At 75.1% G+C, this 112825-nt stretch carries 113 protein-coding genes (2 of these 113 running past the window's edge); 53 read left to right on the top strand and 60 right to left on the bottom strand.

Annotated features, from left to right (window positions below):
- The 4 genes in view from KPL57_RS44200 to KPL57_RS44185 are tightly spaced (at most 8 nt apart) and all read right to left on the bottom strand, a layout consistent with a single transcriptional unit that may run on beyond the window.
- Positions 1 to 758, bottom strand: partial view of an aminotransferase class I/II-fold pyridoxal phosphate-dependent enzyme gene (locus KPL57_RS44200; RefSeq protein WP_226356337.1) — the 5' portion only. 466 nt of this gene lie to the left of the window's left edge; only the first 758 of its 1224 coding nucleotides appear in the window; its start codon is at positions 756 to 758; the stop codon falls past the left edge of the window.
- An 8-nt stretch (positions 759 to 766) separates the two neighbouring features.
- Entirely contained in the window at positions 767 to 1663 is an 897-nt protein-coding gene (locus tag KPL57_RS44195; protein WP_226356336.1) for an ABC transporter ATP-binding protein, read from the bottom strand.
- Complete coding sequence (locus tag KPL57_RS44190; RefSeq protein ID WP_226356335.1) at positions 1660 to 2763, bottom strand: iron chelate uptake ABC transporter family permease subunit; 1104 nt, start codon at positions 2761 to 2763, stop codon at positions 1660 to 1662. Before KPL57_RS44190 ends, KPL57_RS44195 begins: the two co-directional genes overlap by 4 nt.
- Positions 2760 to 3806, bottom strand: a complete 1047-nt coding sequence (locus KPL57_RS44185; RefSeq protein ID WP_226356712.1) for an iron ABC transporter permease — start codon at positions 3804 to 3806, stop codon at positions 2760 to 2762. The genes KPL57_RS44190 and KPL57_RS44185 overlap by 4 nt, the downstream gene beginning before the upstream one ends.
- Positions 3807 to 3945: 139 nt before the next feature.
- On the opposite strand from KPL57_RS44185, the gene KPL57_RS44180 reads away from it, so the two are divergent.
- The 16 genes from KPL57_RS44180 (at position 3946) to KPL57_RS44105 (ending at position 16416) form a co-directional block, all read left to right on the top strand.
- A complete protein-coding gene (locus KPL57_RS44180; protein ID WP_226356334.1) occupies positions 3946 to 4668 on the top strand; it encodes a dihydrofolate reductase family protein in 723 nt (240 codons plus the stop codon).
- Positions 4669 to 4766: 98 nt separating this feature from the next.
- Positions 4767 to 5261, top strand: coding sequence for an Asp23/Gls24 family envelope stress response protein (locus KPL57_RS44175; RefSeq protein WP_226356333.1), 495 nt, complete (start codon positions 4767 to 4769; stop codon positions 5259 to 5261).
- 2 nt (positions 5262 to 5263) lie between these two features.
- Positions 5264 to 5644, top strand: coding sequence for a hypothetical protein (locus KPL57_RS44170; RefSeq protein WP_226356332.1), 381 nt, complete (start codon positions 5264 to 5266; stop codon positions 5642 to 5644).
- 18 nt (positions 5645 to 5662) lie between these two features.
- Positions 5663 to 6010 carry a hypothetical protein gene (locus tag KPL57_RS44165; protein ID WP_226356331.1) on the top strand — a complete coding sequence of 116 codons (348 nt, stop codon included), beginning with the start codon at positions 5663 to 5665 and terminating at the stop codon, positions 6008 to 6010.
- The gene (locus KPL57_RS44160; RefSeq protein WP_168172228.1) at positions 6007 to 6183 is read left to right on the top strand and encodes a hypothetical protein; all 177 of its coding nucleotides are present in this window, start codon (positions 6007 to 6009) and stop codon (positions 6181 to 6183) included. Before KPL57_RS44165 ends, KPL57_RS44160 begins: the two co-directional genes overlap by 4 nt.
- Positions 6180 to 6608: a hypothetical protein gene (locus KPL57_RS44155; RefSeq protein WP_226356330.1), complete on the top strand. Its 429-nt coding sequence runs from the start codon at positions 6180 to 6182 to the stop codon at positions 6606 to 6608. The genes KPL57_RS44160 and KPL57_RS44155 overlap by 4 nt, the downstream gene beginning before the upstream one ends.
- A 44-nt stretch (positions 6609 to 6652) precedes the next feature.
- Positions 6653 to 7201, top strand: coding sequence for a DUF6286 domain-containing protein (locus tag KPL57_RS44150; RefSeq protein ID WP_073577087.1), 549 nt, complete (start codon positions 6653 to 6655; stop codon positions 7199 to 7201).
- On the top strand, positions 7201 to 7869 hold the full coding sequence (locus KPL57_RS44145; protein ID WP_226356329.1) for an alkaline shock response membrane anchor protein AmaP: 669 nt from the start codon (positions 7201 to 7203) through the stop codon (positions 7867 to 7869). The genes KPL57_RS44150 and KPL57_RS44145 overlap by 1 nt, the downstream gene beginning before the upstream one ends.
- A gap of 67 nt (positions 7870 to 7936) precedes the next feature.
- Positions 7937 to 8689, top strand: a complete 753-nt coding sequence (locus tag KPL57_RS44140) for a 3-hydroxybutyrate dehydrogenase (protein ID WP_226356328.1) — start codon at positions 7937 to 7939, stop codon at positions 8687 to 8689.
- A gap of 53 nt (positions 8690 to 8742) precedes the next feature.
- Positions 8743 to 10323: an alpha/beta hydrolase gene (locus tag KPL57_RS44135; RefSeq protein ID WP_226356327.1), complete on the top strand. Its 1581-nt coding sequence runs from the start codon at positions 8743 to 8745 to the stop codon at positions 10321 to 10323.
- Positions 10324 to 10733: 410 nt separating this feature from the next.
- Positions 10734 to 11417, top strand: a complete 684-nt coding sequence (locus KPL57_RS44130) for an ABC transporter permease (protein ID WP_226356326.1) — start codon at positions 10734 to 10736, stop codon at positions 11415 to 11417.
- Positions 11418 to 11430: 13 nt separating this feature from the next.
- A complete protein-coding gene (locus tag KPL57_RS44125; protein ID WP_226356325.1) occupies positions 11431 to 12483 on the top strand; it encodes an ABC transporter ATP-binding protein in 1053 nt (350 codons plus the stop codon).
- The gene (locus KPL57_RS44120) at positions 12480 to 13286 is read left to right on the top strand and encodes an ABC transporter permease (RefSeq protein ID WP_226356324.1); all 807 of its coding nucleotides are present in this window, start codon (positions 12480 to 12482) and stop codon (positions 13284 to 13286) included. The genes KPL57_RS44125 and KPL57_RS44120 overlap by 4 nt, the downstream gene beginning before the upstream one ends.
- Positions 13287 to 13340: 54 nt before the next feature.
- Positions 13341 to 14312, top strand: coding sequence for a glycine betaine ABC transporter substrate-binding protein (locus tag KPL57_RS44115; RefSeq protein WP_226356323.1), 972 nt, complete (start codon positions 13341 to 13343; stop codon positions 14310 to 14312).
- 163 nt (positions 14313 to 14475) lie between these two features.
- A complete protein-coding gene (locus KPL57_RS44110) occupies positions 14476 to 15450 on the top strand; it encodes a glycine betaine ABC transporter substrate-binding protein (protein WP_226356322.1) in 975 nt (324 codons plus the stop codon).
- 3 nt (positions 15451 to 15453) lie between these two features.
- Positions 15454 to 16416, top strand: coding sequence for an ATP-dependent DNA ligase (locus KPL57_RS44105; protein ID WP_226356321.1), 963 nt, complete (start codon positions 15454 to 15456; stop codon positions 16414 to 16416).
- Between the two features lie 57 nt (positions 16417 to 16473).
- Here the strand turns inward: KPL57_RS44105 and KPL57_RS44100 are convergent, their stop codons facing one another.
- Both KPL57_RS44100 and KPL57_RS44095 read right to left on the bottom strand, forming a co-directional pair.
- Positions 16474 to 16668, bottom strand: a complete 195-nt coding sequence (locus KPL57_RS44100; RefSeq protein WP_226356320.1) for a hypothetical protein — start codon at positions 16666 to 16668, stop codon at positions 16474 to 16476.
- 71 nt (positions 16669 to 16739) lie between these two features.
- Positions 16740 to 17531, bottom strand: coding sequence for a hypothetical protein (locus KPL57_RS44095; protein ID WP_226356319.1), 792 nt, complete (start codon positions 17529 to 17531; stop codon positions 16740 to 16742).
- A 189-nt stretch (positions 17532 to 17720) separates the two neighbouring features.
- On the opposite strand from KPL57_RS44095, the gene KPL57_RS44090 reads away from it, so the two are divergent.
- Genes KPL57_RS44090 through KPL57_RS44080 form a run of 3 tightly spaced genes read left to right on the top strand, consistent with a single transcriptional unit; the run spans position 17721 to position 20150 of the window.
- A complete protein-coding gene (locus KPL57_RS44090; protein ID WP_226356318.1) occupies positions 17721 to 18290 on the top strand; it encodes a hypothetical protein in 570 nt (189 codons plus the stop codon).
- Between the two features lie 7 nt (positions 18291 to 18297).
- Positions 18298 to 19479: a sensor histidine kinase gene (locus KPL57_RS44085; RefSeq protein ID WP_226356317.1), complete on the top strand. Its 1182-nt coding sequence runs from the start codon at positions 18298 to 18300 to the stop codon at positions 19477 to 19479.
- Complete coding sequence (locus KPL57_RS44080; RefSeq protein WP_226356316.1) at positions 19476 to 20150, top strand: response regulator transcription factor; 675 nt, start codon at positions 19476 to 19478, stop codon at positions 20148 to 20150. Before KPL57_RS44085 ends, KPL57_RS44080 begins: the two co-directional genes overlap by 4 nt.
- A gap of 6 nt (positions 20151 to 20156) precedes the next feature.
- Here KPL57_RS44080 and ligD read toward each other — a convergent pair whose 3' ends face one another.
- The gene (ligD, locus tag KPL57_RS44075; RefSeq protein WP_374203847.1) at positions 20157 to 21185 is read right to left on the bottom strand and encodes a non-homologous end-joining DNA ligase; all 1029 of its coding nucleotides are present in this window, start codon (positions 21183 to 21185) and stop codon (positions 20157 to 20159) included.
- A gap of 35 nt (positions 21186 to 21220) precedes the next feature.
- On the opposite strand from ligD, the gene KPL57_RS44070 reads away from it, so the two are divergent.
- Positions 21221 to 21502 carry a hypothetical protein gene (locus KPL57_RS44070; RefSeq protein ID WP_073577094.1) on the top strand — a complete coding sequence of 94 codons (282 nt, stop codon included), beginning with the start codon at positions 21221 to 21223 and terminating at the stop codon, positions 21500 to 21502.
- A gap of 42 nt (positions 21503 to 21544) precedes the next feature.
- Positions 21545 to 21997 (top strand): peptide-methionine (R)-S-oxide reductase MsrB, encoded by a 453-nt coding sequence (gene msrB / locus KPL57_RS44065; protein ID WP_083658895.1) that lies wholly within the window; start codon positions 21545 to 21547, stop codon positions 21995 to 21997.
- Positions 21998 to 22027: 30 nt separating this feature from the next.
- On the opposite strand, the gene hemQ is transcribed toward msrB, so the two are convergent.
- Genes hemQ through hemE form a run of 3 tightly spaced genes read right to left on the bottom strand, consistent with a single transcriptional unit; the run spans position 22028 to position 25371 of the window.
- Positions 22028 to 22723 carry a hydrogen peroxide-dependent heme synthase gene (gene hemQ, locus KPL57_RS44060; RefSeq protein WP_226356315.1) on the bottom strand — a complete coding sequence of 232 codons (696 nt, stop codon included), beginning with the start codon at positions 22721 to 22723 and terminating at the stop codon, positions 22028 to 22030.
- A 33-nt stretch (positions 22724 to 22756) separates the two neighbouring features.
- A complete protein-coding gene (hemG, locus tag KPL57_RS44055) occupies positions 22757 to 24280 on the bottom strand; it encodes a protoporphyrinogen oxidase (protein WP_226356314.1) in 1524 nt (507 codons plus the stop codon).
- A complete protein-coding gene (hemE, locus tag KPL57_RS44050) occupies positions 24277 to 25371 on the bottom strand; it encodes a uroporphyrinogen decarboxylase (protein ID WP_226356313.1) in 1095 nt (364 codons plus the stop codon). The genes hemG and hemE overlap by 4 nt, the downstream gene beginning before the upstream one ends.
- A gap of 95 nt (positions 25372 to 25466) precedes the next feature.
- Between hemE and KPL57_RS44045 the strand changes: the two genes are divergently transcribed.
- The 3 genes from KPL57_RS44045 (at position 25467) to KPL57_RS44035 (ending at position 28334) form a co-directional block, all read left to right on the top strand.
- Positions 25467 to 26087: a DUF3000 domain-containing protein gene (locus KPL57_RS44045; RefSeq protein ID WP_226356312.1), complete on the top strand. Its 621-nt coding sequence runs from the start codon at positions 25467 to 25469 to the stop codon at positions 26085 to 26087.
- A gap of 310 nt (positions 26088 to 26397) precedes the next feature.
- Positions 26398 to 27066 carry a response regulator transcription factor gene (locus KPL57_RS44040; RefSeq protein WP_010233729.1) on the top strand — a complete coding sequence of 223 codons (669 nt, stop codon included), beginning with the start codon at positions 26398 to 26400 and terminating at the stop codon, positions 27064 to 27066.
- An 86-nt stretch (positions 27067 to 27152) separates the two neighbouring features.
- Entirely contained in the window at positions 27153 to 28334 is a 1182-nt protein-coding gene (locus KPL57_RS44035; protein ID WP_226356710.1) for a ribonuclease D, read from the top strand.
- Between the two features lie 89 nt (positions 28335 to 28423).
- Here KPL57_RS44035 and KPL57_RS44030 read toward each other — a convergent pair whose 3' ends face one another.
- From KPL57_RS44030 to KPL57_RS44015, 4 genes are all read right to left on the bottom strand, one after another.
- On the bottom strand, positions 28424 to 29590 hold the full coding sequence (locus KPL57_RS44030; protein ID WP_226356311.1) for a cell wall metabolism sensor histidine kinase WalK: 1167 nt from the start codon (positions 29588 to 29590) through the stop codon (positions 28424 to 28426).
- Between the two features lie 4 nt (positions 29591 to 29594).
- Positions 29595 to 30272 carry a response regulator transcription factor gene (locus KPL57_RS44025; RefSeq protein WP_062404606.1) on the bottom strand — a complete coding sequence of 226 codons (678 nt, stop codon included), beginning with the start codon at positions 30270 to 30272 and terminating at the stop codon, positions 29595 to 29597.
- A complete protein-coding gene (gene dxs, locus KPL57_RS44020) occupies positions 30272 to 32212 on the bottom strand; it encodes a 1-deoxy-D-xylulose-5-phosphate synthase (RefSeq protein ID WP_226356310.1) in 1941 nt (646 codons plus the stop codon). The genes KPL57_RS44025 and dxs overlap by 1 nt, the downstream gene beginning before the upstream one ends.
- A gap of 354 nt (positions 32213 to 32566) precedes the next feature.
- Complete coding sequence (locus KPL57_RS44015) at positions 32567 to 32731, bottom strand: hypothetical protein (RefSeq protein ID WP_226356309.1); 165 nt, start codon at positions 32729 to 32731, stop codon at positions 32567 to 32569.
- 150 nt (positions 32732 to 32881) lie between these two features.
- Here KPL57_RS44015 and KPL57_RS44010 point away from each other — a divergent pair, with 150 nt between their 5' ends.
- Positions 32882 to 34261: a diguanylate cyclase gene (locus tag KPL57_RS44010; protein WP_226356308.1), complete on the top strand. Its 1380-nt coding sequence runs from the start codon at positions 32882 to 32884 to the stop codon at positions 34259 to 34261.
- Positions 34262 to 34423: 162 nt separating this feature from the next.
- Here the strand turns inward: KPL57_RS44010 and KPL57_RS70760 are convergent, their stop codons facing one another.
- From KPL57_RS70760 to KPL57_RS43990, 4 genes are all read right to left on the bottom strand, one after another.
- Positions 34424 to 35743, bottom strand: a complete 1320-nt coding sequence (locus KPL57_RS70760) for a GGDEF domain-containing protein (RefSeq protein ID WP_226356307.1) — start codon at positions 35741 to 35743, stop codon at positions 34424 to 34426.
- A gap of 199 nt (positions 35744 to 35942) precedes the next feature.
- Positions 35943 to 37268: an MFS transporter gene (locus tag KPL57_RS44000; protein ID WP_226356306.1), complete on the bottom strand. Its 1326-nt coding sequence runs from the start codon at positions 37266 to 37268 to the stop codon at positions 35943 to 35945.
- Between the two features lie 293 nt (positions 37269 to 37561).
- Positions 37562 to 38158, bottom strand: a complete 597-nt coding sequence (locus KPL57_RS43995) for a histidine phosphatase family protein (protein WP_226356305.1) — start codon at positions 38156 to 38158, stop codon at positions 37562 to 37564.
- Between the two features lie 4 nt (positions 38159 to 38162).
- Entirely contained in the window at positions 38163 to 38588 is a 426-nt protein-coding gene (locus KPL57_RS43990; RefSeq protein WP_062402348.1) for an HIT family protein, read from the bottom strand.
- A 79-nt stretch (positions 38589 to 38667) separates the two neighbouring features.
- On the opposite strand from KPL57_RS43990, the gene KPL57_RS43985 reads away from it, so the two are divergent.
- The 3 genes from KPL57_RS43985 (at position 38668) to treY (ending at position 43843) form a co-directional block, all read left to right on the top strand.
- Entirely contained in the window at positions 38668 to 39135 is a 468-nt protein-coding gene (locus KPL57_RS43985) for a PPOX class F420-dependent oxidoreductase (RefSeq protein WP_226356304.1), read from the top strand.
- Positions 39136 to 39304: 169 nt separating this feature from the next.
- A complete protein-coding gene (gene glgX / locus KPL57_RS43980; protein ID WP_226356303.1) occupies positions 39305 to 41473 on the top strand; it encodes a glycogen debranching protein GlgX in 2169 nt (722 codons plus the stop codon).
- A 3-nt stretch (positions 41474 to 41476) separates the two neighbouring features.
- Positions 41477 to 43843 carry a malto-oligosyltrehalose synthase gene (gene treY, locus KPL57_RS43975; protein ID WP_226356302.1) on the top strand — a complete coding sequence of 789 codons (2367 nt, stop codon included), beginning with the start codon at positions 41477 to 41479 and terminating at the stop codon, positions 43841 to 43843.
- 58 nt (positions 43844 to 43901) lie between these two features.
- Here treY and KPL57_RS43970 read toward each other — a convergent pair whose 3' ends face one another.
- Entirely contained in the window at positions 43902 to 44354 is a 453-nt protein-coding gene (locus KPL57_RS43970) for a DUF5709 domain-containing protein (RefSeq protein WP_226356301.1), read from the bottom strand.
- Positions 44355 to 44437: 83 nt separating this feature from the next.
- Here KPL57_RS43970 and treZ point away from each other — a divergent pair, with 83 nt between their 5' ends.
- From treZ to KPL57_RS43945, 5 genes are all read left to right on the top strand, one after another.
- The gene (gene treZ / locus KPL57_RS43965) at positions 44438 to 46183 is read left to right on the top strand and encodes a malto-oligosyltrehalose trehalohydrolase (protein ID WP_226356300.1); all 1746 of its coding nucleotides are present in this window, start codon (positions 44438 to 44440) and stop codon (positions 46181 to 46183) included.
- A 147-nt stretch (positions 46184 to 46330) separates the two neighbouring features.
- The gene (locus KPL57_RS43960) at positions 46331 to 47293 is read left to right on the top strand and encodes a carbohydrate ABC transporter permease (RefSeq protein WP_226356299.1); all 963 of its coding nucleotides are present in this window, start codon (positions 46331 to 46333) and stop codon (positions 47291 to 47293) included.
- Positions 47290 to 48165: a carbohydrate ABC transporter permease gene (locus KPL57_RS43955; RefSeq protein WP_226356298.1), complete on the top strand. Its 876-nt coding sequence runs from the start codon at positions 47290 to 47292 to the stop codon at positions 48163 to 48165. Before KPL57_RS43960 ends, KPL57_RS43955 begins: the two co-directional genes overlap by 4 nt.
- 49 nt (positions 48166 to 48214) lie before the next feature.
- Positions 48215 to 49546, top strand: coding sequence for an ABC transporter substrate-binding protein (locus KPL57_RS43950; RefSeq protein WP_226356297.1), 1332 nt, complete (start codon positions 48215 to 48217; stop codon positions 49544 to 49546).
- A gap of 15 nt (positions 49547 to 49561) precedes the next feature.
- A complete protein-coding gene (locus KPL57_RS43945) occupies positions 49562 to 50641 on the top strand; it encodes an ABC transporter ATP-binding protein (protein ID WP_226356296.1) in 1080 nt (359 codons plus the stop codon).
- Between the two features lie 206 nt (positions 50642 to 50847).
- On the opposite strand, the gene KPL57_RS43940 is transcribed toward KPL57_RS43945, so the two are convergent.
- The gene (locus KPL57_RS43940) at positions 50848 to 51834 is read right to left on the bottom strand and encodes a malate dehydrogenase (RefSeq protein ID WP_226356295.1); all 987 of its coding nucleotides are present in this window, start codon (positions 51832 to 51834) and stop codon (positions 50848 to 50850) included.
- Between the two features lie 99 nt (positions 51835 to 51933).
- On the opposite strand from KPL57_RS43940, the gene KPL57_RS43935 reads away from it, so the two are divergent.
- The 3 genes from KPL57_RS43935 (at position 51934) to KPL57_RS43925 (ending at position 54212) form a co-directional block, all read left to right on the top strand.
- The gene (locus KPL57_RS43935; protein ID WP_226356294.1) at positions 51934 to 53175 is read left to right on the top strand and encodes a DUF418 domain-containing protein; all 1242 of its coding nucleotides are present in this window, start codon (positions 51934 to 51936) and stop codon (positions 53173 to 53175) included.
- Positions 53176 to 53287: 112 nt separating this feature from the next.
- The gene (locus KPL57_RS43930; RefSeq protein ID WP_226356293.1) at positions 53288 to 53767 is read left to right on the top strand and encodes a hypothetical protein; all 480 of its coding nucleotides are present in this window, start codon (positions 53288 to 53290) and stop codon (positions 53765 to 53767) included.
- A gap of 220 nt (positions 53768 to 53987) precedes the next feature.
- Entirely contained in the window at positions 53988 to 54212 is a 225-nt protein-coding gene (locus KPL57_RS43925) for a hypothetical protein (RefSeq protein WP_226356292.1), read from the top strand.
- 92 nt (positions 54213 to 54304) lie between these two features.
- Here the strand turns inward: KPL57_RS43925 and KPL57_RS43920 are convergent, their stop codons facing one another.
- Genes KPL57_RS43920 through pyk form a run of 5 tightly spaced genes read right to left on the bottom strand, consistent with a single transcriptional unit; the run spans position 54305 to position 59187 of the window.
- Positions 54305 to 54784, bottom strand: a complete 480-nt coding sequence (locus KPL57_RS43920; RefSeq protein ID WP_226356291.1) for a CoA-binding protein — start codon at positions 54782 to 54784, stop codon at positions 54305 to 54307.
- Positions 54781 to 56094: an O-acetylhomoserine aminocarboxypropyltransferase/cysteine synthase family protein gene (locus KPL57_RS43915; RefSeq protein WP_226356290.1), complete on the bottom strand. Its 1314-nt coding sequence runs from the start codon at positions 56092 to 56094 to the stop codon at positions 54781 to 54783. Before KPL57_RS43915 ends, KPL57_RS43920 begins: the two co-directional genes overlap by 4 nt.
- 18 nt (positions 56095 to 56112) lie before the next feature.
- Positions 56113 to 56823: a dienelactone hydrolase family protein gene (locus KPL57_RS43910; protein ID WP_226356289.1), complete on the bottom strand. Its 711-nt coding sequence runs from the start codon at positions 56821 to 56823 to the stop codon at positions 56113 to 56115.
- The gene (locus tag KPL57_RS43905; protein WP_226356288.1) at positions 56820 to 57737 is read right to left on the bottom strand and encodes an acyl-CoA thioesterase II; all 918 of its coding nucleotides are present in this window, start codon (positions 57735 to 57737) and stop codon (positions 56820 to 56822) included. The genes KPL57_RS43910 and KPL57_RS43905 overlap by 4 nt, the downstream gene beginning before the upstream one ends.
- A 25-nt stretch (positions 57738 to 57762) precedes the next feature.
- Positions 57763 to 59187 carry a pyruvate kinase gene (pyk, locus tag KPL57_RS43900; protein WP_226356287.1) on the bottom strand — a complete coding sequence of 475 codons (1425 nt, stop codon included), beginning with the start codon at positions 59185 to 59187 and terminating at the stop codon, positions 57763 to 57765.
- 111 nt (positions 59188 to 59298) lie between these two features.
- On the opposite strand from pyk, the gene KPL57_RS43895 reads away from it, so the two are divergent.
- On the top strand, positions 59299 to 59649 hold the full coding sequence (locus KPL57_RS43895; RefSeq protein ID WP_226356286.1) for a VanZ family protein: 351 nt from the start codon (positions 59299 to 59301) through the stop codon (positions 59647 to 59649).
- Between the two features lie 34 nt (positions 59650 to 59683).
- On the opposite strand, the gene KPL57_RS43890 is transcribed toward KPL57_RS43895, so the two are convergent.
- The 6 genes from KPL57_RS43890 to KPL57_RS43865 all read right to left on the bottom strand — a co-directional run bounded on the left by KPL57_RS43890 (position 59684) and on the right by KPL57_RS43865 (position 65729).
- Positions 59684 to 60715: a M28 family peptidase gene (locus tag KPL57_RS43890; RefSeq protein ID WP_226356285.1), complete on the bottom strand. Its 1032-nt coding sequence runs from the start codon at positions 60713 to 60715 to the stop codon at positions 59684 to 59686.
- Positions 60716 to 60972: 257 nt separating this feature from the next.
- The gene (locus KPL57_RS43885; protein ID WP_226356284.1) at positions 60973 to 61611 is read right to left on the bottom strand and encodes a DUF2461 domain-containing protein; all 639 of its coding nucleotides are present in this window, start codon (positions 61609 to 61611) and stop codon (positions 60973 to 60975) included.
- Positions 61608 to 62540 carry a prolipoprotein diacylglyceryl transferase gene (lgt, locus tag KPL57_RS43880; RefSeq protein ID WP_226356283.1) on the bottom strand — a complete coding sequence of 311 codons (933 nt, stop codon included), beginning with the start codon at positions 62538 to 62540 and terminating at the stop codon, positions 61608 to 61610. The genes KPL57_RS43885 and lgt overlap by 4 nt, the downstream gene beginning before the upstream one ends.
- A gap of 3 nt (positions 62541 to 62543) precedes the next feature.
- A complete protein-coding gene (gene trpC / locus KPL57_RS43875; protein WP_308016717.1) occupies positions 62544 to 63413 on the bottom strand; it encodes an indole-3-glycerol phosphate synthase TrpC in 870 nt (289 codons plus the stop codon).
- A gap of 49 nt (positions 63414 to 63462) precedes the next feature.
- Positions 63463 to 64113, bottom strand: coding sequence for a Trp biosynthesis-associated membrane protein (locus KPL57_RS43870; RefSeq protein WP_226356282.1), 651 nt, complete (start codon positions 64111 to 64113; stop codon positions 63463 to 63465).
- Complete coding sequence (locus KPL57_RS43865) at positions 64110 to 65729, bottom strand: anthranilate synthase component I (RefSeq protein ID WP_226356281.1); 1620 nt, start codon at positions 65727 to 65729, stop codon at positions 64110 to 64112. The genes KPL57_RS43870 and KPL57_RS43865 overlap by 4 nt, the downstream gene beginning before the upstream one ends.
- Positions 65730 to 65786: 57 nt before the next feature.
- Between KPL57_RS43865 and KPL57_RS43860 the strand changes: the two genes are divergently transcribed.
- The gene (locus KPL57_RS43860; RefSeq protein ID WP_226356280.1) at positions 65787 to 66434 is read left to right on the top strand and encodes a TetR family transcriptional regulator; all 648 of its coding nucleotides are present in this window, start codon (positions 65787 to 65789) and stop codon (positions 66432 to 66434) included.
- Here KPL57_RS43860 and KPL57_RS43855 read toward each other — a convergent pair.
- Entirely contained in the window at positions 66392 to 67060 is a 669-nt protein-coding gene (locus KPL57_RS43855) for a response regulator transcription factor (RefSeq protein WP_226356279.1), read from the bottom strand. The genes KPL57_RS43860 and KPL57_RS43855 overlap by 43 nt on opposite strands.
- A 195-nt stretch (positions 67061 to 67255) precedes the next feature.
- Between KPL57_RS43855 and KPL57_RS43850 the strand changes: the two genes are divergently transcribed.
- Both KPL57_RS43850 and KPL57_RS43845 read left to right on the top strand, forming a co-directional pair.
- Positions 67256 to 68173 (top strand): oxygenase MpaB family protein, encoded by a 918-nt coding sequence (locus KPL57_RS43850; protein ID WP_226356278.1) that lies wholly within the window; start codon positions 67256 to 67258, stop codon positions 68171 to 68173.
- A gap of 90 nt (positions 68174 to 68263) precedes the next feature.
- Complete coding sequence (locus KPL57_RS43845; RefSeq protein WP_226356277.1) at positions 68264 to 68653, top strand: hypothetical protein; 390 nt, start codon at positions 68264 to 68266, stop codon at positions 68651 to 68653.
- A 36-nt stretch (positions 68654 to 68689) separates the two neighbouring features.
- On the opposite strand, the gene hisI is transcribed toward KPL57_RS43845, so the two are convergent.
- From hisI to priA, 3 genes are read right to left on the bottom strand one after another with little or no spacing between them, the layout of a single operon-like run.
- Positions 68690 to 69073, bottom strand: a complete 384-nt coding sequence (gene hisI, locus KPL57_RS43840; protein ID WP_226356276.1) for a phosphoribosyl-AMP cyclohydrolase — start codon at positions 69071 to 69073, stop codon at positions 68690 to 68692.
- Positions 69070 to 69843 carry an imidazole glycerol phosphate synthase subunit HisF gene (gene hisF, locus KPL57_RS43835; protein ID WP_226356275.1) on the bottom strand — a complete coding sequence of 258 codons (774 nt, stop codon included), beginning with the start codon at positions 69841 to 69843 and terminating at the stop codon, positions 69070 to 69072. The genes hisI and hisF overlap by 4 nt, the downstream gene beginning before the upstream one ends.
- Positions 69843 to 70592 (bottom strand): bifunctional 1-(5-phosphoribosyl)-5-((5-phosphoribosylamino)methylideneamino)imidazole-4-carboxamide isomerase/phosphoribosylanthranilate isomerase PriA, encoded by a 750-nt coding sequence (gene priA / locus KPL57_RS43830; RefSeq protein WP_226356274.1) that lies wholly within the window; start codon positions 70590 to 70592, stop codon positions 69843 to 69845. Before priA ends, hisF begins: the two co-directional genes overlap by 1 nt.
- Positions 70593 to 70629: 37 nt before the next feature.
- Between priA and KPL57_RS43825 the strand changes: the two genes are divergently transcribed.
- The 3 genes from KPL57_RS43825 to KPL57_RS43815 are packed head-to-tail and all read left to right on the top strand — an operon-like array spanning position 70630 to position 72896.
- A complete protein-coding gene (locus KPL57_RS43825; RefSeq protein WP_226356273.1) occupies positions 70630 to 71412 on the top strand; it encodes a DNA-formamidopyrimidine glycosylase family protein in 783 nt (260 codons plus the stop codon).
- Between the two features lie 37 nt (positions 71413 to 71449).
- Entirely contained in the window at positions 71450 to 72136 is a 687-nt protein-coding gene (locus KPL57_RS43820) for an SDR family oxidoreductase (RefSeq protein ID WP_226356272.1), read from the top strand.
- A gap of 55 nt (positions 72137 to 72191) precedes the next feature.
- Positions 72192 to 72896, top strand: coding sequence for a hypothetical protein (locus KPL57_RS43815; protein ID WP_226356271.1), 705 nt, complete (start codon positions 72192 to 72194; stop codon positions 72894 to 72896).
- On the opposite strand, the gene hisH is transcribed toward KPL57_RS43815, so the two are convergent.
- From hisH to KPL57_RS43800, 3 genes are all read right to left on the bottom strand, one after another.
- Entirely contained in the window at positions 72886 to 73521 is a 636-nt protein-coding gene (hisH, locus tag KPL57_RS43810) for an imidazole glycerol phosphate synthase subunit HisH (RefSeq protein ID WP_226356270.1), read from the bottom strand. The genes KPL57_RS43815 and hisH overlap by 11 nt on opposite strands.
- Before the next feature lie 115 nt (positions 73522 to 73636).
- Positions 73637 to 75964 carry an ABC transporter permease gene (locus KPL57_RS43805; RefSeq protein WP_226356269.1) on the bottom strand — a complete coding sequence of 776 codons (2328 nt, stop codon included), beginning with the start codon at positions 75962 to 75964 and terminating at the stop codon, positions 73637 to 73639.
- Entirely contained in the window at positions 75961 to 76740 is a 780-nt protein-coding gene (locus KPL57_RS43800; protein ID WP_226356268.1) for an ABC transporter ATP-binding protein, read from the bottom strand. Before KPL57_RS43800 ends, KPL57_RS43805 begins: the two co-directional genes overlap by 4 nt.
- 481 nt (positions 76741 to 77221) lie before the next feature.
- Between KPL57_RS43800 and KPL57_RS43795 the strand changes: the two genes are divergently transcribed.
- The 4 genes from KPL57_RS43795 (at position 77222) to KPL57_RS43780 (ending at position 79941) form a co-directional block, all read left to right on the top strand.
- Positions 77222 to 77416: a hypothetical protein gene (locus KPL57_RS43795; RefSeq protein WP_226356267.1), complete on the top strand. Its 195-nt coding sequence runs from the start codon at positions 77222 to 77224 to the stop codon at positions 77414 to 77416.
- On the top strand, positions 77413 to 78012 hold the full coding sequence (locus KPL57_RS43790) for a hypothetical protein (protein WP_226356266.1): 600 nt from the start codon (positions 77413 to 77415) through the stop codon (positions 78010 to 78012). The genes KPL57_RS43795 and KPL57_RS43790 overlap by 4 nt, the downstream gene beginning before the upstream one ends.
- A gap of 82 nt (positions 78013 to 78094) precedes the next feature.
- Positions 78095 to 79306: a sensor domain-containing protein gene (locus KPL57_RS43785; protein ID WP_226356265.1), complete on the top strand. Its 1212-nt coding sequence runs from the start codon at positions 78095 to 78097 to the stop codon at positions 79304 to 79306.
- A complete protein-coding gene (locus KPL57_RS43780) occupies positions 79297 to 79941 on the top strand; it encodes a response regulator transcription factor (RefSeq protein WP_226356264.1) in 645 nt (214 codons plus the stop codon). The genes KPL57_RS43785 and KPL57_RS43780 overlap by 10 nt, the downstream gene beginning before the upstream one ends.
- A gap of 144 nt (positions 79942 to 80085) precedes the next feature.
- On the opposite strand, the gene KPL57_RS43775 is transcribed toward KPL57_RS43780, so the two are convergent.
- The 7 genes from KPL57_RS43775 to KPL57_RS43745 all read right to left on the bottom strand — a co-directional run bounded on the left by KPL57_RS43775 (position 80086) and on the right by KPL57_RS43745 (position 87584).
- Positions 80086 to 80874, bottom strand: a complete 789-nt coding sequence (locus KPL57_RS43775; RefSeq protein ID WP_226356263.1) for an SDR family oxidoreductase — start codon at positions 80872 to 80874, stop codon at positions 80086 to 80088.
- A 190-nt stretch (positions 80875 to 81064) separates the two neighbouring features.
- Positions 81065 to 81871, bottom strand: coding sequence for a helix-turn-helix domain-containing protein (locus KPL57_RS43770; RefSeq protein WP_226356262.1), 807 nt, complete (start codon positions 81869 to 81871; stop codon positions 81065 to 81067).
- 53 nt (positions 81872 to 81924) lie between these two features.
- A complete protein-coding gene (locus KPL57_RS43765) occupies positions 81925 to 82977 on the bottom strand; it encodes an LLM class flavin-dependent oxidoreductase (RefSeq protein ID WP_226356261.1) in 1053 nt (350 codons plus the stop codon).
- 36 nt (positions 82978 to 83013) lie between these two features.
- Positions 83014 to 83613, bottom strand: a complete 600-nt coding sequence (gene hisB, locus KPL57_RS43760) for an imidazoleglycerol-phosphate dehydratase HisB (RefSeq protein ID WP_062404576.1) — start codon at positions 83611 to 83613, stop codon at positions 83014 to 83016.
- An 11-nt stretch (positions 83614 to 83624) separates the two neighbouring features.
- The gene (locus tag KPL57_RS43755) at positions 83625 to 84746 is read right to left on the bottom strand and encodes a histidinol-phosphate transaminase (RefSeq protein ID WP_226356260.1); all 1122 of its coding nucleotides are present in this window, start codon (positions 84744 to 84746) and stop codon (positions 83625 to 83627) included.
- Positions 84743 to 86071 (bottom strand): histidinol dehydrogenase, encoded by a 1329-nt coding sequence (gene hisD, locus KPL57_RS43750; RefSeq protein WP_226356259.1) that lies wholly within the window; start codon positions 86069 to 86071, stop codon positions 84743 to 84745. The genes KPL57_RS43755 and hisD overlap by 4 nt, the downstream gene beginning before the upstream one ends.
- Positions 86072 to 86105: 34 nt before the next feature.
- Positions 86106 to 87584 carry a hypothetical protein gene (locus KPL57_RS43745; protein WP_226356258.1) on the bottom strand — a complete coding sequence of 493 codons (1479 nt, stop codon included), beginning with the start codon at positions 87582 to 87584 and terminating at the stop codon, positions 86106 to 86108.
- Positions 87585 to 87755: 171 nt separating this feature from the next.
- Here KPL57_RS43745 and KPL57_RS43740 point away from each other — a divergent pair, with 171 nt between their 5' ends.
- A complete protein-coding gene (locus KPL57_RS43740; RefSeq protein WP_226356257.1) occupies positions 87756 to 88946 on the top strand; it encodes a DNA glycosylase AlkZ-like family protein in 1191 nt (396 codons plus the stop codon).
- 33 nt (positions 88947 to 88979) lie between these two features.
- Here the strand turns inward: KPL57_RS43740 and nadC are convergent, their stop codons facing one another.
- From nadC to nadA, 3 genes are read right to left on the bottom strand one after another with little or no spacing between them, the layout of a single operon-like run.
- Complete coding sequence (nadC, locus tag KPL57_RS43735; protein ID WP_226356256.1) at positions 88980 to 89867, bottom strand: carboxylating nicotinate-nucleotide diphosphorylase; 888 nt, start codon at positions 89865 to 89867, stop codon at positions 88980 to 88982.
- Complete coding sequence (locus KPL57_RS43730; protein WP_226356255.1) at positions 89864 to 91450, bottom strand: L-aspartate oxidase; 1587 nt, start codon at positions 91448 to 91450, stop codon at positions 89864 to 89866. The genes nadC and KPL57_RS43730 overlap by 4 nt, the downstream gene beginning before the upstream one ends.
- Positions 91451 to 91461: 11 nt before the next feature.
- The gene (gene nadA / locus KPL57_RS43725; protein WP_226356254.1) at positions 91462 to 92460 is read right to left on the bottom strand and encodes a quinolinate synthase NadA; all 999 of its coding nucleotides are present in this window, start codon (positions 92458 to 92460) and stop codon (positions 91462 to 91464) included.
- A 166-nt stretch (positions 92461 to 92626) separates the two neighbouring features.
- Between nadA and KPL57_RS43720 the strand changes: the two genes are divergently transcribed.
- Together KPL57_RS43720 and KPL57_RS43715 are read left to right on the top strand one after the other, a co-directional pair.
- Complete coding sequence (locus KPL57_RS43720) at positions 92627 to 93337, top strand: NUDIX domain-containing protein (protein ID WP_374203846.1); 711 nt, start codon at positions 92627 to 92629, stop codon at positions 93335 to 93337.
- 13 nt (positions 93338 to 93350) lie between these two features.
- A complete protein-coding gene (locus KPL57_RS43715; RefSeq protein WP_226356707.1) occupies positions 93351 to 94022 on the top strand; it encodes an LON peptidase substrate-binding domain-containing protein in 672 nt (223 codons plus the stop codon).
- Between the two features lie 2 nt (positions 94023 to 94024).
- Here the strand turns inward: KPL57_RS43715 and KPL57_RS43710 are convergent, their stop codons facing one another.
- Together KPL57_RS43710 and KPL57_RS43705 are read right to left on the bottom strand one after the other, a co-directional pair.
- Positions 94025 to 95653: an ABC-F family ATP-binding cassette domain-containing protein gene (locus KPL57_RS43710; protein ID WP_226356253.1), complete on the bottom strand. Its 1629-nt coding sequence runs from the start codon at positions 95651 to 95653 to the stop codon at positions 94025 to 94027.
- A 128-nt stretch (positions 95654 to 95781) separates the two neighbouring features.
- Entirely contained in the window at positions 95782 to 96342 is a 561-nt protein-coding gene (locus tag KPL57_RS43705) for a type II toxin-antitoxin system PemK/MazF family toxin (protein ID WP_226356252.1), read from the bottom strand.
- 81 nt (positions 96343 to 96423) lie between these two features.
- On the opposite strand from KPL57_RS43705, the gene KPL57_RS43700 reads away from it, so the two are divergent.
- Entirely contained in the window at positions 96424 to 97461 is a 1038-nt protein-coding gene (locus KPL57_RS43700; RefSeq protein WP_226356251.1) for a zinc-dependent alcohol dehydrogenase family protein, read from the top strand.
- Between the two features lie 9 nt (positions 97462 to 97470).
- Here KPL57_RS43700 and KPL57_RS43695 read toward each other — a convergent pair whose 3' ends face one another.
- The 7 genes from KPL57_RS43695 to KPL57_RS43665 all read right to left on the bottom strand — a co-directional run bounded on the left by KPL57_RS43695 (position 97471) and on the right by KPL57_RS43665 (position 105028).
- Entirely contained in the window at positions 97471 to 97692 is a 222-nt protein-coding gene (locus tag KPL57_RS43695; protein WP_226356250.1) for a hypothetical protein, read from the bottom strand.
- Positions 97689 to 98696 carry a biotin synthase BioB gene (gene bioB / locus KPL57_RS43690; protein ID WP_226356249.1) on the bottom strand — a complete coding sequence of 336 codons (1008 nt, stop codon included), beginning with the start codon at positions 98694 to 98696 and terminating at the stop codon, positions 97689 to 97691. The genes KPL57_RS43695 and bioB overlap by 4 nt, the downstream gene beginning before the upstream one ends.
- Positions 98693 to 99397 (bottom strand): dethiobiotin synthase, encoded by a 705-nt coding sequence (gene bioD, locus KPL57_RS43685; RefSeq protein ID WP_226356248.1) that lies wholly within the window; start codon positions 99395 to 99397, stop codon positions 98693 to 98695. The genes bioB and bioD overlap by 4 nt, the downstream gene beginning before the upstream one ends.
- Entirely contained in the window at positions 99394 to 100575 is a 1182-nt protein-coding gene (locus tag KPL57_RS43680) for an 8-amino-7-oxononanoate synthase (protein WP_226356247.1), read from the bottom strand. Before KPL57_RS43680 ends, bioD begins: the two co-directional genes overlap by 4 nt.
- Positions 100576 to 100650: 75 nt before the next feature.
- Positions 100651 to 101040: a co-chaperone YbbN gene (locus tag KPL57_RS43675; RefSeq protein WP_020623876.1), complete on the bottom strand. Its 390-nt coding sequence runs from the start codon at positions 101038 to 101040 to the stop codon at positions 100651 to 100653.
- A gap of 49 nt (positions 101041 to 101089) precedes the next feature.
- The gene (locus tag KPL57_RS70755) at positions 101090 to 103399 is read right to left on the bottom strand and encodes a bifunctional SulP family inorganic anion transporter/carbonic anhydrase (protein WP_226356246.1); all 2310 of its coding nucleotides are present in this window, start codon (positions 103397 to 103399) and stop codon (positions 101090 to 101092) included.
- A 279-nt stretch (positions 103400 to 103678) separates the two neighbouring features.
- Positions 103679 to 105028 carry an adenosylmethionine--8-amino-7-oxononanoate transaminase gene (locus tag KPL57_RS43665; RefSeq protein ID WP_226356245.1) on the bottom strand — a complete coding sequence of 450 codons (1350 nt, stop codon included), beginning with the start codon at positions 105026 to 105028 and terminating at the stop codon, positions 103679 to 103681.
- A 41-nt stretch (positions 105029 to 105069) separates the two neighbouring features.
- Between KPL57_RS43665 and KPL57_RS43660 the strand changes: the two genes are divergently transcribed.
- Positions 105070 to 105963, top strand: coding sequence for a PaaX family transcriptional regulator C-terminal domain-containing protein (locus KPL57_RS43660; protein WP_226356244.1), 894 nt, complete (start codon positions 105070 to 105072; stop codon positions 105961 to 105963).
- A 98-nt stretch (positions 105964 to 106061) separates the two neighbouring features.
- On the opposite strand, the gene dnaE is transcribed toward KPL57_RS43660, so the two are convergent.
- Positions 106062 to 109610 (bottom strand): DNA polymerase III subunit alpha, encoded by a 3549-nt coding sequence (dnaE, locus tag KPL57_RS43655; RefSeq protein ID WP_226356243.1) that lies wholly within the window; start codon positions 109608 to 109610, stop codon positions 106062 to 106064.
- A 345-nt stretch (positions 109611 to 109955) separates the two neighbouring features.
- Between dnaE and KPL57_RS43650 the strand changes: the two genes are divergently transcribed.
- Complete coding sequence (locus KPL57_RS43650; protein WP_226356242.1) at positions 109956 to 110582, top strand: HAD-IA family hydrolase; 627 nt, start codon at positions 109956 to 109958, stop codon at positions 110580 to 110582.
- Positions 110583 to 111279: 697 nt separating this feature from the next.
- Here KPL57_RS43650 and KPL57_RS43645 read toward each other — a convergent pair.
- Both KPL57_RS43645 and KPL57_RS43640 read right to left on the bottom strand, forming a co-directional pair.
- Entirely contained in the window at positions 111280 to 112002 is a 723-nt protein-coding gene (locus tag KPL57_RS43645; protein ID WP_226356241.1) for a hypothetical protein, read from the bottom strand.
- 3 nt (positions 112003 to 112005) lie between these two features.
- Positions 112006 to 112825, bottom strand: partial view of an RluA family pseudouridine synthase gene (locus KPL57_RS43640; RefSeq protein WP_226356240.1) — the 3' portion only. 92 nt of this gene lie beyond the right edge of the window; only the last 820 of its 912 coding nucleotides appear in the window; the start codon falls outside the window, past its right edge — the gene reads right to left on this strand; the stop codon is at positions 112006 to 112008.

Raw genomic sequence — 112825 nt, 5'->3', positions numbered from 1 at the left:
CCGATCACTCCCCCGGCGTCGACCATCGCGTCGGCGCGGATCCGCTCGACGAGCTCGCGGCGGCCCAGCACCGCGCCGCCCATGGCGTCGCCGTGGCCGTTGACGTACTTGGTCAGCGAGTGCACGACGAGGTCCGCGCCCCGCTCCAGCGGCCGTTGCAGCACCGGCGTCGCGAAGGTGGCGTCCACGCTGAGCAGGGCGCCCGCGTCGTGCGCGACGGCGGCGACGGCGTCGACGTCGGTGATCCGGGTGGTCGGGTTCGCCGGGGTCTCGACGTGCACCAGCCGGGTCTCCGGGCGGATCGCGGCGCGCACCGCGTCCGGGTCGGAGGAGTCGACCAGGGTGGCGGTGATCCCCCACCGGTCCGGCAGCAGCTCGGTGAGCAGCCGGTGGGTGGCGACGTAGGTGACGTCGGAGCTGACGACGTGGTCACCGGACCGCAGGAACGTGAAGAACACCGCGTGCAGCGCCGCGACGCCCGAGGCGAGCGCGACCGCGGCGCAGCCGCCCGGCGACACCCCGGAGGGGTCCTCCAGGGCGACGAGCTTGTCCTCCAGCCAGCCCTGGTTCGCCCCGCCGTTGCGGGTGTAGAGCCGGGTCGCGGTGCCCGACCAGTCCAGCTCCGAGGGGTCCTCGGGCAGGGCGTAGGAGTTGGCCGCGACGATCGGGCGGCGGATCGCGCCGGTCCCGGGGTCGACGTCGTTGCCCGCGTGCACCGCGCGGGTGGCGAGGAAGGGCGGTCTGTCGCCGGAGGTCACGCCGGAGATCATGCCTCGGCGATCGGCTCCGGGGCGTGCAGCGACGGGCCCGCGTCCGGCACGACCAGGGGGGTGCCGGTGACCGGGTCGGGCAGCACCCGGGCCCGCAGCCCGAACACGTCGGCCAGCAGCTCCTCGGTGACGACCTCGGACGGCGACCCCGCCGCGACGATCCGTCCGTCCTTCATCGCGACGAGCCGGTCGGCGTAGCGGGCGGCCAGGTTGAGGTCGTGCAGCACCATGACCACGGTGCGCCCGGCCTCGGACTGCAGCCGCCGCACCAGCTCCAACACGTCGACCTGGTGGGCCAGGTCGAGGAAGGTGGTCGGCTCGTCGAGCAGCAGCAGGTCGGTCTCCTGCGCCAGGGCCATCGAGATCCAGGCCCGCTGGCGCTGGCCGCCGGACAGCTCGTCGACCGGGCGCTCGGCGAGGTCGGACAGGCCCGTCCAGGCCAGCGCCTCGGCGACGGCGCGCTCGTCGTCGGAGGACCACTGCCGGTACCAGGCCTGGTGCGGGTGCCGCCCGCGGGCGACGAGGTCGCCGACGGTCAGGCCCTCGGGCGCCAGCGGCGACTGCGGCAGGATCCCCAGCACCCGCGCGACCTCCTTGGTCGGGGTGCGGTCGATCCGCTTGCCGTCGAGCAGCACCTGACCGGTCCGGGCGGGCAGCAGCCGCCCCAGCGCGCGCAGCACGGTGGACTTGCCGCAGCCGTTCGGGCCGATCACGGTGGTGACCGCGCCGGGCAGCACCTCCAGGTCGAGCCCGTCGACGATGGTGCGGTCGCCGTAGCCGAGGGTGACCTGCTCGGCCGACAACCGGACCACTCCGGGACGGACGGGGTCGCCCGCCGTCGTCGTCCGGGAGGCGGTGGCCTCCGCGACGCTGATGTCCTCGACGGTGCTCATCGACGGGCCTCCTGGCGGGTGCGGGCGAGCAGGTACAGCAGGAACGGGGCGCCGAGCACCGCGGTCACGATGCCGACCGGGAGCTCGACGGACCCCAGTGCGGTGCGGGCGATCAGGTCGGACAGCACGGTCAGCGCCGCGCCCAGCACGAGCGAGACCCCGATCGGCGGGGTCCCGACCCGGCAGAGCCGGCGCGCGATCTGCGGGGTGACCAGTGCGATGAAGGCGATCGGGCCCGCGGCCGCGGTCGCGACCGAGGCGAGCCCGACGGAGACGAGCAGCAGCGCGGTGCGGGCGCCGTTCACCCGCACGCCGAGGCCGCGGGCGGTGTCGTCGTCGAAGCGCAGGGCGCCGAGCAGGTGCACCAGGGCCAGCGCCGCGGGCACGAGAACCAGCATGGAGATCGACAGCGGGACGACCTCGTTCCAGCTGCGCGCGTTCAGGCTGCCGTTGAGCCAGACCTGCGCCTGCGCGGCCTGGTAGATCTGCGCGACGGTCAGCAGCCACTGCACCGCCGCGACGAGCACGGCCTGGATGCCGATGCCGATCAGGACCAGCCGGAAGCCCTGGATGCCCTTGCGCCAGGCCAGGACGTAGACCAGGACCGAGGCCACGAGCCCGCCGATCAGCGCGGCGAGCGGGATGCCGAGCGAGGCGAACGCGCCACCGACGCCGGCCGCGCCACCCCCGAGCACGATGACGAACACCGCCGCGGCGCTGGCGCCCCATTGGACGCCGATGATGTCCGGGCTCGCGAGGGGGTTGCGGGCGACCGACTGCAGGATCGCGCCGGAGACGGCCAGCGCGCCGCCGACCAGGGCGCCGACCAGGGTGCGCGGCAGCCGCAGCTCCAGCACGACGAGCTGCTGGCCCGCGTCGCCGCCGCCGAACAGCGTGGCCAGCACGTCGGTGATCGCGATCGGGTAGTCGCCGCGGCCCATGTTGACCGCGGCCGCGAGCAGCAGCGCGACGGCGCAGGCGAGCAGCACCACCGCGGTGCGGATGCGCAGCACGCCGGAGAAGCGGCCCGCGCGGACGGCGCGGCGGCCGGGGACGGCCACCGTGCCCGGCGTGGGGCCGGGTTCGGTCACGGTGCTCACACGGCCCCCAGCTTGCGACGGCGCACGAGGGCGATGAAGAAGGGCCCGCCGATCAGCGCGACCACGATGCCGACCTGCAGCTCCCCGGGGCGGGCCACCACCCGTCCGACGACGTCGGCGAGCAGCAGCAGCACCGCCCCCGCGAGCCCGGAGGCGGGCAGCAGCCAGCGGTGGTCGGGCCCGGTGAACACCCGCACGACGTGCGGCACGATCAGCCCGAGGAACACGATCGGCCCGCAGGCGGCGGTGGCCGCCCCCGCGAGCAGCGTGATCGCGACGACGCCGACGACCCGGGTCCGGCGGACCGAGTGCCCCAGCGAGGTGGCGACGTCGTCGCCGAGGGAGAGCGCGTTGAGGGCGGGCGCGCTGGCCAGCGCCAGCGCCGTGCCCGCGAGGATGAACCACATGACCTGGCCGCCGACCGCGGCGTCGCGCCCGGCGAGCGAGCCGACCACCCAGAACCGGTAGGCGTCGAGGCTGGTCTCGTCGAGCAGCACCACCGAGGACGTGCCCGCCTGCAGCAGGAAGCTGACCGCCGCGCCGGCCAGGGCCAGCGACACCGGGGTGGCACCGCCGGGTGCCCGGGTGCCGATCACGAACACCACGACGCTGGCGACCAGCGCGCCGGCGAAGGCGAACCAGACGTAGCCGAACAGCGTGCTGACACCGAAGACGTAGATGCCGATGACGACGAAGAACGCCGCGCCCGCGTTGACGCCCAGCAGACCGGGGTCGCCGAGCGGGTTGCGGGTGAAGCCCTGCACGAGCGCGCCGGCCAGGCCGAGCGCGATCCCGACCAGCACCCCGAGCAGGGTGCGCGGGATCCGCAGGGACCGGATGACCACATCGTTCTCGCTGCCGGTCGGGGCGACCAGCGCGGAGAACACCTCGTTCACCGGGATGACCTTGGTCCCGATCGCGATGCTGGCGAGTACCGCGAGCAGCAGTGCCGCGGTCAGGGCGGCGAGGCCGAGCAGCCGCCTGCGCCGCAGCGACCGCCGTGGGGGCGCCGGTTGTTCCACCGACGGTGGTCGGACGCGGATCGCGTTCACCTTGCTCGTGGCCCCCTGCTCGACCGGATGCCCCACCCGTCCGGTGCGGCTCCGCTCACCATAAGTGAGGCTGCCCTACGACAGAACACCCCCGTGCGTCACGTCGCCCGCACGGCGGGATGCTCGGGAGGTGCCCACCGAGCCCTCCGCGTCCGGTCCCCCGCCCGTCCGGCCGCGGGTCACCGCGGTCATGGTCAGCTCCGCCGACGGGGCCGTGACGGCGGGCGGAGCGGGGTCCGGCGGCCTGTCCACCCCGGCCGACCGGGACCTGTTCCGCGCCCTGCGACGGTCGGCCGACTGCGTCCTCGTCGGGGCGGGCACCGCGCGGGACGAGGACTACCGGGGCGTCCGGCCGCGTCATCCCGGGCCGGACGGGCGGCCGTCCGGGCCGCCCCCGCCGGTCGTCGTCGTGAGCGGGTCGGCCGGGCTGGACCCGGGTGCGCGGCTGTTCACCGACACCGTCACGGCGCCGGTCGTGCTGACCACGGCCGCCGCCCCCGCGGACCGGCGCGCCGCGCTGGGTGCCGCGGGTGCCGAGGTCGTGGTGCTCGACGACCTCTCCCCCGCCGCGCTGCTCGCCGCGCTCGCCCGCCGCGGCCACGCCTCCGTGCTGTGCGAGGGCGGGCCGACCCTGCTCGGCGCGCTGGTCGGGGCCGACGTCGTCGACGAGCTGCGCCTCACCCTGGTCCCGGTGCTGGTCGGGGGCCCGGAGGGGCGGATCGCGACCGGGCCGCGGCCCCTGCCCGTGCCGCGCGCACTGCGCCTGGCCGGCCACGAGGCGGCCGCCGACGGGACCCTGCTGCTGCACTACGTCCGCACCACCTCCGGGATCCCGGCTGGTCCGAACGAGTGAACCACCGTGAGGGAGGGCCGCGGACGGGCATCCCACGGGGGACAACACACGCACCGCGGCGGGCCCCCACCCGGGGCCAGCCCGTGAGAGGAGCACCGATGACCTCCGGCACCCCGACCACCACCCCCGCCACGACCCCGGCCGCGGCACCCGCGGGACGCCTCGCCGAGGGCACCGGCCACGGCCGCACCACCATCGCCGCGTCCGTCGTCCAGAAGATCGCCGGCATCGCCGCGCGCGAGGTCTCCGGCGTGTACTCCATGGGCTCCGGCGCGTCGCGCGCCTTCGGTGCGCTGCGCGAGCGCATCCCGGGCGGCGGCACCAGCGGCGCCTCCACCGTCGCGGGCGTGGCCGTCGAGGTCGGTGAGAAGCAGGCCGCGGTCGACCTGGACGTCGTCGTCGAGTACGGCGTCGCCATCGCCGACCTGGCCTCCGCGGTCCGCCGCAACGTCGTCGGCGCCGTCGAGCGGATGACCGGGCTGGAGGTCATCGAGGTCAACATCTCGGTGAACGACATCCACCTGGCCGGCGAGGACGACAACCGCGACGAGGTCCCGGTGGCTCCGGCCCCGACCGGCCGCGTCGTGGAGTGACGGTGCCCGAGCCGACCCCGCGGGACGCCCGGTCCCCCGCCGCCGTCGTCACCGGTCCGCCCGGTGCGGCGGAGGTCGCCGCGCAGCGGCGCCGGGAACCGGCACCGGCCGCGCTGGCCGAGCTGGTCGCCGAGGCCGTCGTCGCGCACCCGTCGGTGGTGCGGCTCGACGGCGGCGCCTTCGGGACCGTCGCGACCTGGCTGTCCGGGCGGCGGCTGGTCGGCGTGCTCGTCGGCCGTACCGACGAACCGGTCGAGATCGGGGTGGTGCTGCGTCTGGACCGGCCGATCCCGGCTACCGTCGCGGCGCTGCGGGCATCCCTCGCGCCGTTGGTCGACGGGGTCCCCGTCGACGTGACGGTCGCGGACGTGGAGGTCCCCTGAGGTGGAGGTGGGTACGGGATGGACGAGCCGGATCCCGGCGGGCACGGGGGCCTGACCCCCGCGCAGCGGTCGGCCTACCGCTCGTTCGTCCGTACCCACCACCCCGACCGCGGCGGTGACCCGGAGGTCTTCCGCGCCGGGCTGGCCCGCTTCCGCGCGCTCGCGGCCGACCCGCACGCCGGCCGGACGCCCGACGCGGACGACCGCCGCTACGACGCACCGATCGAGATCGTGCCCGACCTGCCGCTGCCGACCCGGGTCCTGGTGGCCCTGATCCGCACCATCCGACGTCGCACGCACCCCCGGGTCGACCGGCCCGGCCGGCACGCCCACCGCTCCACCCGTCCCGGAGAGGACATTCCATGAACGCCACCCAGACCGGCCTGCTCGCAGGCCTCCTGCTGGGAGTCGCCGGTGCCACCGGCGGCTTCTTCGCCTTCGTCATCACCCTGGTGCTCGGCATCATCGGCCTGGTCGTCGGCCGGCTCCTCGACGGCGAGCTGGACCTGTCCGGCCTCGGCCGGGGCCGCGACCGGTGAGCACCCTCCCCGACCCCGCCGAGCGCGGTGTCCTGGAGATCGACCCGGCGGTGCTGCGCAAGATCGTCGAGTACGCCGCGGACACCGCCTCGGCCACCCGGCACCGCGCCCGTCGGGTCGCCGGGCTCGACGTCGGCGAGTCCGGGCCGACCGCCCGGGTGACCCGGCGGCCCGGCCCGGCACGGGGCACGGTCGGGGCCGCCTTCGGCGCCGCGACCGGCGACGCCGGTGAGGTCGACGTCCGGCTGCGGCTCACCCTGGCCCACCCCGGGTCGGTGCGGGCCGCCGTCGCCGACGTCCGGGAGCGGATCGACGCCGACCTGCGTCGCACCACCGGGCACCGGCTGCGCGGCCTGTCCGTCGAGGTCGAGGCGCTTCAGCCCGACGACGGCGCGTCGCGCCCGGACACCCCGCGCGTGCAGTAGAACCGTCGGATCCTGAACGAGTCGGAAGAGGGAGGCCGGGCCCCGTGCGTGTCCTGCTCCGCGTTCTCGCGCCGCTGCTGAGCCTGGTGGTGGCCGCGATCGGCGCGCTCGTCGTCGTCGAGGTGGTGGCCGCCTGGGTCGGCCGGGTCTCCGGCGCCGGGCTGCTCGTCCCCTGGCGGGACTGGCGCACCACCGTCCAGAACACCCTGTGGACCGCCCAGCCGGTGCTCTGGATCGCCGTGGGGGTGATCGTCGTCGGGGCCGTGCTGCTGCTCGTCGGGCTGCTCGCCCGCCGCCACGACGTCGCCCTCGACGCGCCCTCGCCCGGGCTCACCGTCGCCACCGCGCCGCGGGTGCTGGCCCGGCTGGTCGGCACCCGGGTCCGGGCCGCGGACCCGGTGACCGCGGCGTCGGTGACCGCGTCGGCCCGGTCGGTCGTGGTGAACGCCCGCGGCCGCGGCGACACCGACGCGCTGCGCGAGGCCGCCCGCGGTGCCGCCTCCGGCGTCCTCGACGCGCTGCCCCTCGCGCGGCGCCCGCGCCTGACCGTGCGCGCCACCCCGGAGCAGCCGGGCTCGAAGGGAGTGCAGTGATGACCGACGCCGTGACCTCGACGGGGAGCACCTCCGGCCCGAACCCGCGCCGCGCCGCCCGGACCGCGCGACGCGCCCAGTACCGCTCCGCGGGCGGCGCCCGTGGCGGGCTCGTGCTGCTCGGCGTGGTGCTGCTCGCCGCCGGCGTGCTCACCGTGCTGCTGGTGACCGGGGTCTTCGGGCGGAACCGCCCGCAGCGCCCGCTGCTGGACCCGGAGGTCGAGCAGTTCCTGCTGGCCAACGGCACCGCCGCCCGCCTGGTCGCGATCCTGGCCGGTCTGGTGCTGGTGCTGCTCGGGCTCTGGTGGACCGCGCGGTCGCTGCGCCCGGAGACCCGGCCGGACCTGGTCCTGGACGGCGGCCCGGACACCGAGATCCGGATCGGCGCCTCCGCCGCGGCCGACGCCGTCGCCGACGGGGCCGCCACGCTGCCCGGCGTGACCCGGGCCCGCGCCCGGATGGTCGGCAGCACCTCCGCGCCCGCGGTGCGCGCCACCGTGTGGGTCGGCGAGGACGTCGCCGACGGGGAGGTCACCGAGATCTGCCGCCGCCTCGACGCCGAGATCCTGCCCGGGATCCGCGACGCGCTGGGGATGGCGGACCTGCCCGTCGCGGTGCGCCTGGAGCTGGACGCGGCCCGCCGCGACGACCGCCCGCGGGTCTCCTGACCCACCGGCCGGGTCCGTGACCCGGCTCACAGGGGCCGGGCCGGTCGGCGACCGTACGGTCGTCGACATGAGCGCAGTGCTGGACGGCAGGACGGCCCTCGTCACCGGGGCGGGCAGCGGGATCGGGGCCGCCGTGGCCCGCAGGCTCGTCGCCGACGGGGCGAAGGTGTACGCGGTGGACCTCACCGAGGACCGGGTGGCCCCGCTGGCCGCGGAGAGCGACCTGGTCACGCCGCTGGGCTGCGACCTGTCCGACCTCGACGCCGTGGAGCAGCTGCCCACCGACGTCGACATCCTGGTCAACAACGCCGGCCGCCAGCACGTCTCGCGGCTGGAGGAGTTCGACCCGGAGATGTTCTCGAACATCTTGCGCCTGATGCTGGAGTCGCCGTTCCGGCTGATCCGCCGGTCGCTGCCGCACATGTACGCCCGTGGCTGGGGGCGGGTCGTGAACATCTCCTCCGCGCACGGCCTGCGGGCCTCGCCGTTCAAGTCCGCCTACGTGTCGGCCAAGCACGGCCTCGAGGGCCTGTCGAAGGTCACCGCGCTGGAGGGCGCCGAGCACGGCGTGACCAGCAACTGCATCAACCCCGCCTACGTGCGCACGCCGCTGGTCGAGGCCCAGATCGCCGACCAGGCCCGCACGCACGGGATCTCCGAGGACGAGGTCGTCACCAAGATCATGCTCACCCCGGTGGCGGTGAAGCGGCTGATCGAGCCCGCCGAGACCGCGGAGCTGGCCGCGCTGCTGTGGGGGCCGGCGTCGGCGTCGATCACCGGCACGTCGCTGTCCCAGGACGGCGGCTGGACCGCCCGGTAGGGGGTGGGGCCGCTCACCGCGGCCACACCCCGGTACCGGCATGATCGGTGCTCGTGCGGCGGTGGAGTGTGCTCGGGGTCCTGCTGCTCGCCGTACTGCTGCTCGCCGGGTGTGCGGTCGGGCCGTCGCAGCGGCCGCCGGTGGCGGTGCGGGGCGAACAGCTGCCCGCCGCTCCCCCGACGTCGGCCACGGGCCCGCCCGCCGACCCGGACCTGCTGCCCGACTCCGACCCGGTCCGCACCACCGGGTTCACCGACTGCACCGCCGACACGGCCGCGGCGCTGACCACGGCGGGCACCCCGCTGCCCGCCGGGCGCGTGCTGTCCGTCGGCTGCGCCCGGCTCACCGTGCCCGCCGACCGGGACCGTCCCGAGCTGGGCCCGGCCCGGCTCGGCCTGACCCGGGTCACCACACCCGGCGCGCCGGACGGGCGACCGGCGCTGGTCGTGCTCGGAGACACCGGCACCGACGGGTCCGCGCGGGCCGCGGTGAGCCTCGCCGCCCGGCTGCCCGCCGCCGTCCTCGACCGCTACCAGGTGATCGGCATGGACCGCCGCGGCACCGGGGAGGACCTGCTCGACTGCGCCCCGGTCGACGCCCGCGCCGCCCTGCTCGACGCCGGACCGGACCGCCGCGACGAGGCCGCCATGACGGCACTGCTGGAGCGCGCCCGCGAGGTCGTGCAGGACTGCAACCTGCTGCTGTCGGGCACGGTGACCAGCTACCGCGCCGCGAGCGGCGCCGACGACCTGGAGTCGCTGCGGTCCGTGCTGGGCGCGGCCCGGCTGGACCTGCTCGCCGTCGGCGACGGCGCCGACGCCGCGGCCGCCTGGATCGGCGCCCACCCGGGCTCCGCCGGGCGGGTCGTGCTCGACGGGCCCGGTGACCCCACCCTCGACGAGCCGGCCCGGACCGAGACCACCACCGCGGCCGCGGAGAAGGCCTTCGACGCCTTCGCCGGGGCCTGCACCGCCTCGCCGACCTGCCCCCTGGGCCCCGACCCGCGCGGCTACGTCGACGAGCTCGTGTTCCGCCTGTCCCGCACCGCCCTGCCCGTCGGCGACGGCGACGCGGTCACCGCGGGCGCGACGCTGCGCGCGGTCCGGTCGGTCATGTCCCAGCCCGCGCGCTGGCCGGAGCTGCAGTCCGCGCTGGTCGCGGCCGGCGACGGCGACCCCGCGGGCCTGGTCCGCATCCTCGCCCCGCTCGGGGGTCCGCAGGGCCGCTTCGACGCCACCCTGGCCACCCGCTGCAACGACAGCCGGGTGCGGGTCACCCCCGGTGAGGCCGCGGACCTGGCCGGGCAGTGGGCGCAGCGCTTTCCGCTGTTCGGGGTCGCGGCGGCGCAGGAGCTCGTGGCCTGCGGGCCGTGGCCCTCGGGCGGGCCGGTCACCCCGGCGGCGCCGCGGGGCGCTCCCCCGCCCCCGGTCGTCGTGATCGGGACCGCGCAGGACCCGCGGTCGCCGCAGAGCGGTGCCGAGCGGACCGCCCAGCAGCTCGCGACGGGGCGGCTGGTGCGCTGGCAGGGCAGCGGGACCGGGGCCTATCCGCGCACCCCGTGCGTCACCGACGTCGTCGACCGGGCGCTGCTGACCGGCCGGGCACCCTCCCAGCCCGTGGTCTGCCCGCCGTAACCGCGTGCTCCGGGCGGCTCACCCTGGGTAGGGCCGGACCATGGTCGGGATGCGACGAAACCGACGCAGAAGGTCACGATTGCGTCTCCGCCGTTTTCCGGTGCGGTTGCGGGAACACCGTTGTCGCCCATCCCCACCTGCGACAACGGGCGTACGAAACGTTTCCGGAATGGCTACGCCATCGTCGCGGAACGGTACGTTCGACTTACCGGGGCCACCGTTCTGCGGCTAGGCTCCGTCCGGCGAGCGGGAGACCGCAGGTCGTGCCCACCGCACCGGTGGGCGCACGCAAACTCCCGGTCACGTCGTTCGGGTGGGTGTAACGCCGAACGGACCCGACGACGAGTGGTGCGGAAGGACCGTGCTCCTGCCCCGAGCGGCGGGCACGGACCCCGGGCGGAAGGAGCACGGTGGATTTCTTCACCTATGTCGGCACCCAGCTGAACCAGTTGGTGTTCTACGGCCAGCAGCATTTCCTGCTGGTCGCGATCTCGGTCGGAATCGCGGTCGTGATCTCGTTGGTGGCGGGCACCCTGCTGCACACCAATCGTCTGACGCCCGAGTCGTGGAGCCGACCCGTCCGGGCGGGCTCCCGTGAAGCGTTGCTGATCGTGTTCTCCGCCGCGCTGACGATCCCGTCGCTGGCGCTGTTCGGTCTGCTGCAGCCGATCCTGGGGCTCGGCATCACGCCGTCGCTGACGGCGCTGACGATCTACGCGATCTACCCGGTGCTGCGCAACGTCGTCGCCGGGCTCTCCTCGGTGGACGACGCCGTCCTCGAGTCCGCCCGCGGGATGGGGATGGGCTCGGTCCGGCGGATGTTCACCATCCAGCTGCCGCTGGCCTGGCCGGTGATCCTCTCCGGCATCCGGGTCGCCGTCCTGATCATCATCGGTATCGCGGTCGTCGCCGGCGCCATCAACGGCCCGGGCTTCGGCTCCTCGCTCTTCCTCGGCCTGCAACGGCTGGGATCGGTCAACTCGTTCAACCAGGTTCTGGCGGCCACGCTCGGCTGCCTCGTCGTGGCTGCGGTCTACGAGGTCGTCTTCTGGATCGTGCAGCGCTTCACCACCCCGAGGGGGATCCGTGTCTGATTCCGGCAAGCCGATGATCGCTCTCGAAGGCATCAGCAAGACCTATCCGAAGACCACCACCCCGGCCGTGCAGGAGCTCGACCTGCACGTGCCCGAGGGCACCATCTCGATGTTCATCGGGCCGTCCGGCTGCGGCAAGACGACCACGCTGAAGATGATGAACCGGCTCATCGAGCCCACCACCGGCCGCATCCTGCTCGACGGCGACGACGTCACCGACGTCAACGCCGACGAGCTGCGCCGCCGCATCGGCTACGTCATCCAGCAGGTCGGCCTGTTCCCGCACTTCACGATCGGCGACAACATCGCCGTCGTCCCGCGGATCCTCGGCTGGGACCGCAACCGGATCACCGCCCGGGTCGACGAGCTGCTCCACCTGGTCGGGCTCGAGCCGAAGATGTACCGCGACCGCTACCCCCGCCAGCTCTCCGGCGGCCAGCAGCAGCGCGTCGGCGTCGCCCGCGGGCTCGCCGCGGACCCGTCGGTGATGCTGATGGACGAGCCGTTCGGCGCCATCGACCCGATCACCCGCGAGCGCATCCAGGACGAGTTCCTGGAGCTGCAGCAGCAGATCGCCAAGACCATCTGCTTCGTCACCCACGACCTCACCGAGGCGGTCAAGCTCGGCGACCGGATCGCGGTGTTCGGGCCCGGCGGCACGCTGCAGCAGTACGACACGCCCGACATGATCCTGACCCACCCGGCCAACGAGTTCGTCGCCGAGTTCGTCGGCGCCGGCGCCGCGGTACGACGGCTGTCGCTGCTGGAGCTGTCCCGCCTGGAGCTGCAGTCGGTCGACCTCGACGGCACCGCCGCCCGCAACGGCTCCCCCACCTACGAGGCCGACGCCGAGGGCCGCCCGGTCCGCTGGGCGTACCTGCCGGGCACCGCCGACCTGCCGAAGCTGGTGACGGTGCCGCGCACCGGCACCGTCTACGACGCCGTCGACGTCATGCTCGACTCCCAGACCGAGCTGGTCGGTGTGGTCGACGAGCAGGAGAAGCTGCAGGGCGCGCTCTGGTGGCGCGACCTGGTCGAGGGCCTCAAGACCAAGGCCGGCTCGTGAGCGCCCCCGCCGCCGAGGAGACCGGCGCGGCCGCGCCGTCCGGGTCGCCCTCGGCCGAGCCGGTCGTCCGCAGGACGCGGCGGCTGGACCGGTCACTCATCGTCAACCCGATCATCGCCGTCGCCGGCGTGGTGCTGGTGGTCCTCTACGCCGCCTCGCAGGGCCTCGACGACGTCGAGGCCTCGGTGATCAACGCGGGGTCGCTCGGGCAGCGGCTCAGCGAGCACCTGGTGCTGACCGGGCTGTCCACCCTCGTCGTGATCATCGTGGCGATCCCGGCAGGCATCGCGATCAGCCGCCCGTCCGCGCGTCGCATCCAGCGCCCGATCCTGGCCTTCACCGGGTTCATGCAGGCACTGCCCGCGTTCGGTGTGATCGTGCTGCTCGCGTTCTCCCCGCTCGGGCTCGGCCTGCCGACGGCCGTCGTCGCGCTCGCCCTGGCCGCGCTGCTGCCGGTGCTCACCAACACCGTCGTCGGGCTCCAGCAGGTCGACAAGGCGCTGATCGAGGCCTCCCGCGGCATCGGGATGTCGGCGCGGCAGACGCTGCTGCGCGTCGAGCTGCCGCTGGCGACGCCGGTCATGGTCGCCGGTGTCCGCGTCGCGCTCGTGCTGAACGTCGGCACCGCGGCCCTGGCCACCTACGTCGGCGCCGGCGGTCTCGGCGAGCCGATCAAGGGGATGCTCGAGCTCGGCCGCCCCACCGGCACCCTCGTCGCGGCGACCATCGTCGCCGCGCTGGCCCTGATCGTGGACTGGCTCGCCGGTCTCGCCGAGTACGCCGTCCGCCGCAACGCAGGCTGACGCGGCCCCCGCTCGCCCCCGAATCCCCGCAGGACCGCATTCCCTGGAGGACACGTGAAGTTCGGACGATCCCGGCGTCTCGCCCTGACGGCGATGGCCGCCGCGGCGGCGCTCGCCCTGGCGGGCTGTGGCGGCCTGAGCGGCAGCGGCCCCTCGGCCTCCGGCGGCTCCCTGGCCCAGGCCGGCAACCTGAGCGGACAGAACTACGTCGTCGGCGGCAAGAACTTCGACGAGCAGCTGGTGCTCTGCCAGATCACCGTCGCCGCGCTCGAGTCGGCCGGCGGCAACGTCACCGACCGCTGCAACACCGGTGGCACCGACGTCACCCGCCAGGCGCTGCTGGCCGGGGACATCAACATCTACTGGGAGTACACCGGTACCGCCTGGGCGTCCTTTTTCAAGGAGACCCGCCGGATCACCGACGACAACGAGCTCTACAACCTCGTCGCCCAGCGCGACCTGGAGCAGAACAAGATCCAGTGGCTGGACAAGGCCAACTTCAACAACACCTACGCCTTCGCCATGACCGAGGCGAAGTCGCAGGAGCTCGGCATCACGACGCTGTCGCAGATGGCGGACTACATCAAGGCGGGCAAGGCGCCGGCCGGCTCGGTGTGCGTGGAGACCGAGTACAACTCGCGTGACGACGGCCTGCGCGGCCTGGAGAAGACCTACGGCTTCACCGCCCAGAACCCGCAGGTGCTCGCCACCGGCGTGATCTACCAGGCGACCGCGGACAACAAGTGCCTGTTCGGCGAGGTCTTCACCACCGACGGCCGCATCCCCGGCCTGAAGCTCAAGGTGCTCGACGACGACAAGAAGTACCACGTCACCTACAACGCGGCGCCGACCATGCGGGCCGACGTCTACAACGCCAACCCCGCCATCCGGCAGGTGCTGGCGCCGATCGCCCAGGCCCTGGACTACAACACCATCCTCGACCTGAACGGCAAGGTGTCCTCCTTCGGCCAGAACGAGCGCGACGTCGCCCGTGAGTGGCTGACCCAGAAGGGCTTCATCGGCTGAGGTGTCCCGGTACGCCCACCGCGGCCCCGCCCCCTGCTCCACCGGGTGCGGGGTCGCGGTGTGTTCCGGGTCGATCACCGTGTGCGCGTGGGCGTTGCGCCGACGGACGGATCGTGGTCGGCTGGCCGGACCACCCCCCATCCCAGCGAACCAGGACGATCCCGTGAGCCCCTTCCCCGGCCGCAGGCTGCGGACGCTGGTCCCGGCCCTGCTCGCCGTCGCGCTGCTGGCGGGCGGCTGCACCGGGCTGGCCGGAGGCGGGCCGCGGGCCTCCGCCGGGTCGCTCGCCCCGCGCGTCGACCTGTCCGGGATGACCTACGTCGTCGGGTCGAAGAACTTCGACGAGCAGCAGATCCTCTGCCAGATCTCGATCGCGGCGCTGGAGTCCGCCGGGGCGTCGGTGACCGACCGGTGCAACGTCGGGGGCTCCGACGTGACCCGGCAGGCGCTGCTGTCCGGGGACATCTCCACCTACTGGGAGTACACCGGCACGGCGTGGGCGTCGTACCTGCGCGAGACCCGCACCCTCCCCGACGACCAGGTCCTCGCCGAGCTGCGCACCCGCGACCGCGCGCAGAACGGCGTGGTGTGGCTGGACCGCGCCGGGTTCGACAACACGTACTCCTTCGTCGTCGACGGGGCGACGGCGGCGCGGCTGAACCTGAACACGATCAGCGACATGGCCGCCTACGTCCGCTCCGGACAGCCCGGCGACGTCTGCGTCGAGACCGAGTACGCCTCCCGCGCCGACGGCCTCGCCGGGCTCCAGCGCGCCTACGGCTTCGAGCTCCCCCGCGACCGCCGCGAGACCCTCGAACAGGGCCTGATCTTCCAGTCCACCGCCGACGGCGTCTGCCTGTTCGGCGAGGTCGCCGCCACCGACGGCCGCATCCCGGCACTGGGCCTGAAGGTCCTCACCGACGACCGCGGATACCACATCACCTACAGCGCGGTCCCGGTCTTCCGGGCCGACGTGTTCGACCGGGCCCCGCAGGTCGCCGACCTGTTCGCCCCGATCACCGCGGCCCTGGACCAGCAGACCATGCAGCAGCTCAACGGCCGGGTCTCCGCGGGCGGGCAGAGCCCCCGTGACGTCGCGCGGGCCTGGCTGGTCGAGCGCGGGTTCATCGGGAGCTGAGCCGTGGCGCGCCGGCAGGTCGACGAGGTCCGCGACGGCGTGGAGCTCACCAGCCTCGACGCCGAGGCCTTCGACGGCGCCGGCGTCACCAAGCGGGCCCTGCTCGACCACCTCGACGCCGTCGCCGCGCTGCTGCTGCCCGCGCTGGCCGACCGGCCCCTGTCGGTGGTGCGGGCCCGCCCCGGCCAGGCGCCGTTCATGCAGAAGAACCTCCCGCGCGGGGCGCCCGACTGGATCCCCACCGTGGACGTGTGGGCGGACTCGTCGCAGCGCACCGTGCACTACCCGCTCTGCCACGACCGCCGCACGCTGCTGTGGTTCGGCAACCAGCGCGCCGTGGAGTTCCACCCGACGCTGGTGCCGCACGGCGCGACGACCACCGGCGAGCTCGTCGTCGACCTCGACCCGCCCGACGGCGCCGGCTTCGACCGGGTCGTCGCCGCCGCGCACCCGGTCCGGGCGGCGCTGGCCGAGCTGGGCCTCGCCGCCGCGGTGAAGACCAGCGGCGCGACCGGCCTGCACCTGGTGGTCCCGCTGTCGGACCCGCTCCCGATCGACGACGCGTTCGCCGCGACCCGCGCGGTGTGCGCCCGCGCCGCGGCGCTGGCCCCCGACGTCGCGACGACCGCGTTCATCCGGGACGACCGCGGCGGCCGGGTCTTCCTCGACCCGACGCGCGCGGGCGGGGCCACCCTCGCCGCGCCCTACAGCCCGCGGGCCCGCCCCGGCCTGCCGGTGTCGTTCCCCCTCACCTGGGACGAGCTGGACCGGGTCACGCCCGCCGACTTCACGGTGGGCACGGTGGCCGGGCTGCTCGCGGGCCGTCCGACCTGGGCGGAGCTGCGGCCCGGGCCGGCCCCGCTACCGGAGGTCCTGCTCACCGAGGGCCGGGCGATCCCGGTGCCGCGGGTCGCGGCCATGCACGAGGGGAAGCGCCGCAAGCGCGCCCGCGAACGCGGTGAGTGATCACCCGTTGTGGAGGATCCGGCCCGCCTCGCGGACGCTGCGCTCCACAACCGGTGATCACTCGTCGACGTCGCCGCGGGCGCGCCGGTAGATCCAGCGGTCGGCGTCGGCGTGCGGGCCGATCAGGACGTAGCCCCTCGGGTCCCCGCCGGGGTCGGACAGCTCGATCGTCCGCGGCGGACGGCCGGTGGCGTCGGGGTCGATGCGCACCTGCTCGCCTGCGTAGGGGCCGTCGTCGAGGACCGCGTACATGGCAGACGATTGTGCCACCCCGGGCGCCCCGCCCGGCCCCGTCGGACGAGGGGGCCGGGCGGGGCGTGGGTTCAGCAGTTGCCGTAGGAGTTGGTGGTGCCCGCGCGGGTCACCACCCCGGTGGCGGTGTCGGCGACGACGACCGGGATCCCCAGTGGACCGTTGCCGTTGCGGTAGACGTCGCGCAGCTTGGTCGACGGGACGACCCCGGCGCCGTCGGCCCGCGCGACGCCCGCCCGGATCGTGCCGTACCCGGGGACCCCGACGCTCCAGAACCACTGCTCGGCGCGGGGGGTGGCCCGCCCGCTGCCGTACATGTAGCAGGACAGCTGGTCACGGCTGTTGGTGATCGACACCCGCCCGTAGGGGACGCCGGCCGGGTCGGCGAGGTTGAGCACGCCGTTGCCGTTCTCGCTCCGCACCCGGTCCCGGGCCGCGCCGGAGAACGACACGCAGACGTGGTCGGACGGCTGGGCCTCCCGCCACACGAAGCCCGGCTTGCAGGTGTCCGGGCCGTACGGTCCGGACCCGGCGCGGTTCGCGGGGCCCGCCGCCGTCTCGGCGCGGGCGGTGGTGCGCGAGGCGACGCTCACGCAGACCGGGTCGCTCGGCCCGATCTCCCGCCACACGAAGCCGCTCTTGCAGGTGTAGGGGCCGTAGGGCAGCGCGGCGGGAACCGGACCGGCCGGGGCGGGCGCCGTCGGCGGGGCGGCGAGCGCGGTGCCGGCGCCGCCGGCGAGCAGCGCGGCACCGAGCGCCGCGGCCACGCCGAGGCGACGGACGGCACCGAGTGCCGCCCGGGGCCGTCGGGTTCCGGCCGGCCGGCCGGTGGTCGTCGTGGGTGTCGTCGTCGGTGTCGTCATCGTGGGTGTCCCCTCACCCCGGGCGCTCCGCCGGCGGTGTCGCCGTGTCCCGGTGCCGTCCGATCCTGGGCACCGGCGGCGCCCGCGGAATCGGTGCGGCGCCGTATCCCGTCGCTGCCGCAGCGGTTCGACCGCACGTACCGCAGAGAGTTGATGACACCGGTCGGTGGGCCCGCGAGGCTGATCGACATGACCGACTCACTCGTGGCGATCCTCCTGCCGGGCGCCGACGGCCGCCCGGAGCTCGGCGGGACCGGGACGCTGGTGACCCCCACCGCCGTCCTCGTCCACCCACCGCTGTCCCGACGGCTGCGGGCGGGCGGGGGCCCCGCGCCCGTCCGGGTCGCGGTGTGCGGCTGGGACCCGGCCGGGACCGAGGTGCTCGACGTCGCCGGGGTGCAGGTCAGCGGGCGGTCCCCGGCCGGGGCGGACGAGCCGGTCGTCGGGCTGGTGCTGGCGACGCCGTCGGCGCGGGCCGGGACGGACGGCTTCGGGAGCGAGGCGGCGGTCGCGGCCCACCTGCTCGACCCGTACGACGCCGTGTCCCGCCCGGCCGCCGTCGACCCGGTCTCCGGCGACCGGTCCGCCGGTCGCGATGCCCCGGGCGGGCGGCCCGCCGAGGCCGGCGACGCGGAGGAGGACGGCACGGGCGTCGGCACCGAGCCGCCGACCGGCCCGGGTGACGGCGAGGGCGGGCGGCGGCCGCCGCCGGAGTCCCCGTCGATCCTGTGCACCTTTCTCGGGATCTTCTGCCGGTAGGGACGTGATGACCACCCGGCGCCGCTCGGTCGGCGAGATCGTCGTCGTCGGGCTGGCGATCGGGGCCGACCTCTACGTGTACGGCGGCGACGGCAGGCTGCGCGGCGACGGGGAGCTCCCGGCGTGGGTGGTGCCGGTCGTCGAGGTGGTCGTGCTGGCGACCCTCCTGCTCCGGTGGCGGTACCCGTACCGGGTGTTCGCCCTCCAGTGGTGCTGGGCGCTGGCCGGGCTGGTGCTGCCCGGGTTCGCGCCGTTCGCGGGGCTGCTCGTGGCGCTGCACGCCGTCGCCTGCCGGGCCTCGGCCCGGTACTCGCTCGCGGTGCTCGCGGCGGGCCTGGTCCCGCTCGCGGTGAGCAACGCCAACGCCGCCGGCGGGGTGGGGACGCGCTTCTTCGCCGCGCTCTGCCTGGCCTGGGCCGTCGTCCTCGCGGCGGTCTGGGCGGTCGGCCAGCGCACCCATCTCGCCGAGCGGCGGACACGGCTGGTGGAGGAGCTGCGCGAGCGCGACGCCGCCGACGCCGTCCGGGCCGAGCGGCTGCGCCTGGCCCGGGAGCTGCACGACATCGTGGCGCACACGGTCAGCGCGATGGTCCTGCAGACCGCGGGGGCCAGGGCCCGGCTGACCGCGGGCCCCGACGACGACCCGACCCGCGCCGAGGTGGTCGCGGCGCTGGCGGCGGTGGAGGCGAGCGGGGTGACGGCGATGACCGAGATGCACCGGATGCTGGGGCTGCTGCGTGCGCACGCCCCCGACCCGGACCCGGCCGGGGACGGCGTCGTCGCACCGCGGCTGGCCGACGTGCCGCACCTGCTGGAGACCTCCCGGGCGTCCGGGCTCGACGTCGAGCACGTCGTCGACGGCACTCCGGGCCGGGCCGACCCGAGCGTGGAGCTCACCGCCTTCCGGGTCGTGCAGGAGGGGCTCGCCAACGCGATCAAGCACGGCGGCGCCGGGGCGCTGGTCCGGGTGCACGAGCTGTGGGAGCCCGGACGGCTGCGGATCACCGTGCGCAGCACGCCGGGGATCGCCGGCCCGGACCACGGGCTGCCGGTCGGCGGGCACGGGCTGCGCGGGCTCGCCGAACGGGCCGCGCTGGTCGGCGGGCACATCGAGTCCGGCCCGGGCGGCGACGGGTTCGTGCTGCGTGCCGAGCTCCCCCTCGACCGCTCCGGGGCGGGGGCACGGTGACCGTGACCGTGGTCGTCGCCGACGACGACCCGCTCGTCCGCACCGGCGTCGGCATGCTCCTGCGCAGCGCCCCGGACCTGGCCGTGGTCGGTGAGGCCGCCGACGGCGCCGCAGCGGTCGGGCTGGTGCGGCGCGACCGCCCGGACGTCGTCGTGATGGACCTGCGGATGCCGGGCACCGACGGGACCGCCGCGACGCGGGCGATCACCGCGGACCGGGCCGACGACCCGGACCTGCTGACCCGCGTGCTGGTGCTGACCACCTTCCACGACGACGACGCCGTGTACGGCGCCCTGCGCGCGGGTGCCAGCGGCTACCTGCTCAAGCACGCGGCCCCGGCCGACCTGGTCCCGGCGGTGCGCCGGGTCGCGGCGGGCGACGCCTGGCTGGACCCGGCGGTCGCGAGCCGCGTGATCGCCGCGCTGGTGGACACCGACCCCGACCGCGACGACCCGCCCCAGCTCCTGGCCCGGCTCACCGCGCGTGAGCGCGAGGTGCTGACCCTCATGGCGCACGGACGGTCCAACGACGAGATCGCCGCCGGGCTCGTGCTGTCCGGTGCGACCGTCCGCACCCACGTCAACCGGATCCTGATGAAGACCGGGTCGGGGAACCGGACGAACGCGGTGATCCTCGCCTTCCGCAGCGGGCTGGTGGACCCGCGGCGGTGAGGGCGCTCAGTCCTGCCTGCGCGCCCGGCTCGGCTGCACCCGCAGCGGCTCCCCCGGCATCTTCGGGTACTCCGGCGGGTACGGCAGGTCCCCCAGCCCCCGTTCGGCCTCGTCCTCGGCGTACCACTCCAGCGCGGTCGCGCAGCTCCCCCGCTCCTCGCCCGCGCCGGCGTGCGGGTCGCCGTGGCGCTCCAGCAGCCCGGGCACGGTGCGCAGGGTGAACCCGGCGGGGTCGACCTCGCCGAGGTCGTCCCAGGTGACCGGCATGGAGACGGTCGCGGCGGGCAGCCCGCGCACCGACCAGGCCGAGGCGATGGTGCGGTCGCGGGCGGCCTGGTTGTAGTCGAGGAAGACCCGCTCGCCGCGCTCCTCCTTCCACCAGTCCACGGTGGCCAGCTCCGGGATGCGCCGGCAGACGCGGCGGGCGAGCGCGATCACGGCGTGCCGGACCTCGACGAAGTCCCACTCGGGCCGGATCGGGCAGGCGACGTGCACGCCCCGCCCGCCGGAGGTCTTGGCCCACCCGGTCAGCCCGGCCTCGGTGAGGACCTCGCGCAGGGTCTGCGCGACGACGACGGCGTCGCCGAAGTCGGTGCCCGGCTGCGGGTCGAGGTCGATGCGCAGCTCGTCGGGGTGGTCGGTGTCGGCGCAGCGGACCGGCCACGGGTGGAAGTCGAGGGTGTTGAGGTTGGCCGCCCAGGCGATCGTCGCGGGCTCGGTGACCGACACCGACTCGGCGGTACGGCCGCTGGGGAAGGTCACCGTGCAGGTCCGCACCCAGTCCGGCGCGCCCTTCGGGACGCGTTTGACGAAGAACGGCTCGCCGTCCACCCCGGAGTTGAACCGCTTCAGGTTGGTGGGGCGGTCGCGCAGCGCGGCGGCCATGGGCTCCCCCACCGCGACGTAGTACTCGACGACCTCCCGCTTGGTGATGCCGAGCTCGCCGAACACGACCTTGTCCGGGCTGGTCAGGCGGACGTCGCGCGGCCCGTCGGGCCCGTCCACCTGCAGCATCACGACCTCACGGCTCGCCACCCGGCGAACCTACCCCCGGCGACTATCGTGTGCCCATGAGTTCCGACCGGTCCCCCCGGTTCGACGACGACCTGCTGGGCCTCGACCCGGAGGACCCGGAGGCGCGGGCGTTCGCCGCGCACCTGGACCGCATGCAGCGGGTGCCGTCGTGCTCGGTGGAGGGCTACATCCGCGGCGTCGGGGACTTCGCGGAGTCGGCGAACCGGCTCCGGGGCCCGCAGCGCGCCGCCGCCGTCGGGGTGACGGTGCTGCTGCTGCTCGTCGCGGCCTGGGTCATCGCGAACGCGGCCGGGTTCGTCGTCGCCACCTGGGTCTGACGACCGGCGGCACACGACCGATCGACGGGTTACCGTGGATGCATGGGTCTGTTCAGTCGCAACACCACCACCTCCGACGCCGAGCTCCCGGCCGCGCCGGTGCAGAAGACCGACGACGAGTGGCGGGCCCAGCTCAGCCCCGACGAGTACCAGGTGCTCCGCAAGGCCGGGACCGAGCGCCCGTTCACCGGTGAGTACACCGACACGACCACCACCGGCGTCTACCGCTGCCGGGCCTGCGGGGCGGAGCTGTTCCGCAGCGACTCCAAGTTCGAGTCGCACTGCGGGTGGCCGTCGTTCTTCACCCCGCTCGCGGGTGAGGCCGTCATCGAGCGCACCGACTCCAGCCTCGGCATGACGCGCACCGAGGTGCTGTGCGCGACCTGCCACGGCCACCTGGGCCACGTGTTCGCCGGGGAGGGCTACGGCACCCCCACCGACCTGCGCTACTGCATCAACTCGGTGTCGCTGACCCTCGAGCCCGCCGCGGAGTAGGGGCCGCCGGGCGGCGGCCCCCACCGCCGTTCAGGGCAGGGACGCGACGAGGTCGCCGACCTCGACCCGCGGGCCGGTGTAGAACGGGATCTCCTCGCGGACGTGGCGGCGGGCCTCGGTGCCGCGCAGGTGCCGCATGAGGTCGACGATGCGGTACAGCTCGTCGGCCTCGAAGGCGAGGATCCACTCGTAGTCGCCGAGGGCGAACGCCGGGACGGTGTTGGCGCGCACGTCGGCGTAGTCCCGGGCCTCCTTGCCGTGGTCGGCGAGCATCGTGCGCCGGTCCGCGTCGGGCAGCAGGTACCACTCGTAGGACCGGACGAACGGGTAGACGCAGACGTAGCGCTTCGGGTCCTCACCGGCCATGAACGCCGGGACGTGGCTCTTGTTGAACTCCGCCGGGCGGTGCAGCGCGGTCTGGCTCCAGACCGGCACGCTCGCCCGGCCGAGCGCGGTGGTGCGGCGCAGGTCGGAGTAGGCGGCCTGCAGCGACTCGATCTCCGAGGCGTGCCACCAGATCATGTAGTCGGCGTCGTGCCGCACACCGGCGAGGTCGTAGACGCCGCGGACGGTGACGTCCTTGTTGGCGAGCGAGTCGAGGTACTCGGTCGCCTCGCGGGCGGCGGCCGAGCGGTCGTCGCCGAGGCGGCCGGGCTCGACCCGGAAGACCGACCACATGGTGTAGCGGATGGTGTCGTTGATCGCTTTGACGTCCACGCGGGCCATGTCCGGCATGGTACGCGGCCGGTGAGGGTGCCCTCAGCGACCGGTCGGTGCGGCGAGCAGGGCCGGGGCGAGCCGCTCGGCGGCGGCCCGGGCGGTCGCGACACAGGCGGGGACGCCGACCCCGTGCAGCATCGACCCGGCGACCTCCAGGCCCCCGACGGCGGCGACGGCGGACTCCAGCGTGTCGACGACCGCGCCGTGCCCCACGCCGTACTGCGGCAGACCGCCGCCCCAGCGCTGCACGAACGACGCGACCGGGACGGCGTCGACGCCGTCGAGCACCGCCAGGTCGGCACGGACACGGGCGACGAGCTCGGCGTCGTCGACCTGCAGGCTCGCCTCCTCGCCGAACCGGCCGATCGAGGCGCGGAGCCGGACCAGGCCGTCCTGACCGAGGTGGGCCCACTTCGTCGACGCGTGGGTGACGCCCTTGACCGACAGCGGCTCGTCCGCGGCGACCAGACAGCCGGAGGTGCCGGGCATGCCGGCGACGTCGGCGGCCCGGAAGGCGAGCGCGACGACCGCGGAGGAGGCGAGCTCGATCCGCCCGGCCGCGGCGGCCGCGGCCGGGGCGACCGGCTCCAGCAGCCGGCGGGCGGCGGGTGCGGGGACGGCGAGGACGACGGCGTCGACGTCGAGCGCCTCCGCCTGAGGGACCGGTCCGAGGACGAGCCGCCAGCCGTCGGGGCGGCGGTGCAGCTCCCGCACGGTGACGCCGGTGCGCACCCGGGCCCCGGACGCGGCGACGAGTGCGGCGATCACCTCGCGGTAGCCGCCGCGCACGGCTCCGAAGACCGGTCCGACGGCCACCGGCTGCGGCACCGCGGACGGTTCGGCCCCGGTGCCGCCGACGGCCCCGTTCCCGGCGGGCGGCGGCGCGGTGCGGCCGGTCCCCGCGGCGGGCGTCCCGGCGGCGAGGGTCCCGCCGCGCTGGCCGGACCCGGCCATCCCCGTGCTGGCGGCCTCGGTCAGCGATCCGGCCCCGGCGTCGAGCGCGGCGGCCAGCGCCGGGACGGTGGCGCGCAGGCCGAGCCGGTCGACCCGCCCGGCGTAGACACCGCCCAGGAGCGGGTCGGCGATCCGGTCGACGACCTCGGGGCCGAACCGGCGGCGCAGCAGCGCCCCGAGCGCGACGTCGGTGCCGGGGTCCCAGTCCAGCGGCGTGGACGGCTCGGCGGCGACCGCGGCCCGTCCGGCGTCGGACAGCACTCCCCCGAGGTCGGCGTCACGGCCGGGCACGCCCATCAGGGTGCCGCGGGGCAGGCCCACGGTCCGCCCGCCGGCGCGGATCGTCGCCGTCGCCGCGGTGGGGTGGGTGAGCGCGTCGGCCAGCCCGATCTCGGCGAGCAGCGCGGGGACCTCGGGGCGGCGGACGAGGAAGGCCTCGGCGCCGACGTCGAAGGGCGCCCCCGCGAGGTCGATGGTCCGCAGCACGCCGCCGAGCCGGTCACGCTGCTCGAGCACGACGATCTCGGCGGCCGGGCCGAGCAGCGTGCGCAGCCGGTGCGCGCAGGCCAGACCGGAGACACCGCCGCCGACGACGGCGACGCGGGTCATCGCGACGGACGGTCGCCCGTCGGCCCGGCCACGGGCTGGGCGTGCACCGTCTCGACGGTCCGGGTGATCACGTCCGGGTCGGTGGGCGGCAGGACGCCGTGGCCGAGGTTGAACACGTGCCCGCGGGTGCGGGCGCCCTCGGCGGCGATCCGCACGACCTCGGCGTCGACGGCGTCCTGACCGGCGAACAGCACCGCCGGGTCCAGGTTGCCCTGCACGGGCACCGCGCCACCGGCCCGGCGGGCCGCGACGTCGAGCGGGGTCCGCCAGTCGACGCCGATCACGTCGGCGCCGGCGTCGGTCATCGCGCCCAGGAGCTCGGCCGTGCCGACCCCGAAGTGGATCCGCGGCACGCCGGCCCCGGCGAGCGCTCCGAGCACGGTGGCGGAGTGCGGCAGCACGAACTCGCGGTAGTCGCGCTCGGACAGCGCGCCCGCCCAGGAGTCGAACAGCTGGACCGCGTCCACCCCGGCGGCGACCTGCTGCTGCAGGAACGTGCCGGTGAGCACGGCGAGCTTGCCGAGCAGGGCGTGCCACACGTCGGGGGCGGAGCGCATGAGGGACTTGGTCCGCTCGTGGTTGCGGCTCGGGCCGCCCTCGATGAGGTAGGAGGCGAGGGTGAACGGGGCGCCCGCGAACCCGATCAGCGGGACCCGGCCCAGCTCGGGCAGCAGCAGGCCGATCGCCTCGGTGACGCGCGCCGCCTGCTCCGGCGCGAGCTCGGGCAGCGCCGCGACGTCGGCGGCGGTGCGGACCGGCGAGTCCACGACGGGGCCGGTGCCCGGCACGATGTCCACCCCGATGCCCGCCAGGTACAGCGGCACCACGATGTCGGAGAACAGGATGGCCGCGTCCATGTCGTGGCGGCGGACCGGCTGCAGGGTGATCTCACAGGTCAGGTCCGGGGTGAGACACGCCTCGAGCATCGCGTTGTCCTGGCGCAGGGCCCGGTACTCCGGCAGCGAGCGGCCCGCCTGGCGCATGAACCAGACCGGTAGCCGCGACGGCGTCGCACCGCGCGCTGCGTCGAGGAACGGTGCTCCCGCGAGGTCGCGGCGGGCGGGGGGCGCGGAGACGATGCCTGCAGTCATGACCTCCGGATGATCCCACGCGGACCGGGCCGGTGCTCGGGCGCCCCGGCGCGCCTGCCAGGTACGACGGGTATCGCACCTTAGAGTCCGACGCCGTGCCGGACCCGAACTCACCACCACCAGCAGCGTTCCGCAGCGCGGTCCGCTCGCTCGCGTCGGTCCGACCGCGCCCCGAGCTCGTGGTGCGGCCGCTCGAGGCCCCGCCCCGGCTCGCGCCGTACAGCTGGGCGACCAGCGTCGAGGCCGACATCGGGCACCGCGGCGACGGGACCGACGACCTCGACGAGCCGGACACCTCCGGCCGGTTGATCCTGCTCCACGACCCCGACGGCCAGGAACGCTGGGAGGGCACCTTCCGGCTGGTCTGCTTCGTGCAGGCCCGGCTGGAGCCCGGCCAGCTCGGCGACGACATGCTGCCGCGGATCGGCTGGTCCTGGCTGACCGACGCGCTCGAGCACGCCGGCGCCGGTTTCACCGCGCTCGGCGGGACCGTCACCCAGACCTCGTCGGTCCGCTTCGGCGGGCTCAGCGGCGGTGGTGGCGGCCCCGGGGAGGAGCCGCCGCGGGAGGACGACGTCGAGCTGCGCGCCTCCTGGTCGCCCACGGAGAGCGACGGTGATCTGTCCCGACACGCCGTCGCGTTCGCGTCCCTGGTGTCGACCGCAGCGGGTCTGCCGCCGGTCGGCGCAGTGCCGTTGAGCCGATCACCCGGCTGAACGTCGCAGGTCAACGGCATGCGTCGGAAATCTTTCACCCGGAGGGGTGGGACCGCGCCCACATGCATGTAACTTTCCAGGCCGGAAAGACGAATGCACACCAGACGTTAGGCCGCATGGAGGGATACCATCTCTTCCATGGCACCCGCCCGGGCGGCCGAGCGCCACTCTCCGTCCCTCGGGTTCCGGTGTTGGTCGGGGGCGTACGACCGACTCCAGGAAGGTTGACGACGTGGCTGTACTTGGCCAGCAAGTGCCGGCGCAGAGCTCCGGCAGCACCACCGCAGGTGGCGCTCCGATCGGTGGAGCAGTGCTCTCGCCGGGGATCGTCCCGCAGCCGCGGGAGGAGCTGTTCACGGTTCTCGTCGTGGACGACCACCCGCTGCTCCGGGAGGCGATCGCCGGACGGCTGCGCTCCATGGGAGCGGGCACCGTGCACGAGGCCGCCTCGGTCACCGAGGCGCGGGCCCGCGCCCACGCCGCGGGTCCCTGCGACCTCGCGATCCTCGACCTGACCCTGCCGGACGGCAGCGGGCTGGACCTGGTCAGCGAGCTCCGCTCGCTCGGCTGGAACCGGCTGGTCGTGCTCGCCTCCTCCGACGACCCGTACGCGGTCCGCTCGGCGTTCCAGGCCGGCGCGCAGGCGTACCTGCTCAAGTCGGCGTCGCCCTCGGTCGTGACCGACGGCGTCAAGCGGGTGCTCGACGGCGGCGTCTACGCCGACCCGACGGTCGCCCCCCTGCTCGCCACCGGGTCCCGCGTGCCGGGCACCGACAACACCCCGCGGGAGCTCTCGGCCCGCGAGGTCGAGGTGCTGCAGCTCGTCGCGGACGGCCAGTCCAACAAGGAGATCGGTGAGGCCCTGAACCTCTCCGCACTCACGGTGAAGAGCCACCTCTCCCGGATCGGCCGCAAGCTCGGCACCGGCGACCGCGCCCAGATGGTCGCGCTCGCCATGCGCGCGGGGGTCATTCGCTGACTCCCGGGACCGGCGCCGCCGGCGGTACGGACACGACCCGGCCGCCGGTCTCGGCGACTCCGGACGGTTCACCCGATCCGGTACCGCTGCTCCGTCCCGCCGACGGCCTCCCCCCGGTCACCGCGACCCCCGACGACCTCGCCCGCGTGGCGGCGGCGATCGCCGGGGGCAGCGGCCCGGTCGCCGTCGACGCGGAGCGTGCCTCCGGCTTCCGGTACTCCCAGCGCGCCTATCTGGTGCAGCTGCGGCGTACCGGGGCCGGGTCCGCGCTGGTGGACCCGATCCCGCTGCGCGGCGAGCTGGGCCCGCTCGCCGAGGCCCTCGACGGGCCGGAGTGGGTGCTCCACGCGGCCTCGCAGGACCTCCCGTGCCTGGCCGAGCTGGACCTGCGCCCGGCGTCGTTGTTCGACACCGAGCTCGCCGGCCGGCTGGCCGGGCTGCCCCGGGTCGGGCTCGGCCCGATGGTGGAGAACCTGCTCGGCCTCGGCCTGGAGAAGGGGCACGGCGCCGCCGACTGGTCGCGCCGCCCGCTCCCCGAGGACTGGCTGGTCTACGCCGCGCTCGATGTCGAGGTGCTCGTCGACCTGCGTTCGGTCCTGACCGAGATGCTCGACGAGCAGGGCAAGCTCGAGTGGGCCCGCCAGGAGTTCGAGGCGGTCCGCACCGCCCCGCCGTCCCCGCCGCGCGCGGAGCCCTGGCGGCGCACCTCCGGCATCCACAAGGTCCGCCGCCCCCGCCCGCTCGCCGCGGTCCGGGAGCTGTGGCAGGCCCGCGACTCCCTCGCCGCCGAGCGCGACATCGCCCCCGGCCGGGTCCTGCCCGACGCCGCGATCGTCGACGCCGCGGTGCGCAACCCCGACTCCCCGCAGGCACTGGCCGAGCTGCCGGTGTTCCGCGGACGCTCCCAGCGCAGGCTGGCCCGCTACTGGTTCGACGCGCTGCGCCGGGCCGCCGACCTCCCCGAGGCCGAGCTGCCACGCGGCGCCGCCACCACCGACGGCCCGCCGCCGGTGTCGCGCTGGGCCGACCGGGACCCCGATGCCGCGGCCCGGCTCGCCGCCGCCCGCGCGGCACTGACCACGGTCTCCGAGCAGCACGACGTGCCGGTGGAGAACCTGCTGCAGCCCGACCTGCTGCGCCGGGTCTGCTGGACCCCGCCCACCGACGGCGACCTCCCGGCCGCCCTGGTCGCCGGCGGCGCCCGCCCGTGGCAGGTCGAGCTGCTCGCCCCGCTGCTCGAACCGGCCCTGGCCGCCCGCGCCCGCTGAGCCACCCTCCCACGCCGAGCCACGCACGCCGCGCCGCCCGCATCCGCTGAGCCGGCCGGGCCTGCTCGGCCCGCGTCCCCTGTGGAGTGTCAGCGCGCGAGGACCGGCGCCCCACCCGAGGGCGCCGGGGCCGTGCTGTCGTCGGGCAGCGCGACGTGCACCGCCAGTCCCCCACCGGGCACCGCCTCGGCGTGCACGGACCCGCCGTGCGCGGTGGCCACCGACCGCACGATCGACAGCCCCAGCCCGGAGCCGCGGGTGTGGGCGGTGCGGGCCACCGGGCCCCGCCGGAACGGCTCGAACAGCTCGGCCACCCTGTCCGGGGCCAGCTCCGGCCCGGACGACGCGACCCGCAGCACGACTCCCGGCTCGGGCGTGCCAGTCCCGCAGCCGACCTCGATCCAGCCGCCGTCGCGGTTGTGCCGCACCGCGTTCTCCAGCAGGTTCGCCACCATCCGGCGCAGCAGCGGCTCGTTGCCCCGGGTCGTCGCGGGCCGCGGGTCGGTGCGCACGACCAGGCCGCGGGCGGCGACGTCCCCGGTCACGGCCGCGAGCTCCGCGGCGACGAGCGCAGCCAGGTCCACCGGCACCCGGTCGGAGCCCGGCATCGCTCCCCCGGCCTCGGTGCGGGCGAGCAGCAGCAGCCCGCTGACCAGCTCGTCGCAGCGGCGGCCCGCCTCCCGGACGACCCCGGCCATCCGGCGCAGCTCCTCGGCGTCGGCGTCGGGGTCCTGGAGCGTCACGTCGATCTCGGTGCGCAGCACCGCGAGCGGGGTGCGCAGCTCGTGCCCGGCGTTGGCGACGAACCGGGACTGCGCGTCGAACGCGGCCTGCAGCCGGTCGAGCATCGCGTCGACGGCCGCGGCCAGCTCGGCGACCTCGCCACGGGCACCGGCGAGCGCGACCCGCTCGTCGAGCGAGCTCGCCGAGAGCCGCGAGGTGGTCTCGACGACCCGGCGCAGCGGGTACAGCACCCGCCCGACCAGCACCCAGGACGTGACCGCCCCGGCCGCGACGACCAGCGGGAACGCGATCAGCCCGGCCCGCAGCACCTCGGCGCGGGCCGCGGCGGCGACCGCGTCGCGGGCGGTCTCGGCGGGCACGGCGACCCCGCCGACGAACACCGTCCCGGGCAGCGCCGGGGTGCCCGCGACCACCGCGCCGACCAGCATCCAGCCGAGCCAGAGCAGCAGCGCGGCGACCGCGGCGACGAGCGCCGTCGCGAGCAGCGTCAGCCGCGGCCGGAGGGCGCCCACGCCGTCACGCCGTGGGGGTCCCGTCGGCGGGCACCCGGTACCCGGCACCGACGACGGTGTCGATCGGCCCGGGCGCGCCGAGCTTCTTGCGCAGGGTCATGACGGTGACCCGCACCGTGGTGGTGAACGGGTCGGCGTTCTCGTCCCAGACGCGTTCGAGCAGCTCCTCCGACGACACCACGGCCCCGCCCGCGGCGAGCAGGACCTCCAGCACGCCGAACTCCTTGCGGGTCAGCTCGACCGGCCGCCCGGAGCGCAGCACGGTGCGCCGGGCCGGGTCCAGCACGACGTCGCCGGCCCGCAGCGTGGGCGGCACCGCCGGGGTCGCCCGACGACCGAGCGCCCGGACCCGGGCGACCAGCTCGGGGAAGTCGAACGGCTTGGCCAGGTAGTCGTCGGCGCCGCGGGACAGGCCCTCGACCTTGTCGGCCGGGGTGCCCGACGCGGTGAGCATCAGCACCCGGGTCAGGCCGCCCGCGGCGACGAGCTCGTCGCACAGGTCGTCGCCGCTGCGGCCGGGCAGGTCCCGGTCGAGGACGGCGACGTCGTAGCGGGTCACCGACAGCTTCTCCGAGCCCTCGTCGCCGTCGTAGGCCACGTCGACGGCCATCCCGTCCCGGCGCAGGCCGCGCACGACGGCGTCGGCCATCGCCGGCTCGTCCTCGACGACGATGACGCGCATCAGCGGGTGCGCTCCCGCCCGGGAACGGCGCACTCGGGGGTCGAGGGGACCGCCGCGGCCGCCCACTCGGTGATCCGGCGGGCCATGTCCTGCTCGGTCAGCCCACAGGTGGCGAGGACGTCGTCGCGGCTGCCGTGCTCCAGGTACTCCTGGGGCAGCGCGAGGTCGCGCTGGCGCACGTCGAGCTCGGCGGCGCGCAGCGCGTCGGACAGCGCGGAGCCGAACCCGCCGTGCGTGCCGCAGTCGGAGACGGTGACCACGAGCTGGTGGTCGGCGGCCAGCGTGAGCAGCTCCCGCGGGACCGGCAGCACCCACCGCGGGTCGACGACGGTCACGTCGACGCCCTGGTCGGCGAGCCGCCGGGCGACGGCGACACCGGACTTCGCGAACGCCCCGACGCAGACGAGCAGCACCTGGGAGCGCCCGTCGGACGGCTCGTGCAGCACGTCGACCCCGGCCGGGCCGTCGAGGCGGCGCAGCGCGGGCACCGAGCCGATCACCGAGCCCTTGGGGTAGCGCAGCGCGGTCGGGCCGTCGGTGACCGCGGTGGCCTCTCGGAACTCCTCGCGCAGGGTCTCCTCGTCGCGCGGGGCGGCGACCCGCATGCCGGGCACGATGCCCAGCAGCGACAGGTCCCACATCCCGTTGTGCGACGGGCCGTCGCTGCCGGTGACGCCGGAGCGGTCCAGCACCAGCGTGACGCGCTCGCGGTGCAGGCCCACGTCCATCAGCAGCTGGTCGAAGCCGCGGTTGAGGAACGTCGAGTACAGCGCGACGACGGGGTGCCGCCCGGCCCGGGCCAGCCCGGCGGCGGTGGTCAGCGCGTGCTGCTCGGCGATCCCGACGTCGACGATGCGGTCCGGGTGGGCGGCCGCGAACGGCGCCAGGCCGGTCGGGCCGAGCATCGCCGCGGTGATCGCGACGACGTCGGTGCGCCGCGACCCGAGCGCCACCATCTCCTCGGCGAACACGTCGGTCCAGCCGGTGACCGGGGTACCGGTGGGCAGACCGGTCTCCGGGTCGAACGCGGCCGGGCTGTGCATCTGCTCGGCCTCGTCGTTCTCCGCGGGCGGGTAGCCGTTGCCCTTGCGGGTGACCGTGTGCACGATGACCGGCCCGCCGAAGCGCTTCGCCCGGCGCAGCGCGGACTCGAGCTGGCCGATGTCGTGGCCGTCGACCGGGCCGAAGTACTTGAGCCCCAGGTCGGAGAACAGCTCCTGCGGGGAGAGCGCGTCCTTCACCCCGGCCTTGAACGCGTGCAGGCCGGCGTAGAGCGCGGGCCCGACGACGGGGGTGCCGCGGACGGTGCGCTTGCCGGCCTCGAGCACCCGCTCGTAGCCGGGCTGCAGCCGCAGCGACGCGAGCCGGTCGGCCAGCCCGCCGATGGTCGGCGAGTAGGAGCGGCCGTTGTCGTTCACGACGACCACGACGTTGCGGTCCTCGCCGGCCGCGATGTTGTTGAGCGCCTCCCAGGCCATGCCGCCGGTCAGCGCCCCGTCGCCGATCACGGCGACGACGTGCCGGTCGACCCCGGTCAGGGCGTGCGCGCGGGCGATCCCGTCAGCCCAGGACAGCGACGACGACGCGTGGCTGGACTCCACGTGGTCGTGCTCGGACTCGGCGCGGCTCGGGTAGCCCGACAGCCCGCCGGTCTTCTTCAGCCGGTCCCAGCCCTCCTGACGGCCGGTCAGCAGCTTGTGCACGTACGCCTGGTGCCCGGTGTCCCAGATCAGGGTGTCCTGCGGGGACTCGAAGACCCGGTGCAGGGCGATGCTCAGCTCCACCACACCCAGGTTGGGCCCCAGGTGACCACCGGTGCGGGACACCGCCTTGATCAGGAACCCACGGATCTCGGCCGCGAGCGAGGTCAGCTCGTCGGGCCCGAGCCCTCGCAGATCGGCCGGGCGCCGGATCGCCGAGAGTCCCCGGTTCGTCGTCACGTACTGCCTCCTCGCCGCCGGCCCTGCTCGGGCGTCCTCCACCACGGAGGACCGGCATCGACTCGTGGTCCCACTCTACGGACCGGTAGCCGAGGCGACCCGATGGCGCTGCCGGGCGCGGCGGGCGTCGTCCGTCACCCGGACGGTGCCCGCCGCGTCCCGTGCTGCGACGCGGTACGTCCACTGTTCTCACCAACCCCAGTTACGCATTGTTGATCTCCTTTCGCACTCGGACCCACAGTTGATCGACACAATGGCCGCGGCACTTACCGCGGACGCGTTCACCAACCCCAGTTGCGCATCGGACACCCCTTTCCTGATCGACATCCCGCACGTCGTGGCGCCGCCGTGACATCACGGGACAGCAATTACCGGCATACCGACATGGTCTCTCACGTATTCACCGGTGCCGCCGCCGAAAAGGGTGACCCGCCGTCGACCGACGAACAAACCAGGGAGCACCATTGCGATATCAACAGTCACCGGGGCGGCCGTACGGCCGACACTCAGCGTGATCACGCCACTCGTCCGAGCAGCTACGACTCGATCACGAAGCCGTATCGATCACTGACGGCGACGAGTGCGGTTAGGATCACGGAGGGGCGGCACGCCGGTCGCTGCTGCGGACGGGCAGGATCGGGTGGGACGACGCCGGCGAGGGAGGGACGTATGGCCCCGGAACCGGTCCGGCTGCACCAGGTCACCCGCTGGCCGATCTGGTCCATCCCGGGACGGCTGCTCGGCCCGGTCCTCGCCGTGGAGCTGCTGGCGGTCTGCCTGGTCCTGGCCGGACTGCTGAACCCGCCCCGGCTCGACCACTCGACGCTGGTGCTGCTCGCCACCCTGACCGTGGCCGGGATCCTGCACACCGAGGTCGTGGCCGGCGTCGAACGCATCCGGCGCTACACCGCCGAGACCCACCACGTGAACCTGACCTCGGTCTGGACCTTCGCCTCGGCCCTGCTGCTGCCACCGGTACTGGGCGCGTTCGTGGTGGTGGTCGTCTACACCCACCTCTACGTCCGGGTGCTGCGGCCGGTGCCGCCCCCGGACCGCAGGCCGGTCTACCGCGAGGTCTACAGCACCGCGACGGTCATCCTGTCCGTGCACGCGGCGGCCGGGGTGCTCGCCGCGACCCGGCCCGGTGAGCTCTACGGCAGCCTGCCCGGCACCGTCGCGCTGCTGCTCGCGCTGCTGACCTACACCGTCGTCAACACCTGCCTGGTGCTCGGCGTGGTCGCGGTGGCCAGCCCGGACACCCGGGTGGTGCGCATCCTGTTCGGCGGCGACGAGCTCACCCTGGAGCTGGCGACCCTCTGCCTGGGGGCGCTGACGGCGGGAGCGCTGGCCGCGAGCGGGCCGTTCGTCGCGCTGCTCGCGGTGCCGCCCATCCTGGCCCTGCACCGCACGATCCTGGTCCGCCAGCTGCGCGAACGGGCCGACACCGACGCCAAGACCGGGCTGCTCAACCACGCGGCCTGGCACCTGCGCGGGACCCACGAGCTGACCCTCGCCGAACGCGAACGGCGGCCCGCGGCGCTGCTGATCCTCGACCTGGACCACTTCAAGGAGATCAACGACACCCACGGCCACCTCTACGGCGACCAGGTCCTCGCCGCCACCGCCCAGGTGCTGCGCGAGGAGCTGCGCGACCACGACCTCGTCGGCCGGTTCGGCGGGGAGGAGTTCGTCGTGCTGCTCCCCCGGCTCTCCGGGAACGACGGGCGCGAGGAGGTCCGCCAGATCGCCGAGCGCCTGCGCAGGCGGATCGCGGGCGACTCCGGCCCGGTGGCACCGCCGGACGGGGTCCCGGCCCAGCGGCTGCCCGCACCGTCCCCGGGCGCCGCCGGGACCGACGGCCGTCCGTCGCCCCGGGCCGGCGCCGGGATCACCGTCTCGATCGGCGGGGCGCTGTTCCCCGACGACGGCCACGCCCTGACCGGCCTGCTCGAGGTCGCCGACTCCGCCCTCTACGCGGCCAAGCGGGCCGGGCGCGACGCCGTGCGGATCGGGCGCCACACCTTCCCCGCCGAGTCCGAGCACGCCTGACGCCCCCGGCCGACTCCCGCTGCCGCCGGGACGGCGCCGGTCGGCCGCCACGGCCCCGGCACCCGCCGCGACCCGCCGTGGCCCGGCTCCCGCCGCGACCCGCCACGGCCAGGCGCCGACCGACCGCCGCGGCCCGGCCGTGGCGGAACCGGTCGCCGCGGGTCAGCGGCCGGGGACGCTCCCGTCGCGCCCGGTCCGGACCTGGTCGCGCCCGGCCCGCTTGGCCGCGTAGAGGGCGTGGTCGGCGACCTGCAGCAGCTCGTCGAGGGACTCGCCGTCGCCGCCGGTCACCGCGACCCCGACCGACACCGACAGGTCGCAGATGGTGATGCCGCCGCCCGGGCCGTCGACGTGCACGGCCAGCGACCGGACGGTCCGCCGGATGCGCTCGGCCGCGTTGTGGGCGAGCTCGCGCCCCTCCGGCCCCACCGGCAGCCCGGCCAGGAGGACGACGAACTCCTCCCCGCCGAAGCGCCCGACCGGGTCGACCTCGCGGACCTGGGCCTTCAGCGTCCCGGCGACGGCGGAGAGCACCTCGTCGCCGGCCAGGTGGCCGTAGCCGTCGTTGACGGCCTTGAAGTGGTCCAGGTCGAGGATCAGCACCGCGACGGCACCGCGCTGGCGCCGCGCCCTAGCGAGCGCCCGGTGCGCCCGGCCCCGCCACGCGACGGCGGTCAGCAGGTTGGTCTTGGCGTCGGTGTTCGCCCGCTCCTCCAGCTGCCGGATCAGCACCGCCCGGTGCAGCACCAGCAGCGGCGGGAGGACCAGCAGCACGAGCAGCACCTGGCGCTGCACGGCGAGCGCGGCCAGTACCGCCAGGCACAGCGTCGCGCCCTCCAGCACGTGGTCGTCCCAGTCCCCCACCAGGCGTCGCCAGTCGGGGCGGTGCGGCGAGGACAGCGCCAGCGCGGTCGCGACGAGCAGCTGGTTGACCAGTCCGTAGACCGCCATGGCCAGCAGCAGCGACAGGTAGCCGACCACCTGGCTCCCGCCGCCGACCCCCGCGGCCGCGGTGAGCGACTCGGACGGGACGAGGACCGAGGCGGCCATCGCGGCGAGCACGACGGTCGCGGTGGTGTAGGCGTGCCGGTACAGCTGCGCCCCGGCGGGGCGCCAGACCCGCCACCACAGGTGGCCGTAGACGGCGACGACCACCAGGCCCGCCACCCCCGGTGGCAACAGCAGCGCGGCGGCGAAGGTCCAGACCGTCGACAGGTCGAAGTAGGAGACGTGTGCGACCCGCCGGCGCACCCGCTCGATGCCGGTCGCCATCTCGGTGTGCACCGCGCCGAGCGCCGCGAGGCCGAGTGCGCCCAGTGCCAGCAGGCCGGTGTCACGGTCCCACGGCAGCCGGGCCACGTCGGTCACGACGAGCACCACGGCGGTGAGCTCGACGAGCACCAGTACGGCGAGCACCCGTGCCGGCAGGCCGCGGAAGGGCCAGCGGGGACGTTCGGGGTCGCCACTCCCGGTCCCGGTCACGAGTACCTACCCGAACGGACGGGACCGATCGGCACATCGCGTTCGTCCGACACCGTCGATGTCACCCGAACGGGTATGATGGTCGTCGATTCGTCACGATGAGTGACAGAAGAGGCGGCGGTGCCGCCATACCGGACGACAGGAGGTGACGTCGTGCGCAACCGAGGCTGGTGAGCACCGGGAACCACGCGTGCCGGGGTCATGCGACCGCCCCCGGACCGGCCGACCGGAGCATCCGGACCGCACCGAGGGCGAGCACGATCCCCACCGCACCGAACACACCGAGCGCCGTCGCGGGAGCGGTCCACTCGGCCAGTATCCCGCCGGCGAAGACCGCGACCCCCTGGGTCGCCACGAGACCCGACGCGGCGACGCCCACGGCGCTCCCGCGGACCGCGCTCGGCGTCGCCCGCGCGAAGCCCGACTGGGCCGCGATCAGGCAGGCCGTGGCGCATGCTCCCGACACCGCCCAGAGTGCGACCGCCTGCCACAGGCCGGCCGCCAGCGGCGTCAGTGCGAGCGGCAGCGCCGCCCCGACGGCCAGCGGCACCAGGCCGCGCTCACGCAGCCGGGCCGGCAGCACGTAGGCGACGACCAGGGCCCCGACCGCGCTGCCCGCCGGGTCGGCCGCCATCAGCAGCCCGGTCGCCGCCGGGCCCGCCCCGATCGCGACGGCGTAGGCCGCCGCCAGCGCCTCGGGCAGCACGAAGATGCCGAGCATCCAGGCCATGAGGGCCAGCGAACGCCGCCGGGGGTGGCCGAACACGACCGGCAGACCGGCCAGCGCCGACCGCCACCAGGCGCCGGACCGGGCCCCCCACCGCGTCGCCGACCCGGGCTCCGACGCGGCCGCGGCCGGCGCGGTCGCCGCCGACGGTCCGGCCGCGACCGCCGCGTGCCGGGACCGGACACCGAGGCCGACGAGAACCGCCGAGCCGACGAACGTCGCGGCGTCGACCAGCAGGGCGCCGCGCGGGGTCAGCGTCGCGACGAGCAGACCGCCCCCCGCGAAGCCCGCCACCTGCGCCACCTGCACCGAGACCTGACGCAGCGCCAGGCCACGGGCGAGCAGGTCCCCGGACAGCAGGTCGGGCAGCAGGGCCGAGCGGGCCGCGGTGTGCGGGCCGCCCAGCAGGACGACCAGCACCAGCAGCGCCCCCAGGACCGGCAGCCCGGGACCGGGCACGGCCATGGCGACGACGAGACCGGCCCGGACCAGGTCGGTCCCGATCAGCAGCCGGCGACGCGGCCACCGGTCGGCGAAGTGGCCGAGCAGCAGCCCACCGAGCAGGGCGGGCAGGAAGGTCAGCGCGTAGACCCCCGCCGACCACGCCACCGAGCCGGTCTCGCTCAGGACCAGGACGGTCAGCGCGACCCGCGCGACCTGGTCGCCGGCGACCGACAGGACCTCCGCGGTCCACAGCGCGCGGAAGTCCGGGACGGAGAAGGGGCCGCGGACGCCGGCGGCGGGATCGGGGTCGCGAGGCTCGTCGTCTCCCGTCCCGGAGCCGCCGCGCTCGACCATCGGCGTGGGGTCCCTTCGGAGTCCGGCGTGGGCGGCCCGCTGCGGACCCGGCACCCGACCTCGGCGCGGGGGCCTACAACCTCGGCGTCGGCGGCGGGCAGGAGTTCCCGTCGAGCCTAGGTACACCCCGCCCGGTCGTCGCCCCGGATGATCCGCGTGAAGCCGGGCGGCGCAACGACGGCGGCGAACGGCGTATGAGCGGCGTCACAGGCCCGTCACGTGCGTCGCCATCGACGGCAAACGGTCGACGGCAAGCGGTCGACGTGACCGTCCCGCAACGGTCCGCTCCGGCATCAGAGCAGGTCCACGACGTGGGCCGTCTCGTTCACCGTCCGGACCTTGCGCATCCCGTCACGGGCGCACACCACCCGCGAGATCCCGACGTAGTCCAGCGGGAACGGCAGGTCCCGGCCGATGCCCAGCACCTCGGCGAGGTAGGCGTTGACCACGCCCGCGTGCGCGACGACGACCACCGTCGCCCGCCCCGGGTGCGCCGCGACGACCTCCTCGATCCCGGCGCACACCCGGGCCCGGAACGCGGCGCCGTCGACGTGCTCGGGCAGGTGCCCGGCCCGCATCCGCTCCCAGGCCGCCGGGTCGGCCTGCGCCATCCGGGCGACCGGGACGTAGAGCGAGCGTTCGGCGTCGTACTCGCGCAGGTCGGCGCGGGTGTGCGGGATGAGACCGCGCTCGCGTGCGAGCGGCTCGGCGGTCTGGACCGCGCGGAGCATCGTGCTGGTGTGCAGCGCGTCGACCGGGGTGCCGGCCAGCGCGTCGACCAGCCGGGCGGCCTGGTCCCGGCCCTGCGGCGCGAGGCCCGGGTCGGCGTGGGTGCCGTCGTCGTGCTCGACGGCCTCGGGCAGCGCGTGCCGGACGAGCAGCAGGTGCACCCGCTCAGCCCGGGACGTGCGCGTCGTGCCCGGCGGCCCGCAGCGCCGTGCGCAGGGCCTCGGCGTGCCCGTCCTGCTCGGCGCCGTCGACGGTGGCGGCCGCGTTCGCGAAGTCGAAGGCCCGCATGTCCCAGGCCGGGAACACGTGGACGTGCAGGTGGGGCACCTCGAACCCGGCGACCAGCAGACCGACCCGGGGCGGCGACCAGATCTCGCGCACCGCGAGCCCGACGGTCCGCGACACCTCGGTGAGGTGGGCGACGAGCCCGGCGTCGGCGTCGACCCACTGGTCGATCTCCGCGCGCGGCACGACGAGGGTGTGCCCCGGGCCGAGCGGGTTGATCGACAGGAACCCGACGCACTGCTCGTCGGCCCAGACGAACCGGCCCGGGATCTCGCCGTTGATGATCTTCGTGAAGACGGTGGCCACGGATCCGGACCCTAGTGGCCCGCGGCGCGGGGTGAGGAACGGCGGGCGCGGGGCCCCCGGCCACCCTAGGATTTCGGGCATGCCCCGCACCATCGCCCGCAGTGACCGCGTCGACCGGGACGAGCTGCTCGAGTTCGTCCGTCCCCGGCACCACATGGTGCTGATGACCACCCGTTCCGACGGCGGCGTGCAGGCCTCCCCGGTCACCGGCGGCGTCGACGACGACGGGCGCATCGTGATCGCCACCTACCCCGAGCGCGCCAAGTCGGCCAACGTCGCGAAGGCCGGCCGGGCCGCGGTCGTGGTGCTGAGCGAGGAGTTCGACGGCGCCTGGGTGCAGGTCGAGGGCGACGCCGAGCTCATCACGCTGCCGGACGCGCTCGAGCCGCTGGTCGACTACTTCCGCGCCATCTCCGGCGAGCACCCGGACTGGGACGAGTACCGCCGCGCCATGTCCGACCAGGGGAAGGCCCTGATCCGCATCACCCCGGCCCGGTGGAGCCCGGTCGCCACCGGCGGCTTCCCCGCCCGGCTCGCCGACTCCTGACCGTACCTGGGACGATCGACCGCCCCCGTCCGCAGCTGCTGCGGACGCGGAGGTGATGTGGCGTGGACCGCCGACGGTCCCGCCCACCATGCGGCAACGGTGCCCGCCCGACACAGTGTGAGCGCGCCCGCGGCCTGCGGCCGGGGCGCGCGACGAGAGGACGCAGACCATGCAGGCCTGGCCCGGGCACGCCTATCCGCTGGGTGCCAGCTACGACGGCACCGGCACCAACTTCGCACTGTTCTCCGAGGTCGCCGAGGGCGTGGAGCTGTGCCTGTTCTCCCCCGACCCCGGCGCCCCCGGCGGTCTCGCCGAGACCCGGGTGCCGCTGACCGAGGTCGACGGCTTCGTCTGGCACGGCTACCTGCCCGGCATCGAGCCCGGCCAGCGCTACGGCTACCGGGTGCACGGACCGTACGACCCGGCCCAGGGCCTGCGCTGCAACCCGAACAAGCTGGTCATCGACCCCTACGCCAAGGCCCTCGACGGCCCGGTCGACTGGGACGAGGCCGTGTTCGGCTACAAGTTCGGGGACCCGGACTCGCGCAACGACACCGACTCCGCGCCGCACGTGCCGAAGTCGGTCGTCGTGAACCCGTACTTCGACTGGGGCTCGGACCGTCCGCCGAAGATCCCCTACAACGAGACCGTCGTCTACGAGGCGCACGTGCGGGGGCTGACCATCCAGCACCCCGACGTCGAGGAGGAGCTGCGTGGCACCTACTCCGGCGTCGCGCACCCGGCGATGATCGAGCACTACAAGCGGCTCGGGATCACCGCCGTCGAGCTGATGCCGGTGCACGAGTTCGTGCAGGACCACCACCTCACCGAGAAGGGCCTGTCGAACTACTGGGGCTACAACACCATCGGCTTCCTGGCCCCGCACCACGCCTACTCGGCCGGTTCCATCCGGTCCGGCACCCAGGTCGCGGAGTTCAAGGCGATGGTGCGCGACCTGCACGACGCGGGCATCGAGGTCATCCTCGACGTGGTCTACAACCACACCGCCGAGGGCTCGGACATGGGCCCGACGCTGTCCATGCGCGGCATCGACAACCACGCCTACTACCGGCTGGTCGACGACGACGCCCGCTACTACATGGACTACACGGGCACCGGGAACTCGCTCAACGTCCGCAACCCGCACACCCTGCAGCTGATCATGGACTCGCTGCGGTACTGGGTCACCGAGATGCACGTCGACGGCTTCCGGTTCGACCTCGCCTCCACCCTGGCGCGGGAGTTCTACGACGTCGACCGGCTCTCGACCTTCTTCGACCTCGTCCAGCAGGACCCGGTGATCTCGCAGGTCAAGCTGATCGCCGAGCCGTGGGACGTCGGCCCCGGCGGCTACCAGGTCGGCAACTTCCCGCCGCTGTGGACCGAGTGGAACGGCAAGTACCGCGACACCGTCCGCGACTTCTGGCGCGGCGAGGCGGGCACCCTCGGCGAGTTCGCGTCCCGGATCACCGGCAGCTCGGACCTCTACCAGGGCGACGGCCGGCGCCCGTACGCCTCGATCAACTTCGTGACCGCGCACGACGGCTTCACCCTGGCCGACCTCGTGTCCTACAACGAGAAGCGCAACGAGGCCAACGGCGAGGACGGCAACGACGGCGAGAGCCACAACCGGTCCTGGAACTGCGGCGTCGAGGGCCCCACCGACGACGAGACGGTGCTGGAGCTGCGGGCCCGCCAGCAGCGCAACTTCCTGGCGACGCTGCTGCTGTCCCAGGGCACCCCGATGCTGCTGCACGGCGACGAGGCCGGACGCACCCAGGGCGGCAACAACAACGTCTACTGCCAGGACAACGAGATCGCCTGGCAGGACTGGGAGCTGGCCGGCAAGCACGACGCGCTGACCACCTTCACCGCGGGCGTCGCCGCGCTGCGGCACGCGCACCCGGTGTTCCGCCGCCGCCGGTTCTTCGCCGGCCGCCCGATCGGCCGGTCCTCCACCAGCGAGGACGTCGCCGACATCGGCTGGTTCACCCCGGCCGGCCGGGAGATGACCGAGGAGGACTGGGACAACGACCTGGGCCGCTCGGTCGTCGTGTTCCTCAACGGCGGCCAGATCGCCGACGTCGACCAGCGCGGGCAGCGGATCGTCGACGACTCGTTCCTGCTCTGCTTCAACTCCTACTGGGAGGACATCGACACCACACTGCCGCCCGCCGAGTTCGGGCAGGCGTGGGAGATCGTCGTCGACACCCACGCCGGCGAGGTGCACCCGCCGAACGCCGCCGGCGTCACCGGGACCGACCTCGACCCGGTGTCCGCGGGCTCGGTGCTGACGCTGCCCGCCCGTTCCCTGCTCGTCCTGCGATCGAAGGGCTGAGGCGTGACGCGCCTTCCGGGATCGACCTACCGGCTGCAGCTGTCGGCGGAGCAGACCTTCGCCGACGCGGCCGCGCTCACCGGCTACCTGGACCGGCTGGGGATCGGGGCGCTCTACGCCTCCCCCCTGCTGGAGTCCACGGCCGGGTCCACCCACGGCTACGACGTGACCGACCCGACCCGGGTGTCGGGTGAGCGCGGTGGTGAGCAGGGGCTGCGGTCGCTGCTCGCGACGCTGCGCGAGCACGGGCTGACGATGCTGATCGACATCGTCCCCAACCACGTCGGCGTCGCGAAGCCCGCGGAGAACCCGTGGTGGTGGGACGTGCTCACGCACGGCGAGGCGTCGCGGTGGGCGGGACACTTCGACGTCGACTGGGGCGCCGGGCCGATCCTGCTGCCGGTGCTCGACGCTGACGAGGAGAAGGCGCTCACCGAGCTGTCGGTGACCGACGGCGAGCTCCGCTACTACGAGCACCGCTTCCCGCTCGCGCCCGGGACCGGCGAGGGCACCGCGCAGGAGGTGCACGACCGCCAGCACTACCGGCTCGTGTCCTGGCGGCGCGGCGCCGCAGAGCTGACCTACCGGCGGTTCTTCGACGTCAGCGACCTCGCCGCGGTCCGGGTCGAGGACCCGGCGGTGTTCGCCGACGCCCACCGCACGGTGCTCGACATCGTGCGCTCCGACGACACCGTCGTCGGGCTGCGGGTGGACCACCCGGACGGCCTGTCCGACCCGGGCGGCTACGCCCGCCGGCTGCGCGCCGAGCTCGGCCCGGGCCGGTGGCTGCTCGTCGAGAAGATCCTCGGGGTCGGCGAGGAGCTCCCGATCTCCTGGCCGGTCGACGGCACCACCGGCTACGAGGCACTGCGCGAGGTCTGCGGGGTGCTCGTCGACCCGGACGGGGCGGGGCTGCTCACCCAGTTCGCCGCCGAGCACACCGGGGAGAAGCGCTCCGCGCACGCCGTCGAGGACGACGGCCGCCACCTCGTCGTCCGGGAGATCCTGGTCGCGGAGGTGCGCCGGATCGCCGACGCCTTCCGCGCGGGACCCGGCGCCGACTCCGGCACCACCGGGCTCGACCTGGCCGACGTCGCCGCCGAGGACCTGCACGACGCGGTCGCCGAGCTGCTGTGCGGGTTCCCGGTCTACCGCTCCTACCTCACCCCGGAGATCACGGAGGGCCGGGCGGCCGCCGACACCGCGGTCGCGGTGGCGCGCACCCGCCGCCCCGACCTGGCCGCGGTCCTGGGGGCGCTGCACTCCGGGCTGGTCCGCGAGCCCGGGTCGGACTACGCGACCCGGCTGCAGCAGACCTCCGGGATGGTCACCGCGAAGGGCGTCGAGGACACCGCCTTCTACCGGTACAACCGGCTCGTCGCGCTGAACGAGGTCGGGGGCGACCCGGCCCGGTTCGGGGTGACGCCCGAGGAGTTCCACACCGGGCTCGCCCGCCGGGAGGCCGGGCGGTCGCGCACCATGACCTCGCTGTCCACGCACGACACGAAGCGCTCGGAGGACGTCCGGGCGCGGCTCGCCGTGCTCGCCGAGCGTCCCGCGTCGTGGGCGGCGAAGGTCCGCGAGTGGTCGGTGCGCCACCCGCTGCCGGACCGGTCGCTGGAGCTGCTGGCCTGGCAGTCGCTGGTCGGGGCGTGGCCGATCCCGGCCGACCGGCTCGCGGGCTACCTCGGCAAGGCCTCCAAGGAGGCCAAGCTGGTGACCTCGCACATCGACGCCGTCGCCGAGGTCGACGAGGCGATCGCGGCCTGGCCGGAGCAGGTGCTCGCCGACACCGAGCTCGTCGCCGAGATCGAGACGTTCGTCGCGGAGATCGCCGAGCCCGGCTGGTCGAACTCGCTGGCCCAGAAGCTCCTGCAGATGGCCGGGCCCGGTGTGCCGGACGTGTACCAGGGCACCGAGCTGTTCGAGTACTCGCTGGTCGACCCGGACAACCGGCGCCCGGTCGACTGGGACGCCCGGCGCGCGATCCTGGAGCGTCTCGACGCCGGCGAGCAGCCACCGGTCGACGGAGGCGGTGCGGCGAAGCTGCTGGTCACCTCGGCGACGGCGCGGCTGCGGCGGTTCCGCCCGGAGCTGTTCAGCGGCTACGGCCGGGTCGACGCCCAGGGCACCGCGGCGGAGCACGCCGTCGCGTTCTCCCGCGGCGGGGGCGCGCTCGTCGCCGTCGCGACCCGGCTGCCCGAGGGGCTGGCCCGCCGCGGCGGGTGGGGCGACACCCGGCTGCCGCTGCCCGGCGGCTTCGACGACTGGCACGACATGATCGGGAACCGCCCGGTGGACGGTCCCGCGCCCGCCCTGTCGGACCTGCTCTCGCGCTACCCGGTCGCGCTGCTGGTGCGCCCGGCCTGACCTGCGGTCACCGTGCCCCGGCCGCCGACGGCGACCGGGGCACGCGCGTGTGCGGGGCTCAGGGCTCCTCGACGACGTGCACCGCGGCCTCCTCGGCCGAGGCACCGGCGCCGTCGATGCCGGCGTCGCCCGCGACGAGATCCTTCTCGCCGCCGTCGCTGCCGTCGAAGGACGCGTCGTCGATGGTGAGCCGGCCCGCCCGGGCGTCGCCGACCTCGTCGTCGCGCAGCTCGCCGTCGGTGCCGGGGGCGTCGCCGAGGTACTCCCCCGTCGCGTCGTCGACGTCACGGTCCGGGCGCTCGGGGGCCGCGGGGTCGGTGGTGTTCCACGGGTCGGGGACCTCGTCGGCCAGCCGCTCGTCGAGGCTCTCGTCGTCGCGGGCGTTCCAGGGCCGCTCGGGCGGCGAGTAGCCCTCGTCGAGCACGTCGGCCACGCCGCCGTACTCCAGGGTGTCCTCGGGCTGGAGCTGCGCGTCCTGGTCGAGGTCGTCGCCTGCGTCGGGGTCGCTCATCGGGGCAGCCTAGCGGCGCGTGACCCGGCCCACCCCCCGCCGGGCGCGCGCGGACCCCACCGGGTGCGGAAGGATCGTCGTCCGTGACGGAGTTCGCCGTGTGGGCCCCCGACAGGAACCGCGTCAGCGTGCTGGTGGGTGAGCAGCGGATCGCGCTCGACCCCGCCCCGGGGGGCTGGTGGCACACGGACCAGCCCGACCACGGGCACGGGACCGACTACGCGTTCCTGCTCGACGACGACGCCACGCCGCTGCCCGACCCCCGCTCCCGCTGGCAGCCGAAGGGGGTGCACGAGCGCTCCCGCGTCTACGACCACGACGCGTTCTGGTGGACCGACGAGACCTGGACCGGCCGGGCGCTGGCCGGGTCGGTGCTCTACGAGTGCCACATCGGCACCTTCACCGACGGCGGCACGTTCGACACGGCGATCGGCCGGCTCGACCACCTGGTGTCCCTCGGGATCGACCTGGTCGAGGTGCTGCCGGTCAACGCCGTCGACGGCCCGGTGAACTGGGGCTACGACGGCGTCGGCTGGTACGCCGTCACCGAGAACTACGGCGGCCCGGACGCCTTCAAGCGCTTCGTCGACGCCTGCCACGCCCGCGGCCTGGGCGTGGTGCTCGACGTCGTCTACAACCACCTCGGCCCGTCCGGGGCCTACCTCGACCGGTTCGGCCCGTACTTCGCCGGCTCCAACATCTGGGGCCCGTCGCTGAACCTCGACGCCGCGGGCTCCGACGAGGTCCGCCGCTACATGATCGACAACGCGCTGATGTGGCTGCGCGACTTCCACGTCGACGGGCTGCGCATCGACGCCGTCCACGCGCTGCGCGACACCCGGGCCCAGCACGTGCTGGAGCAGCTCGCCGTCGAGGTGACCGCGCTGGAGGCACACGTCGGCCGCCCGCTGTCGCTGATCGCCGAGTCCGACCTCAACGACCCGAGGATGATCACCGCCCGGGAGGGCGGCGGGCACGGCCTCGACGCCCAGTGGGCCGACGACGTCCACCACTGCCTGCACACCGTGCTCACCGGCGAGTCCCAGGGCTACTACGGCGACTTCGCCGAGGCGGGCCTCGACGGGCTCGCGCACGTGCTCACCCGCGGGTTCCTGCACGAGGGCACCTGGTCGTCGTTCCGGCGGCGCAGCCACGGCGCCCCGATCGACACCGCCCGCATCCCCGGCTCGCGGCTGGTCACCTACCTGCAGAACCACGACCAGATCGGCAACCGCGCCACCGGCGACCGGCTGACCCACACGCTGTCCCCCGGCCTGCTGGCCTGCGGCGCGGCGCTGCTGTTCACCTCCGGGTTCACCCCGATGCTGTTCATGGGCGAGGAGTGGGGCGCGCGGACGCCGTGGCAGTTCTTCTCCCGCTTCGGCGACCCGGGCCTGCAGAAGGCCGTCCGCGACGGCCGTCGCGCCGAGTTCGCCGACCACGGCTGGGACGACGCCGCCGAGGTGCCCGACCCGAACGCCGAGTCCACCTTCACCGACTCCCGGCTCGACTGGTCCGAGCCCGAGCAGGAGCCGCACGCGACGCTGCTGCGGATGCACCGCGAGCTCATCGCGCTGCGCCGCGCCTGGCCGGAGCTGTCGGACCCGTGGCTGGACCGGATCGGCGTCGACGTCCACGAGCAGGCGCGCACGCTCGTCGTCGCCCGCGGGCGGATGCGGGTGGTGGTGAACCTCGGCCCGGAGCCGGTGACGCTGTCGCTCGGGTCGGAGATCACCCGGATCCTGCTGGCGTCCGAGCCGACGACGAGTGACGGCTCCTCGTTCACCGTTCCGGCGGAGGCATTCGCCATCTGCCGCGTGGCGGAGTAGCGAGAGCCTCTCGCGTCACCCGTCCGAGTGCCGTCGTTCACCTGTTCGCCGGACACGTGACACGGCCGGGCCACACGAGACTGCGAGGGTCTGCGAGGTCGCGACGGTGCGATCCCGCGTTCGCCCCTGCGACAGACGTGAGGTCACGTGACGTCCACCCCCACCCGGTCCGCCTCGACGCCGACGGCGCCGGGTACGACCTCGCACCCTCCGCCGCGGCGACGGCGACGCTTCACCGCCCGGGACCGGCACGACTTCTGGGTGTTCCTCGCCCTGGTGCTGCCCAACGCCGCGCTGATCGTCGCCTTCGCCTACCGCCCGGTCATCGAGAACGTCCGGTACTCGCTGCTGAACTGGACCCTCGGGTCACCGTCGGCGACGTTCGTGGGGCTCGGGAACTACGTCGCGTTCCTGACCTCGCCGTCGTCGGCGGAGATCGTGTGGACGACGCTGGTGTTCACCGTCGTGACCGTCGGTGGGTCGATGGTGCTGGGCCTGCTGATCGCGCTGGCGCTCAACCGGCGGGTGCCGGGGACCGGCGTCGCGCGGGCCGCGGTGTTCTCCCCCTACGTGCTGTCCGGGGTCGGTGTCGGGCTGGTGTGGCTGTTCGTGTTCGACCCGTCGATCGGGGTGCTCGGCGCGGTCGTCCGGGCCTTCGGCGGGACCGCACCGGACTTCTTCAACGACCCGTCGATGTCGCTGGCGATGATCTGCATCGTCTACGTCTGGAAGAACATGGGCTACGCCGCGGTGATCTACCTGGCGGGCCTGCAGTCGATCCCGAAGGACCTGCTGGAGGCCGCAGCCCTGGACGGGGCGTCGTCGACGCGGACGTTCTTCCGGGTGGTGCTGCCGCTGCTCTCGCCGGTCACGTTCTTCCTGGTCGTCACCAGCGCGCTGAACTCGCTGCAGGCCTTCGACCTGATCCGGATCATGACCCCGCTCGGGCAGGGCACGACCACGCTGATCTACGAGGCCTACCTGCAGGCGTTCGGGTCGAGCAACCGGGCCGGCTACTCGGCGGCGGTGTCGACGATCCTGTTCGTGGTGCTGGTGGTCTTCACCCTGGTCCAGCTGCGGTGGATGGAGCGGCGGGTGCACTACGCATGACCACCACCGCTCCGGAGCCCCGGTCGTCCCGCGCGCTGTCGCCGCGGGCCCTGTTCGAGGTCGTGACCAGCGCCTACGTCCCGCTGCTGGTGGCCGTGCTCGTCGTGCTGTTCCCGCTGCTGTGGATGACGCTGTCGTCGTTCAAGCCGCTGACCGAGATCATCACCCAGACCCCGGCGCTGCTGCCCGCCGCGCCGACGACGGAGAACTACTCCACCGTCGCCGAGCGCCTGCCGTTCGCCCGGGTGTTCCTCAACTCGGTGCTGGTCACCGCGGTCGGTGCCGCGCTCAAGGTGGCGCTGGCCGTGTTCACCGCCTACGGGCTGGTGTTCGTCCGTTTCCCGTTCAAGAACTGGATCTTCGCCGGGCTGCTGGTGACGCTGATGGTGCCGCCGCAGGTGGCACTGCTGCCGAACTACACGCTGATCACCGCGCTCGGCGGCGCGGACACCTACTGGGGCATCATCCTGCCCGGTCTCGGGACGGCGTTCGGCACGTTCCTGCTGCGCCAGCACTTCCGCACGCTGCCGCCGAGCCTGCTCGAGGCCGCGGAGCTCGACGGCGCCGGGCACTGGCGCCGGCTCACCCGGGTCGTCCTGCCGGTGTCCGCGCCGACCGTCGCCACCGTCGCGCTGATCACCATCGTCTACGAGTGGAACGACTACCTCTGGCCGCTCGTGATCATCTCGAAGCCGGAGATGATGACGCTGCCGGTCGGGCTCACCCTGCTGGCCAACGTGGACAACCGGGCCGCGGCCTACGGCCAGCTCATGGCCGGGTCGGTCGCCGTCATCGTACCGGTCCTGATCGTCTTCATCGCGCTCCAGCGCCACATCATCGCCGGGCTGACCCAGGGTGCGGTCAAGGACTGAGACCGCTCCCCGCTCCTCCTCCCCTCACCCCGAAAGGACGCCAGCTGCCATGCATCTCGACCGTCGCGGATTCCTGAAGTTCGCCGGCATCACCGGCGCCGCCGCGGCGCTGGCCGCCTGCGGTGGCCCCTCCACCAGCGGCGGCGGGCCCGCCGCCGTCCCGGAGGTCGACTACTCCGGCGTGCAGCCGGCGAAGGAGATCACCTGGTGGACGAACAACCCGGGTAGCTCGGAGAAGGTGTCGCGCCAGATCATCGACGCCTACCAGCGGGCCAACCCGGGCACCAAGGTCAACCTGGTGACCGCGGGCGCGAACTACGAGGAGATCGCGCAGCGCTTCCAGACCGCGCAGGCCGGCGGCGGCTCCCAGCTGCCCGACCTCGTCGTGCTCTCCGACGTCTGGTGGTTCCGCTACTACATGCAGCGCTCCATCGTGCCGATGGACCCGCTGATCGCCGCGACCGGCATCGACACCGCCGACTACCGGCAGCAGCTGATCGAGGACTACCGCTACGACGGCAAGCTCTGGGCGCTGCCCTGGGCCCGTTCGACGCCGATCTTCTACTACAACAAGGCGCACTGGCAGAAGGCCGGTCTGCCCGACCGCGCGCCCGCGACCTGGGCCGAGATGGCCGAGTGGGGGCCGAAGCTGCAGGCCGCGGGCACCGGCGCGCAGAAGGCGTACCAGCTCCCCGCCCTGGCCGACTACGCCGGCTGGTCGTTCCAGAACAACCTCTGGGGCGAGGGCGGTGCCTGGTCGAACGAGTGGGACGTCACCTGCGACTCCCCCGAGGCGGTCCGCGCGGTCTCGGCCCTGCAGAACGCGGTGACCTCGGGCTGGGCCGGCGTCGCCGCCACCGACGGCACCACCGACCTGGGTGCCGGGGCGGTGTCGGCGACGGTCGGCTCCACCGGCTCGCTGGTCACCGTGCTCGACGCGGCCCGGTTCGACGTCGGCGCCGGATTCCTGCCCGCGGGCCCGGTCGCCGGGCCGGTGTGCCCGACCGGCGGCGCGGGGCTCGGGATCCCGGCCGGGGTCCCGCCGGAGCGCCAGCTCGCCGCGGCGGCGTTCGCGAAGTTCCTGACCAGCCCGGAGAACACGGTGCTGTTCTCCCAGGCCACCGGCTACCTCCCGATCCGCACCTCGGCGGACACCGGGCCGCTGCTCGCCCAGACCCCGCTGCGCAAGGTCGCGATCGACCAGCTCGACCGGACCCGCACCCAGGACCGGGCGCGCGCGTTCTTCCCGGGCGCCGACCAGGAGATCGCGCGGACCTGTGCCAACATCCTCAACCAGCGGGCCGACGTGCAGGGCGAGCTCACCACCCTCAAGGGCACGCTGACCCGGATCTTCGACACCGACGTGAAGCCCAACATCTGATGGCGGGACGCTGACATGGCAACGGTCACCTACGACTCGGCGACGCGGATCTACCCCGGGTCGGACACCCCCGCCGTCGACGGGCTGGACCTGGAGATCGCCGACGGCGAGTTCCTCGTGCTCGTCGGGCCGTCCGGCTGCGGGAAGTCGACGTCGCTGCGGATGCTCGCGGGCCTGGAGGACGTCGACGCCGGCGCCATCCGGATCGGCGACCGCGACGTCACCGACGTCCGGCCCAAGGACCGCGACATCGCGATGGTGTTCCAGAACTACGCGCTCTACCCGCACATGACGGTCGCCGCGAACATGGGCTTCGCGCTGACCAACGCGGGCCGCCCGAAGGACGAGATCGCCCGCCGCGTCGCCGAGGCGGCGACGATCCTCGACCTGGAGGGGCTGCTGGACCGCAAGCCGCGTGCCCTGTCGGGCGGGCAGCGTCAGCGGGTCGCGATGGGCCGCGCGATCGTGCGCGAGCCCGCCGTGTTCTGCATGGACGAGCCGCTGTCCAACCTGGACGCGAAGCTGCGGGTGTCCACCCGCACCCAGATCGCGTCGCTGCAGCGGCGCCTGGGTGTCACCACCGTCTACGTCACCCACGACCAGGTGGAGGCGATGACGATGGGCGACCGCGTCGCGGTGCTCTCGGGCGGGGTGCTGCAGCAGTGCGCCACCCCGCGCGAGCTCTACGAGCGGCCGGTGAACGCCTTCGTCGCCGGGTTCGTGGGGTCGCCGGCGATGAACCTGGTGACGGTGCCGGTGGACGGCTCCGGGCAGGTCGCCCTGGGTGGGGCACAGATCGCGGTGCCGGCCTCGTCGTCGGGCACGGTCACGGTCGGGATCCGGCCGGAGGACCTGCGCCCGGCCGGTGCCGGGGACGGGCTGGAGGTGACCGTCGACGTCGTCGAGGAGCTGGGGGCCGACGCCTACGTCTACGGCACCCTCACCGAGGACGCGGGACACGACGGGGCCGGGACGACGCTGGTCGCCCGGGTCGACGCGCGCACCCCGCCGGAGCGCGGGACCCGGCTGCGGCTGGTCCCCGACCCGGACCGCACCCACCTGTTCGACGGCGGCACCGGCGCCCGCCTGGGGTGACCCGCCCGCGGTGCCGCCGCCCGCGCACTGATCCGCAGCCCGCGCGCTGATCCGCTGTCCGCGCGCAGATCCGCTCGGCGCGCGTGTCCGGACGCGCGCGCGGCGCGGATCAGCGCGCGGATCGGCGATCACCGGGGAGCGGCTCCGGACGCACCGCGGCCCCGCACCCGTGACGGGGGCGGGGCCGCGGTCCGTGTGCGGTCGGCTCAGATGAGGCCGAGCTTGGCGACGGTGTCGCGCTCCTCGACCAGCTCCGCGACGCTCGCGTCGATCTTCCCGCGGGAGAACTCGTCGATCTCCAGGCCCTGGACGATCTTCCACTCGCCGTTCTCGGAGGTGACCGGGAACGAGGAGATGATGCCCTCGGGGACGCCGTAGGAGCCGTCCGACGGGATCGCGGCGGAGGTCCAGTCGCCGGCCGGGGTACCGTTGACCCAGTCGTAGACGTGATCGATGGCGGCGTTCGCGGCCGACGCGGCCGAGGACGCGCCCCGGGCCTCGATGATCGCGGCACCGCGCTTGGCGACGGTCGGGATGAAGTCGTTCTCCAGCCACTCCCGCTCGACCTGCTCGGCGGCGATCTTGCCGCCGACCTCGGCGTGGAAGAGGTCCGGGTACTGGGTGGCCGAGTGGTTGCCCCAGATCGTGAGCTTGCTGATCTCGTCGAGGCCGACGCCGAGCTTCTTCGACAGCTGCGCCAGCGCGCGGTTGTGGTCGAGGCGGGTCATCGCGGTGAACCGCTCGGCCGGGACGTCGGGCGCGGAGGCCTGGGCGATCAGGGCGTTGGTGTTGGCCGGGTTGCCGACGACCAGGACGCGCACGTCGTCCGCGGCACCGGCGTTGATCGCCTTGCCCTGCGGGCCGAAGATGCCGCCGTTGGCCTCGAGCAGGTCGCCCCGCTCCATGCCCTTGCTGCGGGGACGGGCGCCGACGAGCAGCGCGACGTTGGTGCCGGAGAACGCGGCGTTCGCGTCGTCGAAGATGTCGATGCCGCGCAGCAGCGGGAACGCGCAGTCGTCGAGCTCCATCGCGGTGCCCTCGGCGGCCTTCACGGCCTGCGGGATCTCCAGCAGGTTCAGCTTGACCGGGGTGTCGGGCCCCAGCAGCTGCCCGGAGGCGATCCGGAAGAGCAGCGCGTAACCGATCTGGCCAGCGGCTCCGGTGACGGTAACGGTAACGGGGGTAGCAGACACGCCACGGACCCTAGCCCTGATCGCGCCTGCGTACCGCGACGGGGAGCACACCCACCGCCACGCGTGGCGGGAACCACACCGCCGGTAGCGTGGGCCGTGATGCGTGACGTCCCGGTGACCGGTCGTGCACCGGCGCCGGACCTGGCCCGCGGCGCGGCGCTGCTGCTCATCGCCGTCGCGAACGCGCACACCTTCGTCACCCACCGCGGCATCGGCGTGCGCACCTACCCGCTCGACCCGACCGGCGTCGACGCCTGGCTCGCCGCGGCGCAGCTGACCCTGGTCGACGGCCGGGCCTATCCGCTCTTCGCGCTGCTGTTCGGCTACGGCATCGCCGGGCTCGCCCGCCGCGCGACCCGCGCCGGTGCCGGGCCCGACCAGGTCCTGGCCCTGGTGCGACGCCGGGGCGGGGCACTGTTCGCCGTCGGTGCCGCGCACGCGGTGCTGCTGTGGCACGGGGACTTCGTCGCCGCCTACGGGCTGATCGCGGTGGTCCTCGCGCCGGTGCTGGTCCGCGGGTCGACCGCGGTGCTGGTGCTCACCGGGGTGGCCGCGACGACGCTGCTGGCGCTGCTCTACGCCCCCGTCGCGCTGACCCGGTCCGACGCGGCGTCGGCGTCGCCGTCGCTGGTCGCGCCGGACGTGCTGTCGGCGGCGGTGGAGCGGTTCGGCGAGTGGCTGTTCGGCAACCTGCTGATCAGCGCGGTCGGGCTCCTGGGGGCGGCGGTCGCGGGGGTCCTCGTCGCTCGCGCCGGGTGGCTCGACGCCCCGGCCCGGCACCGTCGCGCGCTGCGCCGGGTCGCCGTCGCGGGGATCGGCGCCGGGGTCGTGGGCGGCCTGCCGCTGGGGCTGGTCGCCGCCGGGGTGTGGACGCCGTCGGAGCCGGTGGCGCTCGTGGTCGGGGTGCTGCACGCGGTGACCGGCTACGCCGCGGGCGCCGGGTACGCGGCGCTGGCCGGGCTGGTCGTCGCGCGACGGACACGCTCCGCCGGCGCGGCGCCGGACGGTCCGGGGGCCGTGTACCGGTCCCCGGGCGAGGCCGGACCGGTGCCGGGCGGGTGGGCGGCCCGCGCGCTGGTCGCGCTGGGGCGGCGCTCGCTGAGCGGGTACCTGGCGCAGTCGGTCGCGTTCGTGGCCCTGTTCCCGGCCTGGACGCTCGGGCTCGGCGCGGGCCTGCCGCTGTGGGCGGCGACGCTGTGCGGGGCCGGGGTGTGGCTGGTGACCGTCGTCGTCGCCGTGGTGGCCGGGCGCCGAGGCCACCGCGGCCCGGCCGAGGTGCTGCTGCGCCGGCTGACCTACGGCCGCACCCCGGCTCCCGCACACCGCCCCGCCGGACCATGATCGCCGGAAGTGGAGCGCCGGACGCACCCCGCTGCGTTCTGCACTCCACTCCCGGCGATCATCGTGCGGCGCGGCCGGGCCCGCGGGGCGGGCGGCGGTCTAGGCTCCCGGCATGAGCGGCACCGACCCCGCCGACCGGCCCGGACCGGACGAGCCGGCGCGGCCGGACCCGCCCGGCGCGGCCGGGGCGACGCCGTCGTGGCAGGGCGCCCCGGGGTTCTCCGGGATCGACCCCGGCTCCGTCCCGCCCCACGCCCCGCTGCCGGGGGCGCCGCCGTACCCACCGGGCACGGAGCCGGAGCGGGCCGCGGTCGCCGACCGGTCCCCGCAGCTCCCGGGCGTCGCCGCCGTGCTCCCCCGCTGTGTGGCCGCGGCGGCCGGCTGGGTGGCGGTGGCGCTGCTGCTGGCCCTGTTCACCGGGGTCGGGTCGTGGCCGCTGCGTGCGCTCGCGCTGGTCGTGCCGTGGGGGCTCGCGGCTCTGGCGCTGGTGTTCCCGGCCCGGCGCGGGGTCGGCCCCGGTGGGCTGGTGGCGCTGGCGTTCGCCCCGTTCTGGCTGATCCACGCCTTCCTGGTCGGTCTGCTCGGCTGGTGAGACCGGCCCGGTTCCGGCGACGCGTGCCCCCGGCGTCGGGCGTCGCGTTCCGGTGGTCGTGACCACGCGGACGCAACGCCCGGCGCGGCGGCCGGCGTGCGGGAGATGCCGCAGCTCGTCGCTCCCGGACCGTCGGCCGACGACTCCCTGTCACGAATGGCGCCGGAGTGCTGCGTCGCGCAATGATGCCGCTCACACACTCGCCGCCGAGGAGGTCCTGGTGGACGGTCACGACCCGCAGGTGCTGCAGATGGCCGACGTCGCCGACCGGTGGGTGGTGCGGTGCGACTGCGGGTGCGGGCTCCTCACGCAGTACGCGTCGCGGGACGAGGCCGAGGACGCGGCCGAGCAGGCCCGCGCCGAGGCCGACCCGCCGACCGAACGGGAGCTGGCGATCGACGACGCCGTCGAGGACGACGGCGAGCGGGCCCCCGAGCGGATCTGACCGCGACGGGGGCCGGTCCCGGCCGGTCGGCACAACGGACCGGTCCGAGCGGGCCGATCCCGGCCGGGCCGAGCACGGTCGGCCGCGGCGGGTCAGTCCCGGCGCCGCGAGGTGATCACTCCGGTGTCGAACCCGGCCAGGTGCAGCCCGCCGGCGAAGCGCGCGTGCTCCACCTTGAGGCACCGGTCCATCACCACGGTCAGGCCGGCGGCCTCCGCGCGGCGGGCCAGCTCCTCGTCGAACAGGCCGAACTGGAGCCAGAACGTCGACGGCGCCGGGTCGAGGGCGAGCACCTCGTCGAGCACCCCGTCGAGGTCCTCGGGGCGGCGGAACACGTCGACCAGGTCCGGCACCACCGGCAGCTCCGCGAGCGAGGGGTACACCGGGCGCCCGAGGATCGTGGTCGCGTTCGGGTTGACGAAGTACACCTCGAAACCGGTCGAGGCCAGCAGGTAGGTGGCGACGAAGTTGCTGGCCCGGGCCGGGTTCGGGCTCGCCCCGACGACGGCGACGGTGCGGGTGTCGCGCAGGATCTGCTGCCGCCGCCACGCGGGCGGGTTCTCCCAGGTCACGCGGTCTCCTTCTGCGAGGCGGTGAGGGCCTGGTCGAGGTCCCAGACGATGTCGTCCGGGTCCTCCAGCCCGACCGAGATCCGGATCATGTCCTCGGGGACGCCGGCGTGCTCCAGCTGCTCGGTGGTGAGCTGCTGGTGGGTGGTGGACCCGGGGTGCAGGACGAGGGTGCGGGCGTCGCCGACGTTGGCGAGGTGGCTGCACAGCTGCACCGACTCGATGAACCGCGCCCCGGCGGCCCGGCCACCGCGCACCCCGAACGCGAACACCGCGCCCGGCCCCGCGGGCAGGTACCGGCGAGCCCGCTGGTGGTGCCGGTGCGACGGCAGCCCGGGGTAGGTCACGTACTTCACCCGCGGGTCGGCCTCGAGCCACTCGGCGATCTTCTGCGCATTGGCGACGTGGGCCTCCATCCGCTGCGGCAGCGTCTCGACGCCCTGCATCAGCAGGAACGCCGAGTGCGCGGACAGCGTGGCGCCGACGTCGCGCAGCTGCTCGGCACGCAGCTTGGTGAGGAACCCGAGCTCCTGGAAGTTGCCCCACCAGGTGAGCCCGCCGTAGGACGGGACCGGCTCGGTCATCCCCGGGAAGCGGCCGTTGCCCCAGTCGAAGCGGCCGGACTCGATCACGACGCCGCCGAGGGTGGTGCCGTGACCGCCGAGGAACTTCGTCACCGAGTGGATCACGATGTCCGCGCCGTGCTCCAGCGGCCGGCACAGGTACGGCGTCGCCAGCGTCGCGTCGATGATCAGCGGGAGCCCGGCCGCGTGCGCGACCTCGGCGAGCCCGGCGATGTCGGCGACCTCGCCGCCCGGGTTGGACACGACCTCGGCGAAGACGAACTTGGTGTTGTCGCGGATCGCGGCGGCGTAGTCGGCCGGGTCGGTGCCCGGCACGAAGGTCGTGTCGACGCCGAAGCGGCGCAGCGTCACGTCGAGCTGGGTGATGGTGCCGCCGTACAGCCCGGCCGCGGCGACGGCGTGGTCCCCCGCCCCGGCGAGCGCGGCGAAGGTGAGGAACTCGGCGGCCTGCCCGCTGGCCGTGCACACCGCGCCGATGCCCCCGTCGAGGCTGGCCAGGCGCTCCTCCAGCGCCGCCACCGTCGGATTGGCGATCCGGGAGTAGATCAGCCCGTACTTCTGCAGCGCGAACAGCGCCGCGGCGTCGTCGGTGTCGCGGAAGACGTAGCTGGTCGTCTGGTGGATCGGCACCGCCCGGGAGCCGGTCGCGGCGTCCGGCACCGTCCCCGCGTGCACGGCCCGGGTGCGGAAGCCCCAGGCCCGGTCCTGCTGATCATCGCGCTCGCTCACACCCCCATCCTGCCCCGGCTACAGGTGGTCGCGCAGGAAGGCCCGCACCCGCTCCGTCGCGTCCGTCGCCGACGGCTCGTGGTACTCCGCGTGCAGCGGCGTCCGGCGCGCCACCGCACCCTTCACACCCGGCGTGCGCGTCATGAACGAGTGCCCGGCCTCGGGGTAGACGACGACGTCGTGCGGGATCCCCCGCTCGGTCAGGTCGGCCTCCAGGCGCTGCGGGTAGCCGTCGGCGAACTGCGCGTCCCGCCCGCCGAAGCTGGCGACGACCGGACAGACCGGTTCCACCTCGACGCCGGCGCGGCCGTAGAACGGCACCGCGACCCGGTACAGACCGCTCTGGGACAGCAGCATCGCGAACCCGCCGCCCATGCAGAACCCCATGACCCCGATCCGGTCGGCGTCGACGGTGGGCTGGTCGGCCAGCCAGCGACGCGCGGACTCGCAGTCGCCGAGCGCGGCGCCGCGGCCGGTGGCCATCGTCGCCACCGTCGAGGCGATGCACAACGGCTTCACCCGGCCGCGGGCGAACAGGTCCGGGATCAGCACGGTGTAGCCCTCGCGGGCCAGCTCGCGGGCGATCCGGCGCATCTCCGGGGTCATCCCGAAGATCTCGTAGATCATCACGATCGCCGGGCCCGGGGTGGTGGTCTCGGGGCGGGCCAGGAAGCCGGGCAGCCTGCCGCCGTTGACACTGGGCAGTGAGATCTCGGACTCGACGGTCATGGGCGTGCGTCCCTCCCGGCGCGCGGGACCCGGACGAGTCCCTCCTGCATGGTGGTGGCGACCAGGCGGCCGTCGGCGGTGAAGAAGCGGCCGCTCGCGAGGCCGCGCCCGCCGGACGCGGCCGGCGAGAAGCACGAGTAGAGCAGCCACTCGTCGGCCCGGAACGGCGCGTGGAACCACATCGCGTGGTCCAGGCTCGCCATCTGCAGCCCGGTCCGGGGCACGTCGTGGCGGGCGACGACCGACCCCAGCAGGGTCAGGTCGCTGGCGTAGGTGAGCAGGCACACGTGGAGCAGCGGGTCGTCGGGCAGCTCGCCGTCGGCGCGCAGCCACAGCCGCATCGGGTCGTCGGACGGGCCGGGGTGGTCCTGCGACCAGGACGGCTCGTCGATCAGCCGGATGTCCAGCGGGCGCGGCAGCCCGGCCATCCAGCCGCCGTCGCCGCGGGCGGCGCGGGTGCCGAGGTCGTCGACGGCGTCCGGCGCGGGGACGTCCGAGGGCATCGGCTGGGAGTGCTCCAGACCGTTCTGCGGCAGCTGGAACGACGCCGACAGCGAGAAGATCGGCTCGCCGCGCTGGATGGCGAGCACCCGGCGGGTGGTGAACGACCGGCCGTCGCGGACCCGCTCGGTCTCGTAGACGATCGGGATGCTCGGGTCCCCGGGCCGGATGAAGTAGGCGTGCAGCGAGTGCACGCCCCGGTCGGCCGGCACCGTGCGGCCCGCGGCGACCAGCGCCTGGCCCGCGACCTGCCCGCCGAACACGCGGGGCAGCGACACCGGCGGGCTCACCCCGCGGAAGAGGTTGTCCTCCAGCCGCTCCAGGTCCAGCAGCGCGACCAGGTCGTCGAGGACGGCCTGGCCGCGCGGTTCACCGTCGGCTGCGGTCTGCGCGGTTGCGGAATCGGCACTCACGGTCGGTGAGTATGCCCAACCGGCCTCAGGCGTGGTCGTCCTCGCCCAGGCGGTGCACCCGGATCAGGTTGGTCGACCCGACCGTGGAGGGCGGCGACCCGGCGACGACGACCACCAGGTCACCCGGCTTGAACCGGCCGATCGACAGGATCGCGTGGTCGACCTGGCGGATCATCGCGTCGGTCGAGTCGACCTTGTCGACCAGGAACGTCTCGACGCCCCAGGTCATCGCGAGCTGGCTGCGCACCGCGGGCTCCGGGGTGAACGCCAGCAGCGGGAGCCGGGTGTGCAGCCGGGCCAGGCGGCGCACCGTGTCACCGGACTGGGAGAACGCGACCAGCGCCCGCGCCGAGAGCCGCTCGCCGATGTCGCGGGCGGCGTAGGACAGCACGCCACGCTTGGTGCGGGGCACGTGGTTGAGCGGCGGCACGTCGGCCGGGCCCGCCTCGACGGCCTCGACGATCTCGGCCATCGTCCGCACGGTCTTGATCGGGTAGCGGCCGACGCTGGTCTCACCGGACAGCATCACGGCGTCGGTGCCGTCGAGGACGGCGTTCGCGACGTCGGAGGCCTCGGCGCGGGTCGGGCGCGAGCTGGTGATCATCGACTCCAGCATCTGGGTCGCGACGATGACCGGCTTGGCGTTCTCCCGCGCGATCTGCACCGCGCGCTTCTGCACCAGCGGCACGTTCTGCAGCGGCAGCTCCACGCCCAGGTCACCGCGGGCGACCATGATGCCGTCGAAGGCGAGCACGACGGCCTCGAGGTTGTCGACGGCCTCCGGCTTCTCCAGCTTCGCGATCACCGGGACGCGGCCGGCGCCGGTGTTGTCCATGATCTTGTGGACGAGGTCGATGTCGGCGGGGCTGCGCACGAACGACAGCGCGACGACGTCGACCCGCAGCGACATCGCGAACTCCAGGTCCGCGATGTCCTTGTCCGACAGCGCGGGCACCGAGATGTTCATCCCGGGCAGCGACAGGCCCTTGTTGTCCGAGACGGGGCCGCCCTCGGTGACCCGGCAGACCACGTCGTTGCCGTCGACGGCGACGACCCGCAGGCCGACCTTGCCGTCGTCGACGAGCATCCGGTCGTCGACCTGGGCGTCCTGGGCGAGGCCCTTGTAGGTGGTGGAGACCCGGTCGCGGGTGCCGGCCACGTCGTCGACCGTGATCCGCACCTCCTCGCCGGTCGCCCACTCGGTGGGCCCGTCGGTGAAGCGGCCGAGCCGGATCTTCGGGCCCTGCAGGTCGGCGAGGATGCCGACGGCGCGCCCGGTCGAGTCGGCGGCGTCGCGGACCATCTCGTAGACGCGCTTGTGGTCGGCGCGGTCCCCGTGGCTGAAGTTGAGCCGGGCCACGTCCATGCCCGCTTCCACGAGGTCACGGATCCGGTCCGGGGTCGCCGTGGCCGGACCGATGGTGCAGACGATCTTGGTTCGACGTGTCACGGCTATCAGGGTAGCGCTGTCTGGAACGATCAGGACGACGGGAACCCGGCCTGTCGGCGTCCGGTTCGACGGTGTTCATCCCGGCGGTCACCGGTGGAGCAGACTGGGGGCGTGCGCGTCCAGCCGTTCGTCCTGTCGGTCCTGTTGAGCCTGGTGGTCCTGTTCACCCCGGCGTCCGGGGTCCCGACGGCACCTCCGGGCACCGACAAGGTCGTCCACCTGCTGCTGTTCGCGCTGCTGGCGTGGACCGGGCGGGCCGCCGGGATCCGGGTGTGGCCGCTGCTGGGCGGGCTGGTCGTCTACGCCGCGGCGTCGGAGGTCGCGCAGGCGCTGCTGCCGATCGGGCGCAGCGGGGACGTCCTCGACGCGCTCGTCGACGTCGCCGGGGCGGTACTCGGGGTGGGGCTGGCCGCACTGGTGGCGCGGCGGCGCCCGGGGCGGACGTCGTCCTCGAGGCTCTGAGGCCGACCGTCCCCACACCGCCGGGCGGGCCGGCTCAGCCGGAGGGGCGCTGGGTGGCGTCGGCGAAACGGGCCAGGGTCGCCGCGATCGCGCGGGTGTAGCGGTCCAGCTTCACGGTGTCGACGTTGCCGATCCGGTCGCAGGCCGAGTGGTAGCAGCCGTCGTAGGCCCGGCCCGCCTCGCCGCCCCAGAGCTGGGCCTGGGAGCGGGACTTGGTGTCCTCGTCGCCGGTGACCGCGCCCGCGACCGGGATGCCGACCTCGGCGAAGGGGCCGTCGTCGTCGCCGTAGAGGCCGATGGTCTCGGGCTGCGGGGCGCCCGCCGCGGCCAGCTCCTCGGCCAGCACCGAGGCGACGACGCCGGACCCGGACGGGCCCCGCTCCTCGTCGTCCTCGCCGCGGCCGCCCTGCACGAAGTAGCCGCCGTTGGGTGAGCCGAGCATGTCGGCGTTGAGGTAGAGCAGGTGGTGCTCGCGCTCCTCCTCCGACAGGGACCGCACGTAGCCGGTCGAGCCCTGCAGGTCGTCCTCCTCCGAGCCCCAGAAGCCGAAGGAGACGGTGGCGCCGACGCCCGGCTGCGGGCCGAGCGCGGTCGCCGCGGCGAGCAGCCCGGCGATGCCGCTGCCGTCGTCGTTGATGCCGGGGCCGGCCCGCACGGAGTCGAGGTGGGCGCCGGCGAGCACGATCCGGGCGGGGTCGCCGCCGCGGGTGCGGGCGACGACGTTGCGCAGCTCGCGACCGTCCCCGGCGTCGTAGGTGGGGGTGGTGACGTCGAACCCGGCGTCGCGCAGCACGCCGGCGACGTAGTCGACCGTCGCGTCGTAGCCGGGCGTCCCGGCGGCGCGGTTGCCGCCGTTGTCGTCGGCGATGCGCTCCAGGGCCCGCAGGTGCGGCACCGCTGCCTCGCCGGTCGCGGCGCCGGTGACCTGCTGGGACAGCGCCCCGGCGGGCGGCGGCGCGGTGGCGGGCCCGGCGGCGGTGCACCCGGCGACGACGAACGCCGCCGTCACCAGCGCCAGCAGCCCGTCACGGGTGCGCCGGCCCCGCGTCCGCCCCTGCACTCCCATGCCCACTCCCCCGTGCGTCGACCCGGACCGCGTCGGCCCGTCCGCGGTGTTCGTACCCCGGCCGTCGTCCGGATCACCGCGCAGGTTGTCGACCGTGTCACGGAAACCCGCCCGGCGCCGCCCGGACCGTCGGCGCGGCACGGTGACACGACCCGGCGACAGCGCGGCGGCACGGCGGCGGCACGGCGGCGGCACGGCGGCGGCACGGCGGCGGCACGACCGACCCGACGGCGCGGCGGCGGCGCGGCCGCGGCGGGTCAGCGGCGCGGGAGCTCGCTGGGGCCGACGTGGTCGTCGAGCCACTCGGTGACCGGGCGGGAGGCCCGCCACACCGTGCGGACCCGGTCCCGGGCCCGCGGGCCGTGCAGCACGTCGTCCGGCGGCCAGCTCCGCGACACGTAGAGCCCCTTGTGTCGCAGCAGGTCCAGCCGCGGGTGGCCAGGGTCGGTGCCGCGCGGGCGGGTCTTGAGCATCTGGCCGTCGACGGTGAGCCCGGCAGCGCGGGCGGTGTCGAGCCGGGCCCGCAGGTCCTCGCCGCGGCGCTCGTCGTCGACGCTCTCGCGGTAGCGGGTCAGCTGGTCGGGCGCCATGTAGTAGTAGCCGCCCGCGGCGAGCATCCCGTCCGCGGACACCTCGACGTAGAACGGCTCGGCGAAGCCGCCGCAGTGGGTCTTGTACGGCGTCTTGTCCGCGGCGAAGCGCACGTCGCGGTAGGGCCGGAACACCTTGCCCGCCCCGAACTCCGGTTCGAGGTCGGCGAGCAGCGCCGTCATCGGGCCGCGGACGTCGGTCTCGTAGACCTCGCGCTGGTCGGTCCAGTACGCCCGTGAGTTGTCGGCGAGCAGGCCGTCGTAGAACTCGACGGCGCCGTCGCCGAAGCCCGCGAACGCGCTCACGCGTCCTCGTGCTCCTGGGGCTTGCCCTGCTCCCCGGGCGCGGTGGTGTCCTCCGGCTCGGGCGCGACGTACTCCTCGCGGCCGCGCCGGGCGAACGCGACGTAGAGCACCGCCCCGACGAACACGACGGCCGCGACGACGACGTTGATCCGGACGTCGCCGAACACGCGGGTCGCCGGGTCGGTACGCATGAGCTCGATGAAGAACCGGCCGAGGGTGTAGCCCGCGACGTAGAGCGCGAACACCTTGCCGTGGCCGAGCCGGAACCGGCGGTCGGCCAGCACGATCAGCGCGGCGACGACGAGGTTCCACAGCAGCTCGTAGAGGAACGTGGGGTGCACGACCGCGATCGGTGTCGGGTCGAGCGCGACGCCGCCGAGCGGGTCGTCCAGCCCGGTCACGGGGTCGACGCGGCGGTAGATCTCCAGGCCCCAGGGCAGGGTGGTCGGGCCGCCGTAGAGCTCCTGGTTGAACCAGTTCCCGAGCCGCCCGATCGCCTGGGCGACGATGATGCCGGGCGCGACCGCGTCGGCGAACAGCGGCAGCGGGACGCCGTGGCGGCGGCAGCCGATCCAGGCCCCGACCCCGCCGAGCGCGATGGCGCCCCAGATCCCGAGCCCGCCGTTCCAGATCTCCAGCGCACCCCACGGGTTGCCGCCGGGGCCGAAGTAGGTCCGCCAGTCGGTGGCGACGTGGTAGAGCCGCCCGCCGAGCAGGCCGAACGGCACCGCCCACACCGCGACGTCGAGCACCGTCCCGGCCCGCCCGCCGCGCGCCTGCAGCCGACGCTCGCCCCACCACAGGGCGACCGCGATGCCGGCGATGATGCACAGCGCGTACGCCCGGATCGGGATCGGGCCGAGGTGCCAGACACCGCGGTCCGGGCTGGGGATGTACGTCGGGAGCGCCGCGGCGAGCGTGACGAGCACGGCTCAGCCGCCGTTGCGGCTGCAGGACGGGTGGAACCCGGCCGCGACCAGCCCGCGGACCGCGGCCGCCGGGTCACCGCTGGTCACCAGGCCCTCGCCGACCAGCACCGCGTCGGCACCCCAGCCCGCGTAGGTGAGCAGGTCACCGGGGCCGCGGACGCCGGACTCGGCGACCTTGAGGACGTGCGACGGCAGCCCGGGCGCGATCTCACCGAAGACCGACCGGTTCACCTCGAGGGTGTGCAGGTTGCGGGCGTTCACGCCGATCAGGGTGGCGCCGGCCTCCAGGGCGCGGTCGCACTCCTCCTCGGTGTGCACCTCGACCAGCGGGGTCATCCCGAGGGACTCGACGCGGTCCAGCAGCGAGGCGAGCACCGGCTGCTCCAGCGCGGCGACGATCAGCAGCACGACGTCCGCGCCGTGCGCACGGGCCTCGTGCACCTGGTACGGCGTGACGACGAAGTCCTTGCGCAGCAGCGGGGTGTCGACCCGGGCGCGGACGGCGTCGAAGTCGGCCAGCGAGCCGCCGAAGCGGCGCTGCTCGGTGAGCACGCTGATCACCCGCGCGCCGTTGGCGGAGTAGGCATCGGCGAGGTCGGCCGGGTCGGGGATGTCGGCGAGCGACCCCTTCGACGGGCTGGCCCGCTTCACCTCGGCGATGACGCCGACACCCGGCTCGCGCAGGGCCGCCATCGCGTCCCGCGGCGGCGGCGCGGCCGCGGCCCGCCGTTTGATCTCGGCGAAGTCGACGACGCTCTCGCGCTCGGCGAGGTCCTCCCGGACCCCGTCCACGATGGACTCGAGGACGCTGGGTACGCGACCCGGTGTCCCGTTCGGGTGTCCGGCAGTACCGGCAGTGCCCGTAGTGCTCACAGGGCCGACTCCTCCTCCGCTCGCGCGTCGCCCGGACGTCGAGGTCATGCTAGTTCTCCCCCTCACGCGGGCCGACGGTCGGGTCGCCGCCGGCGTCGAGCCGTTCCCAGGCCGCCCGGTCGGGGTCGGCCGGTGTCGTGGCCGCCTGCGTCCCCGGTGCGGCGTACCGGGCGCCGAGCCGCGGCAGCCGCGGCTCGCGGACCACCAGCAGCACCGCCGCGGCGAGCGCGACGACCCCGCCGGCGACGGCCAGCCAGGGCCACGGCGTCGCCGAGACCGCGCCGGAGCCCGCGGGGGCGTTCGGGGCGGTCAGCCCGGAACGGGCCGAGGCCAGCTCCACCGCCGACGGCGGCACGGCGACCAGCCGCAGGGTCAGCACCACCGCGGCCGCCCCGGCGAGCCCGACCAGCACGCCCAGCACGCGGCGGGCGATCCCGGACAGCGCGACCAGCGCGGCGACGGCCGCCACCAGCAGCGCCGCGACCGCGGTGACCGCGGGCTGCAGCTGCGCGCCGGTGGCGCCGAGCTCGACGGTGCCGCGGGTCGCGGTGGGCACCTCCAGCACGAACCACTCGGCCGCCCCGGCGCCCCACAGCGCCCCGGCGCCGAGCAGCAGGCCGAGCACGGTCAGGCCGAGTGCCCGCCGGTCGGTGCGGTCCGCCGCGGGCGCGGCGGCCCCGTCGTCGCCGGGCGCCGTCACGCGCTGCCCGGGGCCGGCGGGGGTGACATGGACCCGGCCGCGGCGACGGCCGAGAGCACCGCCCGGGCCTTGTTCAGGCACTCCATGTCCTCCGCGGCCGGGTCGGAGTCGGCGACGATCCCGCCGCCCGCCTGCACGTACGCGGTCCCGTTGCGGATCATCGCGGTGCGGATGGCGATCGCGGTGTCGGCGTTGCCGGCGAAGTCGAGGTAGCCGACGATGCCGCCGTACTGGCCGCGGCGGGTCGGCTCCAGCCGGTCGATGACCTGCATGGCCCGCACCTTCGGCGCCCCGGACAGGGTGCCGGCCGGGAAGCAGGCGACGACGGCGTCGAACGCGGTGCGGTCGCCGCGCAGCAGCCCGGTCACCGTCGACACCAGGTGCATGACGTGGCTGTAGCGCTCGATCTCGAAGAAGTTCCGCACGGTCACCGTGCCGGGCTCGCACACCCGGCCCAGGTCGTTGCGGCCGAGGTCGACGAGCATCAGGTGCTCGGCGCGCTCCTTCTCGTCGCCGCGCAGCTCCTTCTCCAGGAGCTGGTCCTCCTCGTCGGTCGCGCCGCGCCAGCGGGTGCCCGCGATGGGGTGCGTGGTGGCGCGCCCGTCGAGCACGCTGACCAGCGCCTCCGGGCTGGACCCGACGATGGAGAACGGCGGCCCGCCCGCCGCGTCGTCCAGACGCAGCAGGTACATGTACGGGCTCGGGTTCGTGGTGCGCAGGATCCGGTAGACCTCGAGCGGGTCGGCGTCGCACTCCATCTCGAAGCGCTGCGAGAGCACGATCTGGAACGCCTCGCCGGCGCGGATCTGCTCCTTGGCGTCCTCGATCGCGGCGTGGTGCTGCTCGGGGGTGCGCCGGCGGAGGAACTCCGGGCGGGTCGGGGTGTACACCGCGACGGAGCTGGGCGCGGGCACGGCGAGCTCGCCGGTCATCCGGTCCAGCCGGGCGACGGCGTCGTCGTAGGCCTGGTCGACGCGCTCGTCGGTGGCGTCCCAGTTGATCGCGTTCGCGATCAGGGTGACGGTGCCCTCGTGGTGGTCGAGCGCGGCCAGGTCGGTGGCCAGCAGCATGACCAGCTCGGGCAGCGCCAGGTCGTCGACGGCCGGGTCGTCCGGGTCGGCGATGCGCTCGACGCGGCGGACGATGTCGTAGCCGAGGTAGCCGACCATGCCGCCGGTCAGCGGCGGGAGCCCGGGCAGCGGCTCGGAGTGCAGCTCGGTGACCACGGTGCGCAGCGCGTCGAGCGGGTCGCCGGTGGTGGGCAGGCCGTCGGGGACCTCCCCGGTCCAGACCAGCTCGCCGTCGACGGCGGTGAGCGCGGCGGCGCTGCGGGCCCCGACGAACGACCACCGCGACCAGGACCGGCCGTTCTCGGCGGACTCCAGCAGGAACGTGCCCGCGGTCCCGCCCGCGAGCTTGCGGTAGACCCCGACCGGGGTCTCGTCGTCGGCCAGCAGCCGCCGGGTCACCGGGATGACCCGGTGCGCGCGCGCCAGCTCCCGGAACTCCTCACGGGTGGGGCTCACCGCACCCAGGGCGGCGGCCGCGGGAACCGCGGGGGCGGGGGCCCCGGTCGTCGTCGCGCCACCGGATGCGTTCTGGGTCCGCTGGGTCATGCGACTCATTGTCCCCGAGCAGTGACGGCCGCCCTCGCGCGGGTGAGGATGGGGCGCATGACCGAACCGAGCGCCACCGCACCCCCGGACCCGGGGGCGTCGCCACGGCGTCGTGGCCGCCGGTCCGGCGGCGCGGACACCCGGGCCGGGCTGCTCGCGGCCGCCCGCGCCGAGTTCGCCGACCGCGGCTTCGACGGCGCCACGGTCCGCCGGATCGCCGAGCGCGCCGGGGTGGACCCGGCCATGGTGAACCACTGGTTCGGCGGCAAGGAGAAGCTGTTCCTCGCCGCGCTGGACCTGCCGGTCGACCCCGCACAGATCCGGCGGATGGTGCTGGACGGCCCGGCCGACCGGGTCGGCGAGCGGATCGTGCGGGGGTTCCTGACGGTCTGGGACACCGGCGGCGGCGCCCCGATGGCGGCGGTGCTGCGCAGCGTCGCGGGTCACGACATCGCTGCCCGGATGCTGCGTGAGTTCGTCGGCGGCGCGATCCTGCGCCCGGTCACCCGGGCGCACTCCCCCGACCGGCCCGACGAGCGGGGCGCGCTCGTCGGCTCCCAGCTGATCGGGCTCGGCATGATGCGCTACGTGGTGCGGCTGGAGCCGCTGGCCTCGGCACCGCGCGAGGACGTCATCGCCGCGGTCGGGCCCACCGTGCAGCGCTACCTGACCGGGAACCTGGGGTCGACGAACCCCGAGGAGTAGGCGGCGACGACGGCCTGGGTCCGGCCCCGCGACCCGGTCTTGGCCAGCACCGCGGCGACGTCGGTCGTCACCGTGCTCACGCCGAGCGCCAGCTCCCCGGCGATCTCGGCGTCGGACAGCCCGCGCGCCATCAGCCGCAGCACCCCGCCCTCCCGCGCGGTCAGCCCGGCGGCGGCGAGCCGGTCGCCGTCGTCGGTGGCGAACCCGGCCACGAGCTCGCGCACCGCCGCCGGGAACAGCAGCGACTCCCCCGCGGCGACGGTGTGCACGGCCCGGACCACGTCGCGCGGCGGGGTCCGCTTCAGCAGGAAGCCACCGGCGCCGGCGCGCAGCGCGTCCAGGACGTACCGGTCGTGGCCGAACGTGGTGAGCACCAGCACCCGGGGCGGGTCGGGGCGGCGCAGCAGCGCCCGGGCCGCGGTACCGCCGTCGACGGCGGGCATGCGGACGTCGGCCAGCACGACCTCGGGCCGCAGCCGGGTGACCAGGCCGGGGACCGCGTCGCCGTCGGCGGCCTCGCCGAGGACGGTGATGCCGGGGTCGGCGTCGAGCACCGCGCGCAGCCCGGTACGGACCGGCTCCTCCGGGTCGGCCAGCAGGACCCCGACGCTCGCGTCGCTCGTCATCGCTCCCCTCCGTACGCCGGTCACCGTCCTACCGCGCCCGTCGGCGTGTCCCCGCACCGCCTCGCCGAGCGGCCGGTGAGCACGCCACCCCGGGAGCAAGACTGTCACCCGGCTGCCGCAGCCGTCCCGCCCTCGGGACGGCCGGAGGCCGCCGACCCGGTGGCCGCGGCCGGGGTGCGACCGCACACTGGGGCCATGGTCGATCTGTCCGCCCGGCTCCCCGACGCCGTCACCGACCGGCTCGCGGCCCTGCGCTCGCGGATCGGCTCGGCGGTGTTCAGCCGGGTCGCCGGGGACGAGGGCTCCGGCCGCCGCGCCCGCGTCCTCGGCGCCGAGGGCCCGCGCTGGTTCGCCGAGGACGCCGCGATCCGCACCGTGCACGGCGACGCGTCGATGTTCGTCGGCGGGCTGCGGGCGCTGCTGCTGCAGTCACTGCACCCGCTGGCCATGGCCGGGGTCGCCGGGCACTCCGGGTTCCGGGGCGACCCGTGGGGACGGCTGCAGCGCACCTCGTACTTCCTGGCCGCGACGACGTTCGGCCCGGCCGAGGAGGCCGAGCGGGTGATCGCCCGGATCAGGCGGGCCCACGTCCACGTCCGCGGGACCGCGCCGGACGGGCGCCCCTACTCGGCGTCGGACCCGCACCTGCTGCGCTGGGTGCACATCGCCGAGATCGACAGCTTCCTCGCCGCGCACGACCGCTACGGCAGCACCCCGCTCGACGCCGCGGGCCGCGACGCCTACGTCGCCGACGCCGCACGCGTCGCCCGTGAGCTGGGCGTGCCCGACCCGCCGGAGTCCACCGCGGAGCTGCGGGCGCAGCTCGACGGGTACCGGCCCGAGCTGGCCGGGACCCCCGCCGCCCGCGACGCCGCCCGGTTCCTGTTGTGGGAGCCGCCGCTGCCGCTCGCCGCACGGGTGCCGTACTCGGTGCTGGCCGCCGCGTCGGTGGGGCTGATGCCGCGCTGGACGCGGATGCCGCTGCGGCTGCCGTGGCTGCCCGTCGCCGAGGCGACCGTCGTGCGGGCCGGTGGGCACGCCGTCACCGCCGGGATCCGGTGGGTCACCTCCGCCCCGGCCCAGCCGCCACCGATGCCGCCGGCGCATCCCTGAGCCCGCGGACCTTGCCGCGGCCGGGCCGGTCCGGCACGGTGCCGGTACAGGCGGCGCGACGGGCGCGGCGTGCCGAGCACCGGAGGTCCGATGACCACGACCGACAGGACGCACGCCGGACGGGTGGTCGCGGCCCTCGACGCCGTCGACCCGGGCGACGGGCTGTTCGCCGCCGGCGCCGTCACCTGGCACTCCTTCGACGAGGTCGAGGCGCCGACGGTGCCGGACACGATGCACAGCGTGCGGGCGATCCGCGCGGCGGTCCCCGACTTCGGGTTCCGTGACGTCCGCGCCCAGCCGGTGACCGGCGGGATCTCGTGGGCGCGCTACGTCGTCGCGGGGACGCTGCCCGACGGCACCGCGTTCCGGGCGCCGGCCGCGCTCGCCGTGCACGTCGGCGACGACGGGCTGGTCACCCGGATCGAGGAGTACGTCGACACCGGCCAGCTCGCCGGGCTGTTCGGCGCACTCGGGAGCTGAGCCGGAGTCAGTCCCCGGCCGGCAGGACGTCGGTGTTCATTCTCCGTCCCTGACCAGCAGGACGTCGGTGTCGAAGCAGGTCCGGGTCCCGGTGTGGCAGGCCGGCCCCTCCTGGTCGACGACGACGAGCACCGCGTCGCCGTCGCAGTCCAGCCGGACCTCGTGCACGTGCTGCACGTGCCCCGACGTGCCGCCCTTGACCCAGTACTCCTGCCGCGACCGCGACCAGTAGGTCCCCCGGCCGGTGGTCAGGGTGCGGTGCAGCGCCTCGTCGTCCATCCAGCCGACCATCAGCACCTCGCCGGCGCGGGACTGGACGACGGCGCAGACCAGGCCGTCGGCGTCGCGCTTGAGCCGGGCGGCGACCGCCGGGTCCAGCGCGGACTCGGCCGCGGACAGGCGCACGCTCTGTGCGGTCATCGGATCTCGACCCCCTCGCCCCGCAGCGCGTCCTTGACCTCGCCGATCCGGAGCTGTCCGAAGTGGAACACGCTGGCGGCGAGCACCGCGTCCGCCCCGGCGCGCACGGCCGGGCCGAAGTGCTCGACCGCGCCGGCACCGCCGGAGGCGATCACCGGGACGTCGACGACCTTCCGGACCGCGGTCAGCATCTCCAGGTCGAACCCGGCGCGGGTGCCGTCGGCGTCCATCGAGTTGAGCAGGATCTCCCCCACGCCGAGCTCCTGGCCGCGCTGCGCCCACTCGACGGCGTCGATCCCGGCGGAGCGGCGCCCGCCGTGCGTGGTGACCTCCCAGCCCGACGGCTGCGGCTGCTCCCCCTCGGGGACGCGGCGGGCGTCGACCGAGAGCACGATGCACTGGCTGCCGAAGCGCCGTGACATCTCGTGCAGCAGCGTGGGCCGGGCGATGGCGGCGGTGTTCACCGACACCTTGTCCGCGCCCGCGCGGAGCATCCGGTCGACGTCGTCGGGGGTGCGGATGCCGCCGCCGACGGTCAGCGGGATGAACACCTGCTCGGCGGTGCGGCGCACCACGTCGATCATGGTGCCGCGCTCCGACGACGACGCGGTGACGTCGAGGAAGGTCAGCTCGTCGGCGCCCTCGGCGTCGTAGACCCGCGCCATCTCGACCGGGTCGCCCGCGTCGCGGAGCTCCTTGAAGTTGACGCCCTTCACCACGCGCCCGGCGTCGACGTCCAGGCAGGGGATGACGCGGACCGCGACGCCCATCAGGCGCTCACCGCGCCGACGGCCTCGATCGCCTCGGGCAGGGTGAACCGGCCCGCGTAGAGCGCCTTGCCGATGATCGACCCCTCGATGTTCACCCCGGTCGCGGCGACCTCGGCCAGCCGCACCAGGTCGGCGACCTCGGAGATCCCGCCGGACGCGATCACCGGGGCGGTGGTGGCCTTCGCGACCTCGGTGAGCAGCTCGACGTTCGGGCCCTGGAGGGTGCCGTCCTTGGAGACGTCGGTGACGATGTAGCGGGTGGCGCCGTCGGCGTCGAGGCGGGCGAGGACCTCCCAGAGGTCGCCGCCGTCGGAGGTCCAGCCGCGGCCGGCGACGCGGCGCCTGCCGTCGATCATCTTGACGTCGAGGCCGATCGCGATCTTCTCGCCGTGCTCGGCGAGGACCTTGCGGCACCACTCGGGCTGCTCGAGCGCGGCGGTGCCCAGGTTGAGCCGGGCCGCGCCGGTCGAGAGCGCACGGTCGAGGGACTCGTCGTCGCGGATCCCGCCGGACAGCTCGACCCGCAGATCGAGCCGGGCGACGACCTCGGCCAGCAGCTCGGCGTTCGAGCCGCGCCCGAACGCGGCGTCGAGGTCCACCAGGTGGACCCACTCGGCGCCGCCGGACTGCCAGTTCAGGGCCGCCTCCAGGGGCGAGCCGTAGCCGGTCTCGGTGCCGGCCTCGCCCTGCACCAGCCGGACGGCCTGCCCGTCGACGACGTCCACCGCGGGAAGCAACGTGAAGCTCACCGCGCCAGCGTATCCGCGCCGCTCGTAGCCTCCGGGGGTGGCCGAGGGGGACAGCATCTTCCGGCTCGCGGCGCGGCTGGACGCGGCCACCGCGGGCGCGGTGGTCGCACGCTCGGACGTGCGCCACCCCCGCTTCGCCGGCGCCGACCTCGCCGGGCAGGAGATCACCGGCTGGGTGCCGCGCGGCAAGCACCTGCTGGCCCGCACCGCGGGCGGCTGGACAGTGCACTCGCACCTGCGGATGTCCGGGCGGTGGTCGGTGCTGCGGCCCGGGAGGCGGCTCCCCCGTGCCGTCGCGGCCGACCTGCGGATCGCGCTGCACCTCGTCGACGGCCGCACCGTGGCCGGGATCGGGCTGCCGGTGCTGGCGGTGCTCCCGACCCGCGACGAGCACACCGTCGTCGGGCACCTGGGCCCGGATCTGCTCGGCGGCACCTTCGACGGCGACGCGGCCCTCGCCCGGCTGCGCGCCGACCCCGGCCGGGCGGTGCTGGCGGCGCTGCTGGACCAGCGCGTCGTCGCCGGGCTGGGGAACATGTGGGCCCAGGAGCTGCTGTTCCTGGAGCGGGTCTCGCCGTGGCGGGCGTGCTCCGCGGTCGACGACCCCGGCGCGCTCCTCGGGCACGGCCGCGCGCTGCTGCGCGACGCCGTCGTGCGCAACCCCGCGCAGAACACCACCGGGCGGGTCCGGCCGCGGCACTTCGTCTACGGCCGCTACCGGCGACCCTGTCTGCGCTGCGGCACCGCGGTGGCGTTCACGCCGCCGGAGCGCACCCCGCACGGCCGCGAGACCTGGTGGTGCCCGCGCTGCCAGCGGTGAGCGCGCGGCCGTCGCCGGTTCGCCCTACCGTCGGATCATGGAACTCTCCGGGGCGCGGACGCTGGTGGTCGGGGCGACGGGTGTGCTGGGCGGCGCGCTCACCGAGGCGCTGCGCGACCAGGGCGCGACACTCGCGCCGGCGGGCCGCACCGAACCCTCCGGGGCCGACGGCGAGCCCACGTTCACCTTCGACGCACTCGACCTGGAGCGCTGCGCCGCCGTCGTCGACGAGGCCGCGGACGCCCTGGGCGGGCTGGACCTGGTGATCGTCGCGATCGGGGTGGCCGGGTTCGGGGAGGAGTCGGAGAACGACGTCGTCACCGAGCACCTGCTGACCGTCAACGCGCAGGCCCCGATGGCGATCGGCCGGGCCGCGCTCCCGCATCTCACCGACTCCGGCGGCACGCTCGCGATGATCTCGGCGATCCTGGCCGACGTGCCGACGCCGGGGATGGCGGCGTACTCGGCGTCGAAGGCGGCGCTGTCGGCGTGGCTGACCGCGACCCGCGGTGGCGTGCGCAAGCAGGGCGTGCGGGTGCTCGACGTGCGGCCGCCGCACATCGAGACCGGGCTCGCCGACCGTGCCGTCGCCGGGACGGTGCCGTCGGGGATCGCCGCGGGCTCCGACGTCGCGACGCTCGTCGGGCAGGTGCTCGAGGCGCTGCGCTCGGACCGGCGGACGGTGACCTTCGACCTGCGCTCCGGGGAGTACGCGCTGGGCTGAGGTGCGTTCCGCGGAACGGCCGTGGCGGCGCGCGAGCACGGCCACACTCCCCGCCATGCCCTTCCTCCGTGCCCGTACGCGCGCCGACCGGACCGCGCCTCGTGTCGGACCGCCGTTCCTGCCGTCGGCCCCGGACCGGCGCGAGATCGCCGAGTACCGGAGGCGACGGTACGGACCGGCCTCGTGGCTCGGCAGGCTGATCTCTCTTGCGGTGATCCTCGTCGTCGGACGGGTCTGGCTGCACGTCCAGGCCCAGCAGATCGACTTCGGGCCGGTCCGCGACCCGGCTCCCGCCGTTTCCGCGCCGGCCACCGACCTCCGCACGGAGGAGGGGCTGACCCGCCTCGTCGACGACGTCCGCCGCGCGACCGGGAGCACGGTCGTCGACCGGGTCGCGGTGTACGGCGCGGACCGGATAACCGTGCAGACGGCCGACCCCGGCCGGCCCACCCGCACCCGCACCTACGTCTGGGACTCCGACGACGGGTTGGGCGTGGTCACGACCGACCGACCGCTCGCCCGGGACCCGGCACAGCGCACCGTCGACCTCGACGACCTCGCGCCGGGACCGGTCGCGGAGGTGGTCGCACGGGCCCCCGGCACCGTCGGTGTGCCCGCAGCGGAGACCACCCGCCTGCTCGTCGCCGACCTCGGCAGCGGTCCCGCCGTCGTGGTCACCTGCATCGGCCGCGACGGCCGCATCGGCGAGCTGGAAGCCCGGCTCGACGGCGGCGGCGTCGTGGTCGGTGTCAGCCCTTGACCGACCGCAGCCAGTTCTCCAGGACCGCGGCGCCGGCGTCGCCGGACTTCTCCGGATGGAACTGGGTCGCCGACAGCGGCCCGTTCTCCACCGCGGCGACGACGTCCTCGCCGTGGTGGGTCCAGGTGACCTTCGGCGGGGCGATCGCGTGCGAGGGCTCCAGGGTCCAGCGCCGGACGCCGAACGAGTGCACGAAGTAGAAGCGGGTGTCGGCGTCGAGCCCGGCGAACAGGGTGCTGTCCTGCGGGGTCCGGACGGTGTTCCAACCCATGTGCGGTAGCACGTCGGCCTGGATCCGCTCGACCGTGCCGGGCCACTCGCCGCAGCCCTCGGTGTCCTCGTCGAACTCGACGCCGCGCTCGAACATGACCTGCATGCCGACGCAGATCCCGAGGACCGGGCGGCCGCCGGCGAGGCGACGCCCGATGATCTGCGGGCCGCGGACGGCGTGCAGGCCCTGCATGCACGCCGCGAAGGCGCCCACCCCGGGGACGACGAGACCGTCGGCCTCGGTCGCCGCGTCGAAGTCGGACGTCACGGTGACGTCCGCGCCGACGCGTTCGAGGGCGCGCTCGGCGGAGCGCAGGTTCCCGGAGCCGTAGTCGAGGACGACGATGCGTGCCACGCGACCAGCGTAGTCGCCACCCTGCGCGGCTCCCCGCGGCCCGGGGGCGGCGCAGTGATCATCAGTACCTGTGCGCTGCTCGGGCCGACCGGCGGCAGCACTCAGGTACCGATGATCACGATCGGACCGCGCGCGCCGCGGTCACCGCACCGGCGAGGACGGCGACGAGCAGGCACGTTCCGGCGGCGAGGGCGGTCACGCCGACGTCGGGCACCGGGCCCACCGCGGTGCCGGTGGCCGCCGACAGACCCGAGGCGACCGCGACCAGGGGCGGTACGGCCACCGCCAGGCCGAGCGCGGTCCCGAGCGTCGCCGCCGTACCGGTCTCGGCGGCGACGGTCGCGACGATCCGGCCCCGGGTCGCCCCGGCCGCGACGAGGACGGCCAGGTCGGCCCGCCGGGTCCCGGTCGCGGCGACGACGCCCGCCGCCACGGCCAGCGCGCCGTAGCCCGCCGACACCGCGACCAGCACCGTCGCCAGCAGGCCGGTCAGCCGGGCGTCGACGGCGTACCCGGCGGCCGCGTAGGCCGCCGCGTCCCGCACGGTGACCCCGGGCGGTGGCTGGTCGGGCACCGCGCCCGCCGGGAGGAACGCGGTGCGGGTGAGGGCCGCCGGGTCGTGCGCGCGCACCTGCGAGCGGTCGACGACGAGGTCCCCGCGCCGCTCGTCGGGTGGCAGGACGCGCGCGACCCGCAGCGGAACGACACTGCCGTCGGCGAACCGGGCGTCGAGGATCGCACCCCCGGCGAGGCCGAGCGCGTCGGCCGTCGGGCTGGACAGGACCACCTCACCCGGCCGCACCAGGGCGGGGTCGGCGGTCCCGACCGCGTCGACGGCGGTCGGTCCCGCAGGTCCGGGAACGACGAGCACCGTCGGCAGCGGGATCCGGGCACCGGGGACGGCGAGGGCGCGGGCGACGTCGTCGGGCAGGCCGGGCGTGCCGTCGCGCTCCACGGTCACCTGCCCGGCGAGCTGCGCGGTCCGCTGGGCCGGGTACGCGGCGGCGGAGGTCGCGACGAGCCCGCCGAGCAGCACCGCGAATCCGACCGCGACGACCACCGGCGCGACGACCGCGCCCGTCCGCTCCGGGTTGGTCCCGAGCTCGGCGCGGACCAGCGCCACGGTGACGCGGCCGCCCCGACGGGCGGTGCCGGCCCGCGCGAGCACGCCGACCAGCGCCGGGGCGAGCAGCGCGGCCGCGACCACCAGTGCGGCACCGGTCGCGAGGGCGAGCCCGACACGGCCGTCGCCGGTCACCGCGGCGGTCCGGGCCACGAGCACGGCCCCGGCGGCCAGCGCGAGCAGCCCGCCGACGAGCCGGCCCCGCGCCGGTCCGCGTCCGGGACCGGTGTCGTGGACGACGTCCAGCGGCGCCGCCCAGGCCGCCCGGCGCGCCGCGGCGAGACCACCGGTGACCGCGAGCAGCACCCCGGCGGCGCCCGCGGCGGCGAGCGGCCCGGCGACGGCGGGCACCGGGGCCGGCCGTGCGGCGTCGGCGGCGACGAGCACGGCGTGCAGCGGTGCGGCCGAGCCGACCGCGAGCACCGTGCCCGCCGCCGCGCCGAGGACCCCGACCAGCGCGGACTCGGTGAGCACGAGGCGGCGCACCCGGCCGGGCAGCGCCCCGGCGGCACGGAGCAGGCCCAGTTCGCGGCGGCGCCCCGCGACGGCCGTGGACAGCGCGGCGCCGACCACGACGACGGTCGTGACCACGGTGAGCAGCCCGAGCGCGCCGAGGAGCTGGTCGCCGCGCCACCGCACCCGGGCGTCCTGGACCGGCTCGACGTCCGCGCGGTCGTCGCCGGTCAGGACGGTCGCGCCGGGCGGCGCCGGTGGGACCGCACCGAGGACGCCGATCGTCCGCACGCCCGGGGCCAGCCGGGCGGCCTCGGCGTCGTCCACCCAGAGGCCGGGGCCGTCGGTGGTGCCGGAGACGGCCATCGTGCGGACGGTGTCGGCGAACTGCACCGCGAGCCGGTCGCCCGGACCGACGCCGAGCGTGCGCGGGACGAGGACCTCGCCCGGACCGCGGGGACGCTCCCCCGCCGTGACGCGGTGGCCGCCGAGGGCGAGCGAGGCGACACCGTGACCGCCCTCCAGGTCGTCGGGGTCGCCCACCGGGCGTCCGTCGGGCAACGCGACCGCGGGGAACGTGCGGTCGGGCACCGCGGTCGTGCCGGGCGTCGCCGCGAGGCGGGCGGCGAGGGCGTCGGCCGCCGGGACGCTCCACGGGATCCGCCCGTGCGAACGCGGGGTCGTCGACGTCGCGACCGGCGGGGCGACGACCAGCGCGGACGTGGCCGCGAGGCGTTCCTGCACCACGGGGCGGGACGCGGCCGCGGCGAGCAGCACCGCCCCGAGCAGCCCGACCCCGACGGCGACGCCGAGGACCGCGGCGAGCAGCTCCCGCCAGCGGCCGCGCACGCTCGCGGCGGCGATCACCGGGCACCGTCCCGGGCCGGCACGGCGGGTCCGGTGAGCCGATGGGCGACCGCGGCCGCGGCCGCGGCGCCACGGTCCCCGGGTGGGCCGGGCACCGGGAACCGGTCGGCGAGGCGCCCGTCGCGCAGCACGACGACCTCGTCGGCCCAGGCCGCGGCGGCCGGGTCGTGGGTGACCATCAGCGTCATCGCGCCGCCGTCGACGGCGCAGCGGCGGAGCAGCGCCAGCACGCCGGTGGACGCGGCCGAGTCGAGCGCGCCGGTCGGCTCGTCGGCGAACAGCACTGCGGGCCGGGTGAGCAGGGCGCGCGCGATCGCGACGCGCTGCTGCTGCCCGCCGGACAGCTGGGCCGGACGGTGCCCGGCCCGGTCGGCCAGCCCGACCTCGTCGAGGGCCGCGACGACGGCGCGGCGCTCCACCCGGCGCCCGGCGAGCCGCGCGGGCAGGGCGACGTTCTGGGCCGCGGTCAGCGCGGCGACCAGGTTGAACGCCTGGAACACGACGGCGGTGCGCTCCCGGCGGGCCAGCGTGCGTCGCCGCTCGGACAGCGTCGCCAGGTCGGTGCCGCCGAGCAGCACGCGGCCCGAGGTGGGGACGATCAGACCGGCGGCGCAGTGGAGCAGGGTCGACTTGCCCGACCCCGACGGGCCCATGACGGCGGTGACGGTGCCGGGCCGGGGCCGCAGTGAGACCCCGTCCAGGGCGCGGACCGGAGGCGCCCCGCGGGGGCGGTGGACGTGGTGCAGGTCGTGGAGCTCGATCGTCGTGGTCGGCATGTGCCGAGTGGACCGCCGGGGCCGGGTCCCGCGCGGTCACCCGGACGGGAGTTCCGGGGTAGTGCCTGCGCTACCGGATATCTGTAGCGGTCCGACCTTTCCGGACGATAGGTGACGAACAGGCCCCAAGGATCGGACCGTCGGCGGGTGCACGGAGCGGAACGGTCGCTGTGGGACGGAGGTGGCGGTGGACGAACAGCAGCCGCAGCGCAACCGGGCCAGATCGGGCCGCCCGCGGAAGGACACGATCGTGGCTGCCGGGTTCAGGCGCGAACGGCGCTACCGGTCATGGCCTCCCGCGATTCTGGTGATCGGAGGTGCGCGCAGTGTCGTCGCCGGTGTGGCGGACGGGAGACGGATGACTTCCGGGTGGGCATCAGACCCTCTGACCGGAGGGGCGCTGCTCGTCTCGCCGGGGCTGACGGCGTCGCTGCCCGGGAGACGTCGCGCATCACGCCCCGGACCGCTCGCCCGGACCCCGTTGGACGAGCTGCCGACCGCGCACGAGCAGTCCCGGTTCCTGCGTGCGCTGCGACGTGGGGACGTGCGCATGGCCAGGACCCGGTCCTGCGGACTCGGCACCCTCGCGACCGGCCGCGAGCGCCGTTCGGACCGCGACCGACGCACCACATCGGCGGACCGCTCGTCGCCGTCGGCCGGGGAGGGCTCACGATGACCGACGACACCGGTCTCGAGGTGCGGTGGCGGGACCGCTGCGGCGCATGGCTCATCGGGCACCCCTGGTGGGCGGCCCTGGCCGTGTCCGCCGCCTTCTATGTCCTCTTGTCCGTGCCGACGGCAGCGTTCTACGGATCCGTCGGTGCCACGGTGCTCGTGCCGGGAGCACTGCTGTACGGCGGGTTGCTGGTCAGCTGGGTACGCACCGGTGCCCTTGCACAATCCGGCGCCGATGCTGTGCAGATCGCTCGGGCCAGGATCGCGATCAAGGCCGCTCGCGCCGGACGCACCGTCGTGGTGCCGGACGAGATACGAGCACTGCTGCTCCGCCAGTGCCGTCGTGAGCTGCGAGTGCTCCGGTGGCTACCCGGCCTCGCCGTCGTGTTGGGCGTCGTGCTCGCCGTCCCCGCCGTTCTGATCGCGGCATCAGGGGAACGGTTGCTGGGTGGACTGATTCTGGGAGTCGCGGTCGTCTCAGCAGCGCTGGTCTGGTGGGCTGGTGCGCACGGCCGCCGCACCGTGCAACGGATCCTGTCCGCCCTGCAGCCGCCGGACACCCCTCCGCCACCGGACACGCAGACCATCGACAACTGATCGCCTCGGCCGCACCACCCGCCCCGACGAGGTAGTGCCTGCATGACCGCGCACTGCCGCTTCCGTCTCGTACCGTCACGGCGTGCGGATCGTGACGGCCTGGCAGGCGCTGGACCAGCAGCCGCTGCGGTTCCTCGCGACGGCGTGGCCGTGGCGCTCGCTGGCCTTCCTCCTGACCGGTGCGCTGCTGGGGGCCGGGCTCGTCGGCGTCGTCGCGGTCGGGACGTCCGGGCTCGCGCTCGGCGGACCGTGGGTCGCCGCCGGCACCGCCGTGGTCCTGGTGGTGTCCGTGGGCCTGGCGGGCAGGCCGCTCGCCGCTCTGGAGCGGGCCCGGTTGCGCCTGGTCGACACCGCACCGCTGCCGGCCCCGCCGCGCCCGGCCGGGCGGTGGTGGTCGGCGGCCCGTTGGCGGGCCCCGCTGACCTGGCGCGAGATCGGGTTCGCGCTGCTCGCCGCCACCGCGCTGGCCGCGCTCGACGCCGGTGTCCTCGGCTTCTCCCTGGTCCTGCCGGTGCTGCTGTTCGTCTCCCCCATCGACGACCCGACCGCCTGGCCGCTTGTCGCGCTCGGGATCCTGCTGCTCGCCGCGACCCCGTGGACGGTCACCGCGTGGGCCGGTGCGCGGGCGACGCTGACCCGCACCGTCCTCGGACCACGCGGCACCGAGCTGGCCCCCGACCTGTCCGACGTCGCGACCCGGCGGCTGCTGGGCGCGTTCGCGACCGAACGGGCCCGGATCGAGCGGGACCTGCACGACGGCGCCCAGCAACGGCTCGTCGCGCTCGGGGTGACCCTCGGCCTGGCCCGCCTCGACGCCGTCGACGGCTCGGCCTGCGCGGCGCGGCTCGACACGGCCCGCGACGAGCTCGGGCTGGCGCTGACCGAGCTGCGTGACCTGGTCCGGGGGCTCGACCCGGCGACGCTGGCCGACAATGGGCTCGCCGTGGCCGTCGCGGACCGGGCCCGGCGCTGCCCGGTGCCGGTCGAGGTGGACCTGCACCTGCCCGTCGAGCTGCCGCCGGCCGTCGCCGGGACCGCCTACTTCGTGCTCACCGAGGCGCTGACCAACATCGCCCGCCACAGCGGCGCCACCACCGCCTCGATCGGCGGGGGCCGGCACGCCGACCAGCTCGTCCTGGAGGTCCGCGACGACGGCCGGGGCGGCGCCGACCCGACGGGCGGGACCGGTCTGTCCGGGCTCGCCGAGCGGGTCGCCCTCGCCGGCGGCCGGCTGCGGCTGTCCAGCCCGGAGGGCGGACCGACCCTGCTGCGGGTGGAGCTGCCGTGCGGGTGACCGTCGCCGAGGACTCCGTGCTGGTGCGCGACGGGATCGTCGGGGTACTGACGCGGTTCTCCCACACCGTCGTCGACGCGGTCGGCGACGCCCCGGCCCTGTTGGCGGCGGTCCGAGCCGACCGGCCCGACCTGGTCCTGACCGACGTCCGGATGCCCGCGGGCCCGGACAGCGGGCTGCGGGCCGCGGTGGAGCTGCGCCGGGCCGGCCCCGGCCTGCCCGTGCTGGTGCTGTCCCAGGTGGTCGCCCCGGTCGCCGCAGAGGAGTTGCTCGACACCGGCGACGGCGCCGGCGTCGGCTACCTGCTGAAGGACCGGGTGGCAGACGTGGCCGGGTTCGTCGCCGCCGTCGAGCGGGTCGGCGCGGGCGGGACGGTGCTGGATCCCGAGGTGGTGGCCCGGCTGGTGCGCCGTCGTCGCGACCCGGTCGCGCGGCTGTCCCCGCGCGAGCGCGAGGTCCTCGACCTGATGGCACAGGGGCGCTCCAACGCCGAGGTCGCCGCGGCGCTGGTGCTCTCCGACGCCGCGGTGAACAAGCACGTCAGGTCGGTGTTCACCAAGCTCGACCTGCCAGCGGACGCCCCCGGGCACCGCCGGGTGCTGGCGGTGCTGGCCTGGCTCCGGTCGGCGGGCTGACAACCCGCCCGCGGGCGGCCGCGCCGGGCCCGGCGCGGCACACCACCGGGGCGCGCCGCGTCGGCGTGATCATCAGTACGTCAGCGTTGCTCCACCGGTGCGCGACAACGCTGACGTACTGATGATCATGGGCCGCGGGGCCGTTCAGCCTGCCGGGACCCGGCGGTAGCGCGTCGCCAGTTCCGTACTCTGTCCGGCGAACGCGGCGAGCCCCGCCTCGGCCGCGGACCGGAGCAGTCCCGCGTCCTCGACACCCGGGGCGCACACCACCTCGCCGAGCTCGAGCCCCCGCAGACCGGCGGTGACGACGTCCTCGGGGCCCATCCGCGGGACGGCGCTCAGGTCGAGGCCCTGCCGGGTGTGGAACTCGGTGGCCACCACACCGGGGCACAGGGCCTGGACGCGGACCCCGGCGGCGGCGACCTCGGTGGCCAGCAGCTGGGAGAAGGCCACGAGGTGGGCCAGCGCGCCCCCGTAGACCGCGCGCGGCGGCCCGGCCGCGGCGGGCGCGGGACCGCTGAAGGCGATCATGCCGGCGACGTTGACGACGGCGCCGCCCCCGCGGGCGACCATCGGCCCGACCGCGGCGCGGGAGATCATCGTCGGGGCGATGACCTTGAGGCCCAGCAGCTCCCGGGCCCGGGCCGCGGGCAGGTCGGCCAGCGGCATGTAGTGGGCGACGCCGGCGTTGTTGACCAGCAGGTCCAGGGGCCGCTCGGCGGCGAGGCCGGCGACCCGGTCGATGCCGGCGTCGGTGGACAGGTCCGCGGTGACGGTCTCGACGTCGTGGCCGGGGTGCCCGGCGGCGAACGTGTCGAGGCGCGCGGTGTCACGTCCGACGACGATCAGGTCGTACCCGTCGGCGGCGAGGCGCTCGGCGAAGGCCCGGCCGATGCCGGAGGTGGCGCCGGTGACGAGGGCGAGGGGGCTCACGGGTGTCGTTCCTCCGGGAGGGGTCGGTGCTGGCCCCACCAGCCTGGCCCGGCCGGAGGCGGGTGCACAGGCCCCGTCGTTCGGGGTCCTCGCAGGGCCCCCCACCCGGTGATCCGCGGTGCGCGTGCAGATCCGCGGTCCGCGTGCGTCCGGACGCGCGCGAGGGGCGGATCTCCGCGCGGACCCGCGATCAGCCGGGGGTGAGGTCGGCGAGGCGGTCGGCGTCGTCGCCGCCGGGTGCGGCGAAGTACACGACCAGCACCTGGCCCCGGGTGCCCGGGACCGGGTAGTTGACCCGGCGCAGCGCCAGGGCCCCGGCCCGTGGGTGCTCCCAGCGCACGACGGCGCCGGTGAGCAGGTCGACGTCGTGGCGTCGCCAGACCTCGCGGAACGTCGCGCTCGCCGCCGACAGCTCCTCGACCAGGGCGGCGACGGCGGGGGTCGTCAGGTCGGGACCGAGCGACGCCCGGAACTCGGCCACCATCGTCGCGGCGTCGCGGTCCCAGTCCGGGTGCAGTGCGCGCTCGGCGTCGTCGAGGAACATCGAGCGGAGCCGGTTGGCGCCGGGGCGGATCGCCGGGGAGAGCGCCCCGGCCGCCGCGTTGGCGGCGAGCACGTCGAAGGCGCGGCTCTCGACGAACGCGGGGAGGCCGACGGCGTCGAGCAGCAGCCGGCTGCCCTCGGGAACCTCCTCCCCGGCCGGGCCGGAGGTGTCCGGCTCCCCCGGCCGGACGAGCCCGTGCAGGTGGGCCGTGGCCGCGGCGTCGAGCTGCAGGACGCGGGCGAGCGCGGTGAGGACCTGGGCCGACGGGTTGGTGTCGCGCCCCTTCTCCAGCCGCACGTAGTAGTCGACGCTGATGCCCGCCAGCGTCGCCACCTCCTCGCGGCGGAGCCCCGGGGTGCGCCGGGGGCCGGTGCCGGGCAGCCCGACCTCGGCGGGGGCGACGAGCGCCCGCCGCGCCTGCAGGTAGGTGCTCAGCGCAGTGGGTCCGGCCACGGACCCACCCTAGGACGCCCGCGCCCCCGGCCCGCCCCGGTGCCCGGCCCGCCTCAGCTGCCGGTGACCGCCGCCGCGACCTGGTGACCGGCCGGCGCCCAGCCGATCGCCGGGGCGACCCGCTCGGCGATCGAGCGCAGCAGGTGCGCGTTGTACTCCACACCGAGCTGGTTGGGCACGGTGAACAGCACGTAGTCCGCCTCCCGCACGGCGACGTCCTCGGCGAGCTCGGCGGCGATCCGGTCCGGGTCGCCGACGTAGCTGCGGCCGAACCGGGACCGGGCGCCGTCGAGGATCCCGACCTGGTCGTCCTCGCCGCGCTCCCCGAAGTAGCGGCGGTCGAGGTCGGTCGTGACCGGGATGACGCTGCGCGACACCGACACCAGCGGGGTGCGCTCGTGCCCGGCGGCGGCCCAGGCCTCGCGGTAGCGCAGGATCTGCTCGGCCTGCAGCCGGTCGAACGACTCGCCGGTGTCCTCGGTGAGCAGCGTCGAGCTCTGCAGGTTCATGCCCTGGGTCGCGGCCCACTCGGCGGTGGCCCGGGTGCCCGCGCCCCACCAGATGCGGTCGCCGAGGCCCGGGGACTGCGGCTGCACCGGCAGCGCGACGTGCCGCCCGCGGGTGCGGGACGGATCGGCGGGCGCCACCCCGGCACCGCGGATCGCGGCGAGGAACACCTCGGCCTTGGCGCGGGCGGCGTCGGCGTGGGTCTGCCCGTCGGCGGGCCGGTACCCGAAGGCCTCGGCGCCGTTCAGCGCGATCTCGGGCGACCCCCGGCTCACGCCGAGCTGCAGCCGCCCGCCGGAGAGCAGGTCGGTCGCGGCGGCCTCCTCGGCCATGTAGAGCGGGTTCTCGTAGCGCATGTCGATCACGCCGGTGCCCATCTCGATCCGGCTGGTGGTCGCCGCGATCGCCGCGAGCAGCGGGAACGGGGCGGCCAGCTGGCGCTCGAAGTGGTGCACGCGCACGAAGGCACCGTCGATGCCGATGTCCTCCGCGGCGCGCGCCAGCTCCACGGTCTGGCGCAGCGCGTCGGCGGCGGTGGGGGTCCGGGACCCGGGGACCTCCCCGTGGTGCCCGAACGACAGGAACCCGATCTTCGTCATGCCCTGTCCAACAGAAGTTGAGGGCTCAACATTCCCTCAGAGGGCGCCCTTGGTGGACGGCACCCCGGTCACCCGCGGGTCGGGCTCGGTCGCGGCCCGCAGCGCCCGGGCGACGGCCTTGAACTCGGCCTCGGTGATGTGGTGCGGGTCGCGGCCGTCGAGCACCCGGACGTGCAGGGCGAGGTGCCCGTGGAAGGCCAGGGACTCGAACACGTGCTTGTTCAGCACGGTCGGGTAGTGCCCGCCGACGACGAAGCCGCGCATCATCTCCGGCTCGCCGGTGCACACGGTGTAGGGCCGGCCGGAGACGTCGACGACGGCCTGGGCGAGGGCCTCGTCCATCGGGATCCAGGCGTCGCCGAAGCGGCGGATGCCCTTCTTGTCCCCCAGCGCCTGGCGGATCGCCTGACCCAGCACGATCGCGACGTCCTCCACGGTGTGGTGGGAGTCGATCTCGATGTCGCCCTCGGCGTGCACGGACAGGTCGAAGCTGCCGTGCTTGCCGAACGCGTCGAGCATGTGGTCGAAGAACGGGACCTTGGTGGCGATGTCGGTGCGCCCGGTGCCGTCGAGGTCGATCTCGACGACGATGCGCGTCTCCTTGGTGACGCGTTCGACGCGTCCGATGCGGCTCACCTTGTCGGTCGTCACAGCAGCTCCTTGGTGGCGAGGTCGGTGGCGGCGGCGAGGAAGGCGTCGTTCTCCTCCGGCGTGCCCACGGTGACCCGCAGCCGCTCGGGGATGCCGACGTCGCGGATCAGCACGCCCTGGTCGAGGAACCCCTTCCAGGCGCGGCCGGCGTCGGCGAAGCGTCCGAAGAGGATGAAGTTGGCGTCGGAGGCGACGACGTCGTAGCCGGCGGCGGCGAGCTCGCCGGAGATCCGGTCCCGCTCGGCGGCGAGCAGCGCCACCGAGCCGAGGGTGGCCTCGGCGTGGCGGAGCGCGGCCCGCGCGGCGGCCTGCGAGAGAACCGACAGGTGGTACGGCAGCCGCACGAGCTGCAGTGCGTCGATCACCGCGGGCGCGGCGGCGAGGTAGCCCAGCCGGCCGCCGGCGAAGGCGAACGCCTTGCTCATCGTCCGCGACACCACGAGCTTGTGGCCGTGCGTCGCCAGCAGGGTCGTGGCGCTCGGGCGGCCGGTGGCCTCGGCGAACTCGGCGTAGGCCTCGTCGACGACGACCATGCCGGGGGCGGCGTCGACCAGCCGGGCCAGGTCGGCCGGGGCGACCGACTGCCCCGTCGGGTTGTTCGGGCTGGTCACGAACGTGATGTCCGGGGCCTTCTCACCCAGGACGGCGACGGCCGCGTCGACGTCGAGGGTGAAGTCCTCCCGGCGCGGCACCGGGACGAACTCGGTCTGCGTGCCGGAGGCGAGGATCGGGTGCATCGAGTAGCTGGGCACGAAGCCGAGCGCGGTCCGGCCGGGCCCGCCGAAGGTCTGCAGGATCTGCTGGAGGATCTCGTTGGACCCGTTCGCGGCCCACAGGTTCGCCGTGGTCAGCTCGACCCCGGTCTGCCGGGACAGGTAGGCGGCGAGGTCGCCCCGCAGCGCGACGAGGTCGCGGTCGGGGTACCGGTGCAGCTCACGGGCCGCCTCCTCCACCGAGGCGGCGACGTCGGCGACCAGCTCGGGCGGCGGCGGGTACGGGTTCTCGTTGGTGTTGAGCCGCACCGCGACGTCGAGCTGCGGTGCGCCGTACGGGCTCTTGCCGCGCAGGTCCTCGCGCAGCGGCAGGTCCGCGAGCCGGACCGACGAACCGGCGGTCACGCCCCGGCCCCCTCGAACCGGGCGGTCACGGCCTCGCCGTGGGCGGGCAGGTCCTCGGCGTTCGCCAGGGTCACGACCCGGTCGGCGACCTCGGCCAGCGCCGCGCGGCCGTAGTCGACGACGTGGATGCCGCGCAGGAACGTCGCCGTCGACAGCCCGCCGGAGTGCCGCGCGCAGCCACCGGTCGGGAGCACGTGGTTCGACCCGGCGCAGTAGTCGCCCAGCGACACCGGCGACCAGGCCCCGACGAAGATCGCGCCGGCGTTGCGGACCTTCGCCGCGTCGCCCGCGGAGTCGGCGGTCTGGATCTCCAGGTGCTCGGCGGCGTAGGCGTCGACGACGGCGACCCCGTCGGCGGTCGAGGACACCAGGATGACCCCGGACTGCGGCCCGGTCAGCGCGGTGCGCACCCGCTCGGTGTGCTTGGTCGCGCCGACCCGGGTCTCCAGCTCGGCCTCGACCCGCTCCACCAGCGCGTCGGAGGTCGTGACCAGCACCGATGCGGCGTTCGGGTCGTGCTCGGCCTGCGAGATGAGGTCCGCGGCGACGTGCGCGGCGTCCGCGGTGTCGTCGGCGAGGATCGCGATCTCGGTGGTGCCGGCCTCGGCGTCGATCCCGACCAGGCCGCGCAGCATCCGCTTGGCGGCGGTGACGTAGACGTTGCCGGGGCCGGTGACCATGTCGACCGGCTCCAGCTCGGCGCCGTCGGTGTCGGTGCCGCCGTAGGCCAGCAGGGCGACGCACTGGGCGCCGCCGACGGCCCACACCTCGTCGACGCCGAGCAGCGCGGCCGCCGCCAGGATCGTCGGGTGCGGGCGTCCGCCGAACTCCGCCTGCGCCGGGGAGGCGACGACCAACGACTCCACGCCCGCCGCCTGCGCCGGGACCACGTTCATGACCACGCTCGACGGGTAGACCGCCAGCCCGCCCGGGGCGTAGAGCCCGACCCGGCGGACCGGGACGAACCGCTCGGTGACGGTGCCGCCGGGGACGACCTGGGTGACCACGTCGGGCCTGCGCTGCTCGGCGTGCACGATCCGGGCGCGCTCGATCGAGGTCTCCAGGGCCGCGCGCACGTCCGGGTCGAGGTCGCGCAGGGCACCGGAGATCGCCTCGGTCGGGACGCGCACGGTCTCCGGGCGGACCCGGTCGAAGCGCTCGGTGGCGTCCAGCGCGGCGGCGGCGCCGCGGTCGCGCACGTCCTCCACCAGCGGGCGGGCACGCTCCAGAGCGGCGTCGATGTCCAGCTCGGCGCGCGGCATCATGCCGCGCAGGGTGGCCGGACGGGGCAGCGGTTCGGCTCGCAGGTCGAGGCGGCGGAGCATGGCTCCCAGGGTACGGCGGTGCCCCGACGGCCCCTCAGCCCACCGGGACCACGACCAGGTTCCCCGCACCCGCCCACGGCGTCCCGACGTCGACGCCGTCCGGGTGGTGCCCGCGCCGGTGCACCAGCCGGGTGGTCCCCCGCTCGTACGGGGCGGGCCGCAGGAACAGGTAGTTGACGTCGTAGAGCACCGAGGCGACCGGGCCCGCCCCGGCACGGCGGGCCGCGATCCGGGTGAGCATCGGGGCGCGTTCGGACAGCGGGTCGTCGATCGTGCAGCGCTCGTCGCAGAAGTACGCCAGCGCGCCCAGCTCCCCCGCGCTGACCACGGTCCCGTGCAGCCCGGCCGCGACCCGCGCGTACTCGGCGGCGGTGGCGTGGTTGGTCGAGATCGGCGCGAGCCGCCACGGCACCCCGTGCCCGACGTCGGACGCGGTGGACGACACCGCGAGGACGGCCAGCACGGCGGTGAGCAGCGTCGACGTCGCCACGGACAGGGTCGCGACCGCCCGCGGCACCGGAACCCCGCGCCGGACGGGCCGGACGAGCGCCCCGGCCGACCACGCGGCCAGCACGGTCAGCGCACCGGCCGCGGGGCCGTAGTACCAGTGGTAGGGCGCCGTCCCGATCACGACGAACGCCGCCGCGTGCACCGCCGCGCCCAGCCCCAGGACCGTCACCGCCGCCCGGCCCCGGCGTCGCACCGCCACCCAGGCGAGGCCGCCCACCACCCCGGCGACGGCCGGGAGCAGCGCGAGCACCGTCGCCACCGGGAACACCCTGGCGTAGACCGTCAGGCCGTTCGCGAACGTGACGTGGTCGCGGCCCCAGCTGTCGCCGACCTTCCACAGCAGCGTGTCCGGCACGAAAGAGCCCAGCACGACCCACGAGAACAGGTACCAGGGCGCGGCGACCAGGAACGCCGCCGCGCCGACCGCCCGCCACCGCCGGCGCAGTGCCGGGACCCCGACGGCCGCGAGGACGGCGACGACGACCAGGTCCGGCCGGGTGAGCACGAGCAGTGCACACAGTACGCCCGCGGTGCGCGCCCGGCCGGTGACCGCGGCGTGCGCGAGCCCGGCGAGCAGGGTGACCGCCAGGTACGTCTCGAGCCCCACGGTGGACAGCAGCAGCGGGTTCGCCAGCAGCAGCGGCGCCGGGAGCGCGGCCGTCCAGCCGGGCAGCCCGAGCGACCGGGCGGTCGTCGCGGTCCAGTGGGTGAGCAGCGCCATCAGCCCGGCGAGCACGATCCCGGCGGCGAGCACGGCGTCGCGGACGACGAGCGTCACCGCCGCCAGCAGCAGCACGTTCAGCGGGGAGGTCGCGGTGTTCGCGGGGAGGCCGGGCGAGACACCCCATTCCCCGTGCAGCGCCAGAGTGCGGACGTAGGCGAGGGTGATGTAGGCGTCGTCGATCAGGGCCCCGCGGACCAGGGCGAACGCGGCCGCCGCGAGCAGGGCGGCCGCGGCGGGCAGCACCGCGGCGGACCAGCGCGGCGCGGGTGGCGCGGGCACGCGGTGGCGGCCCCGGCGCGTCTCCCACGGGTGGGGCTCCGGAGCCGACCGTCCCGGGCGGACCGCGGCGAGCACGGACCGAGAATGGCAGGTGGGCGCGGTGCCCCGGACGCGGACACGTCACTCCGCCGGGTGAGGTGGCGGTCCGGCCGGACGTGACAGTCTGCGCGCGTGACCCGGCACGTGACCGACGACGAGCGCCGCGCCCGGCTGGTGACCCGCCACCGGCTGGCCCCGCACACCCGCACCGACGACGTCGTCGCGATCAGCGACGACCTGGTCGCGCTGCACTCCACCGACCCGGGCACGGTGTACCTGTCGGCGGCCGCGCGGATGGCGGCCCCGTCGCTCGACCCGGTCGACACCGCGCTGCACACCGACCGCACCCTGCTGCGCCACCACGCGATGCGCCGCACGCTCTGGGTGTTCGGCCACGCCCACGCCGCGCTCGCCCACCACGCCGCCACTGTCGACGTCGCCGCCGTCCAGCGCCGTGACCTGCTGCGTCAGGCCGCCGCGGCCGGCCACGCCGACCCCGAGGCCTGGTACGCAGAGGCCGCCGACCGGGTCCTGGAGGTGCTCGCCGAGCGGGGCCCGACCGCCGCCCGCGACGTCGCCCGCGCACTGCCCGACCTCGCCGCGCAGCGGCTCGTCCTGCCCGGCGGGGGCCCGCAGCCCGCCCACACCCGGGTGCTGCTGGTGCTCGGGTTCGAGGGCCGGGTGCTGCGGACCCGGCCGATCGGGACGTGGGTCAACGGTCAGTACCACTGGGCCGCCGCCGACGACTGGGTCCCCGGCGGGATCGGCCCCGCGCCCGGCCCGGACGGCGGCACCCGTCGCGCCGCCGCGGCCGGGCTGGCCCGCGCCCAGCTGCGGGCGTTCGGGCCGGTCCGCCGCGACGACCTGAAGTGGTGGGCGGGCTGGACCGTCGCCGCCACCACCACGGCGCTGGCCGACGTCGGCGCGGTCGAGGTGACCCTCGACGGCGGGGGCACCGGGTTCCTGCTCCCCGACGACCTCGACCCGGTCCCCGATCCCGGGCCGTCGGTGGCGCTGCTGCCGTGCCTCGACCCGTCGACGATGGGCTGGAAGGCCCGCGACTGGTACCTGCCCGCCGAGGTGGCACCGGAGCTGTTCGACCGCAACGGCAACGGCGGCGCGGCGGTCTGGGTGGACGGTCGCATCGTCGGGATCTGGGCGCAGCGCCCGGACGGCGAGATCGCGACCCTGCTGCTCACGCCGGTCGCGGCCCGGGCGCGGGCGGAGGTGGCGGCCGCCGCGCGACGGCTGCGCGAGCTCCTGGGCGACGCCCGGGTCTCCGCCCGCTTCCCCGCCCCCGCCCAGCCCCGGCTGCTCGCCTGACGGCACCCCTCCCGGGGTGCCGTCCGGCAGGGCTCACTCCAGGTCGAGCCCCAGGTCGAGCGCGGTGACCGAGTGGGTCAGCCCGCCGACGGCGAGGAAGTCGACGCCGGTGGCCGCGTAGTCCCGGGCGCTGCCCAGGGCCAGCCCGCCGGAGGACTCCAGCAGCGTCGCCCGGTCCCCGCGCCGCCGCACCGCCTCGGCCGTCTCCGCGACGGTGAAGTTGTCCAGCAGCACCAGCTCGGCGGCGAGCTCCAGGACCTCGTCGAGCTGGTCGAGCGAGTCGACCTCCACCTCGCACGGCAGGTCCGGGGCGAGCGCGCGGGCCGCGGCCAGCGCCGCGGACACCGACCCGGCCGCCGCGACGTGGTTGTCCTTGATCAGCACCGCGTCGCCGAGCCCGAGCCGGTGGTTCACCCCGCCGCCGCACCGCACGGCGTACTTCTCCAGCAACCGCAGTCCCGGCAGCGTCTTGCGGGTGTCCCGGATCCGGGCCCCGGTGCCGTCGACGGCGTCCACCCAGGCGCGGGTGGCCGTCGCGATCCCGGACAGGTGCGTGAGCAGGTTCAGCGCCGTGCGCTCGGCGGTGAGCAGCCCGCGGACCGGGGCCCGCACCGTGAGCGCCGGGGTCCCGGCGGTGAGCCGGTCACCGTCGGCGGCCCCGGCGAGCACCGTGTAGCCGCCCGCGCCCAGCACCTCGTCGAGCACGGCGCGGGCGGCCGGGAGCCCGGCGAGCACCCCGTCGGCCCGCGGGGTGAACGACGCGGTCGCCACGGCCCCGGCGGGCACGGTCGCCGCCGTCGTCGCGTCCGGGCCGTAGCGCAGGTCCTCCTCCAGCGCGGTGCGCACGACGCGCAGCAGGTCGTCGGGGTCGGGGACACCGACCTCGGTGACCCCGCCGACCCCGGCGGCGACGGCGCTCATGCGACACCCGCCAGCGCCTCGTCGGCCACGACGACCGGCCGTCCCGTGGCGTCGACCCGCACCCGCAGCGACGAGCGCTGGTACGTGTCGTCGCGGTCCGGGAAGTCGGTGCGCACGTGGCAGCCGCGGGTCTCCCGGCGGGTGCCGGCCGCGGCCAGCACGGCCTGGGCGATCAGGGTGAGCGCGGCGTCCTCGACTCCGGCGCGGCCGGCCGGGACCGCGGTGGCGGTGACGGCCTCGATCGCGTCCGACGCCCCGGCGAGCCCGGCGGCGTCGCGGCCGATCCCGGCGCTCACCGACATGGCCCGCTGCACCACGGTGCGGTCGGCCACCGGCAGCGCCGGGACCGTCGCGGCCGGGGTCGGCACCCCGGTCGGACCGGCGTCGGCGAGCACCGCGCGGACCACCCGCTCCCCCACGACCAGCCCCTCCAGCAGCGAGTTCGACGCCAGCCGGTTCGCCCCGTGCAGCCCCGTCCGGGCGACCTCGCCCGCGGCGTAGAGGCCGGGCACCCCGGTCCGGCCGGACGTGTCGGTGACGACGCCGCCGCAGGCGTAGTGCGCGGCGGGGGTCACCGGGATCGGCTCGGTCAGCGGGTCGATCCCGGCGGCCCGGCAGGACGCGTACACGGTCGGGAACCGTGCGGCGAACCCGTCGAGCGCGGTGGCGTCGAGCCAAGCGCACTCGCTGCCGGTCTCGGCCATCCGGCGGGTGATCGCCGCGGCGACGACGTCGCGCGGGGCGAGGTCGGCCCGCGGGTGGACCCCGGCCATGAACGCGGTGCCGGCCCGGTCGCGCAGGACCGCGCCCTCACCGCGGACGGCCTCGGTCACCAGCGGGCGACGCCCGGCGGTGCCGCTGCCGGGGCCGGTCCACAGCACGGTCGGGTGGAACTGCACGAACTCCAGGTCCGCGGCGACCGCACCGGCGCGCAGGGCGAGCGCGACGCCGTCGCCGGTGGAGGTGCCCGGGTTGGTGGTGGAGGCGTAGAGCTGGCCGTAGCCGCCGGTCGCGAGCAGCACCGCGGGCGCGGACAGCACCCCGGCGCGGCCGTGGGCGTCGAGCACCGTGAGGCCGGCGACCCGGCCTGCGTCGCGCAGCACGTCGGCGGCGACGTGCCCGTCGAGCACGGTGAGCTGCGCCGAGCGGGTGGCGGCGACCAGGGCGCGCTCGATCTCCGCGCCGGTCGCGTCGCCCCCGGCGTGGACCACCCGGTACGCCGAGTGGCCGCCCTCGCGCGTGCGGTCCAGCCGGCTGCCGCGGGCGTCGAACAGCGCACCGCGTTCGCGCAGCCTGCGCACCGCGTCCGGCCCGGCGCGCACGATCGTCTCGACCGCGGCGACGTCGTTCAGCCCGCCGCCCGCGGCGACGGTGTCGGCGACGTGGGAGTCGAGCGTGTCCCCGGCGATGTCGCCGAGCACGACGGCCACCCCGCCCTGCGCCCAGCGGGTGGAGCCCTCGCCGATGCCGTCCTTGGTGACGACCACGACGCGCAGCCCGGCCGCGGCCGCGTCGAGCGCGGCGGTCAACCCGGCCACCCCGGACCCGACGACGACCAGGTCGGCGCCGGCCTCCCAGCTCACCCCCCGCGCCGTCACTCCCCGCCTCCGGGCTGACCGATCTCGATCATCCGCTGCACGGCGGCGCGGCCGCGCGCGGCGAGGTCGGGGTCGACGTGGACCTCGTCGGTGCCCTCGCGGACCGACCGCAGCAGCGCCTCGGCGGTGATCATCTTCATGTAGGGGCAGGACGCGTTCTCGTTCACCGCGCGGAACTCGATCTCCGGGGCGGCCAGGCGCAGCTGGTGCAGCATCCCGACCTCGGTCGCGACGAGCACCTCCGTCGCGCCGGTGGCGCGGGCGGCGTCGATCATCCCGCCGGTGGAGAGGATCCTGACCTGCTCGGCGGGCACCGCGCCGGTGCCCGCCAGGTAGAGCGCGGAGGTCGCGCAGCCGCACTCGGGGTGCACGAACAGGTCGGCGCCGGGGTGGGCCGCGGCCCGGTCGGTGAGCTGCTTGCCGTTGATGCCGGCGTGCACGTGGCACTCCCCGGCCCAGACGTGCATGTTCTCCCGCTCCAGGGTGCGCCGGACGTGCGCGCCGAGGAACTGGTCGGGCAGGAACAGCACCTCGCGGTCGCGCGGGATCGAGTCGACGACCTCGACGGCGTTGGAGGAGGTGCAGCAGATGTCGGTCTCCGCCTTCACCGCGGCGGTGGTGTTGACGTAGGAGACGACGACGGCGCCCGGGTGCTCGGCCTTCCACTCCCGCAGCTGGTCGGCGGTGATCGAGTCGGCCAGCGAGCAGCCGGCCCGCGCGTCGGGGATCAGCACGGTCTTGTCCGGGCTGAGGATCTTGGCGGTCTCGGCCATGAAGTGCACGCCGCAGAACACGATCGTCGACGCCTGCGACTCGGCCGCGATCCGGGACAGCGCGAGCGAGTCCCCCACGTGGTCGGCGACGTCCTGGATCTCGGGCAGCTGGTAGTTGTGCGCCAGCAGGACCGCGTCCCGCTCGCGGGCCAGCGCACGCACCTCGTCGGCCCAGCCGGGGTCGGTCCCCGTGCCGCCGGGTGCCGTCAGCGTTCCGGTCATTGCGCCCTCCCGGGCCGTGTCGGGTTTTCGCCTAGCGGGCGGAAACTGGTCGGATAGTAGCACCGGTCGTGCGCCACCGGCACCTCCGTCGTGACCGGGACCTCACCTGACGGACACCCCGCCGTCACGTCCCGGTGCCGCGGCCGGTCCGCCCTAGGCTGGGCCCGTGACACCGCCACCCGCCCTGCACGAGGTCCTCGCCGTCGTGCTCAGGATCCGGGAGGGCCGGGCGGGCGCCCTGCTCTGGCAGCGCGCCCTGGACCCGGACGCCGGACGCTGGGCACTGCCCGGCGGCACCCTGGGCCCCGACGAGGACGTCGAGACCTCCGTGCGCCGCCAGCTGGCCGAGAAGGTCGACGTCCGCGAGGTCGCCCACGTCGAGCAGCTGTCGGTGTTCTCCGACCCGGCCCGTTCACCCGGCAAGCGCCGCATCGCCACCGCGTTCCTCGGCCTGGTCCCCTCCGACGCGGACCCGGAGCTGCCCGAGGACACCGCGTGGCACGAGGTCGAGGACCTGCCCGCGACCGCGTTCGACCACGCCGCGATCGTCGCGGCGGCGCGGGACCGCCTGCGCGCCAAGCTCTCCTACACCAACCTCGGGTTCGCGCTCGCCCCCGCGGAGTTCACGATCTCGGCGCTGCGCGAGCACTACGTCGCCGCGCTGGGCCACGAGGTGTCGGCGACGAACCTGCAACGCGTCCTCACCCGTCGCGGCCTGCTGGAGCCCACCGGCGAGGTCGTCCCGTCGGGCCGTTCCGGCGGCCGCCCGGCCGCGGTGTTCCGGTTCACCGACCGCGGGATGCGGGTCACCGACGCGTTCGCCGTGCTCCGGCCACCTGCGCGACCCGGCGGGCCCCGCGACGGCGTACTACCGTGAGCCGGTGTCCGCCATGCTTCCGCTGTTCCCGTTGGGGACGGTGCTGATGCCGGGTGCGGCGCTTCCCCTCCACATCTTCGAGCCCCGCTACCGCCAGCTCACCGTCGACCTGCTCACCGGTGCCGTCCCCGACCGCGAGTTCGGTGTCGTCGCGGTGCGCGAGGGCCATTCGCCGGACCGCTCCGGGGCCGCCGGGATGCACGCCGTCGGCTGCACGGCGGTACTCATCGACGCCCGCCGGCTGCCCGACGGCCGCTACGACGTCGTCACCCGCGGGGCCCGCCGCTTCCGCCTGCTCGACCTCGACGCGGGCTCGCACTCCTACCTCTGCGGCGAGGTCGAGTTCCTGCCCGACGACACCGGCGACGAGGCAGACCCCCGGCTGGTGGCGATGCTGGAGCGCTCCGCCCGCGCGGCGCACCGCGAGTACTGCGACACCGCGTGGCGGACCGGCGACTGGTCCGAGCCCGCCGACGACACCCCCACCGCCGACCTCGCGCACCTGCTGGCCGGGGACTGCCTGCTGCCCCTGGGCGACCGCCAGCTCCTGCTGGAGCAGACCAGCGCGGTGCAGCGGCTCCGGGAGATCCGCCGGCTGCTCGCCCGCGAGCGCGGCCTGCTGGAGACCCTGCGGGCGGTGCCCGCGCCGCTCGGGTCGTTCCCCGACGAGCACAGCCCGAACTGAGCTCACCCGCCGACGGCGAAGTGCGGCCCGTCCCAGCGCCGGCGCAGCCACCGGTCGTGCGAAGTGACGACGACGGTCCCCGGCGCGGTCCCGAGCGCCGCCTCCAGCTCTCCGGCCAGCCGCAGCGAGACGTGGTTGGTCGGCTCGTCGAGCAGCAGCAGGTCCGGGGCGTCGGCGACGGCGACGGCCAGGGCAAGCCGCCGTCGCTGGCCGAGGCTGAGCTCCCCGACCGCGGTGCCGTGCTCACGCGGATGCAGCAGCCCCAGCTCGCGCAGCGGGACGGTCTCGGCCCGCTCCACGCCGACGGCGTCGGCGTAGGCGGCCGCGGCGCTGCGGTCGGGCGGGCCGACGTCGGGGTCCTGGGCCAGCAGTCCGACCCGGCGCGCCCGCACGTCCACGGTGCCCGCGTCCGGTGCGAGGTCGGCGTGCAGGACCGCCAGCAGGGTCGACTTCCCGGCCCCGTTCGGGCCGGTGACCAGAAGCTTCTCCCCCACGGCCAGGTCGAGCAGGTCGAGCCGCAGCCGGCCGTCGACCCGCAGGTCCCGGATGCTCACGGCGAGCCCGCCGGCCGGGGCGTCGCCGGTGAGGTGCCCGGCGAACTCCAGCGGCCGGGGCGGCTTGCGGACCGCCTCGCGCTCGGCGGTCTCCAGGCGGCGCTGCGCGTCGTGGACGCGGCGGGCCCGGGTGCGTTCGACGCCCGCCCCCTTGAAGGCGTGGACGAACTTGTCGTTGTCGCGCGGGCCGCGCCCGGGGGCGATCGTCGACAGCCCGGCCCGCGACTTCTCCCGCAGCGCGGCGATCTCCTCCTGCTCCGCGGCGAAGCGCTCCTCCCAGCGGCGGCGGCTCGCCGCGGCGGCGTCGAGGTACTCGGTGAACGAGCCGCCGAACCGGCGTCCGCCGTACCCGTCGGTGCCGAGCTCGCCGGCGTCGAGGTCGAGCAGCTCGGTGCAGACCCGGTCGAGGAAGGTGCGGTCGTGGCTCGCCGCGACGACGACGCCCGGCAGCTCCACCAGCGAGCGTTCCAGCAGCTCCAGGGCGGCGTCGTCGAGGTGGTTGGTGGGTTCGTCGAGCAGCAGCACCGCGGGGCGGCGGACCAGGGCGGCGGCCATCGCGAGCCGGGTGCGCTCACCCCCGGACAGGGTCGCGACCGGCCGGTCCCGCTCCAGGTCGGCGACGCCGAGCGTGCCCGCGGTGACCTCCGCGCGCCGGTCGGCGTCCCACGCGTCGTGGGCGATCGCCCAGGCCAGCACCCGGTCGTAGGCGGCGGCACCGGTGCCGTCGGCCAGGTCGGCGGCCAGGCGCTCCAGCTCGGCGACGGTGTCGTGCAGCGGGCGCAGCGCGGCGTCGAGCAGGTCGCCGACGGTCCCCCCGTCGCCCAGGTCGGGTTCCTGCGGCAGGTACACCCGGTCCGCGGGCACCGTGAGCGTCCCGCCGTCCGGGGTGTCGACGCCGGCGAGCAGCCGCAGCAGCGTGGACTTGCCCGAGCCGTTCTCCCCGATCAGGCCGACCCGGGTGCCCGGCGCGGCGACGAGGTCGACGCCGTCGAGCACCGGCGGGCGGCCGGCGCGGGTGGCGTGGGACCGGACCAGCCCGCGGGCGGTGACGGCGTGGACCTGCTCGGTCGATGACATGACGACGACTCCGGTGGAGACGGAGGGAGGACCGCAGGGGCGTGTGCCGCGTCCGCGGTCGAGGGGGTCGTCAGTGCCTCATGATGACGGCGACCGTACCGGGTGCGCCCGTGCGGCGCACCCGTGTTTCAGCGCCAGCCGTAGCGCGACCGCAGCTCGGTCGCGACCCGGTCGAACCGCGCCCGGTCCAGCACCGCACCCTCCCGGCGGATGCCGTGCTCCTCGACCTCCAGCACCCGGTCGAGCCGGATGTAGGAGTCGCGGCCCTCGCGGTCCCAGGCGCCGGAGCCGATCCCGACCCAGTCCGGGTCGTGGGCCCGCTTGTCCTGGCTGGACAGCATCAGCCCGAGCAGCTCGTCACCCGAGCGCCCGACGACGAGCAGCGGCCGGTCCTTGCCCTGGCTCGCGTCCTCCTCGTAGGGCACCCAGGTCCAGACGATCTCGCCGGGGTCCGCGGCGCCGTCGGGCTCGGGGGCGTAGGCGACCTCCCGGGCGCGGTCGCCGGTCGGCGCGGTCCGCACCCGCCCGGCCGTCGGCGGCGGACCCGGTCGCGGCCCGCCGTGACCACCCTGCTGGCCCTGCCGCGGGCTCTGCTGCGGGGTCTGCCGCGACTCCTTCTGCGAGTCCTTCAGGAACTGCATCGCCACGTCCGCGGCCCTGCGCAGGACCGAGCCCCAGTTGATCGCCATGCCCGCCAGCCTGCCGCATGTGCGGCGCGTCACCGCGACCGGGCGCGCATGAACGGTTCCGCATGCGGGCATCCGCCAGGCATGAAGGCGACTCTGATCCACGGGAAGCACGACGTCCGGGTGTCGTCGGACGTCCCCGACCCGAGGCTCCGCGACGACACCGACGCGATCGTGCGGGTGCTGCGCTCCTGCATCTGCGGCAGCGACCTGTGGCCGTACAACGCGGCGGAGGACTCCACCGAGGGCAAACGCATCGGCCACGAGTTCCTCGGCGTCGTCGAGGAGGTCGGGTCCGGCGTCCGGAACCGCAGGAAGGGCCAGCTCGTCGTCGCACCGTTCGTGTGGGCCGACAACACCTGCGACTTCTGCGCCCAGGGCCTGCAGACCTCCTGCCGGCACGGCGGCGGCTGGGGCTCCGACGGCACCGACGGCGGGCAGGGCGAGGCCGTCCGCGTCCCGTTCGCCGACGGCACCCTGGTCCCGATGCCCGGCGAGCCGGACGACGTGCTGCTCGCCTCGATGCTGACCCTGTCCGACGTGTTCCCCACCGGCCACCACGCCGCCGTCTCGGCGCGGGTGCGGCGCGGCGACACCGTCGCCGTCATCGGTGACGGCGCGGTCGGGCTGTCCGCGGTGCTGGCCGCCAGGCGCCTCGGCGCCGAGCGCATCATCCTGCTGGGCCGCCACACCGACCGCACCGACCTGGGCCGGGAGTTCGGCGCCACCGACGTCGTCCCCGAGCGCGGCGACGAGGGCATCGAGAAGGTCCGCGAGCTCACCGGCGGCGACGGCGTCGACGCGGCGCTGGAGTGCGTCGGCTACAGCGAGGCCGTCCGCACCGCCATCGAGATCACCAAGGACGGGCGGCTCGTCGGCCGGGTCGGGGTGTCCCAGTACACCGACGTCCCGCTGGGCGTCGGCGCGTTCATGCGCAACGTCGGCGTGCACGGGGGCGTGGCGCCCGCGCGCGCCTACATCGAGGAGCTGCTGCCCGACGTGCTGGAGGGCACCATCCAGCCGGGGAAGGTCTTCGACCGCACGATCGGCCTCGACGAGGTCCCCGACGGCTACCGCGCCATGAACGACCGCGAGGCCCTCAAGGTCCTGATCAAGCCCTGACCGGACCCGCTACCGGCTGGACCGCTCGCCGTGCCTGCTGCACCGGGCGGTCCAGCCCACCGGGTCGACCTGCACGACCATCCGCCGCGCGCAGTCCGGGCAGAACCGCGGGGGCTCCAGCTCCCGCCGCGCGGAGCACCGGTCGTGGCCCGCCGACGCGTCGGGGTGCCCGCACTGGTCGCAGAACGGGCCGCCGCCGGAGCGGGTGGACGCCTGCACCGGCGCCGTCACAGCGTCTCGTTGAGGGCCTTGATCGGCATCTCCAGCTCGCCGAGCAGGTCGATGTCGGACTCGGCCGGGCGCCCCAGCGTCGTCAGGTAGTTCCCGACGATCACCGCGTTGATCCCGCCGAGCAGGCCCTTGCGGGCGCCCAGGTCGCCGAGGGTGATCTCGCGGCCACCGGCGAAGCGCAGGATCGTGCGCGGCAGCGCCAGGCGGAACGCGGCGACGGTGCGCAGCGCGTCCGGCCCGGACATCGGCTCCAGGTCCCCGAACGGGGTGCCCGGGCGCGGGTTGAGGAAGTTCAGCGGCACCTCGTCGGGCTCCAGCTCGGCGAGCTGCCCGGCGAACTCGGCGCGCTGGTCCAGGGTCTCCCCCATCCCGACGATGCCGCCGCAGCAGACCTCCATGCCGGCCTCGCGGACCATGCGCAGGGTGTCCCAGCGCTCCTCCCAGGTGTGGGTGGTGACCACGTTCGGGAAGTGGCTGCGGGCGGTCTCGAGGTTGTGGTTGTAGCGGTGCACGCCCATCGCGGCGAGCTCGTCGACCTGCTCGGCCGTGAGCATCCCCAGCGAGCAGGCGATGTTGATGTCGACCTCGTCCCGGATCGCCGCGATGCCGGCGGCGACCTGGGCCATGAGCCGCGCGTCGGGCCCGCGGACGGCGGCGACGATGCAGAACTCGGTGGCACCGGTCTTCGCGGTCTGCTTGGCGGCCTCGACGAGCATCGGGATGTCCAGCCAGGCCGAGCGCACCGGCGAGGCGAACAGGCCCGACTGGGAGCAGAAGTGACAGTCCTCGGGGCACCCGCCGGTCTTGAGCGAGATGATCCCCTCGACCTCGACGTCCGGCCCGCACCAGCGCATCCGCACGTCGTGGGCGAGCTCGAGCAGGTCGTCGAGGCGGTCGTCGGGCAGGTCGAGCACCTCGCGCACCTGGGTGACGGTGAGGCCGCGGCCCTGCTCGAGGACCTGGTCGCGCGCGACGGTGAGGACGTCGGTCCGGGCGGTCGTCATGCCCGTGGATCCTGCCAGTCCCCCAGCTGGATCGGACCCAGTGTGTCCCGGGCCACCGCGGTGAAACGGTCCGGTGTCACCCGTCCGAGACCCTCGGGCAGCAGGCCGCGGACCAGCACCCGGGTGATCATCGGAAGGTCCTGGAGGTTGCAGCGCTCGGCCAGGTCGGGCGCCGCCGGCCAGGACCCGATCACGATCCCCGCGCAGGTCAGGCCGCGCGCCCGGAGCGCCTCGACAGTGAGCGCGGTGTGGTTGAGCGTGCCGAGCCCGGCCGCCGCGACCACCACGACCGGGGCGTCGAGCAGCCGGGCGACGTCGGCGAGGGTGCCGCCCTCGTCGGTGAACCGGACGAGCAGCCCACCCGCACCCTCGACGAGGACGAGGTCGTGGTGGTCGGCCAGCGTCCGCGCGGTCACCGCGGCGTGCTCCGGGGTCACCGGGCGTGCCCCGCAGCGCCGGGCCGCGGTCGCCGGGGCCAGCGGGTCGGGATAGCGGGCCAGCTCCCGGGTGGTGACCCCGGGGACGAGGCGGGCGACCTCGTCGACGTCGCCGGGGTCGTCCGGGCCGATCCCGGTCTGGGCGGGCTTGAGCACCGCCACCCGCTCCCCCGCCGCGACCGCGACGGCGGCCAGCGCGGCGGTGGCGACGGTCTTGCCGACCCCGGTGCCGGTACCGGTGACGACCACGAACCGCCCGGTCACGCCGGGGCCCCCGTCCGGGCGTCGGCGAGCACCTCGGCGAGCACGCCGGTCGCGAACGACAGCTGCGCCCCGGTCAGCCCGGCGCGGGCGGTGAGCCGCAGCCGGGAGGTGCCCGGCGGGACCGACGGCGGCCGGAAGCAGCCCACCCGCAGCCCGCGCCGCAGGCAGGCGGCGGCCGCGGCGACCGCGGGGCCGGGCTCGCCCAGCACCACCGGGACGACCGCGGACACCGGCACCGCCGCGTCGCAGGCGGCGGCGAGCGCACCGGCGACCCGCAGCACGTCCTCGGCCCGCTCGGGCTCGGAGGCGAGCACCCGCAGCGCGGCCAGCGCCGCGCCCGTCGCGGCGGGGGCGAGGCCGGTGTCGAAGATGAACGAGCGCGCGGAGTCGACCAGGTGCGCGGTGACCGCGGCCGGGCCGAGCACCGCACCGCCCTGGCTGCCCAGCGCCTTGGACAGGGTCACGGTGGCGACGACGTCGTCCGCCCCGGCCAGCCCGGTCTCGGCGAGCAGGCCGCGCCCGCCCGGGCCGCGGACCCCGAGACCGTGGGCCTCGTCGGCGAGCAGCACCGCGCCGCGGGCCCGGCAGACCCGGTGCAGCGCGGCGAGCGGGGCGAGGTCGCCGTCGGCGGACCCGACCGAGTCGGTGACGACGAGCGCGCGGGTCTCGGTGCGGGCGGCCAGCGCGGCGTCGACGGCGTCGACGTCGGCGTGCGGCACGACGACCACCCGGGCCCGGGACAGCCGGCAGGCGTCGACCAGGGAGGCGTGCGCGGCGGCGTCGGACACGATCAGCGCGCCGGGGCCGGTGAGCGCGGTGACCACCCCGAGGTTGGCGGTGTAGCCGGAGGAGAACACCAGGGCGTCGTCGTGGCCGCAGAACGCGGCGAGCTCGGCCTCCAGCTCGGCGTGCAGCGCGGTCGAGCCGGTGACCAGCCGCGACCCGGTGGCGCCCGCACCCCAGGTGCGCAGCGCCGCGGTCGCCCCGGCGACGACCCGCGGGTCGGCCGAGAGCCCGAGATAGTCGTTGCCGGCGAGGTCGAGTGCGGGCCCGCCCGCGGGGTCGGCCGGACGCGGGGACAGCCTGCGGCGCAGACCGGCCTCGGTTCGGGCGCGGGCGTGGGTGTCGAGCCAGGCCAGCGGGCGGGGTCCGGGCGGCGTCGGGTCGGGGCCGGTCACGCCCACACCCTAGGCACGACGGAGCCCCGCCCACCCTGAGGTGTACGGGGCTCCGTGGGTCGTGCGGACGCCGGGTCAGGCCTGCGGCGCCTCGCCCTGCTGCTTCTCCTGCTCGGCGACGGCGGCACGGACCTCGTCCATGTCGACCGCCTTCACCTGGCCGATGAGGTCCTCGAGGGCCTCGGCGGGCAGCGCGCCCGGCTCGGAGTAGAGCACCACGCCGTCGCGGACGGCCATCACGGTCGGGATCGAGGAGATCCCGAACGCGCCGGCCAGCGCCTGCTGGGCCTCGGTGTCGACCTTGCCGAAGGTCACGTCCTGGTGCTTCTCGGAGGCGGCGTCGTAGACGGGGGCGAACTGGGTGCACGGCCCGCACCAGGACGCCCAGAAGTCGATGAGCACGGTCGTCCCGGGCGCGCCCACGACGTCGTCGAAGTTGTCGGTGGTCAGTTCCACGGTGGCCATACGGTCCCCAACGACGTCGTGGGTGCGGATTGTTCCCGGATGCGCGGGCTCAGACCTTCAGCAGCCGGCGGGCGGCGGCGGTGGCCCCGTGACCGTGTCCGGCGGCGATCCGGTCGAGGTCCGAGCCCCCGGTGCCGACGTCGGCGCGGGGCTCGACGAACCGGCCCGCGGCCTCGTCGAGGACGAGCACACGGGCGCTGCGGATGTCGTAGAACAGGCCCAGGACTTCGGCGCCGGAGTCCTGCGCCCGCAGCATCTCCAGCTGCATCGTGACGTTCACCATCGCCAGCTGGTCGGCCTCGCCGAACCCGTCCCGTGCGGCGGCGACGGCGACCGGGTGACCGTTCTCGTAGGCGCGCAGCACCGGCCGTGCCTCGCGCAGCCACTGGCCGAGCGCGGAGTCCCCGCTCGCGCCGCCGGCGAGCAGCCCCTGCATCGCGCCGCAGCCGGAGTGGCCGCAGACGGCGACGATCGGGACGTCGAGGGTGCCGGTAGCGAACTCGACGGCGGCCGCGGTGCCGGGCCCGACGACGAGGTTGCCGACGTTCTGCACGGTGAACACGTCGCCCGGGCCGCTGTGGGTGATGACGTGCGGCAGCACCCGGGAGTCCGCGCAGGTGATCATCATCGCGGACGGGGACTGCCCGTCGGCGAGCCCGGTCATGGTCGGGAGGATCGCCTCGGAGGTGTTGTCGTGGTACGCGGCGACGCCGGCCATCAGCGTCCCCGACGCGTGCCCCTCGGTCTCCCTGCCCTGCCACTCGCCCCAGGTCAGGAAGCCGGCGCCGGGCGCGGTGGCGCGGCGGGCCTGCTCGGGCTCGATCACGGTCACGGTGGCGCCGGTGCCCTCGTGGCGGGCCTTCCAGGCGAGCAGGTGGTCGTAGGCGGCGTGGTCGAGGTAGTCGGTGACCAGCCGGACGGTGACGTCGCAGCCGCGCGGGACGGAGTTCAGCTCGCGGGACAGCCGCGGCACGGCCAGGAAGCTCAGCGAGCCCTCGACGACGAGCTCGCAGCTGCCGTCGTCGGCCTGCTCCAGGTGCGGGCGGGACCGGACGGCGCGCCAGAGCAGCATCAGCCCGGCCAGGACCAGCCCGATGACGACGCCCTCGAGCAGGTTCAGGAACACGACGCCGAGCAGGGTGGCGGCGTAGATGGCCAGCTCACCGTGCTGGCGGGCGGTGCGGATCTCGGCCGGCTTGACCAGGCCGACACCCATCATGACCAGCAGACCGGCCAGTGCGGCCATCGGGATGAGCTCGATGACGCCGATCAGGACGATCGCGAACAGCGCGATCCAGACGCCGTGCAGCACCGCCGACGCGCGGGTCTCGGCGCCGGCCTTGACGTTCGCGGCGGACCGGACGATCACCCCGGTGATGGGCAGGCCGCCGATCATGCCGGAGACGGTGTTGGCGGCACCCTGGCCGAGCAGCTCACGGTCGGTGTCGGTGCGGGTGCCGGGCTTCATGCGCTCCACCGCGACGGCGGACAGCAGCGACTCGACGCTCGCGATCAGCGCGATGGTCAGCATGCCGAACAGCACGCCGCCCCAGTTCGACTCCGGCAGCGCGGGCAGCGACAGCGCGTCCAGGAGCGAGCCCCCCAGCTGCACCCGGACGACGTCGGCGAAGGCGAGGGAGACGACGGTGGCCGTGACGATCGCGACCAGCGCGGCCGGGACGACGGTCAGCGTCGCGGGCAGCCGGTTCCAGGTCAGCATGATCGCGATGACGATGCCGCCGAGGAGCAGCGCGGGCCAGGACAGGTTCGCGATCGCGCCGGGCAGCGCGGCGATCGAGTTGACGCCGCCGGTCTGCGCCTGGCCACCGAACACGACGTTCAGCTGGCCGAGGGCGATGGTGGCGCCGATGCCCGCGAGCATGCCGTGGACGACGGCGGGCGGGATGGCCTGGGCGAACCGGGACAGCCGGGTCAGCCCGAAGACGATCTGCAGGACACCGGCGCCCGCGGTGATCAGCGTGGTGACCTGCCAGCCGAAGGTGTTGACCAGCTCGGCGACGATGACGGTCAGACCGGCGGCGGGGCCGGAGACCTGGAGCTTCGAGCCGCCGAGCAGACCGGCGACGACGGCACCGACGACGGCGGCGATGAGGCCGGCCAGGATCGGGGCGCCGGAGGCGACGGCGATGCCCAGCGAGAGGGGCACCGCCACGAGGAACACGACGATCGAGGCGGAGAGGTCCGCCCGGGCGTGCGGGAACGTGCGGCCGAACCAGGATCCGCCCGGCGGCGAGTGCTCACCGCGGCCGGACTCGGCCGGGGCGTGCTCGTGGTCCTGCACGCGGTGTTCGGTGTTACTGGTGGTGCTGGTGGTGCTGGAGTGACTGTGCGTGGCCACCGGATCCTCCGTATCGGTCCGTGGGGGGCGCCGGACCGCGACGGTGCGGTCGACTGGGGCGGGTCGCGCGGTGCGCGACCGGCGGAGCGGGTGCGGCCGACCGGACGAATGCGATCGGCCGACACCGTTTCACTCCGACCACGGAAACGGATCATGATGAGAGCGCTTCTCATCGTTTCGGACGCCCACGACGAAACGCCCGGTCAGCGCCGTACACCTCTGCGTAACGTGAGGTGGAACACACCGAAGTCCACCGGATCGGTGGCCCGGATCACGGTCTCAGTGCTGATCGCGGTGCGGTTCCCGCTGCCCCGCAAGGGCTGCGGCCCGCATCCCGGCGGTGATCAGCGCGACGTCGTCACGGGTGCTGACGAACGGCGGCATCGCGTAGACGAGGTTGCGGAAGGGCCGCAGCCAGACCCCGGCGAGCACCGCGGCGGCGGTCGCGGCGGCGACGTCGACCTCCTCGGCCATCTCGACGACACCGATCGCGCCCAGGATCCGGACCTCCCGCACCCCCGGCAGCGACCGGGCGGGGGCCAGCCCGGCGCGCAGCCCGGCGGCGACGTCCTTCACCTCGCGCCGCCAGTCGCGTTCGAGCAGCAGCGACACCGAGGCGTGGGCGACGGCGGCGGCGAGCGGGTTGCCCATGAACGTCGGCCCGTGCATGAGCACGCCGGCCTCGCCGTCGGTGATGCCGCGGGCCACCCGGCTGCTGCACAGGGTCGCGGCCATCGTCAGGTAGCCGCCGGTCAGCGCCTTGCCGACGCACATGACGTCCGGGGCGACGGCGGCGTGGTCGGCGGCGAACAGCTCGCCGGTGCGGCCGAAGCCGGTGGCGATCTCGTCGAACACGAGCAGCACGTCGTGGGCGTGGCACAGCTCGCGCAGCACGTGCAGGTAGCGGGGGTCGTGGAAGCGCATCCCCCCGGCGCCCTGCACCACCGGCTCGACGACGACCGCGGCCAGCTCGTCGGCGTGGGTCTCGACGAGCTCGGCGAGGTGGGCGACGTAGTCGTGGGTGAAGTCCTCGGGCGGGGCGTCGGCGAACACCTGCTGCGGGAGGACGTCGGACCAGAGCGAGTGCATGCCGCCGTCGGGGTCGCAGACGCTCATCGCGCCGAAGGTGTCGCCGTGGTAGCCGCGCCGCCACGTCATCAGCCGGTGCTTGCCGGGGCGGCCGCGGGACCGCCAGTACTGCAGGCACATCTTGATGGCGACCTCGACCGACACCGAGCCGGAGTCGGCCAGGAACACGTGCTCCAGCCCCTCCGGGCTGACGTCCACGAGCAGCCGGGCCAGGTCGACGGCCGGGCCGTGGGTCAGGCCGCCGAACATCACGTGGCTCATCCGGCCGAGCTGGTCGCGCACCGCCGCATCGAGCCGCGGGTGGCGGTAGCCGTGGATGGCCGACCACCACGACGACATCCCGTCGACGAGCTCACGGCCGTCGGGCAGCCTCAGCCGCACCCCCTGCGCGGACTCCACGACGATCGGCGCCCGGGTCGCCGGCATCGGCGCGTAGGGGTGCCAGACGTGGTCCCGGTCGGTGGCGAGCAGTGCCCCCGTGTCGAGCGGGGATCCGGAGAGGGTCGGGTCCGGGACACGCCCGGGGCCTGCGGTGGTCACGGACGCCCACGCTAGTGCCGACCCTCTACGCTGGCCCGACCATGGCCACGCCCGACTCCGTGTACGAGCCGGAGGGGCCCGACGGGTCGGCCCTGCGCCGTCGCGAGCTCGGGCAGACCTCCGCCCGATCGTTGCTGCTCACCGTGCTGGGCGAGTTCGTCCTCCCGGCCGGGGAACCGGTCTGGACCCGGGCCCTGCTCGACGTGCTGGGCGCGCTCGGGGTGGAGGCCAAGTCGGCCCGCCAGGCGCTGGCCCGCACCGCGGGCGAGGGCCTGCTGACCTCCGACCGCGACGGCCGCCGGGTCCGCTGGTCACTCACCCCCGCCGGGTCGCAGCTGCTGTCCGACGGCGCCGCCCGGATCTACGGCTTCGGCCGTCCGACGACCGGCTGGGACGGCCGCTGGCTGGTCCTGCTCGCATCGGTCCCGGAGTCGCGCCGACGCCTGCGCCACCGGCTGCGCACCCGGCTGGCCTGGGCCGGGCTGGGCTCCCCCGCCCCCGGGGTGTGGGTCAGCCCCGACCCCGGCAAGGAGGCCCGGGTCGCGGCGGTGCTCGACGAGCTCGACCTCGCCGGGTCCGGGTACTCCTTCGTCGGGCACTACGGCGGCATCGGCCGCGCCGACGACATCGTCGCCCAGGCCTGGGACCTCGACGTCGTGGAACGGGCCTACTCGGCGTTCCTCGACGAGTTCGGCCCGCACCTCGACCCGGACTCCGACGCGTCCGCCGCCGACGACGGCTGCGACGTCCTCGCCCGCCAGGTCCGCCTGGTCCACGCCTGGCGACGGTTCCCGTTCCTGGACCCCGAGCTGCCCGCCGAGCTGCTGCCCGAGCAGTGGGCCGGGTCCCGCGCGGCGGAGCTGTTCACCACGCTGCACGAGCGCTGGGACGCCCCCGCCCGCGCCGCCTGGGTCGACCTGGCCCGCCGAGCCTGAGCGCCGCGCCGGACCGGTCGGTGCCACAGCCACACCCCGTCCCGGGCACCCACACCCGTGGCAACGGGGTGTGGACACCCGGCGAGGGGTGTGGCTGGTCAGCCGCCGAGGCAGCCGGGGCCGAGCAGAGCCTTCAGGTCCCCCATCAGCGCCGAGGTGTGCATGACCTTGAGCGAGTCGTCCAGCCGCAGGGCCGTCATCTTGGTGCCGTAGACCAGGGTCAGGTGCACCTCGGAGGTACCGGGGTGGTGGGTCAGCACCTCCTTGAGCTTCGCGACGCGCTCGGGGGTGCACTGGTCGGTGCGCAGGCTGACCCGGATCGGCAGCCCGGCCTCGCCGGTGGCCAGCTCGGGCACCGCGAGGTCGTTCGCGATCAGCGAGACGCGGTCGTCGCGCTTGTTGACCCGCGCCTTGACCAGCACGATCGCGTCCTCGGCGACGTCGACGCCGACCACCTGGTACGCCCGCGGGAAGAACAGCACCTCGATGCCGCCGGCGAGGTCCTCGATCTGCGCCGACGCCCACGGCTCGCCGTTCTTGTTCACCCGGCGGTTGACGTTGGCGAGGATGCCGCCGACCGTGACCTGCGCACCCTCGGCGACCGAGCCCTCGACGATGTCGGCGATCGACGTGTCGGACTTCGCGGCGAGCGCCTGCTCGAGGCCCTGCAACGGGTGCCCGGACACGTAGAGACCGAGCATCTCCCGCTCGACGGCGAGCTTGTGCTTGGTGTCCCACTCCTCGTCGGGCACCTTCACGTCGAAGATGCCGCCGAGGCCGCCGTCGTCGCCCTCGCCCGGGCCGTCCAGCGACCCGAACAGGTCGAACTGGCCCATCGAGGCGGCCTTCTTGGTGCTCATCACCGCGTCGATGGCGTCGGCGTGCACGAGCAGCAGGCCCTTGCGGGAGTGGCCGAGCGAGTCGAACGCGCCCGCCTTGATCAGCGACTCGACGACCTTCTTGTTGCAGACGACCGCGTCGACCTTGCGCAGGAAGTCGGAGAAGTCGACGAAGTTCCCCTTCTCCCGCCGCGCGGCGACGATCGCGTCGACGACGTTGTGCCCGACGTTGCGGATGCCGCCGAGGCCGAAGCGGATGTCGTCGCCGACCGGGGCGAAGTTGCGCACCGAGTCGTTGACGTCGGGCGGGAGGACCGTGATGCCCATCCGGCGGCACTCCGCCAGGTAGACCGCGGCCTTGTCCTTGTCGTCGCGCACCGAGGTGAGCACGCCGGCCATGTACTCGGCCGGGTAGTTCGCCTTGAGGTAGGCCGTCCAGTAGGACACCACGCCGTAGGCGGCGGAGTGGGCGCGGTTGAAGGCGTAGTCGGAGAACGGGAGCAGGATGTCCCAGAGCGTCTTGACCGCGGCCGCGGAGTAGCCGTTGTCCTTCATGCCCTGGGCGAAGCCGGCGTACTCCTTGTCCAGGATCTCCTTCTTCTTCTTGCCCATCGCGCGGCGGAGCAGGTCCGCCTGGCCGAGCGTGTAGCCCGCCAGCACCTGCGCGATGGACATGACCTGTTCCTGGTACACGATCAGGCCGAAGGTCTCACCGAGGACGTCCTTGAGCGGCTCGGCCAGCTCCGGGTGGATCGGCGTGATCTCCTGCCGGCCGTTCTTGCGGTCGGCGTAGTCGTTGTGCGCGTTCGCGCCCATCGGGCCCGGGCGGTACAGCGCGCCGACCGCGGAGATGTGCTCGAACTCGCTGGGTGCCATGCGGCGCAGCAGGTCCCGCATCGGACCGCCGTCGAGCTGGAACACGCCGAGGGTGTCACCGCGGGAGAGCAGCTCGTAGGTCGGGCGGTCGTCGAGCTCGACCTTGTCCAGGTCGACGGCGGGCTTGCCGTTGAGCTCGATGTTCTCCAGGGCGTCGTCGAGGATGGTGAGGTTCCGCAGCCCCAGGAAGTCCATCTTCAGCAGACCGATGGTCTCGCAGACGCCCATGTCGAACTGCGTGATGATCGCGCCGTCGGACTCGCGGCGCTGGATCGGGATGACGTCGATCAGCGGCGTCGAGGACATGATCACGCCCGCGGCGTGCACACCCCACTGCCGCTTCAGTCCCTCGAGGCCCCGCGCAGTGTCGACGATCTCCTTGACCTGCGGGTCCGCCTCGTAGAGGGCACGGACCTCGGTCGCCTCGGAGTACCGCTTGTGCGACGGGTCGAAGATGCCCGACAGCGGGATGTCCTTGCCCATCACCGCGGGCGGCATGGCCTTGGAGATGCGGTCGGCGACGGAGTAGCCGGGCTGGCCGAAGAGCACCCGCGCCGAGTCCTTGATCGCGGCCTTCGCCTTGATCGTGGAGTAGGTGATGATCTGCGCGATCCGGTCCTCGCCGTACTTCTCGGTGACGTAGCGGATCATCTCGCCGCGCCGGCGCTCGTCGAAGTCCATGTCGATGTCGGGCATCGACACACGGTCCGGGTTCAGGAACCGCTCGAAGATCAGCTTGTGCCGGATCGGGTCGAGGTCGGTGATGCCCAGGACGTAGGCGACCAGCGAGCCCGCCGCCGAGCCACGGCCGGGGCCGCAGCGGATGCCGACCGACTTGGCGTGCTGGATGAGGTCCGCGGTCACCAGGAAGTAGCCGGGGTAGCCCATCTTGATGATGACGCCGACCTCGTAGTTGGCCTGCTGGCGGTACTTCTCGGTGACGCCGTCGGGGAACCGCATGTGCAGTCCCCGCTCGACCTCCTTGATCAGCCAGGACTCCTCGGTCTCCCCCTCGGGGACGGGCGCCTTGGGCTGGAGGTCCTGGCCGGTGGTGAAGTCGATGTTGCAGCGCTCGGCGACGAGCAGCGTGTTGTCGCAGGCCTCGGGGTGGATCGGGTCCCAGAGCTGGCGCATCTCGGCGGCGGACTTGAGGTAGAAGTCCTGCGCGTCGAACTTGAACCGGTTCGGGTCCGCGAGGGTCTTGCCGGTCTGGACGCACAGGAGCACCTCGTGCGCCTTCGTGTCGTCCGGGTAGGTGTAGTGCAGGTCGTTCGTCGCGAGGCCGGGCAGGTCGAGCTTGTCCTTGAGCCGGAACAGCTCCTCCTGGACCTGCTTCTCGATCCCGATGCCGTGGTCCATCAGCTCCAGGAAGAAGTTGTCCTTCCCGAAGATGTCCCGGTAGTCGCTCGCGGCCTGGCAGGCGGCGTCGAAGTCGTTCTGCTGGAGCAGGCGCGCGACCTCGCCGGACGGGCAGCCCGTCGTCGCGATCAGGCCCTTGCCGTACTTCTCCAGCAGCTCGCGGTCCATACGCGGCTTGTAGTAGTACCCCTCGAGGCTGGCCAGCGAGGAGAGCCGGAAGAGGTTGTGCATCCCCTCCGTGTTCTCCGCGAGCAGCGTCATGTGGGTGTACATGAGGTCGGGGTTGTTCTCGCTGCCGTTGCCCAGCGCGGTGCGCTTGCGCTCGTGCCGCGACCCGGGCGCGAGGTAGCCCTCCATGCCGATGATCGGCTTGACGTCGTGCGCCTTCGCCTTGCGCCAGAACTCGAAGGCGCCGTACACGTTGCCGTGGTCGGTCATCGCGATGGCCGGCATCTCGTGCTTGGCGGCCTCGGAGAACAGGTCGTCGAGCCGGGCGGCGCCGTCCAGCATCGAGAACTCGGTGTGCGTGTGCAGATGGACGAAGGAGCGGTTCCCGGATCCGGCACTGCCCATGTGTGTCCCGCGCTCCTCTCCCGCGCCGCTGGGACGGCGCGGACCTCCGCTGGTGCGCACGCCCGTCGGGGCGGACGTGCCGACACCGGGCCGGTGGCCCGGACGGGCAGGGACGACGGCGCCGGTGCGCGGACCTGGCGGGGCCCGCTCGCCGGAGCCGGTGGACCCTGCGGGTCCGGACCGACCGGATCGGTGAGGGCCCCAGCGTAACGGTGGGGTCCGACGGTTCCGGCGACGGCGGCCGGGCACGATCGGGGTCCGCGTGTCGGGCCTGCTCACCCCCTGTCCACCCCGGACGACGGCGTGTCGCGGACGGCCCGGACGGCGGGTTAGGGTCGGGCCACGATGCCCACCACCCCCGAGCCGACGACGCCGCCGAGCACGGTGGTGTTCGACCTCGGCGAGGTGCTGGTGCCGTCCGCGGGCCTGGAGCGCCGGCTGGCCGGGGTGTTCGCCGTGCCCGAGCCCGCGCTGCGCGAGGCGTACTGGCGCCATCGCGCCCGGCACGACCTGGGCGACCCGCCGGACCGCTACTGGACCGCCGTCTGCACCGACCTGGGCCTGGCGCCCGGGCGCGCCCGGATCGACGCCGCGGAGAAGGTGGACGTGACGCATCGGTCGACCCTGCCGCCGTCGTCGTCGATGCTGATCGCCGACCTCGCGCGGGCCCGGGTGCGCCTCGCCGTGCTGTCCAACGCGCCGCGCGGGCTGGCCTCCGCGGTGCGTGCCGCGGCCTGGAGCAGCCCGTTCGACCGGTTGCTGTTCTCCGCCGACGTGGGCGCCGCGAAACCGTCGCAGGACATCTTCCGGCGCGCCGACGTCGAGTTCGGCACCGCGCCGGAGCAGGTGCTGTTCTTCGACGACCGCGTCGACAACGTCCGCGCCGCGTCCGCGCACGGCTGGGACGCCCACCGCTGGGAGGGCGCCGCCCGGGCCGTGCGGGTGCTGCGCGAGCGCGGGGTGCTGGGCTGACCGGTCCCCCGGGACCCTCCGCCAGCGACGGTGCGGCCCCGTGGGTCCGTCGACCGCAGGCACCGTCGGCTCATGATCGGCACACATGCAGTGATCGGTACCGGATGTGGCACCGATCGCTTCCATCACGGCGATCATGGCCGGGCTCGGGGCCGGGCGGCCGGGGCCGGAGCCCCGACCGGGCGACCCCATGATCGACGTCTGTGCAGCGATCGGTGCCACATCCGGCACCGATCGGCTCGGTCGTGGTGATCATGGCCAGGCGGCCGGGAAAACCGGTACCACCGGAGACGCGGTACCCGAGATCGGCGCATGCGCAGCGATCGGTGCCGCATCCGGCACCGATCACATCCGTCGCGGCGATCATGACCGTCGGAACCGGCACGAGGTTCGCGCGCAGCCGGGCCGGACGGGCGCGGGTGGGCCGGCACCGGCCGACCCCCATGATCGACGTCTGTGCAGTGAACGGTGCCGCGGCCGGCACCGATCGCTTCCGTAACGGTGATCATGGCCAGGCTGCCGGGGGTGGCCAGGGCCGCGCGGCCGGACGGGGCCGGGCACAGGCGGGCAGAAGCCAGGGTCGGCCAGAGACCGCGAGGCCGGATGAGGTCCGCGGCCGGACAGAGGCCAGGTCGAACGAGGGGCCAGGGCAGGGAACGCGGCTCAGGGACGCGCTCGGCCCGGGGACGAGCGCAGCTCAGGGGACGGGGCCGTCGTCGGGCGGCGGGCTCGCGGTGGTGGTCTGCTCCGGCAGCAGCGGCGACAGCGCCAGCTCCGGTGCGCCGGTCCCGGCCGGCGCGGCCTGCACGCCGCGCACCCCCGGGCGCGCGGCGAGCGCCTCGAGCCCGGCCCGGTCGGCGGTCACGACCAGCGCGATGACGCAGGCGCAGCCCGGGTCGGCGAGCGCGCGTCGCTCGGCGGCGCCGACGGCGGCCCGCCGGGTCAGTGCCGCGCGGGCCTCCGGGGTGGCCGCTCCCCCACCGTCGCGGGCGGCGCGGTCGGCGTCGGCCTCGGCGGCGTAGGCGGCCCGCTCCCGGGCGACGCCGAGCGCGGCCGCCGGGTCCCCGGTGCCGGTGACCGGCTCGAACCGCAGCGCGGTCTGCACCCGGTCGAAGGGCACGCGGAACACCGCGGTCGTGGTCTGCGTCCCGGAGCCCGCGGCCGCGGCGTCGGACGGGGTCAGCGGGCGGGTGAACTGCACGAGCGCGGGCACGGACACCCCCGGTGCGGGCAGCGTCGCGGGCAGCCCGGCGAGGTAGCCGGCGACGTCCTGGCCGGGGTCGGGACCCAGCCGCACCGACCCCGTCGCCGCCGGGGGCCCGGCCGACGGCCCGGACCCGGCGGCCCAGACCGCACCGAGGAACACCACCGCCATCGCCGCGGCGATCCACGCCCAGGCCCGGGTGCTCAGACCGGTCACGTGTCAGTCCCGCAGGACGTCCAGCGCCGCGTCGAGGTCGGCCGGGTAGGGGCTGGTGAACTCGACGTGCCGCCCGTCGGCAGGGTGGGCGAACCCGAGTGTGCGGGCGTGCAGCCACTGCCGGGACAGCCCGACCCGCTTGGCCAGCGTCGGGTCGGCGCCGTAGGTGATGTCGCCGACGCAGGGGTGGCGCAGCGCGGAGAAGTGCACCCGGATCTGGTGGGTGCGCCCGGTCTCCAGGTGCACGTCGAGCAGGCTCGCCGAGCGGAACGCCTCGATGGTGTCGTAGTGGGTGACGCTGGGCTTGCCGCTCTGCATCACCGCGAACCGGTAGTCGTGGCGCGGGTGCCGGTCGATCGGGGCTTCGATCGTGCCCGACGACGGGTCCGGGTGCCCCTGCACGACGGCGTGGTAGCGCTTGTCGACGGTGCGTTCCTTGAAGGCCCGCTTGAGCTCGGTGTAGGCGTGCTCGGAGGTGGCGACGACCATCACCCCGGTGGTGCCGACGTCGAGCCGGTGCACGATGCCCTGCCGCTCGGCGGCGCCGGAGGTGGACAGCCGGAACCCGAGCGCGGCGAGCCCGCCGGTCACGGTCGGCCCGGTCCAGCCCGGGGAGGCGTGCGCGGCCACCCCGACCGGCTTGTCGACGACGACGATGTCGTCGTCGGAGTGCAGCACCGTCAGGCCCGCGACGACCTCCGCCGGGCCCTCGATGACCGCCGGCGCGGGGGCGTCGGGCAGCTCGACCTCCAGCCAGGACCCGCCGGGCAGCCGGTCGGACTTGCCGGCCTCGCGGCCGTCGACCGAGATCCGGCCGGACTCG

This window comes from Pseudonocardia sp. ICBG601 (assembly GCF_020496245.1).
Note: the sequence above shows the minus strand (reverse complement) of the source record. Positions and strands in the feature narration are given on the sequence as shown.

Excerpts from the sequence above, each read along its gene's own strand:
- KPL57_RS44195 (WP_226356336.1), bottom strand. The coding sequence starts at position 1,663 with ATGAGCACCGTCGAGGACATCAGCGTCGCGGAGGCCACCGCCTCCCGG.
- KPL57_RS44175 (WP_226356333.1), top strand. The coding sequence starts at position 4,767 with ATGACCTCCGGCACCCCGACCACCACCCCCGCCACGACCCCGGCCGCG.
- KPL57_RS44165 (WP_226356331.1), top strand. The coding sequence starts at position 5,663 with ATGGACGAGCCGGATCCCGGCGGGCACGGGGGCCTGACCCCCGCGCAG.
- KPL57_RS44160 (WP_168172228.1), top strand. The coding sequence starts at position 6,007 with ATGAACGCCACCCAGACCGGCCTGCTCGCAGGCCTCCTGCTGGGAGTC.
- KPL57_RS44145 (WP_226356329.1), top strand. The coding sequence starts at position 7,201 with ATGACCGACGCCGTGACCTCGACGGGGAGCACCTCCGGCCCGAACCCG.
- KPL57_RS44140 (WP_226356328.1), top strand. The coding sequence starts at position 7,937 with ATGAGCGCAGTGCTGGACGGCAGGACGGCCCTCGTCACCGGGGCGGGC.
- KPL57_RS44125 (WP_226356325.1), top strand. The coding sequence starts at position 11,431 with ATGATCGCTCTCGAAGGCATCAGCAAGACCTATCCGAAGACCACCACC.
- KPL57_RS44100 (WP_226356320.1), bottom strand. The coding sequence starts at position 16,668 with ATGTACGCGGTCCTCGACGACGGCCCCTACGCAGGCGAGCAGGTGCGC.
- KPL57_RS44095 (WP_226356319.1), bottom strand. The coding sequence starts at position 17,531 with ATGACGACACCGACGACGACACCCACGACGACCACCGGCCGGCCGGCC.
- KPL57_RS44090 (WP_226356318.1), top strand. The coding sequence starts at position 17,721 with ATGACCGACTCACTCGTGGCGATCCTCCTGCCGGGCGCCGACGGCCGC.
- KPL57_RS44085 (WP_226356317.1), top strand. The coding sequence starts at position 18,298 with ATGACCACCCGGCGCCGCTCGGTCGGCGAGATCGTCGTCGTCGGGCTG.
- KPL57_RS44070 (WP_073577094.1), top strand. The coding sequence starts at position 21,221 with ATGAGTTCCGACCGGTCCCCCCGGTTCGACGACGACCTGCTGGGCCTC.
- msrB (WP_083658895.1), top strand. The coding sequence starts at position 21,545 with ATGGGTCTGTTCAGTCGCAACACCACCACCTCCGACGCCGAGCTCCCG.
- hemQ (WP_226356315.1), bottom strand. The coding sequence starts at position 22,723 with ATGGCCCGCGTGGACGTCAAAGCGATCAACGACACCATCCGCTACACC.
- hemG (WP_226356314.1), bottom strand. The coding sequence starts at position 24,280 with ATGACCCGCGTCGCCGTCGTCGGCGGCGGTGTCTCCGGTCTGGCCTGC.
- hemE (WP_226356313.1), bottom strand. The coding sequence starts at position 25,371 with ATGACTGCAGGCATCGTCTCCGCGCCCCCCGCCCGCCGCGACCTCGCG.
- KPL57_RS44025 (WP_062404606.1), bottom strand. The coding sequence starts at position 30,272 with ATGCGCGTCATCGTCGTCGAGGACGAGCCGGCGATGGCCGACGCCGTC.
- KPL57_RS44010 (WP_226356308.1), top strand. The coding sequence starts at position 32,882 with ATGGCCCCGGAACCGGTCCGGCTGCACCAGGTCACCCGCTGGCCGATC.
- KPL57_RS44000 (WP_226356306.1), bottom strand. The coding sequence starts at position 37,268 with ATGGTCGAGCGCGGCGGCTCCGGGACGGGAGACGACGAGCCTCGCGAC.
- KPL57_RS43985 (WP_226356304.1), top strand. The coding sequence starts at position 38,668 with ATGCCCCGCACCATCGCCCGCAGTGACCGCGTCGACCGGGACGAGCTG.
- glgX (WP_226356303.1), top strand. The coding sequence starts at position 39,305 with ATGCAGGCCTGGCCCGGGCACGCCTATCCGCTGGGTGCCAGCTACGAC.
- KPL57_RS43970 (WP_226356301.1), bottom strand. The coding sequence starts at position 44,354 with ATGAGCGACCCCGACGCAGGCGACGACCTCGACCAGGACGCGCAGCTC.
- KPL57_RS43955 (WP_226356298.1), top strand. The coding sequence starts at position 47,290 with ATGACCACCACCGCTCCGGAGCCCCGGTCGTCCCGCGCGCTGTCGCCG.
- KPL57_RS43950 (WP_226356297.1), top strand. The coding sequence starts at position 48,215 with ATGCATCTCGACCGTCGCGGATTCCTGAAGTTCGCCGGCATCACCGGC.
- KPL57_RS43945 (WP_226356296.1), top strand. The coding sequence starts at position 49,562 with ATGGCAACGGTCACCTACGACTCGGCGACGCGGATCTACCCCGGGTCG.
- KPL57_RS43935 (WP_226356294.1), top strand. The coding sequence starts at position 51,934 with ATGCGTGACGTCCCGGTGACCGGTCGTGCACCGGCGCCGGACCTGGCC.
- KPL57_RS43930 (WP_226356293.1), top strand. The coding sequence starts at position 53,288 with ATGAGCGGCACCGACCCCGCCGACCGGCCCGGACCGGACGAGCCGGCG.
- KPL57_RS43910 (WP_226356289.1), bottom strand. The coding sequence starts at position 56,823 with ATGACCGTCGAGTCCGAGATCTCACTGCCCAGTGTCAACGGCGGCAGG.
- KPL57_RS43890 (WP_226356285.1), bottom strand. The coding sequence starts at position 60,715 with ATGGGAGTGCAGGGGCGGACGCGGGGCCGGCGCACCCGTGACGGGCTG.
- KPL57_RS43865 (WP_226356281.1), bottom strand. The coding sequence starts at position 65,729 with ATGACCCAGCGGACCCAGAACGCATCCGGTGGCGCGACGACGACCGGG.
- KPL57_RS43860 (WP_226356280.1), top strand. The coding sequence starts at position 65,787 with ATGACCGAACCGAGCGCCACCGCACCCCCGGACCCGGGGGCGTCGCCA.
- KPL57_RS43855 (WP_226356279.1), bottom strand. The coding sequence starts at position 67,060 with ATGACGAGCGACGCGAGCGTCGGGGTCCTGCTGGCCGACCCGGAGGAG.
- KPL57_RS43850 (WP_226356278.1), top strand. The coding sequence starts at position 67,256 with ATGGTCGATCTGTCCGCCCGGCTCCCCGACGCCGTCACCGACCGGCTC.
- KPL57_RS43845 (WP_226356277.1), top strand. The coding sequence starts at position 68,264 with ATGACCACGACCGACAGGACGCACGCCGGACGGGTGGTCGCGGCCCTC.
- hisI (WP_226356276.1), bottom strand. The coding sequence starts at position 69,073 with ATGACCGCACAGAGCGTGCGCCTGTCCGCGGCCGAGTCCGCGCTGGAC.
- hisF (WP_226356275.1), bottom strand. The coding sequence starts at position 69,843 with ATGGGCGTCGCGGTCCGCGTCATCCCCTGCCTGGACGTCGACGCCGGG.
- KPL57_RS43820 (WP_226356272.1), top strand. The coding sequence starts at position 71,450 with ATGGAACTCTCCGGGGCGCGGACGCTGGTGGTCGGGGCGACGGGTGTG.
- KPL57_RS43815 (WP_226356271.1), top strand. The coding sequence starts at position 72,192 with ATGCCCTTCCTCCGTGCCCGTACGCGCGCCGACCGGACCGCGCCTCGT.
- KPL57_RS43800 (WP_226356268.1), bottom strand. The coding sequence starts at position 76,740 with ATGCCGACCACGACGATCGAGCTCCACGACCTGCACCACGTCCACCGC.
- KPL57_RS43790 (WP_226356266.1), top strand. The coding sequence starts at position 77,413 with ATGACCGACGACACCGGTCTCGAGGTGCGGTGGCGGGACCGCTGCGGC.
- KPL57_RS43765 (WP_226356261.1), bottom strand. The coding sequence starts at position 82,977 with ATGACGAAGATCGGGTTCCTGTCGTTCGGGCACCACGGGGAGGTCCCC.
- hisD (WP_226356259.1), bottom strand. The coding sequence starts at position 86,071 with ATGCTCCGCCGCCTCGACCTGCGAGCCGAACCGCTGCCCCGTCCGGCC.
- nadC (WP_226356256.1), bottom strand. The coding sequence starts at position 89,867 with ATGAGCGCCGTCGCCGCCGGGGTCGGCGGGGTCACCGAGGTCGGTGTC.
- nadA (WP_226356254.1), bottom strand. The coding sequence starts at position 92,460 with ATGACCGGAACGCTGACGGCACCCGGCGGCACGGGGACCGACCCCGGC.
- KPL57_RS43715 (WP_226356707.1), top strand. The coding sequence starts at position 93,351 with ATGCTTCCGCTGTTCCCGTTGGGGACGGTGCTGATGCCGGGTGCGGCG.
- KPL57_RS43710 (WP_226356253.1), bottom strand. The coding sequence starts at position 95,653 with ATGTCATCGACCGAGCAGGTCCACGCCGTCACCGCCCGCGGGCTGGTC.
- KPL57_RS43705 (WP_226356252.1), bottom strand. The coding sequence starts at position 96,342 with ATGGCGATCAACTGGGGCTCGGTCCTGCGCAGGGCCGCGGACGTGGCG.
- KPL57_RS43700 (WP_226356251.1), top strand. The coding sequence starts at position 96,424 with ATGAAGGCGACTCTGATCCACGGGAAGCACGACGTCCGGGTGTCGTCG.
- bioB (WP_226356249.1), bottom strand. The coding sequence starts at position 98,696 with ATGACGACCGCCCGGACCGACGTCCTCACCGTCGCGCGCGACCAGGTC.
- KPL57_RS43675 (WP_020623876.1), bottom strand. The coding sequence starts at position 101,040 with ATGGCCACCGTGGAACTGACCACCGACAACTTCGACGACGTCGTGGGC.
- KPL57_RS43660 (WP_226356244.1), top strand. The coding sequence starts at position 105,070 with ATGGCCACGCCCGACTCCGTGTACGAGCCGGAGGGGCCCGACGGGTCG.
- dnaE (WP_226356243.1), bottom strand. The coding sequence starts at position 109,610 with ATGGGCAGTGCCGGATCCGGGAACCGCTCCTTCGTCCATCTGCACACG.
- KPL57_RS43650 (WP_226356242.1), top strand. The coding sequence starts at position 109,956 with ATGCCCACCACCCCCGAGCCGACGACGCCGCCGAGCACGGTGGTGTTC.